Consider the following 113,235-nt stretch of genomic DNA (forward strand, 5'->3'; position numbering starts at 1 on the left):
TAAAACCTTGCGACACAATGCTTCTGGCGGTCTCCAGTGGCAGGGGCCCCTCGAAGCGGTAGTCGCCATAGTGGGTGAGGACCGGGGTGTTGAGAAGGTAGGTTGTCATGGCGTGCGCATTACCCGGCCATCTTGTTCTCGTAACTGCTGGTCGTGGTATTGAAACTGAGCGGCGTTCCCTGGTTGTTGATGTACTGGAACTCAACTTCGGTGTGCTGCAAGGTGGCAAAGGCCGCACCGACACTGGCAGGCTTGGTGCCGCCAGTGACATCGACCAGGATGTCTCCTGCGGGGAAACCTTCTTGTACGGCCTCGTCGATACAGCGGGTGACCGTGGTGAAAACGGCATGGGTATCGTCAAAGTCGATGCCATTTGAACCACTGGCCATGACGATATCTACCTCGGGCAGGTAGAGACGGAGAAACTCCACGCAATCCGCCTGCTGCCGATTCGAACCACGTGCGCCACTCGATAACACCAGAAACAGTTTTTGCATTTCGCCGCGATGCCGGCTGATCATGTGGAGCAATTGTTGCCAGTTCCAGCGCTCGCCAAAGGTCGCGGTTATGGTCTGGTTATCCAGTTCGAGGTCGCCGCTCAAGGTCACTTCATTCTCGCCGAGCGTTACCCGCAGCAGTCCGTCCTGACGATCGAACGCGGCCGTTTGGCTGGATACCAGGGTGATGAGCACTTTGTGGGCTTCGGACAGTGTGCCGCGTTTCAGTAGGTGGACCATGCGCCGCTCTCTGCCCGATATGAACAGCATATAGATGCTGGTAATCAAAAACAGTGATATGAGGACATAAATCAGCCAAGGTGGCACGTGCGATCCGTCCGTGAGTCTGTCGCGTATTTCATCGGCAAGCCAACTGGTGGCGAGAATGAACAATAGCGCAGCCACTGCATATTTCAGCGCCAACCTGAATTCATATTTGAAGGCGTGCAGTCTGGCCATGTTCAGGGTTGCTCCGTCGTCGTGCTGATTGCTTCGATGGTGGCCGCGTTGCCGGTACGCGTCACGGTTACATTCAGTGCTAGCCGCTTGTGTTTATCAAGTTTTTTTCGCGCGGCTTCGGGCAGCGTGGCAATCAACTCCTTATCGTTTTTGGCAATCGCCGTCACGCCATCCTTGCGGGCGCTCAACTGCCTATCTCCCGGGGTCCAGGCGACAGTGACGTTGCTCCATATTTCACGGCCGGTTGTTATCGTCTTGGCGACAGCGGCTGCTGGAACCACTTTTGGTTGGCGTTTGGTGCAGTCGGTCTTGGGTGTCCCAGGATAATTCGCAAGAACCAATAGCCCATTATTCTTGCTTTTCGCATCTGCGAACTCGTTTATGCGTGACGTCGAAGAGAGCCGCATGTAACGCAATCCTCCTTTGACCTGCGCTGCTTTCGCCGGGTCGGCCATTGCCAACAAGGCAAGGACTTGCGGCGTGTTTTCCCAGGGTGTGTTCAACTTCCGCTTCATCCAGTCCTTGAACGTTTGCACCAGGGCATCCTGATCCGGTTTGGCCGCAGCGGGATCGTTGGGATGCAGATCGGTTGATCCGAGCGCGATGCTTACCTGGCCATAGCCATAGGGCTTACCCATGCCCAGGCCATGGCGCAGATGGTCGGCGCCGCCCCAGGTCATGCTCCAGAGCAGGGCGCCCAGTTCCTGGGGCTTGAGGTTATGGAATACCACGCGGCCCTCGAACCGGCTGCCGGCAGGCAGGGGGCGGATGATGCTGCTGACATTGTCGGTGCTGTTGCTGTCATCCCGGGCAGTGGCCGGCCGCGCAGGGTAGCGCTTCCAGCCGCGCAGCAGCGCGTCGTCATCGAAATAGCTGTTGTAGGTCGTGCCTTCCAGTCTCGTGCCGTCTTTCGTTGTTTTTTGGCAGATGTAATTCGGGTAATAGGACGGTTTGGGTTCGGCCAAGACGATTTTCACACCATTGCCCTCCGGCTTGGCACCAGTCACCTCCCGGGCCAGCTCAAACTGCACGCGTCCCTTGAGGCTGGTCTTGCCATCCTGTTCATCGATGCGCCCGAACAGCAGGTCGGCGAAGTCGGGGGCGTCGGCGGCAAGGTGGTCCGGGCTGCTGTGGCCAATCATGTCGTGGATGGAGTTTTTGTACGGCAGGCGGAACATCTGGGTCAGTCCGATGGCTTTGATGTCACCAGCCTCATCTTCCAGATAAAATACGGGGACGGGTTGTTTTTTGGCCCAGTCTTTCCATTCCGTGCTTTCCTGATGGATGGCAAGGAACTCACTCATTACTTTGTCGGGAACAGCGGTTGGAGTACCCTTGTTGAAAAAAATGAACTCCATGTGCTTGGCCGATTTGCCGCCTTTTTTACGCGGCATGGGCTGGCCGGTAAAAACCAGCGTTCCCTGCAATGGCCCATCATTCAGGCGCGTCACTTTGCGATAGAACAGTTTCTTTCCATCCGAGTGATCGACCCATGTCTCGTCATCTGCGGTAAACCGCAAAGTTATCGGCCTTTTACCCCAGTCCTTGTATTTGTTTGCGGCGGGGCAACTAGGCATCTCGTGCCATTTGCTCAGGCCGGAGAAATCGGCCAGGAGATCGTGATCGACGTGCGCATGATCGCAGGGGGTGAGGCTCCAGCGGCCTTTGGTGAATTGCAGCCATCCCGCCTTGCTCTTTGGCGCGTAATGTTTTGGGGACTCCTCACGTGTGAGCGCCTTGACATATTTGGCTGCGATGCCAGAAGTCAGATCCCGTATCGACAGGCGGCGGTCGTCGACCTGCCGGAAGCGGGAGAAGGTAGCGATCTCCAGGACGTTGCGGATCATGCCCTTGAGGCTGGAGCCGGGGATGGCGTATTGGCCGTCGGGTGTTTGGAAGACATCCACCGCTGTCGAATCGCCCTGTTTTTTGCGTCGGCCGCCAATCATGATCGGCGTGTGGGCGGTGAGCGTGAATTCGATGCTGCCGCACAGGCCGTCGCGGAAGGGGATGTCGTGGCTAACCAAGTGGCCCCACTCGGGAATGACCACGGTTTCGGCCAGAGGAACGAAGTTGTAGGGAGCGCTGATCGCCTGCATGGTTGCGCCACCTCGCGGCTTGTCATTTTTATTTTGCTGGCCGGGATTCTGCTTGCTGGGATTGTTTCTCGCTTGCTGATGCATCAGTCCTTCCCTCCAAAACCGGTAATGCGGGCGGCAAATTGGTGCAGGCCGTGGCGCGGGTCGTGGCACCAGAGGCGTTGGTAGGTGAGGGTGCCGACCTCACGATTGGCTCCGAGCAGGGTGACGGTATCGCTCAGGCCTGATTTACCACTGCCTACGGTATAGCGGGTGAGCAGCCAGCCGCCCTGGCCGTCGTGGCGCAGGTGCAGGCTTTCATCACGCGCGCGGGCGTAGAGTTCGCCGTCGATGATGCGGCTGGCTGGCGGCAGGGTCAGTTCGCCGGCCTGGCACAGGATGTTGTGCGACTGGCAGCCCAGCCAGCCTTCATCCGGCGCGAAGTCGCGCAGGGTATTCAACAAGGCGGCGTAGTCGTCACACAGCACAGTGGTGATCTGCCATTGGCAGGCGCTGAGCTGCGGGAGTTCGCGCCGCGACAGAATGCTGTTGGCAGCGCCGAGCAGGGAGGCAGGGTTCATGCGGCGGCTCCTGTGCTGAATGGGTTGTCTTTGCGGGTGCCTTGGAAAAAGCCGTGACCCTTGCCGGCGCCGCCGCCCAGGGCGAGACGCCCTTCGCACAGGTCGGCGATGGCGGCATCGAGGGCGCGCCGGATATCCGGATCGTCGAGTACGGCATCATCCAGCACGGTGATCTTGAAGGAGATTGGGACCTTCCAGACCATCTCCTCGGAGAACAGCATGTGGTTGCGCACGCCGCCGGTGAAACGGTCGATGGCGTTGTGCATCACTAGCTGGAGGTTTTTATCGGCGGTGTATTGGTCGAGATAGATGTCGTCGATGAGCAGGGAACCGGCCTGGCCCGCGGCATCGCCTTTGGCAAAACCGAACAGCGTGCGGACGGCGCGATTGGCGGCGGATTTGTCGTAGCCAGCGATGGCCTCATCGGCCATGTCTTCGGCGAACTGGCCACTGAAGCGGTTGTAGTGGTAGGCGATGCGATGGGACAGCGCGCCCTTGATGGACGCGGCGGGAACCAGCAGATGGCGCTTGGCCTTGGCCAGCGCGCCCTTGCCTTCATTCCAGAGCACACGCTGTTCCAGGCGCGGCAACAGGTCGGCGGACTTGCCGTTGTCATCCGGGCTCTGAGGGAGGTTGCCCTGGCCGATGCGCCAGTAGCTGTTGGGCTTCAGCTCAATTTCGATCACGCGCCGACGGGTGTTTGCAGCCAGCTCGATCCTGTCGAGCCCAGTAAGGTCGTCAGCGCGCCGGCCCAGCTTGCGGAAGGCCGCGGCATCATTGGGCGTCGTGAGGTCGAAGGTTCGCGTGTGGCATGTGACGACCCGCAGCGCGCCCAGACCGGCGCGGGTGGCGCCGCCAAGGCGGAAGGCCGGGTCGTTGAGCAGGTCGAGCAGGCGCTGCCATTCCGCACTGTCGGCGGGCGTGCCCCACAGCGCCAGTTCGGCGGCGAAGCGGTAGCCGGCGGGCAGGATGGAGCGATCGAACTTGCCCTTGTCGGCGGCGGCACCGCGGTGCGTGATGCGCACGCGTTCACGGATCAGCGGTTGTTCGGCGAGGCCGGCGGCATGGTGCAACAAGGGGTCATCGTCAAGTTCTCCCTGCGGTAACAGGCCTTCCGCCGCACGGCCCTTGCTGTTGCAGAGCACGCCCCAGGATACCTCCAGGCGCGATGCCAGGGTGCTGGTCTTGCCGGCATGACCGAAGAGCAGGTCGTCGTTGCCGCCGGCGCGCTTGAACAGATGACGCAGGACGCCGGCCAGGCTGGTGCCGGGGATGGCCGGCAGGCCGTTGGCGTCGGTGACCAGCTGCACGTCGAAGACGCCGTCGCCGCGTCCGGTGCCGATGGAGAGCGGCGTGACGCATTCGAGGGTCAACCGCGCCAGGTAGTAATGGGTCGGCATGGTCATGCGTGCGGCTCCTTCTTGCTGATGTGGCATTTATGCGCCACGTCCTTGCCCTGATGGGCGTATTCCTGCTGCAGGCGCGGGTCGGCGACCTTCGCCCGTTCCTCGAACCAGGCGGCGAAACTCTTCATGGTGTCGCCGGCATAAGTGAGATCGGACCAGCCTTCCATCGAGTCCTTTATCGCGCCATTCTTCGGGTCGAACAGTTCCTTGCTCCGGCCGTCGCGTGCGTATTCCAGTACGGTGCCCCATTGGCTCGGACTGGGGCCGATGGGCAGGTGGGCTGGGCGGCCGGTGTAGTTGCGTGCGGCCATGTACGCCTGCTCCAGCTCTTTGGCAAACTGCTCGCCTTGTTTACGGATGTCCTGTTGCCCCTGGGCGCGCTTCACACGCTGTTCCAGCCAGTCGATGAGATTGTGTTTTGGTGCCGGCGTATCGGTGGTGTCGCTATCTTCACTGCCGGGCGTTACCGCCACGAACACGGGATGCTCGCCGTCGAGCAGGGGCGGGTTGGCCCAGACCTGGCCCAGGCCGGCTTCGCGGTAGAGGCCGAGGCCCTGGCGTAGCCGTGTCAGGTGTTCATCGGTGAACGGTGCGTCCAGTGCGTAGGTGAGCACGCTGCCCTGGGTGATGACGATGCGCTCGATGTCATAGCCCTTGCGGTGGGCATTCCAGGGCGAATAGCGGCGGGTCATGATGAAGCTGCTCTCGGGAAGCAGTCGTCCTGCCGGCAGGCCCAGCCACAGCGGCAGGGGTTGGGTGGTGGGCTGGCCCTGGTCGGTGAGCGCGGCCAGATCGGAGAGCAGCCACAGGGTGAGCCGGTCCTCGACCTTGCCGTGCTCCAGGGCTTGCAGCGGGCTAGATGCGACGGTGCTGCGGCCATACTCGGCGGCACGGGAACGGCCGAGGAAGATACCTGCGGTGAGCACGTCGAGCAGCTTTTGCAGCAGGTGTTCCGGTACGTCGGGGTCCGCTTCGAGACGGGCGCGGAAGCGGCTGCCGGCGGGGATGGCGACATAGCCGAAGAGCTGTCCTTCTTCCGCGCGGCGCTGTCCCTGGGTCAGGGCCGTGCGCATTTCATGGCGTTTTTCCACCTTGTGCAGGGTACCGTCGGTGGCGAGGTAGGCATGGCGCAGTTGCTCGTGCTGTAGTTCGAGGCGGGCGGGATCGACATGGCAGAAGTTGCTTACCCGTTCGGCGTGCAGGCGTTTGTTGTTGTCGGTCGCTTGCGTGCCCTTGGGGCTGTGCCAGGCCAGCGGTACGGGATAGGTCGGCAGCTTGCCGTGCAGCGGCAGGCCATTGCCGAAACGGACCTTGCCGGAATGAAACAGCAGCCAGGACTCGTCGGCACTGAGCTGGCCATAGAGCCGGCCGGCGGCGGCGCCGAGCAGGGCGCTGCCCGGAATGTAGTCGAGGCCACGATGGCCGCCGACGGTGGCGGCACGTTCGCTGAACACGGCATCCTCGCGCAAGGTGATGTCGAGATGGTGGGCTAGCATGCGCTGGTCTCCTCCAGGGTTACGACGGCGCGGCCGAGGCCGCGGCTGCGATCGGCACCGATGCCGCGGATGAGCGGCAGGGCGCGGCGAATGATTTCGCGCCAGTCATAGCCGAGCTGCGAGCAGTCGGCGAGGGGCTGGACGGTGGCGGTGAGTTGCAGGGGAATGACGGCCTCCATGCCGCGCAGGGAGGATTCCCTGGCGGTGCCGCTGGCATGGTCGATGGCGGTGGAAAACAGGGGGCGGAACAACTGCTCGCGCAGATCGGCACGACCGGCGAGATAGTCGGCGATATCTGCGGGCAGCACGGCATCGGAGAAGCGCAGGATGGCTGGGTGCGTTTCCGTACCGTCCGCGCCGCGCACACCGAACAGCGTGGTGGTGACGGCACTGTGTTCGGGATACCAGCCGAGGGCTTCGGCGTGATGTACGCATCGCGTACCAGCCCTTTCACGGAACGTCCGGGCAACAGCGGCAGGCCGCGCGCATCGCGGCGGGTGAGGGCATCGAGGTGGACGCCCTGGCCACGGCCGCTGCCGATGTGCCAGAAGCTGCGGATGTCGAAGGTGAGGTTCATGCGGCGTTCTCCCGGAATTCGATCTGCTTGCGTACGGCCATCAGCGTGAGGGCATCCCCCAGCGGTGTGCGGTATTGCTGGCCATCGGCGCGGTAGGGCAGCTCGGTAAACGTGCCGGCCTTCAACAGGGCATGCAGGCCGTCATCAAACTTGTTGAGCCGGTCTCCCTGTTCCTTTTCCATCAGGCTGCGCCAGCGCTGGTATTGCCGTCTGGCGGCGGCCATGTCCTGACCGAGGACACCGACGAGCTGGCGCATCGGCCCGCGGCTCAAACCTTCGAGCAATGCGGTGAAGGCACGCAGATCGTCGAGTCTGGGCAGATGGTTGTGGGCAGACAGGGTGTAGGTGACGAGGGTCTGGCAATAGCTTCGTGCCGCGTCGTTGGTTGCCTTGTTGCCGCCCTCCCGCACGGTGAGTTCCCGCGCCAGGATGTCTGCATAGCGTCCGATGTGGGCGGTGGTGATGCGATGAAAGGCCAGGGCCGAGGGGATGCGTCCTGCGACCTTGTTTTGCGGCTCTTTCGCCTGGGCCTTGGCGGCCTTGCACAGGTCTTCGGCCAATTGATGGGCCATGTAGAACGGCTGCGAGGCCTTCATGAAGACGATGCCGGCACAGGCGCTCAGTCCGGCAGGGAGTCCGCTGATGTCGACGCCATCCTGTTTCATCTGTGCATAGACGGACAGCAACTCCTTTGCTGTCTGTTCTTCAAAGTGCTGGATGAAGGTGCTGGCGAAATCCAGGGCCAGATCGGAACGTACCAGGACGGTGAGATCATCACCGCCGAGGACGATGGGGCGTGCCGGCATGACTTGGTTTGCGCTGACCTTGGAAACGAGCACCTCATGCGTGGCCTGTTTGGCGGCGGCCTCCGTGGCGCGGCCGATGGCATCGGAGAATGCCTTGAAGCAGGCGACGAATTTCGGGTGTGCTTTCAGCCGCTCGCTCAGGGTGATGAGCAGCTGTCCGAGGCCGTTGCCGTCGGCATGGATCAGGGCCAGGCCTTCGCGCTCACCGTCGTAGGGAAATACGTCATCATTTTCTTCGCCGGGTTCACGGGAGAGTTGCAGCGGCCAGGTGGCGTTGGTTCCTGGGTTGAATTTTTCCGTCAGGGATTTGCCGCGCGACAGATCCAGCTTGCGCGCCGTGGCGGCATCTACGGCTTCGCCTGCCTTGCCGCGCCATGCTGTCGCGGGCATGCCGGTACGGCGGCAGCGGGCGGCAAAGGGGCCGGCGACGGGCAGCGCGGGTGGGCGGGTGTTGCGGTAGCCGGCCAGACCGCGACGGGCCTGTTCATAGGCAAGGATGTTGCTGGCACCTTCGCCACGGGCATGCACGAAATCCAGGCCCGGGGCCTGGATTTCAACCACCAGGGGCCAGAGTGCCGCCAGGCGTTCGATGGCATCCCCGTTCGTGCTGAAGGCAAAAAAGGCGCCGCCTGCACGGCGGGAAAACTCGATATCGCTCTCGATAGCGAGCGCCTTCAGGGTGTCCTGCAAGGGCTGGGCGCACAGGTCATCCACCAGCTCACTGGCGCCGACGATTTCCTTCAGCTTGTTGCTGTTGAAGATGTAGCTCTGGATGGATTTGGCTTCGAACAGGTAGGCGTAACAGGTCATGGCTGCCTCGGTGGAGTGTCATGGTCGGGTTCGATGGTTATCTGCCCGGCGGGCAGGGTGATGCCAAAGCGTTGCAGCGGGCGTTTGCCGCTGGCCGTGATCAGATAGGGCTGTGCGGCGATGGCGCCCAGCGCCGTCTTGATGGCGGTGTTGCTGCGGGTCTTGCGTTGCTCGAAATAGTCCTTGGTCATGCCGCTCTTGAGTGCCTCGGCGACGCGCTCGTAGTCGCCACTCGCCGTTCCTACCAGGCGGCCGTAATGGTGCAGGTATTCCTCCGCCAGACCGTCATCGCTCCAGCGGACCGGGGATGCTCCATCGCGGCGGCGCTGCACCAGCCAGAGGTAGAAGGCCAGTTCGGCTGGCTTCATAGGGACCAATCGTTCACCTGCCGTGAGCTGTTTGGCTGTGAGGTCGATGTAAATGTGAGGTGCGGCGAGCAGTTTTTGTACGCCGGTGACCGTTTCGCTGAAACTGGCACTGCCGCTGAGCAACTGTTGTGGCAGGCCGTCGCGCATGCGCACGAAGGGGATGTCGGCCAGTGCCACTTCGGCTTCGTGGGTGTTGAGAGGGCGGCCGTGCTTGTCGTCGGTATAGATGACCTCGCTGTAGGGGCGCGGATAGAAGAACTGCCGGTTGCCCTCGTAAGGTGGCGGTACCAGGACGTGGGACAGGCGGTCCTGCGTGCGGCCGTAGAGGGAGAGGGCATAGCCGGCATAGAAGCCCATGGTTTTGCGGCCACCGGCAATGGAGACATGCAGCGCGGCGTCGGGATCGGCAGTCAGCGTGCGGATCATGGCGGTGATGTGGTCGGCGGCGTGGCTGTTGTCATCGACGCTGCGGATATCGCCGAGCGGCCGGCCGTGCTCGTCTTTCAGCACATGGATGTTGTCCAGGGTGAAATCGATGGGGGGCAGGGCGTAATCGTGCCGCAACTGCTGGAACCAGCCGGGGTCCTTGGAGAGGAGGGTGAGACGGGCATGCTCGCGGCCCTCTGCGGTGGTCAGCAGATGGATTTCGGTGGGAACGAAGCGCGGGCTGGCCTTGACCGCCAGATAGTAAACGGTCTCCGTCAGGATCTGCGGTGACAGGCCGGCGACGGCGAACAGGATGCGTCGTGGATAGTCGGCAGGCAATTTCATCAGTAGGCGCCTCGGGTAGCAACTGCCGCCACCGTATCGAATCCGGGGGCGCTTGCGCGAGCCTGGCAAGCTTGTGGCAATTCGATGCGGTAGGCGCCGAGGCCCATGGTGGTCAATTTGCCGACGTGCAGGTACTGCCCATGCCAGAGTGCCGGCCAGAAGGTTTCCAGGCCGTGAAGCGAGAGGCGGATATGGCCGATCAGCCCGCCCATCTTGTGGCCGCGTTGCTGGCGGGAGGAATAGCGTTCCAGGTCGATCCAGTGCATCGCCGTGCTGTACGCCGGCGGCGAGTCGGGGGCGAGATAGGGAAGATGGCACTCGGCAAAACCGGCACCGTCGCTGTGGTACTGGCCCAGACGCAGGATGCGCTGGCGGATGGCCAACAGCAGGGTGGTGGGGGTCAGGTTTTCTGCCGCGACCAGGCCATTGCCCTGCTTCAGGCGCAACGGTGTCAGGAAATGCAGGGTGACACTCTCCGGGACAGGAGGCGTGACCGGCGTGGTGTACCCATTGCCGGATGGTCGGCCCAACGGCTACCGTCGTGCTGCTGCACCGTCTCCAGCCGGAAGATGGTGGAGCGGCTGCCGACGCCGCGTAGCCCGGCCTGATACATGGCTTCAGCGACCAGGGTTGCCATTTGTCGTGCACGCCCGACCAGCGTGACCTCGACGGTGTATGGTTCTTTGCTCCCATTCTGTGGCAAGGGGCGCAGGATGAGCGGATGCGGGGCGTTGGTATTGACGCCATCGCTGGTATCGCCGGCGGTTGGGGTTTCAAAGAGATAGGTGTAGTTGCAGGCCTGCTGCCGCGGGCAATTGCCGCAGTTGTCCAGTGCGGTATTGCAGCAGTGGGCGCGCAGGGAATGGCCGAACGCTCCGCGCCAGGCGGAGCCGAGGTATTCAAGCGGTGACAGCGGCCCCTAGGGGCGATAGAGAAAGCGCAGCCGCGTGTATTCGGGAACCCAAAAACCAGACATCTTTATTGTAGTTATGTGCCGATTTTAAGGAAGCTCTGAATAAGTTCAGAGCTTCCGCGGCACAGGGATGTGCCGCCATTTTCCAACGACGATAAGTCGTTGGAAAATGAAGCCAAGCGAAAATCACACTTTTCGCTTGGCGTGGTCTGAAAAGTCCAGGATGGACTTATTCAGACCTTCCTTAATTGTAAGTGCGAATCTACCGTAGGCTCTATCGGTATGACAATACAGATAATCCCGGAACGCGCCTTCGCTGCGTCAGCCTGATGGCAGGCGATGGAATCTAATCCAGTCTGAGCAGTCGATTATTGCCCCATCGAAATTACTAATTCACTGCTGTATTGCATAGGCAGGCAGCGGTTAGCATAATCAGGTGTATGGATCAGGCAATCATTTCAGATCAGGAACTGCGCTCGCATGCTTTGTTCAGCGGCTTGAGTGACGATGAGCTGGCGCGTATCAAGGAAGGTATTCAGCTGGTGCACTTGGCGGAAGGGGAGCATCTGTTCACCCAGGGGCAGCCGGCGGATCGCTTTTTCATGTTGCGACGCGGTCAGGTCAAGCTGTATCGGCTTTCCCCCACCGGCAATGAAAAGGTCATCGAGATCATTCGTCCCGGGCAGTGCTTCGCCGAGGCGGTGATGTTCATGGATGTGCAGCGCTATCCGGTCAGCTCGCAGGCCCTGGTCCCGGCCGAACTCTATGCCATCAACAATCGGAGTTTCCTGGGGGTGTTGCGCGATTCCGTGGATACCTGCTTCCGCGTGATGGCGGACATGAGTGTGCGGCTGCATCATCGCCTGAACGAAATCGATGCTCTGACACTGCAGAATGCCACGCTGCGCCTGGTCAACTACCTGGTCGGTCAGGCGCCCAAGGGGGCTGACAAGGAGGCCGAGGTATCCTTGCCGGCGGCGAAGAACATCATCGCCTCCCGCTTGTCGGTGCAGCCGGAAACCCTGTCACGAATCCTTCATTCCCTGAGCGATCAGGGACTCATCAGCGTCAAGGGCCTCAGCGTCCATATCCACGACCTGAAGAAACTGCGCGCCTATTGCGAATAGCCTGGGCGCAGACGATAACCGCCGCTTTCCGCCACAGCTTTGGACTCCACTCAGTGGCTGGTTCCACGCCGGTAGGTCGTTTTGTTGTGAACGTTGTATTTGCCCGAAGGCTTCTTCATCGGCAGGCGCTTCACCTCTTCCAGTGTGGCCGCATCGTAGATCACCAGCGCGCCATCCATTTCCCAGATACTGACCAGGGCGTAGCGGCCGTCATGGGTAAACTCGACATGGGCGGCAGTCTTGCCCGGCGCCGGGCGCAGGGTCTTGACAATCTCCAGCGTGCGCTTGTCGATGACGTGCATGGCGTCCTTGTGCGGGCCGCTGAATACGTCTACCCAGGCATAAGGAGTGTCGTCGTGACTGCGCATGAAGAAGCCGGGACCGAGGGTGTCGATGCGCTTGATGACTTGCCAGGTTTTCAGGTCGATGACGCTGACCACGCCCTCCTTGATATTGGGCGTGGCCAGCACTTCTCTCCCTTGGTGCTCGAAGGTGATGCCGGAGCCGAGATGCGGCATGCCGGGCAGATCGAGATCGGCAATCTTGCGGCCGATGTACAGATCCAGGACCTGACCACCACCATCGCGTGAAGCGCCGATGAGGTGTTCGTATTCTTGATCGAAGAAAAAGTCATCCAGATAGCCCTCGGTAGACATGCGCCGCAACGGGAACGGTCGCACGACCTCATCGCTCTGCTCCTTGTGGAAGTCGTGCACCCAGCCACCAAAGCCCGGCGGCGGCCGATCGGCATAATTGATTTCCCATACCTCGGGGATGTCCTTCAGCGCGGCGATGAAGCTCTGTCGCGGGGGAGCCGTGTAGACGGCGCTGACACGTGAACTGGTGCCGTCCTTGCCGACGGTATCCCACAGCCGGATCGGCTGCAGGGTAGCGGCGTCGAGCAGTACCAGGCTGTGCGGCAGGTAGTTGGCCACCATTACGTAACGTCCATCGGCCGAGACGGCGATGTTGCGGCTGTTGATGCCGGCGCGGACCTCGCTGACCAGGGTCAGGTTGTAGAGATCGTATTTGCTGACCCAGCCGTCGCGCGAGCTGAGATAGACGAAGCGGCCATCCGGCGAGTATTTGGGGCCGCCGTGCAGGGCGTAGCGCGTGGGAAAGCGATGGATGGCCTGGAACTTGTCGCCATCGAGTAGCGTGATGTGATGGTCGCCGAGTTCCACCACCAGAAACAGGTTCTGCATGTTGGCTTTGTAGCGCGGCACATCCGGCAGGTCATTTTCCCTGGCATGTTGCAGGTGACTGGCGCGGATCTCGTTCATGCCCCAGGTTGGCGTGATGGCCGGCTCGGTATAGATGAGGTCGGCCAGTGCCTTGATCTCGTTCTCCGACAGGACTGCGGCAAAGCCGGCCATCTGCGTGGCGGGGCGGCCATGGGCAATGACATCCATGGCCTCGCTCTTGCGTACACGGCTCAGGTTCTGCGGCAGCAGGGCCGGGCCGATGCCGCCGAGGCGCTCGACGCCATGGCAGCTGGCGCAGTGTTGGGCATATAGCTCGGTACTTGGACGTGGTTGGGCGACTGCACTGCACGCCGTCAGCAGCAGCGCAAGGGAGAGCAGTGATTTCATGAACCGACCTTTCGCTGCGGGGCAGCCACGGTGGGGAGGACTTCTTCGTCGTCCAGGTAGCAGCCCGGATCTTCCGCCCAGGGGTTGCCGCTGGTCTGCTGGGCGCGCACGCGGGTGTTGCCGTTGCAGATGGTCAGGTGCATGCATTCGGCGCAGCGCCCCTGTACCGGGCGCGGCTGCTGCTTGAGGCCGGCCATCAGCGGGTCGTTGGTGTCCTGCCAGATGGCGGAGAAGGGACGCTCGCGTACATTGCCCAGCGTGTGGTGCCACCACATGGTGTCAGGGTGCACATTGCCCAGGTTGTCGATGTTGGCGATGTTGATGCCGGAGGCGTTGCCGCCCCACTGTACCAGCCGCTGCTCCATCTCGGCGGCGCGATCGGGAAAATTTCTGCGCACCCACATCAGGAAGTAGACGCCGTCGGCATCGTTGTTTCCGGTGACGTATTCGCGGCGGATACCGCGCCGCTGCTCATCGAGGCAGCGTGCGAACAGCAGGTCCATGGCATCGCGGGTGACGCGGTGGTAAACATCGTCACGGCGGTTGCGGTTGCCGCGTCCGGCGTAATTGAGATGGGACAGATAGAACTTGTCGATGTTTTCCTCGTCCATCAGCGCCAGCAGCTGCGGCAGCTCGGCGGCATTGTCCTGGGTAAGGGTAAAGCGCACGCCCACCTTGATGCCGTGGTCACGGCATAGTCGGATGGCGTGCAGCGAACGGGCAAAGGCGCCTTCGAGACGGCGGAAGCGGTCATGGGTGGCCGCGATGCCGTCGAGGCTGATGCCGACGTAGTTGTAGCCGGTGGCGGCGATGGCGCCGATATTGGCTTCGTCGATGAGCGTGCCGTTGGTGGACAGGCCAACATAAAAGCCCATGGCCTTGGCACGTCGCGATATCTCGAAGATATCGGGGCGCAGCAGCGGCTCGCCGCCGGACAGGATCAGTACCGGCACCTTGAACTCTTTCAGATCATCCAGCACCGTGTATACCTCGGCCGTGGACAGCTCGCCGACAAAGTCCTTGTCGGCGGAGGTGGCGTAGCAGTGCTTGCAGGTGAGGTTGCAGCGCCGCACCAGGTTCCAGATCACCACCGGGCCCGCCGGTTTGCGTGCCGGCATGACAGGCGCCGGGTGCAGCAGGTGCTCCATGAACTGTGACAGTCGGAACATGGCTCAATCTCCGCGGTTGCCGAGGCGCAGCCCGGTCTTTTTCAGGATGCGCGTGCTGTACAACACCGCATGGCCGCGATCGTCATCGCCGAGCAGACGGGCGATCTCCTCCACCTGGGCATCGGTCTCCGCGCGGCTGCGGCCGTGCACCATGGCGAACAGGTTGTAGGGCCAGTCGGGCAGAAAACGCGGGCGGCGGTAGCAGTGGCTGACGAAGGGCAGGGCGCCCAGCTTCGGGCCGAGGATATGGATGCGCTCGTCGGGGACATCCCACACCGTCATGCCGTTGCAGGTGTAGCCCAGGGCATAGTGGTTGGGGACCAGACCGATACGGCGGATGATGCCGTTTTGCTGCATGGCCTGCAGCCGCTGCATCACTTCTTCCGCGCTGATGCCGAGCTGATCGGCAAGGACATGGTAGGGCTCTGCCACCAGCGGCAGGCCGCCCTGGGTGGCGACGATCAGCGCACGATCGGTGGCGTCGGGGAGGGCGATGACCCTGGCTTCGCTCATACCGCGAACCTCAGGTTGAGGTAGTACTCTTCCAGCTTGGGCATGTTGTAGACCGGGTAGCCGGTCTCGGCCTCGATGGCCCGCAACGTGTCCTGCAACTGCTGCTCGGTTTCGGTGGCCAGCACGAACCACATGTTGAACTCGTGGGTGCGCTCGTAGTTGTGCGCCACTTCCACATGGGCATTGACCTGGGCGGCGACGCGGTCGAAATCCTGCGCGGGGATGCGCATGGCCACCAGACTGAGCGCGCCGCCCAGGCGCTCGGCATGAAACAGCGGGCCGAAGCGGGTGATGGTATTTTGTTCGCGCAGTGCCGCGAGGCGCTGCAACAGGTCATCTTCCGTGATGCCAAGTTGTTCCGCCGCCGCGGCATACGGACGCGCGCAGATGGGAAAGCCATCCTGCAGGGCATTGATGATGGCGCGGTCTATGGCATCCACTATTGCGACATCCCGCTTGGCGCCGGCGCATAGATTGCCCCACGTTGCTTGAAGCGGCGGCGGCTGAACAGCACTTCGTGCGGCACATCCGCCAAGCCACAATGCTGCTCGATCTGGCGCACCCGTTCCAGCACGGCGTCGCGGTCCTGCCCATGGATCATGCAGAACAGGTTGTAGGGCCAGGCCGGCAGGCGGCGCGGACGGCGATAACACAGGGTGACGAAGTCGAAGCGGCCGATGCAGTGGCCCAGCTCGCTGACCCTGGCATCGTCGATATCCCACACCACCATGGCGTTGGCGCGGTAGCCCAGTTCGCGGTGGCGCACCACCACGCCGAGGCGCTTGATGGTGCCGTCGGCGAGCAGGGCGGCGAGGCGGTTGATGACCTCGCCTTCATTCAGGCCGCATTGCCGGCCCAGTTCGGCATAGGGGTGGGAGACCAGCGGCAGACCGTGCTGGATGGCGGCGATCAGGCGGCGATCGACGTCGGTCAGATTGTCGGGATGCATGCGCGGCAGTACGTTCATGTCCATTTCAGCTCGAACCCCAGGTCGATGTGAAAGTCTTCCAGCATCGGCAGGGCCATGACGGCGATGCCGCTGCGCTGCTCGATGTCTTCCAGTACCTGTGTCAACTGTTTCTCATCCGCCGCAGTGGCGACGAACCACAGGTTGATGCGGTGCTCGCGTTCGTAGTTGTGATTCACGGCGTCGTAGCCGCTGACCAGCGCGGCAACCTCTTCCAACCGTTCCGGCGGCACGGCCATGGCGGCGAGGGTACTGGCGCCGACGCGGTGGGTGCGGAACACGGCACCGACGCGGCTTACCGCGCCGGCGCCCTGCAGCTCGTGCAGGGCCGCGAGTACGGCGTCTTCCGTGGTGCCCAGCTTCTGCGCGATGTCGGCGTAGGGTGTTGGCGTCAGCGGCAGGTGGTGCTGGAAATCATTGAGCAACTGCCGCTCCAGCGTCCCCAGTTCCAGCGTTTCGGTATGGCGGTTGCGGTGCATGTGGTACTCCTACAGGCCGATGCGATGGGCGCGGGCGGTGAAGAAGATGCCGCTCGGGCTGCGCACCGGCAGGCTGCCGAGGTGTTGCAGGGTGCGGGTGTCATAGATATCGACGCGATTGTCGTCACGCGCCGACAGCCAGATTTGCTCGCCGCGCGGCGTGAATTCCATATGCAAAACCGCCTTGCCGGGCCTCAGGGTGGCGATGACCTTGTGCGTCACGGTGTCGATCACCTGTACCGTGTCGTTGTGCGGGTGGGCGAAGTTGACCCACAACTGGCGCCCGTCGGGGCGGGCCATGGCAAACACCGGCTGGCCATGCACGGCGATACGACCGGCCTCTTGCCAGTTGCGGCGATCGACGATGAGCACCTCGTGTCGGCCTATGGCCGGGAGGTAGGCGTGCTCCTCGCTGAGCGCCCAGCCTTCCAGGTGCGGCATCTTGTAGACCGGCAGCGGCTGTTCGCCGCGGCCATAGTTGTCGAGGATGCGCTGGACGCCGCGTTCCGGTCGCCACAGGTCGAGCAGGGCGAGGCCATCCTCGCCGAACAGGCCGGCGATGTAATGGCGGCCATCCATGCTCACCAGGGCATCGTAGGGCTGGCGGCCGATGCCGCGGTACTTCTCGATCACCGGGTTGCGCGCATCGCGCAGATCGGCCACCCAGATCTCGCCGGCATCGTACAGGCTGAAGGCAAAGCGATTGTCCGTAGTGTCTTCCAGGCCCACCACCTTGGAATACTTGCCGTCGCCATAACTGGCCGGGATGTCGGCCAGCAGTTCCAGCGTGTCGGCAGCGAACACCTTGACGCCGCCCGGTTCGTAATTGGCCACCGCCACCAGGCGGCCATCCTGCGAGATGGCGCCGCCGATGCTGTTACCGGACTGCATGACGCGCTTGGCGATGCTGTGGCGCAGCATGTCCACCTTGGTGAGTGCGCCATCGCGGCCGAAGACATAGGCATAGCGTTCATCACGGGAGTAGACCACGGAGGCGTGGGACAGATCGCCCAGACCTTCGACACGGGCCAGCATCTTCCGGTGCGTGCTTTCGACTATGAGCACGCTGCCATCGGCGCGTTCGATGATCAGGCCGAGATCACCGGTGCCGCGCAGTGCCGGCGTGGCACAGCCGGCAAGCAGCAGGACGCAAATGGCGAGCAGACTACGGCGCATCGGGAACTCCTTTCATCAGCAGCGCAACCAGCCAGGCCACTTCTTCTTCAGTAAGCAAGCCGCGCCAGGGGGGCATCGGGGTACCGGCCCTGCCGTAGAGGACGGTGGCCTCCAGTGTTTCCGTAGGTTTTCCGGCCAGTGCCTGCGGCAGCAGGGTCGGGCCGAGGCCACCCTTCAGCGTCATGCCGTGACACGAGCCGCAGTCGTGGCGCAGCAGATGCAGCAGCTCGCGCTGACGTTCGGTACTGACTTCGGCGCTGGCCTGTGTGGTGGCTGCGGCGAGAGAGAGAACAGCGGTGAGCAGCAGCATGAGTGGATGGCGTCGCATGGCTCACTCCACCACGCGGATCACGCCGCGCATGTGATCCATGTGCGGCTGGCAGACATAGGGAAACACACCGACGGTGTCGAACTTGCGCTCGTAGGTGTCTTCGGGAAACAGGTATTCGCCCGGTTCCTCGCCGGCCTCGCGAAACCAGATGCTGTGAAACTGGCGTTTTTCCTTGTTGACCCAGCGCACGGTGGTGCCGCGCTTGATGGTGAGGTCTTCCGGAATGAATTTGAAGGCGGACATCTCGACGACCACCACCTCGTCAGCGGTGACGGCAGTGGTTATGGAAAACAGCAGAATGAGGCCCAGGCTCCAGGATGTCAGTCGTTGCATGACTACCACCTCGCTCAGCTAGGTCTTCCTTCCCTGAAGGCCGGGCTGTCGTGCAGCCCGGCTTCTTGTTGTTGCCTGCCTACAGCATGCGTGCTGCAGCCAGGCCATACCTTGATGGAAGTCAATTTCAGGCCGACTTCCGTGTTACTGCCTGGTGGCGTTGATCTCGGCCTCCGGGTTGTCGAAGCCGAGCTTGTAACCCAGCGATACATGGTGGTAGCGGCCGTTGGTATGGTCGTCATGAATTGCGAAGCCGATGTTGTACATCTGATCCAGGGCGAGACTGAAATCACCGGCGGCAGAAGAGCTCAACTTGCGCTTCATGCTCACCACCCAGTTACCACCCTGCTTCTCACCGGTGAACTCGACGCCCTGACCACCTTCCATTACACGCTCGGCGAGCAGATAGCCATCCTCGGACTTGCCGCTGCCGGCCTTGTAACGTAGCAGGTCCATGAAGTGGCCAGCCTGCAGTTCGGCGGCGATGTCACCATCGGACTTGCGCTTGTCCCAGCCGCCCATCGGCTCGCTGGTGGAGATTTCCGTCCGGCTCTCCGCGATGTACTTGGTCACATTCTTGCCGGCCGGTGCATCCGGCATGCCGTTGGCATCGTGATGGCAGGTGCCCCAGCAGCCGGCCTGTGCGGCCTCCTGCACGTCATCGGTGGCGATCATCATGGCCAGCTTGACGGGATTTTCCTTGTCCATCATGCCGCCGTCGACGAAGGGCACCGGCACGTGGGCGGTATCCGGCCAGGTGAAGCGCAGGTACAGATACTGGCCGTCGTGAGTAGCCTGTACCTGTACAGGTATGGCGGGACGCTTACCGGGGATCGGCGTTGTCTCGGCCTTTTCGCCGTTAACCATCTTTTTGCCCATGGATTCCTGCTCGCCCTCGTGGCAGGCGAAGCAGCGATCGCCGACCTTCTTGTAGACGCGGGCGCCGCCGTGCTTGGAGCCGGTGAGGGCCCATTCCATGGAGGTCTGGCCGGGGTAGAACAGCATCACCTCACGGCTGGAGGCCTTGCTCCAGTCGACCTTGATGCCGCCGCCTGCGGCGGCCTTGGCCGGGGCCTTGGCTGCCGGTGCCGCAGCGGGTGCCGGTGCGGCTTCTGCAGCCGGCGCCGCCGCGGCCACAGGTACCGGGGCAGGCGCATGCGCCGCGGCCGGTGCACTCATCTTCTCGCGGTAGGCGACCCACTGCGGCGGCAGGTCACGCTTGTAGGCGGCATTGGGTTTTTCCAGCGCCTCGACCTCTGCGTCGGTCAGCTGATCGTTGACCTTCTTGTGGGCGATACCCTTGTGGCAGTCGATGCAAGTCTGACCCTGCTCCATGGCGAAGATGTGCTGCTTGGCGGAGCGCTGCTTCTGGTTCTCCGGGTTCATGGAATCCCAGTCGTGGCAGTTGCGACACTCGCGGGAATCGGTGGACTTCATCGCACGCCAGACATTCTGCGCCAGGCGCAGGCGGTGCTGATCGAATTTTTCCGGTGTGTCGACGGTACCGAGGATTTTGTGCAGGACCTCGTTGCTCGCCTGTATCTTGCGCACCATCTTGTGCACCCAGGGATCCGGAACGTGACAGTCGGGGCAGGTGGCGCGGACGCCGCTGCGGTTGGTGAAATGGATGGTGTGCGTGTATTCCTGATAGACGTTTTCTTCCATCTCATGGCAGGAGATGCAGAACTCCATCGTGTTGGTGGCCTCCATGGCGGTATTGAAGCCACCCCAGAAGATGACGCCTACGACCATGAAAAACAGTGCCGCGCCGATGGTTGTACCGAACAGCACTTTGCGCGAAAAGAATTGATTTTTTTGCTTTAACTTGTCCATCTTCGATTTCCCCCCGGACATCGGCACCGATTGGCGGCAGAAAAAAGGCGGGATGATTGCTCATCCCGCCTTACCTGGCGCCTACGCCATCAGGTCACATGGTTGCTGCGGTTGTGGACATTGAACTTGCCGGTCGGTGCAAAGAGACCCTTGATGCGCGTCTTCTCCTGCAGGGTCTTGGCATCGAACACGACAATTTCGCCGTTGGCGGTCTTGGAGTCCTTGCGGTTCCAGACCGAGGCCCAGACTTCGCTGCCGTCGGCATTGAACTCGAAGTGCACCGCCACGTAGCCTTCCGTGTTGGTCAGGCGGATGGTCTTGGCGACCTTGCCGGTCTTCTTGTCGATGACCTTGACCGACTGCTGGATTTCCGGCTCCGGATGCAGAGTCTGGTCGACCCAGACGTAATCGCTCTTCGGATGGGTGCGCACGAACAGGCCCGGGCCGTCGGTCGGCGTCTCATAGCAGATCTTCCAGGCATTGTCCTTGTGCTTGATCGGATCGTTGCCCCAGACGGTCAGCTTGCCGACACCGAGGTGCGGCGTGCCGCCCACCGGACCACACTTGGGATCGTTCCAGTTGGCACCGGGACCGGGATGCGGACGCTTGTCGGTGTCGATGATGGCTTCCAGCTTGCGCTCCTGGGAATCGATCACCACCATCTTGTTGGAGGCGTTGGCCGCGATCTGGAAATAACGGCCGGTCGGATCGAAGAAGCCGTCATGCAGGAACTTGGCGTTGTCGATCTTGTCGATGCGCAGGTTGTCGATATCGGAGTAGTCCACCTGCCAGGTCTGGCCCAGCTCTTTCATGTTCACCAGCCAGGTGGGGGCATGCGGGGTGTCGTAAATGGCCGCGACACGGGACTCGTTGACGTATTCACCATCGACGTTGACACCGCGGGAGGACACTACCTTGAGGGGTTCCAGTGTCTTGGCGTCCATGATGACGAAATGCGGCGGCCAGTAACCGCCACCGACCACGTACTTGCCATCACCGGAGACGGCGATGTCGCGGGCGTCATAGGCGATCTGGGTTTCCGCCACCAGCATCTTGTCCGGCGTCTGCCACAGGTCGATCTTGGTCACCTTGCCGTCACGGCCCATGGTGTACCAGAAGCGACCCACGTCCTTCGGATTCTCCGGATGGACAGCATGATTGTGTTCCAGGGCCTTCAACACGTGGACGGCGTAGCCGGTGGGGATGTGGGTGACGACCTCTTTCTTGTCGCCGTCGATGACCGCGACCTTGCCGACGTCACGCTCGATGACGACGAAGAAGTTCTCCCAGTTGCGGCCGTGCAGCGGCTTGGTCGGGTAGTCCTTCAGCGGGACATGGACCTTGGTGCGTGCCTTCATCTGGGCCAGGGACATCTCGGGCGGAACCGGCGGCTCCATCTGGATGTAGGTGGCGAGCAGCTTGATATCGGCCTTCGACATGATGCCGTCGAAGTTGTTCATGCCGCCCTCGGTGCCGAAGGCGATGATGCGTTCCAGGCGCTGCTGGCCCAGCTTCCTGGTGTTGACCGGCTCGAGGTTCTTGCCGGTGGCACCCTTGCGCAGTACGCCATGGCAGCCGGCGCACTGCTGGAAGTACAGCAGCTTGGCGCGCTCGAAATCGGCTTCGGACAGCGAGGGACCGGCAGCCGCTGCGGCTGCGGCCTGGCCGCTGAAGGTGATTGCTCCACCAACGAGCAATGCGGAAAGTACGGCTGAGTAGGTCCTGCTTAGCTTCAGTTTCCTTGACATGGTTGTTGCCCCCTGCGGGTTGTGGAAAGTCCGTGACAAAAAGTCCTCGTTCGTTCTGTGACTTTTTTACTCAGCTAAAAGACCTACGGCCTTGATGTGTATCAATTGGATCAGTAAAAAAATTTATCGCTGTCAAACCTGCTGCTATGAGTAGTAGGACAATAGTGCAATATTCATGACATTGCGCAATTTATGTGTCATTTGTGCGGCATATCTCATGTCGCATCGATGCTATTGAGGCCCGCGATCACGCGCAGCGCATCGATGTCGCGCAGTTCCACATGCCGGCCGTGTACCTCCAGCAACTCCATGGTCTGGAAGCGCTGGAACATGCGGCTGACGGTTTCCACAGCGAGCCCAAGGTAGTTTGCGATGTCGTGGCGGGACATGGGCAGCTTGAAGCGCACGCTGGGCAGATCATGCTCTGCGAAACGTGCCGACAGGCTGAGCAGAAAGGTCGCTGTGCGCTGTTCGGCGTTCTGTGCCCCCATCAGCAACGGCACCCACTGATCCTGACGCGTGCGCTTGCTCAAGGCGTTGATGAGTTGCTGCTGAAACTCGCCCAGGCGCTCGCCCAGCAGATTCACCTTGGCAAAATCCAGGCGGCACACACTGCTGGCCTCCAGTGCCTCCACCATGTGGGGGTAGGTGCCTCTGCTGAGTCCCTCCAGCCCCATCAGCTCACCGGGGAAGTAGAAGTCGATGATCTGCTGCTCGCCGTTGGCAAGGGTGAGATAGGTCTTGAAGGAGCCCGATTTCACGGCATAGATCTCGCCAAAGGGCGTGCCCGCGGTAATCACATTCTGACCGATGGCCACCGGCTCGCGGCGGCCGACGATTTCATCGATGAGAGCGGGCACCGGGGCTTCCAGCCCGGCCACCTGGCACATGCCGTAGAGGCCGCAATACTCGCACTCCACGACATTGCTCTTGCGGCGCGAAGAGCGCGGGGTGGGGCAGCAGGTGTCACGTTCTTTGGTATGCATGGCGGCGTTCCTTGGGGTAGAGGATTGTGGATGGATGAGAGCCTTGTTGAGTGGATGATGAATGGTCATGATGTTCAACCCGGTTTTCCGTCCAGTCGTGGACGCAGATAGATGACACCGTATTTTCCGGACCAGACCATCGCAATGCACAACCAGGTCAGCGCCGCGAGCAGGTTGAAGTGCGGACCAAGAGGCAATTCCGCGACAATTCGCAATATTGCGACGCCTGACAGGCCCCAGAACAATACCCAGGTGGTGGTATCGGCCCGGAGTTCACGGCCGGAGTGCCCCAGCGTTACACGACTGGCCATGGCCAGGGTAATGGAGAGCAGGAAGCCGATGGCGATGGCGTGCAGCGGCGCGCGTCCCAATACGGGCCCGAACTTGAAGAACAGCGCCATGCTGTTGATCACATACAGCGCCGCCGCGACGGACAGCCAGGCAAAGGCCACATGCAGGATGGCCAGCAGGCGTACTGCGAACGAGCGCTTGAACTGCCACTGCCAGCTATGCAGCAGTGCAAGGAGCAACAAAGGGAAATCCACCAGCCACAGCCAGCGGTGCAGTGCTAGCAGCTCCAGCACGCCGTGCAGCGCGAGAAACGTCAGCATAGGCAGCAGGGTCAGCTTCGGCTGATACACCTGATAATCCGGCAGCACGCATACGCTGAAGAAGGGGATCATGCGGTGACTGACGCTGACGGCAATGGGCAGCAGGAACCACCACAGGCCCGCCTGCAGCGACAGGTTCAGCCAGAACGGGACATCACTGAGCAGCCAGAGCAGAAACGCTGCTACGCCGATGGTGCCGGCGGTGAGTGCGGCGTTGAGGCAGGTTTCATAGAACTTGTCTTTGGCCGGTGCGGTGCGGTAGACGCGCCAGAGGGCGGTTATCGCCGTCAGATAGCCGGCGAGCAGCAGCGCCACGCCGGCGCTGAGCAGTGCCTTCGAGTGGAACAGGCCGACATAGAACAGCATCACACCGCCGGTCAACAGCAGGAATGCCGTCTGATACCACGAAGGAGGTACTGCTGTACCACTCATCCAGCGCGGATAGGTGGTCATGAGAAAGCCGAAGATGAAGAACGGAAACAGTGTGTAGATCATCAGGAAGGCATGGGCAAAGATACCAGGCAGCAGCGTCGCCGGTGCCGGCCACACGCCGGTGTAACGGCCGAACAGTTCGATACTCCAGTACAGCAGCACGGCAACGAGCTGCACCGCGCCGCCGAACATCATCATGCGGTGGGGGGCTGCGCTGAAGGTTTGCCAGAAGGTGCCTGCCATCATGATTTCCTATTGAATCGGTCGTCATTTTTTAACAGGCCCATGGGGTGCGGGCTTTGACATAGGTCAAACCGTAGTCCCCGGACAAGAAATATCAATTACGGCGGAAATCGTGCGAAAACATTTTGTGTGCACACATTAGTGCATGTGAATCTGGTGATTTGCTGTTTTGCCTGTGTGGGCAAATGCGCGATGTATGCTGGCGTGCTTGGGGTGTGATGGCTGCCGGGTGTGTCAGTTGCCGGTCAGGCGGGCGTAGAGCAGCGGCAGCTGGCGCGGCAGTTCGTCGGGACGGCGGATGACGACGTAATTGCCGGGACCGAACAGATGCGGCAGATAGTCGCCGGCGTGCTGGTCAATGGTGACGCAGAAGGGGTAATGGCCGGCCTCGCGCGCCTCGTGCAGGGCCTGGCGCGTGTCCTCGATGCCGTAGCGGCCTTCGTAGTGGTCGAGGTCGTTGGGCTTGCCGTCGGTGAGCAGCAACAGCAGCTGGCGGCCTGCGGGCTGCCTGCCGAGCAGACGGCTCGCCTGACGCAGTGCCGCGCCCATGCGTGTGTAATAGCCCGGGCGTATGGCCTGGATGCGGCCACGGATGGCGCCGTCATATGGCTCGTCGAAGTCCTTCAGCGTATGGAAGCGGACGTGCTCGCGTTTGCGCGAAGAGAAGCCATACATGGCGAAGCGATCACCGACGGCGGAGAGCGCCTCGGCGAACAGGAACAGACTGTCACGGATGACGTCGATGATCTTCTGCTCATTGTTGACCGCGGCATCCGTGGACAGCGACAGGTCGGCCAGCAGCAGGCAGGCGAGGTCGCGCTGATTGTTGCGGAAGTCGCGGTACAGGCCCTGCTCACGGATCGGATGACCGCTGTGGCGTGCCACGGCGAACTCGAGCCAGGCGGACAGGTCCATCTCGCTGCCGTCGGGCTGGGCGCGCAGCCAGGTGCGGTTCTGCGTCAGCGCCTCGAACTGGCGACGCAGGTGCTGGGCCGTGCGACGCAGGTGCGGCGGCAGCTCCAGCGGCACGACATCGCGGGCCAGCATCGGTTGCAGAAGGCAATAGTCCTTGAGCAGGGCGCGCTGGCGATAATCCCATTCCGGCAGCAGAATGCCGTCGCCGAGGGCATGGTCGTCGTATTCGCTGGACGGCAGGTCGAGATCGAAGCGCAGGCGGCTGGCGACGGTGCGCTTGTTGCGCGTGATGCTCAGGGTCTCCATTTCCAGCGGTGCGCTGCTACCGTCCTCGTCTTCCTCGGTGGCGCGATTGACGTTGACGAACTCGCCCCAGGTAAGCAGGTTTTCCATGCGCAGTGCGATCAGACCGGCTTCCCTTTCGGTGGCGTCCACCCGCTCGCCATGACGCTTGCGTGTTTCCTCGTCGCTGGTCTTGCCGCCGCTCTCATCGGCATCGTCGTCGTCGCTGCCGCCCACGGCCGTCTGGCCCGGTGGCGAGGGGTGCAGCCACAGATACACCGGTTGCGGCGCCCTGCGTGCCGGCGGCAGGGTGACGACACTGCCCGGATCGCGCAGGGCCTGTTGTATGGCCTGTTCCTGGGCCGCTTCATCCGGCTTCAGTGTGTCAGGCGTCGGGCGTAGGGCCAGTTGTGCCGCGCACAGGCGTGCATAGCGCGATTGCAGGCCCGGATAGCGTTTCAGAACGCGTTTGGTGAGTACCTGATTGCGCGCCAGCCAGGGACGCGGCAGATTCTGTTCATCGTCGGCGCTGGCCGCCAGGGCGGCCAGCCACAGATACAGATCGCGATTCAGACCGCGTTCGGGGAACAGGGCCACCTGCGCCGGCAGGCGCAGTGTCTCGCCATCACGCCAGGCCAGCTCCACGGCAGTGCCGCTGCCGGCGATGCGCTGCAGCCAGCGGCGGCGTGCGCCGTGTTCGGTGGCCGTGGCGGTTTCCACGCGCAGACCGCCGTCGCCGCCGAGGGCGCGGAACAGGATGCCGACGGCGGTGCGCATTTCATTCAGCGATACCGCTGCCTGCGCATGGCTTTGGTCCGCCGCGCGCGAGATGAGCTTGTGCCACAGTTTGCCGACGAATTCTTCCATAGAAAATCAGTCTCAAGTTACAGGTTTCAAGCGGCAAGAAAAACTCATTCGCCCTTCTTGCCGAAGTCACGGGCGGAGACATCGAGGGCGCCCTTGCCCTGCACCCACTTCAGCAGTGGGCCCTGCGGATTGTCTTTCTGCACCTGATCGCAGGCCTGCAGGCAGCGGGCGCACTGGGTGCAGGTGAACATGTGGCGCTTGGTGGAGCGCGGCTTCAAGCGCATCGGGCAGGCGTTGTCGCAGGCGGCGTCGCAATCGACGCAGGCATCGACCCGCTCGCGCTCGAAGCCCACCACCATGGCGCGCTTGTTGGCCATCCAGGCCAGGCTCTGGAACAGGCCGATGGCGCAGCCGAAACGGCAGAACAGATGGCGTGCCAGCAGGAATTCGATGACGAACACGATGGTGGCGGCGGTGAGGAAGATGAACTGGAAGCGCGTCAGCTCGCCGTGCCACAGGTTGGCGTACACCTCGAACGGTGGCCACAGATAGGTCAGCAGCGACAGGGCCCACAGGAAGGCGAAGCCGACGATGGCGAGGCCGACGGCGATCCAGTACAAGGGATTGGGCGAAAGATGGCGTCCGTCGGGCAGGTATTCGGGCAGCGCATGACGTTCCCACAGCGTCGGACGGCCGAAGGCGCGGCGCATCAGGGCGTTGATGGTTTCCACCACCGAAAAATGCGGGCACAACCAGCCGCAATAGAGGCGGCCGTATTTCCACGACACCCAGACGCCGGTGCCGATGATCAGGGCGATGGGCAGAAAGCCGCGCAGCAGCAGATTGAGGAAGGCATGGCCGATACCGGCCTCGCCGCGCAGGAAGGCATCCAGACCCAGGGTCCAGTGCTGGCCGAACAGGATGAAATGACCGAGTTTGAGATCGAGGCGGAACAGATCGAGCGGCGGCGCCAGCACGAACAGGGCGAAGAAGGCGATGCGCGTCCACAGACGCAGATCCTGAAGTCTAGTCACAACGCAGTCCCAGGAGCGGATAACGCCAGGACTTGCCGGCCATGGCCTTGGCCAGCCCCACCATGCCGAGCAGGATCAGGCTGCTGTGTCCGACGGTGAAATAGATGATCACGTACATCCAGACATGGGCCGACTGCCAGCCGCCGCCAAGCAGAATCAGGGCGTTGACGATCACCAGGATCACGCCGCCCCACAGGCTGGCGGCCACGGTCTGGCGCAGGTGACAGCGGGCGAGGGCGGAAGCGGTGATGCGGTAGCGGAAATAAAGCCACAGCAGCGCCAGAAAACAGAGGCCGGGCAACAACAGCAGGTTGGCGAGATACAGCGCCTCGGCGGCAACGGCTATGCCCTGGCCGGGAGCGGAATCGGTCTGTGCATTCATGCGGGAACCTCCGCGGATGAGCGGGATAAGAGAGACATGAAACCGGCACCTGAACCCGTGGCCGTGCGTGCAACGCACTCCCTCCTGTATATCTTTATCTCTACACCTCTTGTAGCCGGTGTCACGGGGGAAGTGCGCTGATCTATATCAATTCTGTCGGCTATTTTGCGGTAGGCAAGAAATTCCGCAGGATGTGTAGTGTTTCAGCGGCCATGTTCGGGGGGCTAAAGGCGGGCCTGCGATGAAAGAGCTTTTCGTGATGGTTTGTCGTCAGCGCTTCTTGGGTTCACTCCGACTCATGCCGCCGTTCTGGTGGTAGTGACCGCCTTATCGCTCCCGCTGTTTAGCGTCCGAAGCTGGCCTCGGCCACCTCCATCAGCGCCTGCACTGTTTCGAGATCGTCGCTCAGCGGTTCCGCCAGGGCGGCGCGGCAGGCGGCGAGGGGATCGCAGCCGTTCTTGATCAGGGTGGCGGTGTAGACCAGCAGGCGGGTGGAGGCGCCTTCCTCCAGGTCGTGATCCTGCAGCTTGCGCAGCGACTGTGCCAGATTCACCAGCCGCGCCGCCAGATGGGCGTCGATACCGACCTCGCCCATGAGGATCTCCTGCTCGGTCTTGGCATCGGGGTAGTCGAAGCGCAGGGCGACGAAGCGCTGGCGCGTGCTCGGCTTCATGCCCTTGAGCAGGTGCTGGTAGCCGGGATTGTAGGACACCACCAGCATGAACTCCGGCGGCGCCTGCAGCAGCTCGCCGGTGCGCTCGATGGGCAGGATGCGCCGATCGTCGGACAGCGGATGCAACACCACCGTGGTGTCCTTGCGCGCCTCGACCACTTCATCGAGATAGCAGATGGCGCCCTCGCGCACCGCGCGGGTGAGCGGGCCGTCCTGCCAGTAGGTCTGGCCGTCACCGATGAGATGGCGGCCGACCAGATCGGCGGCGGTGAGATCGTCGTGGCATGAGACTGTGTAGACCGGACGGCCCAGCCGCGCCGCCATGTAGGAGATGAAGCGCGTCTTGCCGCAGCCGGTGGGCCCCTTGATCAGCACCGGCAGCTGATTGTTGTAGGCGTATTCGAACAGGGCCACCTCATCGCCCTGCGGCTGATAGAACGGCAGTTCGCCGGTGGCAGCATCGCGGTGCAGTGCGGACCTGGTCATGGGTTTCCTCCGAATGTCGTTAGCCGAGGCTGACGTAATACGCCACACCGATCAGGCTGCATACCACTACAAGATAGCCGAACACCAGGCCGCGCCAGAAGGGGCGCACGTGTTTCAGGCCCATGAAGTGGTCGGCCACCATCTGGCTCTTGAACAGCGTCACCGCCAGCACGAAGGAGACGATGCCGAGGCCAGTGGTGCCTTTCTGGCCGATGAACCAGGTCAGGCCGGTGAGGGCGAGCAGCACCAGCCAGATGAGGGTGCAGGGGCGGAGGCGTGGTGTCGTCGTCATGGATCAATGAATCACGTAGACCAGCGGGAACAGGATCAGCCACACCAGATCGACCATGTGCCAGTAGGAGGCACCGGTCTCGACGCCGGTGTGATCGGCGGCGCTGTAGCCGCCGCCGCGCGCCTTGAGCAGCACGGCGGCGAGGATCACCATGCCGAGTATGACATGCATGAAATGGAAAAAGGTCAGTGACAGGTAAAACATGAAGAAAGTGTTGGTGCTGAGCGAGATGCCGGCGCTGAACTTGGCGGCGAACTCGAACATCTTGATCACCAGAAACACGCCGCCCATGGCGATGGCGGCACCGAGCCAGTGACCACAGCGGCGGCTGTCACCGGTGCGGATGGCGGCGACGGCACGAACCACGAAATAGCTGCTGGTCAGCAGCACCACGGTATTGACGGCACCGGACAGGCGGTCGAGGTGGACCTGCGATTCGTTGAACAGCTCGACGTTGTTGGCGCGGGCAAAGGCATAGGCCAGGAAGAACACGCCGAACACCAGCAGCTCGGCGAAGATGAAGATCCAGATGGCAAAATCGCCGGGGAGTGAATCGCTGTGAGGTTTCTGCACGGAGTCCGTCATGGTCAGGCTGAATTCGGGCACGCGGGGCGTGCGGAGGGCGACGGCGAAAAAAAAGGGGGGCGCAAGCGCCCCCCATAAGAGCTCCACTATGAGGAGGCCAGAGATTTGCTTTCCTTCGCGAAGAAACTGTACACATACAGGCACAGACCCACGAAGAAGATCACGCCGGTCCACAGACGCAGCCAGTAGAACAGGGCGATCTTGTCCTGTACCACCATGAACGGCAGCGGGGTGTCGCTGACGCGCTGCAGGTAGACCTGCAGAATACCGGCGCCGGTCAGGAACAGGGTGATGAACACGATGGAGATCGTCATGATCCAGAACGACCACATCTCAATCAGCTGGGCACGGCCGTTGGCAGCCGGAGCCTTGTGATGCAGATGCGGCCAGGCGTAGGAGATCATGGTGATCACGATCAGCACATAGGCGCCGTAGAAGGCCATGTGACCGTGGGCAGCGGTGATTTGCGAACCGTGGGTGTAGAAGTTCACCGGGGCCAGGGTGTGCAGGAAGCCCCACACGCCGGCGCCGAGGAACGCCATCACCGCACAGCCCAGCGCCCACAGGGTGGCCGCCTTGTTCGGGTGTTCCTTGCGGCGACGATTCACCATGGTGAAGGCGAACACGGTCATCATGAAGAACGGAATCGGTTCCAGGGCGGAGAAGATGGAGCCCCACCACTGCCAGTATTCCGGGGTGCCGATCCAGTAGTAGTGATGACCGGTGCCGACAATACCGGTGATCAGGGCCATGGCGATGATCACGTACAACCACTTCTCGATCACTTCGCGGTCAACGCCGGTCAGGCGAATCAGCACGAAGGCGAGAATGGAGCCCATGATCAGTTCCCAGACGCCTTCCACCCACAGGTGCACAACCCACCACCAGAACATCTTGTCCAGTACCAGGTTGGCGGGGTTGTAGAAGGAGAACAGGAACAGCACGGCCAGACCGGTCAGACCGGTGAGCAGTACGATGTTCACCACGGTCTTGCGGCCGGTGATGATGGTCATGCCGATGTTGTAGAGGAAGGCCAGGGCGACCACTACGATACCGATCTTGGTGATCGTCGGCTGCTCCAGGAACTCGCGTCCCATGGTGGGCAGCAAGGCATTACCGGTCATCTGCGCCAGACCAGAGTACGGCACCAGCAGGTAGCCGAGGATGGTCAGGGCACCTGCCACCAGGAATATCCAGAACATGGCGATGGCCAGCTTGGGGCTGAACAACTCACGCTCCGCCTCTTCAGGCACCAGGTAGTAGGCCGCGCCCATGAAGCCGAACAACAACCAAACGATGAGCAGGTTGGTGTGGACCATGCGGGCGACGTTGAACGGGATTTCCGGGAACAGGAAATCGCCGATGACATACTGCGTGCCCAGGATCAGGCCGAACAGTATCTGCCCTATGAACAGGCCGATGGCGGCGATGAAATAGGGCTTGGCAACAGCTTGAGATGAATATTGCATGACGTCGTCTCCCCCTTAACCCTGGACGTTTGGCGGCCAGTTGGCGCTGTTGATTTCCGAGGTGTACTTCAGGAATTCAGCCACGGCATCCAATTCTTCGTCGGAAAGGTTGAACTGCGGCATGCTGCGCCGGCCCGGAATGCCTTCCGCCGGACGGCTCTTGATGAAGCCGATGATGGCATCTTTGCTGCCACCGAAGCGGGTGTAGACATTACCCAGTTCCGGTGCGAAGTAGGCGCCTTCACCCAGCAGGGTGTGGCAACCCAGACAGTTGTTTTCCTCCCATACCATTTTGCCCATGGCTACCTTCGCCGTGAGATTCTGACGATTATCACGCTTGGGTAGTGCTCCTAGTGTGTCGAACGATAAGGCCAGAAACAGGAGGATGAAGAACACACTCCCCCCCAGGTATATGTTTCTGGCCATGCTTTTTGTAAAGGTTTCACTCATTATGATTCCTCCTTGGCCGCCGGTTTGTTGTTACCGCTGGACGCCATCGAGACTGCTATGGCCGGTTGACGTTATAGTTAAATAACTGACTTCCCTACCTTGATTTACATCAAGATGGTTTTATAGAGACTTGCGAAGTGACGGCCTATACCTCGTAGGTGGCATGACAACCGGCGTTATCGTCGGGCGTATTTGTGACATTTATCATTCAGCTATAAGAATCCTCTAACATACGCACCTGCCTCCCAAACGCCCGTATCCGAAACGTGATGCCGCCGAACTGTTATCCGCTGCCGTATCCCGACGATGTGCCGGCCCTGTTCCGTCCGCTCGCTGCGTTGCCTTGGGCGCAGTGGCTGGACAGCGCCGGGCGCGATCGCTACGACATCCTGGTGGCGGCGCCGCGCATTACCCTGATCACCCGCGGCGACAGCACCGAGATCTGCCGCGACGGCCGTTGCAGCTACAGCGGCGACGACCCGCTGGACCTGTTGCGCCGGGCGCTCGGCGAGGCGGGGCCGCGTGCGGCGGTGCCGCCCTTCGGCGGCGGCGCCGTCGGCTATTTCGGCTACGACCTGGCGCGGCGTTTCGACGCGCTGCCGGCCCAGGCGGAAGACGATCTGGCCCTGCCGGAGATGGCGGTGGGCATCTATGACTGGGCGGTGGTGGTCGATCACGCGGCGCGGCGCTGCTGGTTGAGCGGTGATGAGATGGCGCTGCATCAGTGGCAGGCGCTGAGCGGTCAGGCGGCCGCCACCGGCGCGTTCACCGTGCGTGAAGCGCCGCGCAGCGACCTGCCCGAGGCGGCCTATGCGCGGGCCTTCGCCCGCGTGCAGCACTACCTGCGCGAAGGCGACTGCTATCAGGTCAATCTGGCGCAGCGCTTCTGCGCGGCGGCGGCGGGCGATGCCTACGCGCTGTATGTCGCGCTGCGGCGCGAGAACCCGGCGCCCTTTGCCGCCTGGCTCAACTTTCCCTTCGGGCAGGTGCTGAGCGCCTCGCCGGAACGCTTCCTGCGCGTGCAGGGCCGGCAGGTGGAGACCCGGCCCATCAAGGGCACGCGGCCGCGCCTTGCCGACCCGCAGGCGGATCGGGCGCAGGCCGAGGCCCTGCGCGCCAGTCCCAAGGATCGGGCCGAGAACCTGATGATCGTCGACCTGCTGCGCAACGACCTGGGCAAGAACTGCGCGCCCGGCAGCGTACAGGTGCCGCAGCTGTTTGCCGTGGAGAGTTTCGCCACCGTCCACCATCTGGTCAGCACCGTGAGCGGCGAACTGGCCGCTGGGCGCGACGCCCTCGACCTGCTGCGCGGCTGTTTCCCCGGCGGCTCCATCACCGGCGCGCCCAAGCGCCGCGCCATGGAGATCATCGAAGAACTGGAGCCGCACCGTCGCGGCGTCTACTGCGGCGCCATCGGCTACATCGGCTTCGACGGCAGCATGGACACCAACATCGCCATCCGCACCCTGGTGCACAGCCGGGGCCGTGTCTGCTTCGCCGCCGGCGGCGGCATCGTCACCGACTCCACCGCCGCCGAGGAATATCAGGAAAGCCTGGACAAGGCCGCCGCCCTGCTGCGGGTGCTGGAACGGTTCCGCGAGCCCCACGCAAATTTGTAGGCGAGTCGTATTCGCGACCCCGCCTGAAGCGGCGTACAAATCCCGGCATTCGACTCTGACGAGGAATGGGCTGGGGCAAACGGCATCGCGGAGAATTGAATGGACGCCTCCCACCCCGTGAGCGCTGAACACGAGTTATCCGGCGCGCTGGCCGTCTTCGGTATGGAGGGACCTGCGGCGCCCGGCGCCGTGGATAGCTTTGCGGTGTGGGTGGGATGAAGGTGGACCCTCACGGGCCGACGGCATCGAAGTGCCCAAGGTGGAAGATACTGAAGGTCTTCACAGGCAAACCGGAGGGTCCGAAATGAATGGTAGCAAAACGGTCGTTGGCGTGGATATCGCCAAGCGGGTATTTCAGTTGCACTGGATCGACATGGAGACCGGAGAGATCGTGAGCCTGCAGCTCAAGCGCGAGAAGTTCCTCGAACACTTCGCTAACCGGCAACCATGCCTCATTGGGATGGAAGCCTGCGGCGGTGCGCAGCACTGGGCGAGGAAACTCACGGCGCTGGGCCACCAGGTCAAGCTCCTGCCAGGCAAGGCGGTGAAGCCGTTCGTCACCGGCAACAAGAACGACCGGCAGGACGCGCGGGCGATCTGGACAGCGGTGCAGCAGCCGCACGTCAAGGCGGTGGCGATCAAGACGGAAGAACAGCAGGCCATCCTGGCGCTGCACCGCATGAGGAGCCAGTTGGTCAAGTTCCGCACCGCGCAGATTAACGGCCTGCGGGGGTTGCTCGCCGAATACGGTGAAGTGATGCCGCAGGGCAAAGCGGGGGTCAGGAAGGGAATTGCTGCGGCTTTGGCCAGACTGGAAGACCGGCTGCCGGCAATGGTGATCGATACGTTGCGCGAGCAATGGGCGCGCATCGAGAAGCTGGATGGGGAAATCGCCGCCATCGAGCAGCGCATCCAGCTGTGGCTCAAGCAAGACGAAGCTTGCAAGCGAATCGCTGAAATTCCTGGTGTCGGGCCGCTGACCGCCACGGCGGCGGTCGCCATCATGGGCGACGCCAAAGCCTTCAAGTCGGGGCGAGAGTTCGCCGCCTTCGCCGGCCTGGTGCCGCGACAGGTGGGCACTGGTGGGCGCATCAAACTGCTCGGCATCAGCAAGCGCGGTGACACCTACCTGCGCACCTTGCTGATTCACGGTGCGCGATCCGTGCTGACCCACGCCAAAGACCCCGGCCCGTGGGTCACGAAATTACGCCAGCGCCGGCCGCTGAATGTCGCGGTCGTGGCCCTGGCCAACAAGATGGCGCGAACGATCTGGGCGATACTCGCCCATGAACGGACGTACCAAAAGGGATTCGTCAGTCAGCCGGCATAGGTGCCTGACGAGTGTATCAACCACTTTGAAGAAAGGAGTGGCCGCCGTAAAGGTTGCGCAAGGTCGATAAAGTGTGATGGCAAACAGGTCAGACCGTGACCCGCCAAACCTGTATGGCGGTAAGGACTTCGAGTCCTTCAGGAGAATGAGGCGCGGGTCAGCGGATTCCATCAGGGCCAGCAGGTCTATTCCTGCACAACAGGCCGGATATAGAACTGCAGCCTATCTGTCCCAACACACCAAAATCGCCCTTGGCAAACGGGAGGCGTCCATATAGCCCGCCATGATCCACAGGAGCGAATCGTATTCGCGAGCCAGCCCGACATCGTGCACAAGCCCAACATACGCAACGGACGAAGAAAGGGCTTGATCGAACCGCGGATTTTCGCCTTAATGACCCACGACAGGCCGCCATGCCGGAACAGGGGACCGACGGCAGGGCCAGTGCCCTGTTTCTCCGTCTCCCTCAGGGAGAAGGCCGGGATGAGGGGAGCGACGAGCGGTATTTCGTATCGCTGATGGTGGGGCTGTCTGTTGCTCTCTCCCCACATTGCGGGGATGAGACAGGCAGGACATCCGATACTCCCTCCCCACAACGTGGGGAGGGCCGGGGAGGGGCGATGCGGCGTTGCCGAAGTCTGCGCCCCCTCCCGGCCTCCCCCGCACACGGGGGAGGAGTGACAGGCAGTTTCAAGGCAGATGCCGTTCAGTCGGCAGCGTGGTACAACAGCACTCCATAACAACAAGACACTCGGGGGCAAGCATGGGCCGTATCATCCATCAGCAGGACATCATCGAGCGGCAGATCCTCGCCATGGGCATCGCCCGCTTCGATGTCGCCACGCGCAAGAAGAGCGGCTCCACCCTGGCCCACGACGGCCTCTATCTCACCCAGCTCTGGGGCCTGGTCGACCTGTTGCGCGAACAGAACCAGGCCGGCCACGCCGTCCTCATCCGCCCCCACGGCGAACACGGCATGACCCTGCTCGGCGGCCTCGACAACGCCCGCCTCAGCAAACTCCGCGTCGAAGGCTTCGAACCGGCCCTCGTCGTGCAATACGGCAAGGACCTGTTCCAGGCCTGGCTCAAGCACGACCGCAAGCTCGACCAGGCCACCAGCGAAAAGGTCGCCAAATGCCTCGCCGAGATCGCCGGCGTCGACGCCTCCATCTCCCACTGGGACAGCTACGGCTACCTCGCCAACTTCCTCATCCCCGCCTGGGTCCAGGGCGAGGAACAGGAGGCCTACCTGATCGAAGACCGCGGCATCGTCTACAGCGCCGCGCCGCAACTGCTGTCGAAATACTGCGCCGCAGCAAGCTGACCGCCGGGCACATGGACGTGACTCTCAACCCCACCCCGACGAACTCGAAGCTGTGTAGGGCTCTGCCTGCAGACAGTGGGGTAGGGCTTTGGCAGTATCCGGCTAACGGATGAGCAAATGAAGGCAACTTGTTGGTTTCTTATCAGAAATGGCCTGCGTCGCCGTAAGCCAATTAATGTGATAGGCCGTAGCGGTGCTATTACCAATAGTACGGCGTCGGCCTAATACACTGTAAGCCCTCATCACAGCATTAATCACCAGAGAAGTGGAGTACCGCAAATGGCTCATGAAGTCTCAATGGACATCAATAACAAACTCATACTTCACAAAGATGTGATACTTGAAGTGAAGAGCAATGGGAAAAAACTCGGAACACTGCTCATCAGCAAGGGGAATGTTGAGTGGTTGCCATCAGGTAATTCCGTCAATAAACATCGTCTCTCGTGGGCCAAGTTTGCAGCGCTCATGGAAGAACAAGGAAAACCTGTCAAAGCAAATAAAGCGGACTAACCCATCTGTCGAGAGGGATGCTCCGCCACTATCGGCGTCATGCCCCTCACTTCTACGTTAGCAACCAGAAAGGAGATAGTAGTGAGAAAATTAGGATGTGCAGTAGCCATGTGTGTCATTGCAACCACAGTTAGCGCTGAAAACGTAGTGGTCAAGCAAGCACGGGAGGCAGGGGTCAAGCGCTGCATGCCTGCGATTGAAAAGATTGCGAACTTTTTGATTGGGGATGGCAATGCGGGCGTACACAGCGTTTGGAACTCCGACAATCCAGACAAGCAAGCGTTCAGCGCGGTTATTGAGCGAAACTATAGCGATGGAGCTATCGTTACAAACCTTAACGTAACTCCTGTGCCAACAGGCCAATGTTATGTCGAGTATGAGAAAATAATTCAATTTAATAAATCATGCCTTGCTGCCGCACAAGAGTTCAAAGGTGCTGAATATAAAGGCGAGGTGAACAAGGAGGTTGGCGCATTGAACCACAATGGAGTGCATGTTTACCTCATCCCATCCGGTACTAATTGTATTGTTGTGCGCAAAGAGATAATCATGGATGGCCTTAAGCTGTAGTTGCTAACAGTGGGTTCCAGCCGACCGAAAATCGCTACGCGCTTTTCGGTCGGCTGAATCCCTGTGCCGCCATTTTCCAACGAGGATAAGTCGTTGGAAATTGAAGCTAATCGAAAATCACACTTTTCGATTGGCGTGGTCTGAGAAGTCCAAGATGGACTTGTTCAGACCTTCCCTAAATCCTTCGCCCTCGCTACCCCATCTCCTCCGCAACAACCGTCCGGTTCCTGCCGCTTTCCTTGGCGCGATAGAGCGCCGCGTCGGCGCGTGTCAGCGGTGCGTCGATGCGGTTGTCCGTGGGCAATATTTCCGAGATGCCGATGCTGATGGTCAGGAGGAGCGATTCACCGTCATCCAGGGCCACCGGCGTAGCGGCGATGGTTTCGCGCAGGCGTTCGGCGGTGACGCGCGCCTCGGCGGGGCCGATGCCGGGGAGCAGGATGGCGAATTCCTCGCCACCGATGCGGCCGGGGATGTCGATCTTGCGGATGTTGTCGCGCATCAGTTTTGCCACGTGGCGCAGGACGGCGTCGCCGGCGGCATGGCCGTAGGTATCGTTGATCTTCTTGAAGTGGTCCAGGTCGAGCATCATCACCGAGGCGCAGGGGGTGACCGCGCGATCGAGGCGCGCCAGCTGTTCTTCCAGCCGGGTGAGGAAATGGCGCCGGTTGGGCAGGCCGGTGAGGGCGTCGGTGGTGGCCATCTCCTCGAGTTCGCGTTCCATGCGCTTGCGGTCGGTGACGTCGATGATGATGGAGTAGAGCAGGCGCTGGCTGTCGATATCGAGCGGCCCGGAGTAGACCTCGACATCGCGGATTTCGCCACTGGCGAGGCGGTGGCGGAAGTTGAAGTGGTTGCGGTTTTCGCTGCGCGCCCGTTCCATCTCGGCCCGGATGTCTTCCGGTGCCAGGGTGTTGATGGCGGTGATCTTCATGGTGCGCAGCTGGTCGATGTCGTAGCCGTAGTAGGTACTGGCCGCCTTGTTGGCGTCGATGATGCGGCCATCTGCCGGATCGATGAGCAGGTTGGGCAGGCGGGAATTCTGGAAGAAGATGCGATAGCGCTCCTCGCTCGCCTTCAGCGCGCGGGACAGTGTGGCCTCGGCCTCGGCGGCGGTGAGGCGCTGGCGATGCCACAGGGTGCTGAGGAATGCCAGGGTGGCGGCCAGGGTCAGAGCCATGATGCCGCCGGTGGTAAGGGCGAGCTGGTTGAGTTCGGCCAGCGCCTCCGCTTCGTCCATCTTGGCTATCAGGATCCAGGACGTGCCGGGGACGGCCCGCCCGACAAACAGGGTGCGGACGCCGCGGTAGTCGATGCCGGTCATGCTGACCGGCTGGGCGCCGGCCCGGATGGCAATGGCGGCGGGCAGTTCTTCCGTGGCCACTTGCCAGCGCAGGTGGAAGGCCGTGTCCGAGTGGTGGCGCAGTGGGTTGAGAAAGGCGATTTCATTCCCCTCGCGGCGTACCAGTACGAGTTCGCCGGTGGCACTGGGACGCGGCCAGCGCCGGATGTGTGGGTAGAGATGGGACTCGGCCCGCAGGCCGACGAAGAGCACGCCGATGGCGCGTCGATCGGTGTCGGTGGCGACGAAGATGGGGGCGACGTGGCCCAGGCGGATGGAGCCGTCTTCCTTGTGCAGGTGCAGGTCGACCATCCTGACCGCGCCGGTGTCCACCGCTTCCTTGGCGAATTGGCGCATTTCCGACATTTGCGGCATGACATCGCCTGCGCCGAGCAGGCGGGTGCCGTCCAGATCAAGCAATTCGGCGCTGGCGAAATCGTAGGACTCACGGAAATTGTGCAGAAAGCCGAGCAGGTGCTCCTCCGCGGTCTTGTCACCGTTGTGCTTCCATTGCGCCAGGGCGGTGGCGATGGTGGGATTGCCGCTGGCCGAGGCGACATTGGCACGGCGTTCGGCCAGCCATTCGGTGATGATGCCGACCTTAAGCTCCGCCACTGCCTCCATCTCATCGAGATGGACCCGCTTGAGATGGGCGGCCTGCTGGCCATAGCTCACCAAACCGGTGGTGAGGATCGCCAGGCTAAACAGCAGGAAGATCAGGGCCAGGGTGCGGGCTTGCTTGTCGCGCGGCATGGAGGATATCCGGGGAGTATTCAGCGTGGTGCCATCCGCATGATAATGCCCCAGCGTTCAATTGCCCATAGGTTGCACGCGCATGATCGTTGCCGCTGCCATAGGTCTTAATTTGGTGCACAATGGGCGACACACTCCCTGTCATGAGAAAGCCATGTCCCGTTTGCGTCTCGCTGTATTTCTTTTGCTGTTCAGTGCCTGCCTGCCGTTGCAGGCCGAGGAGTTGCATGCCGCGCTCTACTTTCAGCGTGACGAGATGACGCTGCGCAGCGGCGCGGCGGATGTGGATACGCGGGTGGGGCGGATCGGTTTCACCCTGACCAGCCGCTACAGCGACTCTCTGGAGGGCAGTCTGGAGATCGCCCACGCCAGCGTGACGCAGGACGGCAATGCGGCGACGCAGGGGATGAATCCGGCGGGCGAGTTTTTCGGCGTGGCGTTGCGCGCCTGGCCGCTGCGCAGCGACTATCTGGACCTCTGGCTGGGGGCGGATTACGGCCTGTTGACGGTATCCGGCAGTAACAACGGCCAGTCGACCGAGCTGGACTGGGATGATGCCGGCGTGTCGGCGGGACTGGTGCTGCATGCCGGCCGCATCGACCTGCTGGTCGGCGCGCGCCATGCCGATCTCCGCGGCGACGAGGTGGCCAGCGGCACGTTGAGTTACACGCACAGCCTGAAGCTGGAGGACAAGACCACGTATTGGGGCGGAGCGGATTTTTACGTGGACAAAACCGGCACCATCGGCGTGCTGGCCTACGGCGGCGGACGCGATGGCTTCATGCTGCGGTTTGCGCGGAGTTTTTAGCCGCTGGCAGGGGGCGCGATGATGGGCACGCTGCGCTCTGCGCATCCTGTGGTGATGTATCGTCTGGCCGCTTGAAACCCGCCCCGCAACGGGGAAGAAGGACCGGCACCATTTCCCCGCCACCTCTCAAACACCCACCCCCGGCAGATAGCTGTCCAACAGTTGCAGGTAGTTGGCGCGTGCGTAGGCGGAGGCCGAGGTGTCGCCGGCGTGGCGCTGGCTGAGCATGCCCTTGAGCTGATCCACCGATTCGTACGGACTTTCCTCCAGCCATTCCTCCATGCCGCGCAGAATGTCGGCGAGGCGGCGCGGACCGTGCAGCAGCAGGGTGCTGCACAGGTGTACCACGTCGGCACCGGCGAGCAGCATCTTCAGGGCATCGGTGTGGGTGTGCACGCCGCCGGTGGCGGCGAGGGTGAGTTTCACCTGGCCGTGCAGGATCGCTATCCAGCGCATGGCCAGCAGGGACTCGGCGGAGGTGGAGAGGTGCAGTTGCGGCGCGACGCGCAGGCTGTCGAGGTCGATGTCCGGCTGGTAGAAGCGGTTGAACAGGCTGACACCGCTGGCGCCGGCCTGTTCCAGGCGGCGCACCATGTTGGCCACCGAACTGAACTGCGGCGACAGCTTCATGGCGATGGGGAGGCTGACGTGCTGGCGCAGTTCGGTGAGCAGGTCCACGTAACGCTGTTCCACCTCGGCGCCGCTTGTTTCCGGATCGGCGGCGACGTGATAGACGTTCAGTTCCAGGGCATCGGCACCGGCCTCCTGCAAGGCCTTGCCGTAATCGATCCAGCCGCCGGGGGTGATGCCGTTGAGGCTGGCGACCACCGGGATATCCAGGCTTTGTTTCAGGCGCTGCAGCTGTTCCAGATAACGTTCATGCCTGGAGGGCATGTCGCCGTGCATGGGCAGAAAGCTGGTGGCCTCGGCATGGCCCAGGCTCTGATTGTGGAGAAAGGCGTCCATCACCTCATGCTCGTGCAGCAGTTCTTCCTCGAACAGCGAATACATCACCAGCGCCGCGGCGCCTGCATCTTCCAGCCGCCTGGCGGCATCGAGGCTGCGTGACAGCGGCGAGGCGGAGGGTACCAGAGGGTTTTTCAGTTCCAGACCGAGATAGGTGGTACGCAGGGTCATGATCACTCCTTCGCCTTGTCAGTCTTGATGTCGCCCGGTTGCGCGTAGCTCAGTTCCGCCAGCTGGCGGTAGTGCTGGTAGTTGCTGAGGGCGTGCTTTTGCGCCTGGCCGAGGAACTGCTCCGCCGCCTCCGGATGGCTGCGCCACAGCATGCTGAAGCGCGTTTCCTGGCTGACGAATTCGCGGTAGGCGATGGACGGCTCCTTGGAATCCAGTTGCAGCGGATTTTCCTGCTGCGACAGGCGGCGCGGGTCGTAGCGGAACAGCGGCCAGTGGCCGCTGCGCACGGCGCGGTCCTGCATGGCATGGTTCTGCAGCATGTCGGTACCCCAGGCAGTACAGGGGCTGTAGGCGATGATGAGCGAGACGCCGGGATACGACTCGGCCTCCAGGAAGGCCTTGAGGGTTTGCACGTCCTTGGCACCGTAGGCCACCTGGGCGACATAGACGTTGCCGTAGGCCATGGCGATCATCGCCAGGTCCTTCTTCGGCGTCGGCTTGCCGCCGGCGGAGAACTTGGCCACCGCGCCGCGTGGCGTCGCCTTGGAGGTCTGGCCGCCGGTGTTGGAGTATACCTCGGTGTCCAGCACCAGGATGTTGACGTCGCGGCCAGAGGCGAGCACGTGGTCGAGGCCGCCGAAGCCGATGTCGTAGGCCCAGCCGTCGCCGCCGACGATCCACACGCTCTTCTTCACCAGGGTGTCGGCCAGGGCCTCCAGTTGCCGCGCTTCGGGGCGATCGATCTTTTGCAGACGCTCGCGCAGGGCGGCGACGTGTTCGCGCTGCGCGTGGATGCCGGCCTCGTCGTCCTGCGCCGCACTGAGGAGCGCCGTCACCAGATCGTCGCCGATGTGGGCGGCCAGCGCCTTGAGCAGTTCGACGGCATACTCGCGCTGCTTGTCGATGGCGACGCGCATGCCGAGGCCGAACTCGGCATTGTCCTCGAACAGCGAGTTGCTCCAGGCCGGGCCGCGGCCGTTGGCATCCTGCGCCCAGGGGGTGGTGGGCAGGTTGCCGCCGTAGATGGAGGAGCAGCCGGTGGCGTTGGCCACCAGCATGCGATCGCCGAACAGTTGTGAGGCGAGTCGCAGGTAGGGGGTTTCGCCGCAGCCGGAGCAGGCGCCGGAGAACTCGAACAGCGGCTGCAACAGCATGGCACTTTTTATCACTGTGTTGCGCACCTCGCGCCGATCGAACTCGGGCAGGCGGAGGAAATATTCGAAGTTGGCACGTTCCTGTTCGCGCAGCGGCGGCTGCGGCGCCATGTTTAGGGCGCGGCGGCCTGGATTTTCCTTGTCCTTCACCGGGCAGATGTCGACGCACAGGCCGCAACCGGTGCAGTCCTCCGGCGCCACCTGATAGACGATGTGCGCGCCTTCCGGGAACTCCTTGCCCTTGAGTGGCTGATGCTTGAAGGTGGGCGGTGCGTCCTTGGCCTGGGCCGGATCGAACAGCTTGCTGCGGATGGCGGCGTGCGGACAGACGAAGGGGCACTTGCCGCAGGCGATGCACAGCTTCTCGTCCCACACGGGGATTTCCAGCGCGATGTTGCGTTTCTCCCAGCGCGTGGTGCCGGTGGGCCAGGTGCCGTCGGCGGAGATGGCGGAGACCGGCAGCTCGTCGCCACGCCCGGCCATCATCACGGCGGTTACCTTCTGCACGAATTCCGGCGCATTGGCGGCCACCACCGGCGGCCGCTCGAACACCGAGGTGACCTTGCCCGGCACGGCCACCTCGTGCAGGTTGGCGATGGCGGCGTCGATGGCGCGGTAGTTGAGCTCCACCACCTTCTGGCCCTTCTTGCCATAGGTCTTGTCCACCGCCTCCTTGATGGCCTTGATGGCCTCCTCGCGCGGTAGCAGTCCGGAGATGGCGAAGTGGCAGGTCTGCATGATGGTGTTGATGCGCTGGCGCATGCCGGCATCCTGCGCCACCTTGTAGGCATCGATGACGAAGAAGCGGATGTTCTTGTCGATGATCTGCTGCTGCATGCGGCGCGGCAGGGTGTTCCAGGCCGCGTCGGGCGCGGCGCTGGTATTGAGCAGGAACACCGCATTGGGGGCCGCCTTGTCCAGCATGTCGTAGCGTTCCAGGAATACGGTCTGGTGGCAGCCGATGAACTGCGCCTCGTTGTCACCGATGAGGTAGCTGGAGCGGATCGGCTGCTTGCCGAAGCGCAGGTGCGAGACGGTGACGGCGCCGGATTTCTTCGAGTCGTAGACGAAGTAGCCCTGGGCGTGCAGGTCGGTGGCCTCGCCGATGATCTTGATGGTGTTCTTGTTGGCGCTCACGGTACCGTCGGAGCCGAGGCCGTAGAACAACGCGCAGTTCACCGCACGTGCGGCGTCGGTGCGGAAGGAGGCGTCCCAGTCCAGGCTGGTGTGGGTGACATCGTCGTTGATGCCGACGGTGAAGCCGTTGCGCGGCTGCTCCTTTTGCAGCTCGTCGAACACCGCCTTGATCATGCCGGGCGTGAACTCCTTGGAGGACAGGCCGTAGCGGCCGCCGACGATGCGCGGCAGGGCGGCGAAGCGCGATTGCCCGGCGGCATAGGACTGCGCCACCGCGGCGAGCACGTCCTTGTACAGCGGCTCGCCGTCGGCCCCCGGCTCCTTGGTGCGATCGAGCACCGCGATGCGCCGCGCGCTGGCGGGCAGGGCGGCGAGCAGGGCGGTGGGGTCGAAGGGACGGTACAGGCGCACCTTGAGCAGGCCGACCTTTTCGCCATGGGCCAGCAGATGCTCGACGGTCTCGTGCGCCGCCTCGGCGCCGGAGCCCATCAGCACGATGACCCGCTCGGCGTCGGCGGCGCCGACGTAGTCGAACAGGTGATACTGGCGGCCGGTGAGTTCGGCAAAACGGTTCATTACCGATTGTACGATGACGGGCATCTGCTGATACCAGCCGTTGACGCTCTCGCGGCCCTGGAAATACACGTCCGGGTTCTGCGAGCTGCCGCGCAGCACCGGATGCTCCGGGTTGAGGGCGCGGGCGCGGTGCGCCTGCACCAGTTCGTCGCTGATCAGCGCGCGCACCACGCTGCGATCGATGGCCTCGATCTTCGCTACCTCGTGCGAGGTGCGGAAGCCGTCGAAGAAATGCAGGATCGGCACGCGCGCCTCCAGCGTTGCGGCCTGGGCAATGAGCGCCATATCCATGACCTCCTGCACGGAGTTGGCGCACAGCATGGCAAAGCCGGTGCCGCGGGTGGCCATCACGTCGGAGTGGTCGCAGAAGATGGACAGCGCCTGCGCCGCCAGCGAGCGCGCCGCCACGTGCAGCACCATCGGCGTCAGCTCGCCGGCGATCTTGTACATGTTGGGGATCATCAGCAGCAGGCCCTGCGAGGCGGTGAAGGTGGTGCACAGCGCGCCGGCCTGCAGGGCGCCGTGCAGCGCACCGGCGGCGCCGCCCTCGCTCTGCATTTCAATTACCGAGGGGACGGTGCCCCACAGATTCCTGCGCCCTTGCGCCGACCATTCGTCGGCGTGCTCGCCCATGGGCGAGGCGGGGGTGATGGGGTAGATGGCGATGACTTCGTTGGTGAGATGGGCAATGGTGGCGGCAGCTTCGTTGCCGTCGATGGTGACCATACGGTGCATCGTGTCCTCCGTTGTTGTGCGGGCCGATGTTTCCGGTCCTGCGTCCTAGCATAGCCTAGATAGGCGGCATTACGTCACCTATCGCGAATACATTCGAGACCGCCAGCGCCAGATGCTCAATGCACCCCCATCAGCACCTTGATATGCGCCGCGGCGCTGCGGCCAAGGGCGTTCATCACGTAGCCGCCTTCCAGCGCCGAGACGACGCGGCTGGCGCAGTGCACGACGGCCACCTCCATGATGCGCTCGGTGACCCAGGCATAGTCGGTGTCGAGCAGGTTGAGTCCGGACATGTCGTCTTCGAAGTGGGCGTCGAAGCCGGCGGAGACCATGATGAGCTGTGGCGCGAAGCGATCCAGCGCAGGCAGCCACTGTTCCGTCACGGCCTGCTGGAACTCCTCGCTGTAGGCACCTTTGCGCAGCCTGCTGTGGATGAGGTTGGGGCGATCGGCCAGCGGCGTTTCCGGGTAAAAGGGGTGCTGGAAGCTGGAGCAGTACAGCACGCGCGGGTCGTCCTTGAAGATGTCCTCGATGCCGTTGCCGTGGTGGGCATCGAAATCGAGGATGGCGACGCGTTCCAGGCCGTGCTGTGCCAGGGCATGGGCGGCGCCGACGGCAACGTTGTTGAAGAAGCAGAAGCCCATGGCACGCTGGCGCTCGGCGTGGTGACCGGGGGGGCGGATGGCGCAGAAGGCGGTTTCCATCTCGCCGCTCATGACGAGGTCGACACCGAGGACGACGGCGCCGGCGGCATGCAGGGCGGCGTCCAGGGTGTGCGGGGCGAGCCAGGTGTCCGGGTCGAGCCTCACCGCGGCCTGGCCGGGCTGCGGGGCGCGGGCGAACAGGTCATCCACATAGCCGCGGTCATGGACGCGCAACAACTGCGCACGCTCGGCGCGGGGTGCGTCGTAGTGGCGCAGCAGCGGCATCAGATGCGCCGCCACCAGGCGATCCTCGATGGCATGGAGCCGTTCCGGGCTTTCCGGGTGGAAGTCGCCCATGTTGTGTAGCAGACAATTACGGTGGGAAATATAGGCGGTGCGCATCGGGATTTCCGGCTGGGACTATCGGTTCAAGGTATCACCGGCATCGGCATCTGGCTACCGTGCAATTCGTCGTCGGCGAGGCAGATTTGTGGCGATCAACTGTGGTTAAATGACATCTGAACCTTGCATGGAAAGAAACCGGGGACTGTCATGGGACAACACTATCTGAAGCGGCTGTTCGAACCCAAATCCGTGGTCATTTTCGGTGCCAGCGATCGCCCCGACGCGGTGGGCGCGCTGGTGTTCAAGAACATGCTGGAGAGCGGTTTCAAGGGCGACGTCTATCCCATCAACCCCAAGCGCGACACCGTGCAGGGGCAGAAGGCTTACCCTTCCCTGGAGGCGCTGGGCAAGACCATCGACCTGGCGGTGATTACCACGCCCGCACCGACCATCCCGGCCATCATCGAGGACTGCGGCCAGCACGGCGTCAAGGCGGCGGTGATCATCTCCGCCGGTTTCCGCGAGGTGGGGCCGCAGGGCATGAAACTGGAGAAGGCGGTGCTGGAGAATGCGCGCCGCTACGGCATCCGCTTCATCGGCCCCAACTGTCTCGGCATCATGCGCCCGGACATCGGCCTCGACGTCACCTTCAACAAGGGCGGCGCCAAGCCCGGCAACGTGGCCCTGGTGTCGCAGTCCGGCGCCATCTGCACCGCCATCCTCGACTGGGCGGCGCCCAACGGCATCGGTTTTTCCGCCGTCGTCTCCACCGGCATCTCCGCCGACCTCGACTTCGGCGACGTGCTGGATTACCTGGTCAACGACCCCAAGACCGACAGCATCCTGCTCTACATCGAAGGCATTCATAACGCGCGCAGCTTCATGAGCGCCGTGCGCGCCGCCTCCCGCGTCAAGCCGGTGCTGGCGCTGAAGGTGGGCCGCCATACCTCCGGTTCCAAGGCGGCCATGTCCCATACCGGCGCCCTGGCCGGCGCCGACGATGTGTTCGACGCGGCGCTGCGCCGCGCCGGCGCGGTGCGCGGCATGCGCATCGGCCACCTGTTCTCCAATGCCAGCACGCTCGATGCGGGTTTCCGCGCCAAGGGTGAGCGGCTGTGCATCCTGACCAACGGCGGCGGGCCGGGCGTGATGGCCTCGGACCGCGCGGCCGATCTCGGCATTCCGCTGGCGGAACTGTCCGAGGCGACCATCGCCCGCCTCAACGAGGCCTTGCCGCCCACCTGGTCGCACGGCAATCCGGTGGATGTCATCGGTGACGCCACCGCCGAGCGCTATGCCGCCGCGGTGGATGCCTGCCTGGCCGATCCGGGCGTCGATGGCCTGCTGGTGATCCTGACGCCGCAGGCGATGACGGCCCCCAATGAGGTGGCTGCCGCGGTGGGCGCCATCGCCCGCCAGCACAAGAAACCGGTGCTGTGTTCCTGGATGGGCCAGACCCAGGTGGCGGAAGGTCGTGCCACGCTGGTGGAGGCGGGCCTGCCCACCTTCCACACCCCGGAGGCGGCGGTGGAGGCCTTTGCCTCGCTGACGGCCTATTACCGCAACCAGCAACTGCTGTTGCAGGCGCCGGGACCGATCTGGCAGAGCGTGCCGCCGGATGTGGAGGGCGCGCGCCTGATCATCGAGGGCGCCCTGGCGGAGGGGCGCAAGGTGCTGTCGGAGAGCGAGTCCAAGGCCATCCTCGGTTGCTTCCACATCCCCTCGGCACGGGCGGTGGTGGTACGTTCGCCCAACGAGGCCCTGGTGCAGGCGGCGTCCATGGGCCTGCCGGTGGCGATGAAGATCAACTCGCCGGACATCACCCACAAGTCCGATGCCGGCGGCGTGCGCCTCGGCATCAACACGGCGCAGGGCGTGCGCAGCGCCTACAACGACATCGTCACCGCCGTGCGGCGCAATCGCCCCGAGGCGCGCATCGACGGCATCACCGTCGAGCCGATGTTGCAGCGGCCCAATGGCCGTGAGCTGCTGGTGGGCATTTCCACCGACCCGGTGTTCGGTCCGGTGATCACCTTCGGTGCCGGCGGCATCACCGTCGAGGTGATGGGGGACCGCGCGGTGATGCTGCCGCCGCTCAACCGCTTCCTGGCCAAGGACCTGATCCAGCGCACCAAGGTGGCGAAGATGCTGGCGGCCTTCCGCCACATGCCGGCGGCGGACATGATGGCGCTGGAGAACGTGCTGCTGCGCGTTTCCGAGATCGCCTGCGAGCTGCCCTGGGTCAAGGAACTGGACATCAACCCGCTCATCGTCGACGACACCGGCGCCATCGCCGTGGACGCGCGCGTGGTGGTGGATTATCACAACGCCACCCACGAACGTTACGACCACATGGCGATCTACCCCTATCCGAACCAGCTGGTCAGCCGTTGGCAGCTGCCCGATGGCACCGATCTGGTGATCCGTCCGATCCGGCCGGAGGATGCGGAGATCGAGCAGGAGTTCGTGCGCAAGCTGTCCGAACAGACCAAGTACTTCCGCTTCATGCAGACCATCGACGAGCTGACGCCGGCGATGCTGGCCCGCTTCACGCAGATCGACTACGACCGCGAGATGGCCTTCATCGCGGTGGTGGAGAAGGACGGTGGCGAGGAGGAGATCGGGGTGTCGCGCTACGTCACCAACCCGGACCGTACCACCTGCGAGTTCGCCGTGGTGGTGTCCGACGCCTGGCAGCGCAAGGGCATCGCCCATCGCCTGATGGATGCCCTCATCGAGACGGCACGCTCACGCGGCCTGCGCATCATGGAGGGAGAGGTGCTGGCCAGCAACCACGACATGCTCTCCTTCGTGCGCGCCCTGGGTTTCTCGGTCAGCACCAGCGTGGAAGACCCGAGCATCAAGTACGTGTGCAAGGAGCTTTGAGCGCCGGATATTACGGACAAAAGCCTTCAACGCAAAGACGCAAAGGACGCCAAGAGCGCAAAGGTGTTGATGCGAATCTGCGAGAGGGAGGCAGTGGCATCGACGCAGGCGCCCGGTAAATCAGCGGCTTGCAGGGAATCGCGACCCCTGAAGATCAATTTAAGCCCTTTGCGCTCTTGGCGTCCTTTGCGTCTTTGCGTTTAACGAATTGGCCTTTCCAATCGAATGAACTTCGTCTTTTTCTTTCTCGTCGCGGTGGCGTTTGGTACCGCCGCGTGGCATCAGCTGCGCTGGGCAGGCGAGGGCGCGGCACCGATGGATGCCCTGTCCACCGCCATGGTGGAATCGGCGGCGGGTTCGGTGGAACTGGCCCTGGGCCTTGTGGGCGTGATGACGCTGTTCCTCGGCCTGATGAAGGTGGCCGAGGCGGGCGGGCTGCTGGTGATCATCGCCCGTCTGATCCGGCCGCTGATGGTGCGTCTGTTTCCCTCGGTGCCGGCGGACCATCCGGCGATGGGGGCGATGATCCTCAATCTTTCCGCCAATGCCCTGGGCCTGGGCAATGCCGCCACGCCCTTCGGCATCCGCGCCATGCAGGAGCTGGAGCGGCTCAACACCCGGCCCGGCACGGCCACCGACGCCATGGTGCTGTTTCTCGCCATCAACACCTCCAGCGTGACCCTGCTGCCCACCGGCGTCATCGCCCTGCGCGCGGCGGCCGGCTCCGCCGACCCGGCGGGCATCCTGCCCACCACGCTGTTCGCCACCTTCTGCGCCACCGCGGCGGCGATCATCGCCGCCTTCGCCTACCGCCGCTTCTTTCCCCTGGAACCCGTTGCCACGCCGGCACCGGGCGTGGTTGAGCCGTCGGGGGAGAAGGCACTGCCGGCAGAGGCCGGCCAGACCTATCCGCTGTGGATATCCATGCTGGCCCTGGGCACCTTGCTGGCATTGATACCCCTCAGCGTCCTGTACGGCCGCGTCATCGCGCCGTGGATCCTGCCCGGCCTGATGCTGGGTTTCCTCACCTTCGGCCTGCTGCGGCGGGTGCGCATCTACGAGGTGTTCGTGGAGGGGGCGAAAGAGGGCTTTCAGGTCGCCATCCGCATCATTCCCTATCTGGTGGCGATCCTGGTGGCGGTGGGGATGCTGCGCGCCAGCGGGGCGCTGGTGGCGGCGGTCAGCGCGCTCGCCCCCTGGACCGGCGCCATCGGTCTGCCGGCGGAGGCCCTGCCCATGGCGCTGTTGCGTCCCCTGTCCGGTTCGGGCGCCTATGGCGTGCTGGCCTCCATCATCAACGACCCGGCCATCGGTCCGGACAGCTATACCGGCTATCTGGTCAGCACCCTGCAAGGCTCCACCGAAACCACCTTCTATGTGCTGGCGGTGTACTTTGGCGCGGTACAGATCCGCCGCATCCGCCACACCCTGCTGGCGGCGCTGACCGCCGACGTGGTGGCGGTCTTTGCCGCGGTGTTTGCCTGCACCTATTTCCTGCTGTAGTCCACCCGGCGGACTATACTTGCAATATCCGATGCTATTGGTTGGGTATTGGCAGGTCCAGGGAGGTGCATCATGAGTCACGTCGATATCAACAAGTTCATCCACAACGCGGAGAGCGTCAGCCGCGACCCTGACGGGCATATGCTGGAACTGCCTCCCTGGGACGAGCGGGAGGCGGCGCGGCTGGCACAGGAAGAGGGCATTGCGCTCACGGCGGACCACTGGAACGTGGTGCATTTCCTGCGCGAGCACTATCGCCGTAACGGTCGCGCGCCGAGTGGACGGGTACTTTCGGCGGCGCTGGAGGAGGCCTTCAACGACTACGGCGGGCGGCGCTGGCTGTATTCACTGTTCCCACGCGGACCGGTGGTGCAGGGATCGCGCATTGCCGGGTTGCCGCTGCCGCCTTACAGCGCCGATGCCTCGTTTGGTTCTGTGGAATAACCGCCTGTAGGGGCGGACCATGTCCGCGACACGCGTGTTTCTCCCTCACGCTGCATCGCGGACTCGGTCCGCTCCCACATGTCAGATCAGTTCAGCGACCGCCTTCTCGTCCATCCCCAGCACCTCCTGCTCCAGCAACTCGATGGCGGCGAGCAGGGTCTTGGACATTTCGATCAGCCTGTTGAGCAGGGTGTTGAGCTGCTCGCGGCGATCGTCGCGCTTCTTTCCGGTGCCAATGAGCTTTTGGAAAAAACTTATTTCCTCGGTCTCGAACAGCAGCTTGAAGATCTGCATGTAGATGCTGTGCAGGGCTTCGTGCGGTGTTTCGATGGCCTGGAAGCCCGGCAGCGAGGACAGCTTCTGGCCCGGGCCGTAGTACCACTTGCCGAAGGCACAGTCGGTATGGATGACCGGAACCTGATCTTCGTTGATGGGGAGGCCGGCGACGATGGCCTGGGCGTAGGCGCGCCACTTGATGTGGGCGGACTTGGTGGCGCGCAGGTGCGTAATGACTTGTTTTTTGTCCATGTTCTCGTCCTTGATTGACTCCAGGAAAGCTCCATTGCAGCGGAGACGTGTTGCCAAATGTCTGACAAGCCCGCTGCGTGTAAGGATGTTACCTAGTTCACATCCGGCGGGCAATAGCGGACGACGGCATCAATCCTGATGCCGTCGGATGACAGGGTGATGACAGGAAACGGGGCGCTCGTGTCGCCGGCCGTTTATTGGGCATTGCGCTCCAGCGCGGCGGCGAAGAAGCCGTCGGTATTGTGGCGGTGCGGCCACAGGCGCAGCACCTCCCCGGCGTCGGGCAGGGCCACGTTGCGGCGGGCGAGAATTTCGCTGGCGGGGAGCAGGGAGAACTCCGGGTGTGCTGCGAGGAAGGCCTGCACCACATCTTCGTTTTCCTCGCGCAGCAGACTGCAGGTGGCATAGACCAGGCGACCGCCGGGGCGGACCAGACTGGCGGCGGTCTCCAGAATCTGGCGCTGGGTGGCGGTGATGACGGGGAGGTCCAGCGGACGCCACTTGATGTCGGGATTGCGGCGCACGGTGCCGCTGCCGCTGCACGGTGCATCCACCAGCACGCGGTCCGCCTTGCCGGCGAGGCGGCGCACGCGGTCGTCGCGCTCGGGGGAGATCACCACGGTGCGCACGTTGTCGAGTCCGGCGCGGGCCAGGCGCGGCTTCAGTTTCTCCAGACGCTTGGCGACGATGTCGAAGGCGTACAGTGTGCCGGTATTGGCCATCATGGCACCGAGTTCCAGGGTCTTGCCGCCGGCGCCGGCGCAATAATCCACCACCATCTCGCGCCGCTTTGGCTCCAGCAGCAGACCGAGCAACTGGCTGCCCTCGTCCTGCACCTCGAACAGGCCGCCCTGGAAGCTGGGGCTCTTGAACAGTGGGGCGCGGTCGGCGCGGCGCAGGCCGAAGGGCGAGTAGGGTGTCGGCTCCAGGGCGTGGCCTTCCTCGGCCAGTCTGGCCTGCACGGCGGCGCGGTCGGCCTTCAGGGTGTTGACGCGCAGGTCCAGCGGCGCCGGCTGATTGAGGGCTTCGGCCAGGCGCAGGGTTTCCTCCTCGCCGAGCTGCGCCACCAGCTTTTCCACCAGCCAGCCGGGCAGATTGGTGCGCACCTCCAGCGGCAGTTCGCTGGTGGCCAGGGCGCGCACGCGCTCGGTCAGGCTGCGGGCCTCGAAGCCGGGGCGCTCGGGGTAGTGCGCCTGTTCCAGGGCGCGCGCGCTCCAGCCCTGGGTCAGAAAATGTACCGCCACCAGCGCCGAGGCAGGGGCGTTGTCGCCAGCGGCATGGCGCAGCAGGGCCAGGCGGCGCAGACAGGCGTACACCGTCTCTGCCACGGCGCCGCGGTCGCGCACGCCCATCTCGCGGTGCTCGCGGAAATAGCGCTCCATCGCCTTGTCGGCGGCACCCTGGCCGTTGAGGATGGCGGCCAGCAGGGTGGCGGCGTGTTTGAGCAGGGCGTCGTGTTTCATATTTGAGTCGCAAGTTCCAAGTTACAAGTTGCAAGCAAAATTACACGGCAAGACGTTTTCTTGTCACTTGTAACTTGTCACTTGCAACTGGGGTTCAATGGGTCGTCAGTGCCAGCAGGCGCTGTGCCTCGGTGACGAAAGCCTTGCGTTTGAACAACAGTTGCCAGCGGGCGCCGCCGCTCTGGCTCCACAGCACGGCGGAGCGCATACCGGCCAGCAGCAGGGCGCGCACGCGGTTGGCGATGTCGGGGTTTTGCAGGTGGCCGTGTTCACCCGTCACCATGATGCGCGGCTGCAGGGTGCTGATGGTGTTGATGTAAATATCGGCCAGCGCGGCGATGACGGATTCGTGGGTGGCATGGAAGTGGTCCCGCTGCCGTTCGGCCTTTTGCAGTCCTTCGGCGATGGTGTTGAGCAGGTCCTTGCGCGCCGCAAGTTTGCGTTCCAGGGTGAGCAGGGCCACGACATAGCGCATTACCTCAACATCCTGTTCGTCGACCTTGCCGCTCAGTTGCTTCCGCATGATTTGCAGGCCGTGGCGCAGGGCGGAGAGATCGCCGTAGACATCCACGGTGGTTTCGGCATCGCGCACGAACAGGCTGCGGATCAACGCCTCGAAGGGGGCCTGCTCCACCATGCCGCGGCGCGCGGTCTGTGCCACCAGGGACGCGGCCTGAAACAGCCCGGCGAGGGCCAGGGTGCGGTCGGTAAGGGTCTTGCTCATGGCTTCAGTTCGGTGTCGTCTGTTCGATGATGCCGCCGCCGAGGCAGATGTCGCCATCATAGAAAACCACGGACTGGCCCGGTGTGACGGCGCGCTGCGGCTGGGCGAAGTCCACCTCGCAGCGGTCGGCATGCAGGGCCGTGATGGTACAGGGTTGATCGCCTTGGCGGTAGCGCACCTTGGCCTGGCAGGGGTGCGGCAGGGAAGGCGGCCGGCCGGCCACCCAGTGCAACTGGCCGGCCTGGAGGGCGCGACTGAACAGCAACGGATGATCATGGCCCTGGTCCACCCACAGAATGTTCTGCGCCAAATCCTTGCCCACCACATACCACGGTGCCTCGCCGTGCTCCTTGCGGCCGCCCAGGCCCAGGCCTTGGCGCTGACCCAGGGTGTAGTACATCAGGCCGTCGTGGTGGCCGAGCAGTTCGCCCGCCGGGGTGCGCATCTCGCCGGGCCGTGCCGGCAGGTAGCGGGCCAGGAAGTCCTTGAAGCGGCGCTCGCCGATGAAGCAGATGCCGGTGCTGTCCTTCTTGTCGTGGGTGACGAGGCCGTGGTCCTGCGCCAGCCGGCGCACGGCGCTCTTGCGCAGCCCGCCCACCGGGAACAGGGCATGCGCCAGTTGTTCCTGTTGCAGGGTGTAGAGAAAGTAGCTCTGATCCTTGTCCGGGTCGAGGCCCTTCAGCAACTGGTAGACGCCGTCATCACCACGGTGCACACGGGCGTAGTGGCCGGTGGCGATGGCGTCGGCACCGAGTTCCAGGGCATGGTCGAGAAAGGCGCGGAACTTGATCTCCTTGTTGCACAGGATGTCCGGGTTGGGCGTGCGCCCGGCGCTGTATTCGGCCAGGAAGTGGCTGAATACCCGTTCCCAGTATTCGGCGGAGAAGTTGATGGTGTGCAGCGGGATGCCCAGTCTGTCGCATACCGCGCGCGCGTCGGCGAGGTCGACGGCGGCGGCGCAGTAGTCCGCATCGTCGTCCTCCTCCCAGTTCTTCATGAACAGGCCTTCCACCCGGTAGCCCTGCTGCAGCAGCAACAGGGCGGCGACCGAGGAGTCGACGCCGCCGGACATGCCGACGATGACGTAGGGCTTGTTACTCACACCATCTCCGTCAGCAGTTCCAGTGGGTAGCGCTTGCCGGCGATGTAGTCGTCGATGCAGCGCAGTACCAGCGGACTGCGCAGGGCGTCGCCCAGGGCGGCCACTTCGTCACGACTGAGCCACACCGGGCGCAGGATGCCGCTGTCGAGGGCGCGTGCGGGGTCGTGGCCGGTGATGCGGCCGGTGAAGGCAAAGCGCAGGTAGGTGATGTCGCTGTCCGGCTTGCGCCAGCGGTACACCCCGAGCAGGGCCTCGGGCACGAAGTCGTAACGGGTTTCCTCCCGCGTCTCGCGTGCGGCGCCGGCGATGGGGCTCTCGTCCTCTTCCAGATGACCGGCGGGCTGGTTATACACCACGCGGCCGTCGGCCTCTTCCTCCACCAGCAGGAACTTGCCGTCCTGCTCCAGCACGCTGGCGACGGTGACGTGGGGTTTCCAGATTTCCATTTTTGGTTTCCTGTATCAGATTTGCATATTCATCGGCCGCCAGTGCGCGCCATTCGCCGGGGGCGAGGCCGGCCACGGTCCATGGCCCGATGGCCCAGCGCACCAGGCGCAGGGTGGGGTGGCCCACCGCCGCGGTCATGCGCCGCACCTGGCGGTTGCGTCCCTCGCTGATCTCCAGTTCGAGCCAGCAGGTGGGGATCGCTGCCCGGTAGCGGATCGGCGGCTGGCGCGGCCACAGCGCCGGTTCCTCGATCTGCCGCACCCTGGCCGGTGCCGTGGGGCCGTCGTTGAGCAGCACACCGCGGCGCAGCCGCTCCAGCGCCGCTTCATCCGGCACGCCTTCCACCTGGACCCAGTAGGTCTTGGGCAGTTTGTGGCGCGGGTGACTGATGCGATGCTGCAGGGCGCCATTGTCCGTCAGCAGCAACAGTCCCTCGCTGTCCCTATCCAGGCGTCCGGCCGGGCGGATGCCGGGTTGGGACAGATACAGAGCCAGGGTGGGACGGCCTTCGGTGTCGGTGAATTGCGGCAGCACACCGTAGGGCTTATTGAACAGGATGACTTTTGTCACGTAACTCGGGAGGCCGCTGTTGTCAGGCTGCATGGCAGGAAATGGCTGCGATATGGTACCGTTGCCCGGTTCCCAATACCACAGCTCAACAATACGCAATAAGAAGAAACCATGCCTCACTGGCTGCGCAGCATACGTCGGCGCATTATAGCGCTGTCCTTGCTCCTGAGCGTGCTCTTGCTCGGTGCCGTGCTGCATGCCGATCAGCGGGTGCGTGAGACGGCGGCCCGCTCCCAGGAGGGGATGGCGCAACAGCAGGCCTTCACCGCCGGTATCGCGACGCTGAAGAACACCGTGTATTTCATGGAGGGCGGCCTGTACCGCTATGCGGTGCTGCAGGACGATTCGGCACGCGCCGGCGTGGAGCAGTTGCTGGGCGAAATAAATCACCAGACGGCCGAACTGCGTGCCTCCGTGCTGCTGGCGGAGGATGACACGGTGCAGCAGAGCTTCGACACCCTGCTCATGACCTTGCGCCTGGTGGACAAGGACGTGCGTGACCTGCTGGATGTCATCGCCACCCTCGATAAGCGCTTTCCGGCCTCACCTATCATTACCGGCAAGCTCTTTCCACTGAATGTCGCGTTTGCCGCCGCCCTGGATGATGCTATGTTGGCCGTCGAGGTGGAGGCGAGCGGTGCCTTTGCCCGCGACCTGCAGCGATCGTTGCAGGAGCTGCGCTATCTATGGTCGCAGCAGATCAGCACGGTGCGCATGTATATCGCCAACCGTTCGGGTGTTTTCGGTACCCCGGAGGCCGGCATGCAGCAGCAGCTGCAGACCCGCAGCGAGTACATGCGCGAGATCCGTCGTCATCTCGATATCCTGCGACGCCATGCGAGAAATGCGCGGCTGCCCCTGCTGGCAGAGCGTGCCGAACAGATGCAGCAGCTCGCCGGTGAGTACGAGGAGCATTTCGGCGACATCGTCCGCATCTATGCATCGGGTGCCTGGCGTGGCGATATTGCCGTGCTGCGCAATATCATCCAGCCGTCGTTTGCCGAGGTGCGGCGCAGCTTCGACTCCATCGAAGCCAAGCTGGGCATCCTGGGTTCGAAGAGCATGATGAGTTCCCTGCGTCTTGCCGAGGAGCTCACCGGTTTTCTCTGGCGCGTCATCGCCGTGCTGGTGTTTTTGCTGCTGGTGGCCTATGTCGCCTACGAACTGGCCATTCGCCGTCCCATCGATCAGGTCATCATGGCCCTGCAGGCCCTCGGCAAGGGTGAGGCCTATACCCCGCTGCTGAAAACGCGGACCTATGAAACCGATGCCCTGCTGAGTTCCTTCCGCGAGATGCAGAACCAGGTCAATGCCCGCGAAATGCGCCTGCGCTCCATTCTGGATAATGCCAGCGACGGTATCATCACCATCAATGAGCACGGTGTCATCGAAACCTTCAATACCGCCGCCGAATCGCTGTTCCGCTACACGGCGGAGGAGGTCATCGGCGAAAAGGTCAACCTGCTGATGCCGCATCCGATACGCGAGGAGCATGACAATTACATCCGACGCTACATCGAGACCGGTGAACAGCGCATCATCGGCAACGAGATGAACGTCAATGCCCAGCGCAAGGATGGCACCATATTCCCCATGTCCATCAAGGTCGGCGAGATGATGCTGGACGGGCGGCGCTACTTCACTGCCATCGTGTCGGACATCAGCGAGCGCAAGGCGATGCTGGACCATCTGCGCCATCTGGCCGAGCATGATTCGTTGACCGGGCTATACAACCGCCAGTACTTTACCGATGAACTGGAGCGGGTGATGCAGCGCTCCATGCGCCAGAAGGGTCTCAATTGCGCCCTCCTGTATATCGATCTGGACAACTTCAAGTTCGTCAACGACACCCTGGGTCATCTCGCCGGCGATCGCGTGCTGATCGAGGTGGCCGGGCTGATCACCAAACGCAGTCGCAAGAGCGACATGATCGCGCGGCTCGGCGGCGACGAGTTTGCCGTGCTACTCTACGATGTCGATCTGGAGCATGCCCTGTCCACGGCGGAGAGCTACCGCCAGCTGATGGCCGACTACAACTTCCGCCATGAGGGGCGGGTGGTGGATATCGGCTGTTCCATCGGCCTTGCGATGTTCGAATCCGATGTCACCTCGCGCGAGGACCTGATGGCGCGTGCCGACATCGCCTGCCACATGGCCAAGCGCGCCGGCCGCAACTGCGTGCATCTGTATGAGGCCACCGACCGCGCCAACATGGATACCATGTTCGCCGACATGGGCTGGGCCCGCAGCATCAAGCAGGCCATCGAGCAGGATCGCTTTGTGTTCGCCCTGCAACCCATCGTCACCATCCCGCAGCGCTCCATCGTAAGCTACGAGCTGCTGCTGCGCATGCACGGCGAGAGCGACGAGATCATCATGCCGTCCGGTTTCATGCCCTCGGCGGAGCGTTTCGGCCTGATTCTGGAGATCGACCGCTGGGTGGTGCGCAAGGCCATCCGCCTGCTGGCCGAGAATGTCGTCGAGCCTGGCGCTCGCCTGTCCGTCAACCTGTCGGCCATGGCCATCGGCGATCAGGATATGTTGCGATTGATCACCGCGGAGCTGGAACAGCACGATGTCGCCCCGCAGCGCCTGACCTTCGAGATCACCGAAACCATCGCCATGGCCGACCTGTCGGCGGCGGTGGATTTCCTCGCCAGTCTGCGGGCCCTGGGCTGCGCCACGGCATTGGACGATTTCGGTGTCGGCTATAGCTCGTTCGCCTATCTCAAGGATCTGCCGGTGGATTACGTCAAGATCGACGGCTCCTTCGTGCGTGATATCGCCAAGGACAGCGTGCAGCTGGCGATGGTGAAGTCGATGAACGAGATTGCCCATGCCATGGGCAAGCAGACGGTGGCGGAATACGTGGACAACGATGAGGTGCTGCGCCTGCTCGACGAGATCGGCGTCGATTTCGCCCAGGGCTACCTTACCGGCCGGCCGCGCCTGGTCGACGCCGCCGCGGACCTCTGAGTCGGCGACTGACATCGCCCCGCCCCGGATGCTAGAATCCGGCCATATTTTTCCCGCTATCCCACGGAGCAGTCATGGCCTACGACAAGATCCAGGTGCCCGCCGACGGCACGAAAATCACCGTCAACGCGGATTTTTCCCTCAACGTCCCCGACCGCCCGATCATTCCCTTCATCGAAGGTGACGGCACCGGCGTCGACATCACCCCGGTGATGCGTAAGGTGGTGGACGCGGCAGTGGCCAAGGCCTACGGCGGCAAGCGTTCCATCGCCTGGATGGAGGTGTATGCCGGCGAGAAGGCCAACAAGGTCTACGCGCGCGACGTGTGGCTGCCGGAAGAGACCATGCAGGCGGTGAAGGAGTTCGTGGTGTCCATCAAGGGCCCCCTGACCACCCCGGTGGGCGGCGGTATCCGTTCCCTCAACGTCACCCTGCGCCAGGAGCTGGATCTGTACGTCTGCCTGCGTCCGGTGCGCTACTACGCCGGCACCCCCAGCCCGTTGAAGGAGCCGGAGAAGACCGACATGGTGATCTTCCGCGAGAACACCGAGGACATCTACGCCGGCATCGAGTGGGCGGCGGAGAGCGAGGGGGCGAAAAAGGTCATCGAGTTCCTCTCCAAGGAGATGAATGCCGGCAAGAAGATCCGCTTCCCGGCCACCTCCGGCATCGGCATCAAGCCGGTATCGCGCGAGGGCACCGAGCGCCTGGTGCGCAAGGCGATCCAGTACGCCATCGATAACGATCGCTCCTCGGTAACGCTGGTGCACAAAGGCAACATCATGAAGTTCACCGAAGGCGCCTTCCGTGACTGGGGCTACGCCCTGGCGCAGAAGGAGTTCGGTGCCCAGCTCATCGACAAGGGGCCGTGGTGCGCGTTCAAGAACCCCAAGACCGGCCGCGAGATCGTGGTGAAGGACGTCATCGCCGACGCCTTCCTGCAGCAGATCCTGCTGCGCCCCGAGGAATACAGCGTGGTCGCTACCCTGAACCTGAACGGCGACTACATCTCCGACGCCCTGGCGGCCCAGGTGGGTGGCATCGGCATCGCCCCCGGGGCCAACCTGTCCGACGCCGTGGCCATGTTCGAGGCCACCCACGGCACCGCGCCCAAGTACGCCGGCCAGGACAAGGTCAACCCCGGCTCCATCATCCTCTCCGCCGAGATGATGCTGCGCCACCTGGGCTGGAGCGAGGCCGCCGACCTCATCGTCAAGGGCATGTCCGGCGCCATTCAGGCCAAGACCGTGACCTATGACTTCGCCCGCCTGATGGACGGTGCCCAGGAGTTGTCCTGCTCGGCCTTCGGCGAGGCGATGATCCGGTACATGTAAGGAAGTTCTGAATAAGTTCAGAGCTTCCGCGGCACAGGAATGTGCCGCCATTTTTCAACGACGATAAGTCGTTGAAAAATGAAGCCAAGCGAAAATCACACTTTTCGCTTGGCGTGGTCTGAGAAGTCCAGGATGGACTTATTCAGACCTTCCGTAAGTAACGGCGCTGGCGGACGGGGCGGGACCGGGCGGTTTCCGCCCCGTTTGCTTTTCAGGGGGTGGCCTCGATCAGGATGGCGGCCACCACCTGGCGGCCTTCTCCGGCGAGGACGTTGTAGGTCCGGCAGGCAGCACCGGTGTCCATGACCTCCACGCCGATGCCGAGCGCGGTGAGCGGGGCGAGCAGGGCGGGGGAGGTGTAGCGGAAACTCGTGCCGGTGCCGAGCAGGACCACCTCCGGTTCCAGGGCCAGGAGAGTGGCGAAGTGTTCGCTGTGCAGGTCGGCGTACTGTTGCGGCGGCCAGTCGCGCAGCAGCCGGTCCGGGGCGAGGGCGAAGCTGCGGCGCAGCACCTCGCTGACGGGCTGCACGCTGCCGTTCTCGTTCGGCGCGCCAGGGCCGATGATGGTGACCGTTGCGGCATCGTAGGCGCGGATGGCATAGCCGCTGCCGAACGTGTCCTGACTGAACTTCATGGGCAAAAATCCTGGGCAATAACGCGCAATATGATATAGGGAAGCTCTGAATAAGTTCAGAGCTTCCGCGGCACAGGGATGTGCCGCCATTTTTCAACGACGATAAGTCGTTGAAAAATGAAGCCAAGCGAAAATCACACTTTTCGCTTGGCGTGGTCTGAGAAGTCCAGGATGGACTTATTCAGACCTTCCATAGGAGTGGTTTGTGTTGCTTGGCGCATCCCTGCGCCTCACCCCCTGCGGGGGCTGAAGCGACGAATCGCTCCCGGCGATTCGTTGTTCGGCGCATCCCTGCGCCTCACCCCTTGCGGGGGCTGAAGCGACGAATCGCTCCCGGCGATTCGTTGTTCGGCGCATCCCTGCGCCTCCCCCCTGCGGGGGCTGAAGCGACGAATCGCTCCCGGCGATTCGTTGTTCGGCGCATCCCTGCGCCTCCCCCCCTGCGGGGGCTGAAGCGACGAATCGCTCCCGGCGATTCGTTGACAGCAGAAAACCGGGCCAGTAATGTTAGCAGCTTTATTCGGCCCGGGGTTTCCCCGGCGTCAACCTGTGCGCGGAACCACGGCTTTGATAGAAGACTTCCAGAGAATCAAGCGTTTACCGCCTTATGTCTTCGCCATAGTCACCGATCTGAAGCAGAAGGCCCGGGCGCGCGGCGAGGATATCATCGACTTCGGCATGGGCAACCCCGACCAGCCGACTCCGCAGCACATCGTCGACAAACTGGTGGAGGCGGCGCAGCGCGGCGATACCCACCGTTATTCCGTCTCCAAGGGTATCCCGCGCCTGCGCAAGGCGATCTGCACCTGGTACAGGAACCGCTTCGCCGTCGAGCTGAACCCGGACAGCGAGGCCATCGTCACCATCGGCTCCAAGGAAGGCCTGGCGCACCTCGCCCTGGCCACCGTCGGCCCCGGCGATGCCGTGCTGGTGCCCAATCCGGCCTATCCGATCCATCCCTATGGTTTTGTCATCGCCGGCGCCGATATCCGCCATGTGCCGCTGCACGAGGGCGTCGATTTCTTCGCCGAACTGGAGAAGGCCATTCGCACCTCCTGGCCCAAGCCGAAATTCCTGGTGCTGAACTTCCCGGGCAACCCGACCACCCAGTGTGTCGACCTCGAGTTCTTCGAGAACGTGGTGGCCATCTGCCGCGAGCACCAGATCTGGGTGATCCACGATCTCGCCTATGCCGACATCGCCTTCGACGGCTATGTCGCGCCGTCCATCATGCAGGTGCCGGGCGCCAAGGACGTGGCGGTGGAGTTCTTCACCCTGTCCAAGAGTTACAACATGCCCGGCTGGCGCGTCGGTTTCATGGTCGGTAACCCGACGCTGGTTGGTGCGTTGGCGCGCATCAAGTCCTATCTCGACTACGGCATGTTCACGCCGATCCAGGTGGCGGCCATCGCCGCGCTGGAAGGGCCGCAGGACTGCGTGCGCGAGATCAGCGACATGTACCAGAGGCGCCGCGACGTGCTGTGCGAGGGGCTCAACGGCATCGGTTGGCAGGTGACGCCGCCCAAGGCCACCATGTTCGTGTGGGCACAGATTCCCGAGGCCTATCGCCATCTCGGCTCACTGGAGTTCTCCAAGCGCCTGCTGGAAGAAGCCAAGGTGGCGGTGTCGCCCGGCATCGGATTCGGCGACTATGGCGACGATCATGTACGCTTCAGCCTGATCGAGAACGAGCACCGCACCCGCCAGGCAATCCGCGGTATACGCGAAATGTTTCGCAAGGATGGTTTACTTTGAAACTCATCAAACCCACGTCGAGTTCCTCCGTGCCCCTGTTACGTCCGGTACATAAATCCACCAAGCTGGCCAATGTCTGCTACGACATCCGCGGCCCGGTGATGGCGCGCTCGCGCCAGATGGAGGAAGAGGGGCATCGCATCATCAAGCTGAACATCGGCAATCCGGCGGCGTTCGGTTTCGAGGCGCCGGAAGAGATCATCCAAGATGTCATCTACAATCTGCCCGCCGCCTCGGGCTATTCCGAGTCCAAGGGATTGTTCTCCGCGCGCAAGGCGATCATGCACTACACGCAGGAGAAGAAGATCGCCAACGTGCAGCTGGAGGACATCTATGTTGGCAACGGCGTCTCCGAGCTGATCGTGATGGCGATGCAGGCCCTGCTCAATAACGGTGACGAGGTGCTGGTGCCGGCGCCGGACTATCCGTTGTGGACCGCTGCGGTATCGCTGGGCGGCGGCATCGCGCGCCACTACATCTGTGACGAGCAGTCCGGCTGGTTGCCGGACCCGGACGACATTCGCGCCAAGATCACGCCGAACACCCGCGCCATCGTCATCATCAACCCGAACAATCCAACCGGCGCAGTGTATCCGCTGGACCTGTTGCAGGAACTGGTCGAGATCGCCCGTCAGCACCAGCTCATCGTCTATGCCGACGAGATCTACGACAAGGTGCTGTACGACGGCGTGACGCATACCTCCATCGCCTCGCTGGCCGACGATGTGTTTTTCGTCACTTTCAATGGCCTGTCGAAGAATTACCGCGCCGCCGGCTACCGTGCCGGCTGGCTGGTGGTGTCCGGCGACAAGCGCCATGCCGGCGATTACATCGAGGGGCTGACCATGCTGGCCTCCATGCGCCTGTGTTCCAACGTGCCGGCGCAGCACGCCATTCAGACCGCACTGGGCGGTTATCAGAGCATCAACGATCTGGTGGCGCCGGGCGGTCGGCTGTATCGCCAGCGCCAGTACACCTGGGAGGCGCTGAACGCCATCCCCGGCGTGTCCTGTGTCAAGCCGCAGGGTGCGATGTATGCCTTCCCGCGTCTCGACCCCAAGGTGTATCCGATTCGTGATGACCGCCAGTTCATTCTCGAACTGCTGGAAGACGAGAAGGTGCTGGTGGTGCAGGGCACCGGCTTCAACTGGCCGGCACCGGATCACCTGCGCCTGGTCTTTCTGCCCGGCATGGATGAGATGACCGAGGCGATGACCCGTTTCGCGCGCTTCCTGGAACACTACCGCAAGCGCCATCACGGCCAATAATTCAAAACACGTAGCAGGACATTGGAAAGATGAAACCCGTCAAGGTAGGACTGTTGGGCCTCGGTACCGTCGGTGGTGGTACCGTCAACGTGCTCAAACGCAATGCCGAAGAGATCGCCCGCCGCGCCGGTCGCGGCATCGTCATCACGCATGCCGCTGCGCGTGACATCAGCAAGGCGCGTATCTGTGACACCACCGGCATTACCCTGACCACCGATCCCTGCGAGGTGGTGGACAATCCGGAGCTGGATGTCATCGTCGAGCTGATCGGCGGCGACGGTCTGGCCTGGGAAATGGTCAACCGCGCCATCGACAACGGCAAGCACGTGGTCACCGCCAACAAGGCGCTCATCGCCAAGTACGGCAACCATATCTTTGCCAAGGCGCAGCAGAAGGGCGTGATGGTGGCGTTCGAGGCCGCGGTGGCCGGCGGCATTCCCATCATCAAGGCAATTCGCGAGGGCCTCGCCGCCAACCGCATCGAGTGGCTCGCCGGCATCATCAACGGTACCGGCAATTTCATCCTCACCGAGATGCGCGACAAGGGGCGTGACTTCGCCGATGTGCTGGCCGAGGCGCAGCGCCTGGGCTATGCCGAGGCCGATCCCACCTTCGACGTGGAAGGCATCGATGCGGCGCACAAGCTGACCATCCTCGCCGCCATCGCCTTCGGTATCCCGCTGCAGTTCGACAAGGTCTACACCGAAGGTATCACGCGCATCACCCGCGAGGATGTGGCTTATGCCGAACAGCTCGGCTATCGCATCAAGCACCTCGGTGTGGCGCGCCGCACCAATGGCGGCATCGAGCTGCGTGTGCACCCGACGTTGATCCCGGCACGTCGTCTCATCGCCAACGTCGACGGCGTGATGAATTCCGTGCTGGTGAAGGGCGACGCCGTCGGACCGACCCTGTATTACGGTGCCGGCGCCGGTGCCGAGCCGACGGCCTCCGCCGTGGTGGCCGATCTGGTGGATGTGGTGCGCACCCTCACCTCCGATCCCAACAACCGCGTGCCACATCTGGCCTTCCAGCCCGATGCCCTGCACGATATTCCCATCCTGCCGATGGAGCAGGTGGAGACCGCTTACTACCTGCGCCTGCAGGCTCAGGACAAGCCGGGCGTGCTGGCCGACGTCACCCGTATCCTGGGCGATCTCGACATCAGCATCGAAGCGGTAATCCAGAAGGAGCCTTCCGAAGAGGACAGTACCGTGCCGGTGATCCTGCTCACCCGCCGCGTGCGCGAGGAGAAGATGAACAGGGCTATTGCGCAAATCGAGGCGCTGGCGGCGATCAGTGCCCCGGTGATGCGCATGCGTATGGAAAGTTTGAAATAACCGAGGTCACCATGACATTCCGCACCCGTTACACCGGTCTCATCGACCGCTACCGCGACCGTCTGCCGGTTCACGACGACACCCGCATCATCAGCCTGGGCGAGGGCAACACGCCGCTCATCCGCCTGCACAACATTCCCAAGCTGCTCGGTAAGAACGTCGACATCTACGTCAAGTACGAAGGACTCAACCCGACCGGCTCCTTCAAGGACCGTGGCATGACCATGGCCGTGACCAAGGCGGTGGAAGAAGGCTCCAAGGCCATCATCTGCGCCTCCACCGGCAACACCTCTGCGGCCGCCGCCGCCTATGCCGCGCGCGCCGGCATCACCTGCTTCGTGCTGATCCCGGAGGGCAAGATTGCGCTGGGCAAGCTGGCCCAGGCGATGATCCACGGCGCCGTGGTGATTCAGATCAAGGGCAACTTCGATGCCGGCATGCAGCTGGTGAAGGAGGTGGCCGACCAGGCGCCGGTCACCATCGTCAACTCCATCAACCCGTTCCGCCTGCAGGGGCAGAAGACCGCAGCGTTCGAGATCATCGAGGAGTTGGGTACCGCGCCGGATTTCCACTGCATTCCGGTGGGCAATGCCGGCAACATCACCGCGCACTGGATGGGTTATACCGAATACCGCGACCACGGCATCGTCAACAACGTGCCGCGCATGGTGGGGTATCAGGCATCCGGCGCCGCACCGTTCATGCGCGGTCACATGGTGGACAATCCGGAAACCATTGCCACCGCCATCCGTATCGGCCACCCGCAGAGCTGGGACAAGGCTTGGCAGGTGCAGAAGGACTCCAAGGGCTGGTTCGATGAATGCAGCGACGAGGAGATCCTCGCCACCCAGAAGCTGCTGGCGGAGAAGGAGGGCGTGTTCTGCGAACCCGCTTCCGCCACCTCGCTGGCCGGCGCGCTGCGCGATATCAAGATCGGCAAGATCCCCGAGGGCAGCAAGGTGGTGTGCACCCTGACCGGCCACGGCCTGAAGGATCCGGATACCGCCATCAAGCAGAGCACATCGCCCATGCTCACCGTCGAGGCCAAGCTCGATGCCGTGAAGAAGGCGATCCTCGACAATATGGCTTAACGGCAGATACAAGAGGAAAGTTGCAAGAACCAACTGAAGTCACGGGTAGCTTGCAGCTTTCCTCCGCGTCATGAGTCGTACCCTAACGCTGTTGCTTCCCCATCTCCTGACTTCCGTGCAGCAACGCCTGCCGGCGTTGGAGACTTTGTTGGCACGCGCTGAGCGCCACCGCATTCAATCCGCCTCCATGCAGCAGCGCCTGCTGCACCTGACGAACCCGTCACCCGCGGAAGCGGAATCTCCGTTCGGTCCGCTGTGCGCGCTGGGCGATGGCCTCGATGTCGGCACAGGTTATTGGCTGTGCGCCGAGCCGGTCCATTTGAGCGCCGATCAGGCCACGGTCTATCTCACCGCCCGCGCCGAATCCCTGGCGATAACGGCGGCGGAAGCCGCGGCGCTCGCCGCGGAGTTCAACGCGTTGTTCCACGCTGACGGCTGGCAGCTCTTTGCGCCACACCCCACGCGTTGGTATTTGCGCCTGCCGCAATCCCTGCAACTGCGCACGACACCGCCGGACAGCGCCGAGGGACGCGATATCTGGCCGCTGCGGCCACAGGGGCAGGATGGTCTGCGTCTACAGGCCGCGTTGAATGAAATCCAGATGTTGTTTCACGCCAGCGCCGTCAATGCGCGGCGGCGCGATCACGGACAGCCGACCGTCAACAGCCTCTGGTTATGGGGCGGTGCCGAACTGCCTGCACTGGACGTGCCCTGGGCGCAGGTACAGGGTGATGACTGCCTGCTGCGCGGTATCGCGGCACAGGCGGGCATCCCGCATGCGGCCGCAGGCGATGCGGCAGGCTGGCTGCAAGGTCGCGGCGATGGGCTGGTACTCATGCGGGAGGAGTTGCCGTCTCTGGAACAGCACTGGTTCGCGCCTCTGTTGATGGCGCTGCGCCGTGGTGAACTGGCTGGGCTCGACATTCATTTTGCCGCCACGGCCTGTCACTATCGGCTTGATCGTCGCAGCGTGCGCCGCTGGTGGCGTCGGCGTCACCCGGTGGCTGCCCTCGCATAACCGTCGATTGCACTGATGACAGCTCAACATCGCCCCATCGTTCGTCGTCCGCTACCCGAACACGTCAATACCTTGGCACAGACTCTGCCGCCGCTGGCGGCACGGGTCTGCGCCAGCCGCGGTATCCGGCACAGCGACGAACTTCAGCACACGCTCGATCGCCTGCCACCGTTCGAGTTGTTGCACGGCATCGATACCGCAACGGATCTGCTGGTGCAGGCACTGGAGTTACAGCAGCGCATCCTGGTGGTGGGGGACTTCGATGCCGATGGCGCCACCAGCACCGCCCTGGCCCTGCGCGTACTGCGCCTGCTGGGTGCCGAACAGGTGGATTTCCTGGTCCCCAACCGCTTCGAATACGGTTACGGCCTGACGCCGGAGATCGTGGCCGTGGCCACCGCTCGCCGGCCCGATCTGATCGTCACCGTGGATAACGGCATCTCCAGCCTCGACGGTGTGGCCGCCGCGCAGGCGCTGGGAATCAAGGTGCTGATCACCGATCACCACTTGCCGGGGGCGGAGCTGCCGGCGGCCGATGCCATCGTCAATCCCAACCAGCCGGGCGATGCCTTTCCCTCCAAGGCCATGGCCGGTGTCGGCGTCATTTTCTACGTCATGCTGGCCTTGCGCAGCCGTCTGCGCCGTGACGGCTGGTTCGCCCGCCGCGGCATTGCCGAACCCAACCTGGCGCAGTTGCTCGATCTGGTGGCCCTGGGCACGGTGGCCGACGTGGTGCCGCTGGATCAGGTCAACCGCATCTTGGTGGCGCAGGGGCTGGCGCGCATGCGCCGCGGCCAGTTGTCACCGGGGGTGCTGGCCTTGTTCGAGGTGGCGGGACGCCAGCCGGCGCGACTGGTCGCCGCCGATCTGGGCTTCGCCATCGGACCGCGCCTCAACGCAGCCGGGCGCATGGATGACATGAGTCTGGGGATCCGCTGTCTGCTGAGTGACGATTTGCGCCAGGCACGGCCGCTGGCACAGACCCTGGACCAGCTCAACCAGGAGCGGCGCGGTGTGGAGGAAGAGATGAAGGAGCAGGCGCTGGCCGAGCTGCGCCGCATGCACCTGGAAGAGAGTTCCGAACTGCCCGTGGGTCTGTGTCTGTACGACCCGGCCTGGCATCAGGGGGTGGTGGGGATCCTCGCCTCGCGCATCAAGGATCGCCTGCACCGGCCGGTGATCGTGTTTACCGACAGCGGCGACGATGAAATCAAGGGCTCGGCGCGCTCGGTGCCGAACCTACACATCCGCGATGCCCTGGATGCGATCGCCGCACGTCACCCCGGCCTGCTGGTGAAGTTCGGCGGCCATGCCATGGCCGCGGGACTGACGCTGCGGCGCACGGCGCTGGACACCTTCCGCCACGCCTTCGACGACGAGGTGCGGCGTCAACTCGGCCCGCAGCCGCCGGCCCATGTACTGCTCAGCGACGGCGAACTGGCGCCCGAAGAGGCGACGCTGGAAGTGGCGGAAACCCTGCGTTTCCTCAGTCCCTGGGGGCAGGGCTTCCCGGAACCGCTGTTCGATGGCGTATTCGATATCGTCTCCCAGCGGGTGGTGGGGGAGCGGCACGTCAAACTGCTGCTGCGCTGGGCCGGACAGAGTGCCACCGTGGACGCCATCGCCTTTCATGCCGATCTGGCGCAGTGGCAGGGGGCTACCGGCCAGGTGCGGCTGGCCTACCGCCTGGACGTCAACGAGTTCCGCGAGCACAAGACCGTACAGCTCATCGTGGAATACATGGAGGTGGTGCCCGGCGCGGGCCGCTGAGGGAGGAAAGGGCACTATTGACCAAGCTGCGTGGTCGGAGGTATGTTCGAACTAAATACAATAAATACAACGGTCGACACAGGCCGCGACTTACACCACAAAAAAACCACAGCGGGAGGGCTGGCCATGCCGGGCATATTCAATAATTTCGATATTTCCCTGTTCATCAGTTTCGCGGCGATACTGGTGATGATCTTCTGCCTCATTCAGGTGTACACCCTCAAGGCCAGGATTCCCGGCGGCGTCATCGGCAAGCGGTGGAACTTCCTCGTCATGCTGGTGGTGCTGTTCAGCGTCGGCTATCTGGCCACACCGTTCTTCGGTGCGCTGCCGGCTGAGCTGATGCGCCTGATCGCGTCTCTGATCTTCTTCTTCGGCGCCATCTATGTGTTGATCACGGTAAAGCTGATTTACCAGATTATTCAGGAGTTGACCGAATAACATGGACCGCAGCGCGATCGTCGCCAAGACCGCCAAGGGCGAAGAGGAGATCCAGAGCCGCAAGTACGGCCTGGAGCGTAATCTGCGCTATGTCCTCATCCTCATCGACGGCAAGACCTCGGTGCAGCAGTTGGTGGACGAAAAGGGAGCCGCCCTGCCTGACGTGGCCGGCAGCCTGCGCACCCTGGCGGAGCAAGGCTTTATTTCCATCGGCGGCGTCAGCCTGGGCGCCGATGATGAAACCTGCACCGTCGCCGCAGAGCAGGACATTCCAACTCTCAAGGCGGCGCTCATCGCCATTGCCAAGGAGGTGTTGGGCGCGGACGCCGGCAAGATTGTCAGCAAGCTGGAGGCGGCGCCGGACAGCCGCGAGGGCTTGCAGGAGGCGGTCAACAGCTGCAAGAAGGTGGTCCGCCTGCTCATCGACGAGAAGAAAGCCGAGGCGCTGATGGCGCGCTGCGGCACCGTCCTCAAGGGCCTGTGATCCGCGCCGGCGGGCCGGCTATTGTTCTGCCGCGCGCTGTTTTTTCCACAGCGGTTCACCCTGCCACCCCGGCTGTAGTATTATCGCCGTTTTCGTTTTGCCATCCTGGAACCATGCTGGAATTCAATACTCTTTCCCGCAGCATCAAAGAGATGCAGGGGCGCCTCGACGCCCTGAGGGGGTATCTTTGACTTCGCTGCCAAAAGCGAACGTCTGACTGAAGTCATCCGCGAATTGGAAGACCCCGACGTCTGGAACGAGCCCGAGCGCGCCCAGGCCCTGGGCCGCGAGCGCGCCCAGCTCGAAGAGGTGGTCAATACCATCGAGAACCTGGACAAGACCCTGGCCGACTGCGGCGAACTGTTGGCGATGGCCGGTGAGGAGGGTGACGAGGCCATGCTGGCGGAAGTGGCGGCTGACCTCGACAAGGCCGACAAGCGCCTCGGCGAACTGGAGTTCCGCCGCATGTTCTCCGGCGAGATGGACGCCAACAACGCCTTCCTCGACATCCAGGCCGGCTCCGGTGGCACCGAGGCGCAGGACTGGGCCAGCATGTTGCTGCGCATGTACCTGCGCTGGGGCGAGCGCCGCGGTTTCAAGACCGAATTGATCGAAGTGTCCGAGGGCGAGGTGGCGGGTATCAAGAGTGCGACGATACGCTTCGAAGGTCCCTATGCCTACGGTTGGTTGCGCACCGAAACCGGTGTGCACCGCCTGGTACGCAAATCACCATTCGATTCGGGCAATCGCCGCCATACCTCCTTTGCCTCGGTGTTCGTTTCCCCCGAGGTGGATGAAAACATCGCTATCGAGATCAATCCAGCGGACCTGCGCGTCGATGTCTATCGCGCCTCCGGCGCCGGCGGCCAGCATGTCAACCGTACCGAGTCGGCGGTGCGCATCACCCACATCCCCACCGGCATCGTCTGCGCCTGCCAGACCCAACGCTCGCAGCACCAGAATCGTGAAACAGCGATGAACCAGTTGCGCGCCAAGCTGTATGAAATGGAGTTGCAGAAGCGCAACGCCGAAAAGCAGGCCCTGGAAGACAACAAGTCCGATATCGGTTGGGGTAGCCAGATACGTTCCTATGTATTGGACCAGTCGCGCATCAAGGATCTGCGCACCGGCGTGGAAACCGGCAATACCCAGGCGGTGCTGGACGGCGATCTGGACGATTTCATCGAAGCCAGCCTGAAGTCCGGACTATAAGGCGGCGATCAGATACTTGGAATTTGCGGAACACTCAATGAGCGAAGAACAGAAGAAACTGGACGAGAACAAACTGATCGCCGAGCGGCGTGCCAAGTTGCAGGCGCTGCGTGCGCGCGGTAACGCCTTCCCCAACGATTTCCGCCGCAACGTCATGACCGGCGAGCTGCACGCCCGGTATGGTGCGCTGGATGATGCCGCCCTGGAAGCGGCAAATGTCCGTGTCAGTGTCGCCGGCCGCATGATGCTCAAGCGTGTCATGGGCAAGGTGTCGTTCAGCCATATCAAGGACATGGCCGGGCAGATTCAGCTGTTCGTGCAGCGCGATTCCATTGGCACCGACGCCTATGACGATTTCAAACGCTGGGACATCGGCGACATCGTCGGTGCTGAGGGCGTGCTGTTCCGTACCAAGGCTGGCGAGCTGTCGGTGCGCGTCGACAGTATCCGCCTGCTGACCAAGGCGCTGCGTCCCTTGCCGGAGAAGTGGCAGGGACTGACCGATCAGGAAACGCGTTACCGCCAGCGCTATCTCGACCTGATCGCCAACGACGTCTCACGCAACACCTTCCGTGTGCGCTCGCAAATCATTCACCTGATCCGTGAGTTCATGGTGCGGCATGGTTTCCTGGAAGTCGAAACGCCGATGATGCACGTGATCCCGGGCGGTGCCAGCGCGCGTCCTTTCGTCACCCATCACAATGCCCTCGACATGGACCTGTACCTGCGCATCGCGCCGGAGCTGTATCTGAAAAGGTTGGTGGTGGGTGGGTTCGAGCGTGTGTTCGAGATCAACCGCAATTTCCGTAACGAGGGATTGTCCACGCGCCACAACCCCGAGTTCACCATGATCGAGTTCTACCAGGCCTACGCCGACTACCGTGACCTGATGGACCTCACCGAGGAACTGTTGCGTTCGCTGGCGCAGGATATCCTCGGCACCACTACCATCAAATACCAGGGCCAGGAGTTCGACTTTGCTTCCCCCTTCAAGCGCATGACCATGAAGGAATCGATTCTCGCCCACAATGCGCACATCACCGCGGCTCAACTGGATAATCTGGAGGAGGCGAGCGCGATCGCCCGCAAGCTGGGGCAGGAGGTGAAGCCCAGCTTTGGTCTCGGCAAGGTGCAGGCGCTGATCTTCGAGGAGACGGTGGAACACAAGCTGATACAGCCTACCTTCATTACCGCCTATCCCACCGAAATATCGCCGCTGGCGCGTCTCAACGACGATGACCCGACGGTGACCGATCGCTTCGAATTTTTCATCGGCGGCCGCGAGATCGCCAACGGTTTTTCCGAACTGAACGACCCGGAAGATCAGGCGGAGCGCTTCCGCAAGCAGGTGCTGGAGAAGGATGCCGGTGATGACGAGGCCATGCACTTCGACGCCGACTACATCGTCGCTCTGGAGCACGGCCTGCCGCCGACGGCGGGCGAGGGTATCGGTATCGACCGTCTGGTGATGCTGTTCACCGATGCGCCGTCAATACGCGACGTGCTGCTGTTCCCACACATGCGGCCGATGTAACAGACTGCGGTCGCGGCAGAAATGGCAAAGCCGGTTCCCGCAAAGGAACCGGCTTGTTGCTTTGGCCGGGTGAGGGAAGCTCTGAATAAGTTCAGTCCTTCCGCGGCACAGGGATGTGCCGCCATTTTTCAACGACGATAAGTCGTTGAAAAATGAAGCCAAGCGAAAATCACACTTTTCGCTTGGCGTGGTTTTGTGCACGGATGGACTTATGTCGCGCAGCCCATGGAGGGGCGAGAGCGACCTGAGAAGTCCAGGATGGACTTATTCAGACCTTCCTTAGATGTTCAGCAACTGCTGAGTTTCACGGATCGTATCACCGGTGCCTTCCATCTCGATGACGTTCACATCCGGACTGAGCCCCAGCTTGGCAAAAGCGGGGATCGTGCCCAGATCCTGTTCCGCCAGGGGATGGTTGCTGCCCAGATAACTCTGCAGGTTGGCGACTATCACTACGTCGACGAAATCCACCGTCGCCGAGTTGTAGGTGAGGTTTTCATGCTGCTCCGCCACATCCACCAGTTCCGGCGGGAAGTTCCAGGAACGCAGGATGGCGCCGCCCACGCGCGGATGCAGTTCGCGGATGACCCAGTCCAGGGCCTTTTCGTCCTGCAACAGTTCGGGGAAATCTTCGGCCTTGGTCAGGATGGGCATGGCACCGATGTCATGTACCAGACCGGCGAGAAGGGCCTGCTCCGGGTTCAGCTTGGTGAACTGACCGGCCAGGGCGTGGCAGATGGCCGCCACCTCGGTGCTGTGCTCCCACAACTGGCGCAGGCGCTGGTCGGTCACATCGGAGGTGGCCTGAAACATCTGCTGCATCACCATGCTGGTGGCAAGGTCACGCACGATGCGCATTCCCAGGCGGCTGACGGCGGCATCGACGCTTTCGATCTTGCGACCGGCGCGCATCAGCGGACTGTTGGCCACCTGGATCAGGCGGGCACTCAGCGCCGGGTCGCTGACAATAATCCTGACCAGATCGGCAATGGAAGAGTCCGGGTCGTCCACCACCTCACGCACCTTGAGGGCCACTTCGGGCAGGGTAGGCAGGACCAGGCGGTTGTGTTCCAGGTCGGCGAGCAGTTCGTCGTAAAACAGGCGGCTGATGTCAGTCACTGTCGTTCCTTCATGTTACGGTTAGCTTCCAGTGTCCTGCGCCTCGGCCGGGAAGGCGTAGGGCGGGGATTTGAATGTGATACGGGCGCCGGCGGCATCGCCGATGCGTACCTCGTCGTTCAGCAACGATATCTGCACCACGGCCAGCAGGTCGACACCGCCCCCCGGGGCAGGTTGGGCATCGACCACCCGGCCGGCACCCTGACCGCTTTCGGAATTGCTGCAATACAGTTCGGTGCCGGGGGCCGGGACAGTTTCCCCATCGGTGTGTGCCAGGTACATGCGCCGCTTGAGGGTGCCGAGATACTGCATGCGCGCCACCACCTCCTGGCCGGTATAGCAGCCCTTGCGAAAGCTGACGCCGTTGACCAGTTGCAGGTTGACCATCTGCGGTACGAAGGCCTCGACATTGGCCGGGAAGATATTGGGCAGACCGGCATGGATATCGAGCAGGGCCCAGGCGGAGGCTCCGGCCGGTTTCGCCACAGTCGCCAGGTTCTGCCACAACGCCCGGATGCTCGCCGCCTCACCGTATACCTCGGCACGGGGATGGGGACCCGCGACGCGTACCACGGTGAGTCCCTTGCCATGGGCCACCTCGTCTGCGGTCTGCGGCATGTGGTCCAGTTCCTGGACCAGGCGGGCATAGGCATGGGGGCCGGATACACCGATGCGCAGCAGGCTGTCACCGGCATCACTCAGCGTGACCTTGGACATCAGTACATACTTGCGCAGGCGCTCCAGCGCCGGCTGCACCAGCACCGCCGGCATGCGCAGGTAATAGGCGCCATCACGCTGGAACAGGCGGAAGACGTTGAGCAGTCGCCCCTTGGGACTGAGGTGCCCGCTGAGTTGGCTGTGATTGGCGTTTACTTGGCGTACATCGTTGGTGAACTGGCCCTGCATGAAGGTGAGGGCGTCGGGGCCTTCCACCCGTAACAGGCCAAAGTGGGAGAGATCGACGACGATATCGCCCTGCAGGGCGGCGGCGCGTTCCGCGACGGGGGCACCAAAATGCTCCACTTGACCGGCCGTGAGGCTGGCGCCTGCCTGTTGGAGAAAAGCCTGCCAATCACTCAACATCACCGTCTCCTCATGTATCAGATATAGAGTTCATCATAGCCAAATAGCCCGGCCTTGGTAATACCGGAGTGAAACAACAAACATCTGCGTTATTGGGGCTCTGATATACTTCTCAAGCCATGACGACTCCCCACCAACGCCCGGTTTTTTTTCATCTGCTGCAACTGCATCTGCCGCTGACGGCGCTGGTGTCCATAGTCCATCGCCTCACCGGACTGCTGCTGTTTCTCGCCCTGGCCCCGGCCATCTGGCTGCTGGAGCGCTCCTTGAGGGATGCCGCAGGTTATGTCCAAGTCCAGCAGCTGTTGCAGACCTGGCCGGCGCGCCTGCTCGGCGTCCTGCTGCTGTGGGCACTGGCCCACCATCTGCTGGCCGGCCTGCGTGTGTTGCTGATCGATGCCGGGTTCGGTGTGGAACGGGGCGCGGCGCGCCACTCCGCCCTCTGGGTCTTTGCCGCCGGGATGCTGGCCGTTATTGCGGGAGTGCTGTGGCCATGAGCCATCAGGTGACCGGTCTGCGCGCCTGGATGCTGCAGCGGCTCAGCGCTCTGTACCTGGCCGGTTATACCCTGTGGGCAACGGTGTATTTCCTGCTTTATCCGGTCGCCGATCACGCGGCGTGGCAGACGCTGTGGCGCGGCCCGATGATGAGTACCGGAGCGGCCCTGCTGTTCATTGCGCTGCTGGTGCATGCCTGGGTCGGTGTGCGTGATGTCCTGCTCGACTATGTGCGGCGGCCGCTGTTGCGTCTGGTTCTGCTGGCGCTGTTGTGGGCCTGGTTGCTGGTGTTGACGATCTGGCTGGTGCGCGTCCTGGTGGGGGTGATGTGATGCCCGCGCTGGCTACACGCAAGTTCGATACCCTGGTGATCGGAGCCGGCGGCGGTGGTTTGCGCGCGGCCCTGCAACTGGCCCAGGCCGAGGCCAGCGTGGCGGTGGTGTCCAAGGTGTTTCCCATCCGCTCCCATACGGTGGCGGCGCAGGGCGGCATCAACGCGGCACTGGCCAACGTGCTGCCGGACAACTGGCACTGGCATATGTACGACACCATCAAGGGCAGCGACTACCTGGGCGATCAGGATGCCATCGAATACATGTGCCGCGCCGCGGCCAATATTGTCGTGGAGCTGGAACATGCCGGCGTACCGTTCTCGCGTCTGCCCAACGGCCGCATTTACCAGCGCCGTTTCGGCGGCCAGAGCCAGAATTTCGGCGGCGCGCAGGCGGCGCGGGCCTGCGCGGCGGCGGACCGCACCGGTCACGCCATCCTGCACACGCTGTATCAGCAGAACATCCGTGCCCGCACCCACTTCTTCGACGAGTATTTTGCCGTCGACCTGATCCGCGATGAGCAGGGCTATATCCTCGGCGCCCTCGCGCTGGAGATCGAAACCGGTGAACCGCTGCTCATCGAGGCCAAGACCACGCTCATCGCCACCGGCGGCGCCGGTCAGTTGTTCCGCACCAATACCAACGCACGCATCAATACCGGTGACGGCATGGCGATGGCGCTGCGCGCCGGCATTCCGTTACAGGACATGGAGTTCTTCCAGTTCCATCCCACCGGCATCGCCGGCAAGGGTATGCTGATCAGCGAGGCCGTGCGCGGCGAGGGCGGCTATCTGGTGAACAGGCACGGCGAGCGCTTCATGGAACGCTATGCGCCGCACGCCAGGGACCTCGCCAGCCGCGACGTGGTGAGCCGCGCCATCTACATGGAAGTAAAAGAAGGACGCGGCTGCGGCCCGCAGGGCGATCATGTGCTGCTCAGGATGGATCACCTGGGCGCAGAGGTCATCGCCGCGCGTCTGCCGGCGATCCGTGAGCTGGCGCAGACCTTTCTACACATCGACCCGGCAAGCACGCCGATCCCCGTCTATCCCACCGCCCACTACACCATGGGCGGCATCCCCACCGATCGCCACGGCCGCGTGGTGGTACCGGCCGGGCAGGGTGAGGAGGTGGTACCCGGGCTGTATGCGGTGGGCGAGTGCGCCTGCGTGTCGGTACACGGCGCCAACCGCCTGGGCGGCAATTCGCTGCTCGACATCGTGGTGTTCGGCCGTGCCGCCGGCAATGACATCATCGAATTCCTGCGCGAGAACCGTTTCCACCGTCCGCCCAATCCGGCCAGCGTGGAGCAGGCGCTGGCGCGCCTGGCGCGCTGGGAACGGCGCGGTGAGGGCGAAAGTGTTGATGGCCTGCGCCGTGAACTGCAGCAGGTGATGGAGGACCATTGCGGCGTGTTCCGCAGCGCGGAGGTACTGTCGCAAGGTCTCGACAAGGTGTTGGCGTTGCAGCAGCGTTTGCAGGATGCCGTGCTGCGCGACCACAGCCGGGTGTTCAACACTGCGCGCATCGAGGCGCTGGAGCTGGAAAATCTGATGGAACTGGCAGTGGCCACCGTCACCTCGGCCCTGGGGCGTACCGAGAGCCGCGGTGCCCACAGCCGTGTCGACTATCCACAGCGCGATGATGAGCGCTGGTTGCGCCACTCCCTGTTCTTCCGCGACGGCCGTATGCTGGATTACAAGCCGGTGCGCATGAAACCGCTGACGGTGGACAGCTTTCCGCCGCAGGAAAGAACCTATTGAGCCGCGCGCCGCCATGAAATTCAGCATACACCGCTACAACCCGGAGACCGACAGCGCCCCGTACATGCAGACCTTCGAACTGCATGAGGTGCGGCCGGGGATGATGCTGCGTGACGCCCTGCTGGAACTGAAGGCGGCGCAGGATGAGAGCCTGACCTTCCGCCATTCCTGCGGCGAGGGGGTGTGCGGTTCCGATGGTCTCAATGTCAATGGCCGCAACGTGCTGGCCTGTGTCACGCCGCTGGCGGAGCTGCGTGAACCGGTGACGGTGCGTCCCTTGCCCAAGCTGCCGGTGGTGCGTGACCTGGTAGTGGATTTGAGCCAGTTCTATCACCACTACCGTGCCGTCAAACCCTATCTCATCGCCCACGACCCGGAGCCGGAGGTGGAGCGCCTGCAAACGCCTGAGCAGCGCGCTGAACTGGACGGGCTGTACGAATGTATCCTCTGTGCCTGCTGTACTACGTCCTGCCCGTCGTTCTGGTGGAATCCGGAACAGTTTCGTGGACCGGCGGCCCTGTTGCAGGCCTGGCGCTTTCTCGCCGATAGCCGCGATCAGGCCAAGGCGCAGCGCCTGGCGGAACTGGACGGTCCCTATCGCCTGTTCCGCTGTCACACCATCATGAGCTGCGTCGATGTCTGTCCCAAGGGACTCAATCCGACACAGGCCATCGGCCGCATCAAGCAGCTGATGCTGACGCATCAGGTTTGACAAGCAGTTACAAGTGGCAAGTCACAAGATACAAGTGAAAGACAACAGCATAAGCTTGCGGAAACTGGCCTGGCGTTGCCGGCGCGGGATGCTGGAGCTGGATCTGCTGCTGGAGGGATTTTTGCGGCGCGGTTATGGCGCGCTGGACGCGCGGCAACAGCGGGATTTCCAGCGCCTGCTGGAGTTGCCGGATCAGGAGTTGCTTGACTACCTGCTGGGATCGAAGCAGGCCAAGGATGGAGACCTCGCCCATGTCATCGCATGCATCCGTCACACCGCTGTACCTTGAGTCACAGCCCTCGCACCGTCTGCTGCGCCTATTGCTGTGGAGTCATCTTGCCAGTGCCGGCCTGCTGATTGGGCTGGCGCTGCACTTCCTCTGGCCGGCACTTCTGCTGCCGCCGTTGTGGTTCAGCCACCAGTATTACCGCCGCCGCACCCTGCAACCGGTGCGGCTGGCGCGTGAAAGCGACGGCGGCTGGTTGTGGCACCGCGGCGACGACACGGTGGTTCCGGTGCGTATTTTGCCGGAAACTCTGCTCACACCCTGGCTGGTGGTGCTGCACCTGCGCGAGGAAGGCGGCCGTCGTCATGCGGCCGTCCTGCTCGGCGACAGCCTGCCGCCGGGACAGTTCCGCGCCCTGCGCGTGGCGCTGCGGCTGGAACGGGTGTGAAGAACACCGGGACGAGCGGCGAGGTACAAGATACGCGGAACGAACTCGCTACGCTCATGTAACCCTCCATAAAACAATCGTGCGCGCCGCGCACACCGCTCTCATATCTCGCACCTTGACCCTCGTGCCTGTCCGCCTAATGCAGCGGCGAGTTGTCCGGAACCAGAATGGTATCCTGCGGCTCACCCGCGGCGATGTGGGGATAATCCAGCGTATAGTGCAGGCCGCGGCTCTCCTTGCGTGCCATGGCGGAGCGGATGATGAGATCGGCCACCTGCACCAGATTGCGCAGTTCGAGCAGATCGTTGGTGACGCGGAAGTTGCCGTAGTATTCGTGAATCTCGCTGCAAAGCAGGTCGACACGACGCTTGGCCCGTTGCAGGCGCTTGTCGGTGCGCACGATGCCGACGTAGTCCCACATGAAGCGGCGCAGCTCTTCCCAGTTGTGTGACACCACCACCTCCTCGTCGGAGTCGGTGACGCGGCTTTCGTCCCAGGCGGGCAGGGCGTCCACCGGCGGCAGGTCCGGCAGGCGCGCCGTGATGTCCAGCGCCGCGGCGCGCCCGAACACCAGGCACTCCAGCAGCGAATTGCTCGCCAGGCGGTTGGCGCCGTGCAGACCGGTGAAGGTCACCTCACCGGCGGCATACAGACCGGTGATGTCGGTACGGCCGTTGAGGTCGACCATCACCCCGCCGCAGGTGTAGTGGGCGGCGGGCACCACCGGGATCGGTTCGCGGGTGATGTCGATGCCGAACTCCAGGCAACGGGCGTAGACGGTGGGGAAGTGGTTTTGAATGAACTCCGCCGGACGGTGGCTGATATCCAGGTACACGCATTCCACGCCCAGCCGCTTGATCTCGTGGTCGATGGCGCGGGCCACGATGTCACGCGGCGCCAGTTCGCCGCGGGGGTCGAAACGCTCCATGAACCGGCTGCCGTCGGGCAGAAGCAGCCGGCCGCCTTCACCACGGATCGCTTCGGTGATGAGGAAGGACTTGGCCTTGGGGTGGTAGAGACAGGTGGGATGGAATTGGTTGAACTCCATGTTGGCCACCCGGCAACCGGCGCGCCAGGCCATGGCGATGCCGTCGCCGGTGGAGATGTCCGGATTGGAGGTGTACAGGTAGACCTTGCTGGCGCCGCCGGTGGCCAGGACTACGCTGCGGGCGCGTAGCACCTCAACCTTGCCGCGCTTGCGATCCAGTACATAGGCGCCGAGCACCCGGTTGTCGCCGCGCCCCAGTTTGGTGCTGGTGATCAGGTCGATGGCGATGTGGTTGTCGTGCAGGGTGATGTTGCCGCGGGCACGGGCCCGGTCGAGCAGGGTGGTCTCGATGGCGCGGCCGGTGGCATCGGCGGCGTGGATCACCCGGCGGTGGCTGTGGCCGCCTTCGCGGGTGAGGTGATAGTCGTGGTGCTGTTCGTCACCCGGCTCGCCGGTGAAGGCGACGCCCTGCTCGATGAGCCACTGGATGGCCTCCCTGCTGTGTTCGACGGTGAAGCGCACGGCATCGGCGTGGCACAGTCCGGCGCCGGCGTTCAGGGTGTCGGCGATGTGGGACTCGACCGAGTCGTGGGCATCCAGTACCGCTGCCACGCCACCCTGAGCATAAAACGTGGAGCCTTCGGCACTGATGGCCTTGGCCAGTACGGCAACCCGGAGCGATGCGGGCAGGTTGAGGGCCACGGTCAGGCCGGCAGCGCCGCTGCCGATGACCAGGACGTCATAGTGCTGTTGTTCGCCGTGCATGGAATCGCGCAAAGTGGCCTCGTAAGGAGCGCTGGCCTACTGAGGCCGGCTTGTTTATGATGCGCAACTATACGAAAAACGTCATGTTTTGGCGAACTCTTGGCAACATTAGGCAGTCTATAGCCGGTGTCCAGCGGGTGGTCGCCTCAAGTACAAGATGAAAGGGTAGGCCCCCATGGGCGTGCAGCATGTCGATCAAGAGCTCGTCGAGCGTGTCCAGCAGGGTGACAAGCGCGCGTTCGATCTCCTGGTCCAGAAATATCAGCACAAGATCGTCAAGCTGATTTCGCGCTATGTCCGGGATCCCGATGAATCGCTCGACGTTGCCCAGGAAACCTTCATCAAGGCCTATCGCGCCCTGGCCAATTTCCGTGGCGAGAGCGCCTTCTACACCTGGCTCTACCGCATCGCCATCAATACGGCGAAGAATCACCTCGTTGCCCTGGGGCGGCGCCCGCCCGATACCGACATCGACGCTGCCGACGCCGTGCAGTTGGACATGGAGTCGTCCGGTTCCCTGCGCGAGAGCGATACCCCGGAACACCTGGCACTCAAAGACGAAATCGAGCGCACTATTTTCCGTGCCATCGAAGACCTTCCCGAAGACCTGCGCACGGCCATTACCCTGCGCGAACTGGAGGGACTCAGCTATGAAGAGATCGCCGAGGCGATGAATTGTCCCATCGGCACGGTGCGATCGCGCATTTTTCGCGCGCGCGAGGCGATTGATACGAAACTCAAACCCCTGCTTGATTGACTAAGGGGTATACGGCAACAACCTGGATACGGCGAGAACCGAGGCGGTAGCACGATGGAAAACCAAACGAATGAACAGATTTCGGCCCTGGTAGATGATGAACTGCACGGTCCTGCCCTGCGTCAGGCACTGGAGCGGCTGCGACGGGATGCCGACCTGCAGGGCCGCTGGAGCCGCTATCACCTGATTAGTGATACCCTGCATGCCAACCTCGCCTCGGCCCGGGCGGCCCATCTGCACCAGCGGGTACGCGCCGCCCTGGAGCAGGAACCTACCCTGTTGGCACCGCGCCGCAAGCCGCGTCTGTCCTCGCTGGCCAAGCAGGTTGCCGGTGTTGCCATCGCCGCCTCGGTCGCCGCCGTGGCGATCCTGGCCGTACGCCAAAATGCCGTGGAGCCCACCGGCGTCGCACCGACCGCCATGCAACTGGCACAATCCCCCCGGTCGGCACACGAGCTGGTACAACTGGCCAGCACCGGTGCCCCGGCCACCGTGGTGGTGCCGCAGAGCGCCAACCGCGGTCGCCTCAATGCTTATCTGGTAAATCATAACGAGTACTCGGCGTCTTCCGGCATGCAGGGGGTGTTACCCTACGTGCGGATTGTCAGCCACGAGACGGCCAAGTGACGCACACCATGCTTCATCCCCTGTTGGGCAGCGCCCTGTTGCTGGTATCCCTGGTGCCGCAGGTATTCGCTGCGGATGACGCACCGAGTCCCCGTCTGTGGCTGGAGCGCATGTCGCAGGCGGCACACCGGCTCGATTATGACGGTATCTTCGTCTATTCCCACGATGGTCACATGCAGACCATGCGCATCGTGCACAGCAGCCGCGACGGCAGCGAGCGCGAGCGCCTGTTGAGCCTGAGCGGCCCCTCCCGCGAAGTGATTCGTGACAACGATCGCGTCACCTGCATACTGCCCGACGACAATACGGTGGTGGAGGAGAGCACCGGCCCCGCCCGTCGCCTACCCATCGACCTGCCATCACGGCTGGAGACGCTGGAGCGCTATTACAATTTCACTGATGCCGGCAGCGAACGTATCGCCGGCCATGATACCCGCAAGATTCTTATCACTCCGCTGGACCGTTACCGTTACGGCCACGCCCTCTGGCTGCATCAGGACAAGGGCCTGCTGCTGCGTTCCGAGCTCTATAACGAGGAGGGCCGGGTGGTGGAGCAGTTGATGTATACCGCCCTGGAGTTTCACGACCAACTCCCTGCCGCCCTGCTGGAACCGGAAACCCGTGGCCGCGATGTGGTCTGGCAGCGCGCAGCGCCGCAGGCGGAATGGCACGATGGCGCGGAACGCTGGACGGTCGGCGAGCTGCCCCCGGGGTTTGTGCTGGAAAACCACCGCCAACATGCCATGGCCGGTGACGCGCAAGTGGAGCATCTGTTGTTCAGCGACGGGCTGGCCTCGGTTTCGGTATTCATCGAGCCGGCCAGCGAGCAGGGCGAAGGGCTGGTGGGCAGCCTGCGCTTGGGGGCGGTCAACACCTTCAGCCGCAACCTCCATGGCTATTCGATTACCGTCATGGGCGAGGTGCCGCTGCTCACGGCGCAGCGTATCGCCGAGTCCGTGAGCCTGCGGGATTGAACAATGATCGAAGAGAACGGCCGGGTGGTGCGTACAGCGGGTGAATCGGCCTGGGTGCAGACGGCCCGGCGCTCCAGCTGCGGTAGCTGCTCGGCTCGCAGCGGCTGCGGTACCGGCGCCCTGGCGGGCCTGTTCGGAGCACGTCTGCATGAGGTGGAGGTGCTGAACCCCATCGGAGCACAACCGGGAGAAGACGTCATTGTAGGCATCAGTGAATCGTTGCTGGTGCGCGGTTCGGTCATGCTCTATCTGGTTCCCCTGCTGGCCCTTGTCGCCGGGGCGCTGCTCGCCGAGGCACTGGCATCGCAGCTTGACATGACAGGCAGCGAGCTTCCCGCCATCCTCGGTGGTATCGCCGGTCTGGCTGTCGGCTTCCTCTGGCTGCGCTGGCGCAATCGGCGCTGGAGCAGTGATCCGGCGCAGCGGGCGGTTATAGTACGACGGGCCGCACAGCCGGTGACCGTCAATTTTCCTTCCGGTAAATCCAATGCGAATTAGACCCATGACATTATCCAGAATCTCTCTTTCCTGGCTCCTTCTCCTCCTTCTGGTGCTGAGCGGCAGCGCATTGGCGCGGGAACTGCCCGATTTCACCGTGTTGGTGGAAAAGTACGGTCCCGCCGTGGTGAATATCAGCACCAAACAGAAATTGAAGTCGCACCCGGCGCTGCGCCTGCCACGGGGGATGCCGATGCCTGAGTTTCCGGAAGACGGTCCCTGGGGTGACCTGTTTCGCCACTTTTTCGGTAATCCCGGCGAGATGCCGGACCCGCAGGACGAGGAGGATGCCCGTTCACTGGGATCGGGCTTCATCATCGACAGCGAGGGCTACATCCTGACCAACAACCACGTAGTGGACGGAGCTGACGAAATCCTCGTGCGGCTCAACGATCGCCGTGAACTGGTGGCGAAGGTGATTGGTGCCGACAAGCGCAGCGACCTGGCCCTGCTCAAGGTGGAGGCCAGCGGCCTGCCGGTGGTCAAGTTCGGCCAAGGCGACCAGATCAAGGTGGGGGAATGGGTGATGGCCATCGGTTCGCCCTTCGGCTTTGACCATTCGGTATCCGTCGGCGTGGTCAGCGCCCTGGGACGCAGCCTGCCCAGCGAGAGCTATGTCCCCTTCATCCAGACCGACGTGGCCATCAATCCAGGCAATTCCGGCGGTCCGCTGTTCAACCTGGATGGCGAGGTGATCGGCATCAATTCGCAGATCTACAGCCGTACCGGCGGCTTCATGGGGCTTTCCTTTGCCATCCCGGTGGACGTGGCCTTGGATGTGGTGGCCCAGATCAAGGACAAGGGCTATGTCTCGCGCGGCTGGCTGGGGGTACTGATCCAGGATGTGACCCGTGAGCTGGCGGAGTCCTTCGGCATGAAGCGGCCGGCCGGCGCCCTGGTGGCCAAGGTACTCAAGGACGGTCCGGCGGCCAAGGCCGGTATCGCGGTGGGCGATGTGATCATAGAGTTCGGCGGCAAGAACATCGACGCCTCGTCAGACCTGCCGCCGGTGGTGGGACGCAGCCCGGTGGGGGCCGACTCCCGGGTCGTGGTGATCCGTGACGGCAAGCGCAAGACGCTCACCGTGCGGGTGGAGGAGTTGCCCAAAGACGAGGAATTGACCCTGGCCGAGGGCAAGCCGGGTCTGAGCAGCGACAACCGTCTCAATCTGACCGTCACCGACCTGACCGCAGAGCAGCGCAAGGAACTGGGGCTGGAGCAGCGTCACGGCGTGCTGGTACAGGGCGTGGAACCCGGCCCGGCCCAGGAAGCGGGGGTCCGCCGTGGCGATGTCCTGCTGAAGCTGAACAACGTGGATGTGGACAACGTGGCCCATTTCAACAAGCTGGTGCGCGACCTGCCGGCCGGCAAGTCGATTCCGGTGCTGGTGCAGCGTCGCAGCGGTCCGATCTTCCTGGCCCTGCGGCTGCCGAAATGAAGACGCAGCCGGCGCTGACGTTATATCTGCGCTACGGCTGCTCGCTCTGCGACGAGATGCTGGCGGCACTGCGGCCGCTGCAGCAGGAGTTGGGTTTCTACCTCGATATCGTAGAAGTCGAGGAGGAACCGGCACTGGAGCAGCGCTACGGTACCCGGGTGCCGGTGCTGACCTCGCCGCAGGGGGAGTTGTGCCAGTATTTCCTGGATGAGGAACGCGTTCGCCGCTATTTCGCAGCCCTCTGATTTTCTGTACAATTTCGCCCACTTTGGCGCCCGCTGGGCGCCTCTTCGTTTTGTCCACGACTGGACTTATGCCGCGGAGGCCACGGATGGCCGGGAGCGGCGCTTTTAGTGGAAACCCTTCAGTGAGCGACCTCGAGCACATCCGCAATTTTTCCATCATCGCCCATATCGACCACGGCAAATCCACCATTGCCGACCGTTTCATCCAGGTCTGCGGTGGGCTGACCGAGCGCGAGATGGAGGCCCAGGTACTCGACTCCATGGACCTGGAGCGCGAGCGCGGTATCACCATCAAGGCCCAGAGCGTGTCGCTGGACTACAAGGCGCGCAACGGCGAGGTCTATCACCTCAACTTCATCGATACCCCCGGCCATGTCGACTTCTCCTACGAGGTTTCGCGTTCCCTGGCGGCCTGCGAAGGCGCGCTGCTGGTGGTGGATGCCTCCCAGGGCGTCGAGGCGCAGACCGTGGCCAACTGCTACACCGCCATCGATCAGGGACTCGAAGTGATGCCGGTGCTCAACAAGATCGACCTGCCGGCGGCGGACCCGCAGCGGGTGATCGCCGAGATCGAGGAGATCATCGGCATCGAGGCCACGGATGCGGTCAAGGTCAGTGCCAAGACCGGCTTCGGTATCGAGGATCTGCTGGAGCAGTTGGTGGCGAAGATTCCCGCCCCCAAGGGCGACCGTTCCGCCCCCTTGCAGGCGCTGATCATCGACTCCTGGTTCGACAACTACCTGGGCGTCGTGTCCCTGGTGCGCGTGATGCAGGGTACCCTCAAGCCGAAGCAGAAGATCAACATCATGTCCACCGGCCGCAGCTACCAGGTGGACCGCGTCGGCGTGTTCACCCCCAAGATGAAGGATACGGCGGCGCTGGAGGCGGGTGAGGTGGGCTTCATCATCGCCGGTATCAAGGAGATTGACGGGGCGCCGGTGGGCGACACCATTACCCTGGCCGACAACCCGGCGCAGTCACCGCTGCCCGGTTTCCGCCCGGTACAGCCGCGCGTATTCGCCGGCCTGTTCCCGATCAGCGCCGAGGATTATGAGCACCTGCGCGAGGCGCTGGCCAAGTTGCGCCTCAACGACGCCGCGCTGTTCTACGAGCCGGAGACCTCGCAGGCGCTCGGTTTCGGTTTCCGCTGCGGCTTCCTCGGCATGCTGCACATGGAGATCATCCAGGAACGTCTGGAGCGCGAGTATGACCTCGACCTGATCACCACCGCGCCCACCGTGGTGTATGAGGTGGTCACCACCAAGGGCGAGATACTCAAGGTCGACAATCCGGCCAATCTGCCCGAGCCCAACTACATCGCCGAGATCCGCGAGCCGATCATCACCGCCAACATCCTGGTGCCGCAGGATTACCTGGGCAACGTGCTGACCCTGTGCACGGAAAAGCGCGGTGTGCAGAAGAACATGCAGTTCGCCGGCAAGCAGGTGTCGGTCAATTACGAGCTGCCGCTCAACGAGGTGGTGCTCGATTTCTTCGACCGCCTGAAGTCGTGCAGCCGCGGCTTCGCCTCCATGGACTATCACTTCACGCGCTTCCAGGCGGCCAACCTGGTCAAGCTGGACATCTTGATCAATGGCGAGAAGGTCGATGCCCTGGCGGTTATCGTGCATCGCGATCAGGCGCAGGTGCGTGGACGTGAGCTGGCCGAGAAGATGCGGGAGCTGATTCCGCGCCAGATGTTCGATGTGGCGATCCAGGCGGCCATCGGCTCCCATATCATCGCCCGTACCAACGTCAAGGCCATGCGTAAGAACGTCTTGGCCAAGTGCTACGGTGGCGACATCACCCGCAAGCGCAAACTGCTGGAAAAGCAGAAGGCCGGCAAGAAGCGCATGAAGCAGGTCGGTACAGTCGAAATCCCGCAGGAGGCCTTCTTCGCCGTCCTGCATGTAGGCAAAAAGGGTTAAGCATGGATTTCCCCCTGATATTGGTACTGGCCACGGCGATAACCGGTGTCATCTGGTTGCTCGATGCTCTGCTGTGGGCACCGAAGCGGCGGGCGCACAGCGCAGCCGACGCTGTATCCGGCAGCGCCCTGCAGACCGAGACGGAGAAGCCGCCCTATCTGGTCGAACTGTCCCGTTCCTTTTTCCCGGTGATCCTGGTTGTTTTGCTGATCCGCTCCTTTGTGGTCGAGCCGTTCCGTATTCCTTCCGGCTCGATGATGCCCACCCTGCTGGTGGGGGACTTCATTCTGGTGAACAAGTTTGCCTATGGTCTGCGTCTGCCGGTGCTCAATACCCGGATCCTGGAGCTCGGAACGCCGCAGCGCGGCGACATCATCGTGTTCCGGTATCCGGAGGATCCGCGGGTCGATTACATCAAGCGCGTCATCGGCGTACCGGGCGATACGGTGGCCTATCGCAACAAGGTGCTCTACATCAATGGACAGATCGCTCAGCAGCAACCGGAGGGGACCTATGTTGGTACTGGCTCCGGGGCGGTTATGACTGGTGCCAGCGTGCGCCGGGAGAATCTGGCCGGTATCAGCCATCAGATCCTGGTATTACCGGAAGGGTTCGAGCATGGCTTTGAGTATACTGTGGGTCAAGGACAGTATTTCGTCATGGGCGACAATCGCGACAACAGCCGCGACAGCCGCTTCTGGGGCACGGTGCCGGAGGCGAACCTGGTAGGCAAGGCATTCTTCATCTGGATGAACTGGGATTCGGCAGCCGGCCACATCGACTGGAGCCGCATCGGTAATGGTATCGAATAGGGAACAGGAGGCGTGAGGAAGATGACTCGGGTGAAGCAGCGTCAGGCGGGGCTGACTTTGGTGAGCTGGATGGTGATCTTTGTGATCGCCGGTATACTGGCCATGGGCTTCCTCAAGTTGTTCCCGGTGTACATGGAGCATCTCGGTGTGACCTCGTCTCTGGAGTCTCTTTCCACTAATCCCTCCCTGCGCGGCAGCAGTCCAGCGGAGATACGTGACGCCTTGATGAAGCGTATGGAAGTCAATGATGTCAACCGGGTGAAGCGAGATGACATTACCATCGAGCGTGACGGAGCCGTTTACAAAGTAACTGTTGCCTATGAAGTGGTCGTGCCGTTTGTGCACAACATCAGCTTTCTGGTCAGTTTCGAAGACGTCGCGGAGGTCGCAGCGCGTTGAACCTGGATAGGCTCTGCCGCAGTCTCGGCTATACGTTTCGTGATACGAGTCTGCTGGAAACGGCGCTTACCCACCGCAGTGTCGGCAGCCGCAACAACGAGCGTCTGGAGTTTCTTGGCGATGCTGTGCTCAGCTTTGCCATTTCCGCCGAGTTGTACCGGCGTTTTCCCGCCGTCAACGAGGGTACGCTGAGCCGTCTGCGCGCCTCGCTGGTGAAGGGGGACACCCTGGCCCGTATTGCCCTTGACCTCGAGATCGGGGAGTATCTCCACCTCGGTTCCGGTGAGATGAAGAGCGGCGGATTCCGCCGTGAGTCGATCCTGGCAGACGCGCTGGAGGCGATCTTCGGCGCGGTCTATCTCGACAGCGACATCGAACGGGCCCGGCAAGTGATCCTGGCGTTGTATGATGATCGTATCGAGGCCGTACAGCCGGCGGCCAATCTCAAAGACCCCAAGACCCGCCTGCAGGAGTATCTGCAGGCCCGCCGTCTGCCTCTGCCGACCTACAACGTCATTGCGATGGATGGCGAGGCGCACGAGCAGACCTTTACCGTCACCTGCGCTGTCGAAGGACTGGCAGAACCCACCGTCGCCTCCGCCGCGAGCCGCCGCAAGGCCGAGCAGGCGGCGGCAGACCTTGCCTTGCGAGCCCTCGAACATGACTGAAACCGAAGCCTTCCGTTGCGGTTACGTCGCCCTGGTCGGCCGGCCCAATGTCGGTAAATCGACGCTGATGAACCACCTCATCGGCCAGAAGATCAGCATCACCTCCAGCAAGCCGCAGACCACGCGCCATCGCATCATCGGTATCAAGACCGAGGCGGATTATCAGGCCGTCTTCGTCGACACGCCGGGGTTGCACCGGCATGCCAAAAAGGCGGTCAACCGCTACATGAACCGCACGGCCAAGAGCACGCTGGCGGATGTCGATCTGATCATCTTCGTGGTGGAGGCCGGACGCTGGACCGAGGATGACGAGAATGTCCTGCGCCAGCTCCGTACCGTCGCGGTGCCGGTGGTGTTGGCGGTGAACAAGATCGATCACATCAAGGACAAGACCGAGCTGTTGCCGCTGTTGCAGAATCTGGGGCGCAAGATGGATTTTGCCGCGCTGGTGCCGGTGTCGGCCCTGCGCCGCAACAATCTGGAAGAACTGGAAAAGGTGGTGGCCGCGCACCTGCCGGAGAACCCGCCGTTCTATGCCGAAGATCAGATCACCGATCGCAGCTCACGCTTTCTTGCCGCCGAGATCGTGCGCGAGAAACTGATGCGTACCCTGGGTCAGGAGCTGCCGTATGAGCTGACCGTGGAGATCGAGCAGTTCAAGGAGGAGGATGGCCTGCTGAATATCGCTGCCGTGATCTGGATCGAGCGCGACAGCCAGAAGCCCATCGTCATCGGCAAGGGTGGCAGCGTGCTGAAGAAGGTCGGCCAGTTGGCACGCACCGACATGGAGAAGCTGTTCGAGAGCAAGGTGTATCTGCAGTTGTGGGTCAAGGTGAAGGAGGGCTGGTCGGACGACGAGCGCGCCCTCTCCAGCCTGGGCTATACGGAAGATTGACGGTACGCAGCCATGCGGGCCGAGCTGCGCCCTGCCTATGTCCTGCATCGCCAGCCCTACCGCGAAAGCAGCCTGTTGCTGGAGGCCTTCAGCCTCGATGTGGGTCGCGTCGGCCTGGTGGCGCGCGGTGCGCGTAGCGGCAAGGGTGGCAAGGCCGGCCTGTTGCAACCATTCGTGCCCTTGCTCCTGTCCTGGTCGGGACGCGGCGAGCTGGCCACGCTGACCGGTGCGGAGGGCCGTGGCGGTCTGGCGCCCTTGACCGGCACTGCCCTGATCAGCGCCTTCTATCTCAACGAACTGCTGCTGCGTCTGCTGCAACGCCACGATCCACACGAAGAGTTGTTTCATGCCTACGAACTGGCCCTGCAGCGTCTGGCCGCCGTGCCACAGCAGCCGGAGTGGACGTTGCGCCTGTTCGAGAAGGCCTTGCTGCAGGAGCTGGGCTATGGCCTGCTGCTGGAGCACGAGGCGCATAGTGGCAGTGCGATTCAACCGGAACGGCGCTATTGCTACCATGTGCAGCAGGGGCCGTTGCCCGCCGACGCTGCGATGCAAGCAGGACCTGTGCTGCACGGTGCCACCCTGTTGGCGCTGGCGGCAGAGCAGGGGGCCGATGAGCGCGTGCTGGTCGAGGCCAAGACCCTGATGCGCACCATTCTGGCCCAGTATCTGGGCGCGCGGCCGCTGCGCAGTCGTGAACTTTTTCGCCAGACCTATGCCGGCCGGGCCACGCCGCCCGCGGCAGACCACGAGGACTAGAGCCGTGAATCCGTTGCATGAAATCCTGCTCGGCGTGAATATCGACCACGTCGCCACCCTGCGCCAGCAGCGCGGCACCCGTTATCCCGATCCCATCCAGGCCGCCATCGAGGCCGAGCAGGCCGGTGCCGACAGCATCACCCTGCACCTGCGCGAGGATCGCCGCCATATCCAGGACCGCGACGTGGAGATGCTGGCCGGCATTCTGCAGACGCGCATGAATCTGGAGATGGCGGTGACCGAGGAAATGCTCGCCATCGCCGAGCGCATCAAGCCGGCAGACTGCTGCCTGGTGCCGGAGCGCCGCGAGGAGCTGACCACCGAGGGCGGTCTCGATGTCGCCGGACAGAAGGAGCGCATCCGCGAGGCCTGCCAGCGCCTGGCCGATGCCGGAGTGCGCGTATCGCTGTTCATCGACGCCGATCCGCGCCAGGTGGAAGCCGCCGCTGCCTGTGGTGCGCCGTGCATCGAAATCCATACCGGCCACTATGCCGATCTGAGCGAGCGCGATGCCGTGGCGGCCGAATTGGCGCGCATCGAGCGTGCCGTGGCCATCGGCCAGCAGGTCGGCCTGCGCGTCAATGCGGGCCACGGCCTGCACTACCACAACGTCGCGCCCATCGCCCGCATGACCGGCATCCATGAACTCAACATCGGCCACGCCATCGTGGCCCGCGCCCTGTTCACCGGCTTCCAGGGCGCGGTGGCCGAGATGAAACGGCTGATGGTGGAGGAGCGCCGGCAGGCGCTGGCCGCGGCATTGCGCGGATGATCTACGGCATCGGCACCGATATCGTCGCGGTGGCGCGCATGGGCCGCGCCCTGCAGCGTCATGGCGCGCGCTTTGCCGAGCGTATCCTGGGCGCGGCGGAGCTGGCTGATTTTCAGGTCGCCGTTCATCCGGCCCGTTTCCTCGCCAAGCGGTTTGCCGCCAAGGAGGCCGCCTCCAAGGCCCTGGGAACCGGTTTCAGCCAGGGATTGTCGCTGCACGACATCTGTGTGGCCCACGATGCCGCAGGCAAGCCCATGCTGCACTTCAGCGGCCGCGCCCTCGACTTGCTCGAAGCCCGCGGCATCGGCGAACACTTTCTCAGCCTGGCCGATGAGCATGATTACGCCATCGCCTATGTCACCTTGTTGCGGCGCTAGGTCCGCGCAAGACAGGAGCAACATTCCATGCTGGAGTACGTCTTTTTCGACACCGGGGTACGTGAGCGCTTCGTGGAGTTTCTGCGCGGTCATGGCGTCGAGGCCGAACTGTCCGAAGCCGATGGCTTCATCGCGGCGATCCCGGAAGACATCGACGATGAACTGTCGGATCGCATCGATGAGGTGTATGACCGCCTGCTGCAGGACGACGCGGATTTGCTGGAGAGCAGCGAGGGCGGCCTGGAGAAACACGCTGCCGGTGTACGCGTGCTGCTTTCCGACGGCACGCCCTGCATGGTGCGCCTGGCTCCGGAGTTGTTGGCGCGGCTGCTAGGCTGCATCACCCTGGAGGAACTGCGCGACATGGTGCAGGAGATTGCGCTGCAGGTGGAGGACCCGGACGATCTGCCGGTGTGTCACACCCGCGAACGCAAGACCGGCCAGTGACGCCATGAACCTGTCCGCCTTCAGCATCACCGCCTTGCCGCGTCTGGTCTTCGGTGCCGGCCGCCTGGCGGAGTTGCCGCAGTTGATCAGTGAATTCGGACAGCATGTGCTGCTGGTCACCGGGGGCCGCTCGTTCCGCCAGTCCGTGCGCTGGACGGCGTTGGTGCAGGCGCTGGAGCAGCGCGCCATCACACATGACAGCTTTGTCGTCGCTGGCGAGCCGTCGCCGGAAATGGTGGATGCCGCGGTGCGCCAGTTCCACGGCGCCGGTATCGCGGTACTGATCGGCATCGGCGGCGGCAGCGTGCTCGATGCGGCCAAGGCCATCGCCGGGCTGCTGCCAAGCGGCAACTCCGTGCTCGATCATCTGGAGGATGTCGGGCGCGGCATCCCGTACACCGGCCCTTCGCTGCCGTTCATCGCCGTGCCCACCACGGCCGGCACCGGCAGCGAGGCGACCAAGAATGCCGTGCTCAGCCGTCGTGGCCCCGACGGCTTCAAGAAGTCCTTTCGTCATGACACGCTGATGGCGCGGGTCGCGCTTGTTGATCCGGAACTGCTGGCCGGCTGTCCGCGCCATCTGATGGCGGCGCAGGGGATGGACGCCTTCACCCAGTTGCTGGAGTCCTATGTTTCCCTGCGCGCCAATCCCTACACCGACGCATTGGCGTGGAGCGGGCTGGAGGCGGTGGCCGGCGGTTTTTGGGCGGCGGTGGAGGGCGGGGATGCCGAGGAGGCCGCCGCGGGGCGCGCCGCCATGGCCTATGCCGCCCTGCTGTCCGGCATCACCCTGGCCCAGGTAGGCCTCGGTTCGGTGCACGGTCTGGCGCAGCCGCTCGGCTCGCTGTTCCCGGTGCCGCATGGCGTCGCCTGCGGCACCATGGTGGCTGACGCCACCGCCATCAACGTGCAGGCTCTGGGCGAACGCGCGCCGCAGTCGCCGGCCCTGGCCAAATACGCCCGTGTCGGGCGCTTGCTGAGCGGGGAGGCGGGATTGTCCGATGTCGCGGCGCGGCAGGCCCTGGTGGTGACGCTGAAATCCTGGTGTGCGCGCCTGGAGTTGCCGCGCCTCGGCCACTTCGGCATTACCGCAGACGACATTCCGGCCATCGTCGCCGCCTCGCGCAACAACAGCATGAAGAGCAATCCGATCGTGCTGACGGATGAGGAGATCGCCGCCATCGTGCGGCAGCGGCTGTAGCGGCTAGTCCTGGCGGAAATAGAAATACTGCCAGTCGAATCCGCTGACCTGGCGCAGTGCGGTCAGCAACTCCTCCGACGGCACCGCCTCGCCCTCGAACACACCCCAGATGCGCAGGAAGAAGCGGCCGAACCCCGCGCACTGACGCCAGCGCAGTCGCGGTATCGCATACTCCATGCCGCACAGCGGGCAGTGCCATGACTGCTCCGGTTGTGCCTGCCACTGCTGTACCAGCGTTGTCCAGCTTTCCACCCGAAAGCCGCAGCCGGGGCAGCGCGGCGCCTTCACATTGCTGCCGCCGACGAAGTGCGCCGCCTCATAGGGGCCTTCCAGCTGCATATGGCAGAACTCGTCGCCGGTTACACCCGGCTCCCCCAATGCCACCACCGGCGAGCAGCCGAGAAAGGTCAGCAACTGCAGGAAGCGTGTGCCGGGCCGGTAGTGCTGCTGCCCGTTGAAGGAGAGTGGCGCGCCGATGAAATCCATCTGCTCCAGACGATAGAGCAGGTCGCGCTTGCTGGCAGGGCTGTCGCCCGCTTGTGCTGGCAGCAGGATGAGCTGATTGTCGGCCATGGGATAGTGGGTTGTTCCGGTGCGGCTGCTGAGTATAGCTATAACAGGGGATAAATTGAGATAACGCAATTTAACCAGCGGTTCGACGCCGTTTGGTGCCGAGTTGCTTGCATCGTATTCCGTGAGCCGTTAGATAGGTCTATGCCGACACCACACGGCATAGCGACCATATACAAAAATACGGAGGAGTTCACCATGTTCAAACGCACGACGGCGCTCGCCGGCGGCATCTTCTGCCTGTTGGGCCTGGCCTACACCGGCATGGCGGCAGCGTGGAGCGACCAGCTCGACGACGCCAAAATGACCACCACCTGCGAACCCGTGCCGCATGCCCAGTGTTCATGGGCACGCATGCACGGTGCCAAATGGGCGGGCCGCGACATCAGCGACGGTGCCATGCAGGCGATCCGCCTCGATGGCGCCGACTTGAGCCGGGCCAATCTGGCGCGTGCCAATTTTCAGGTGGCCAATCTGTCACAGGCCAACCTGATGATGGCCAATCTGGAAGATGCCCACATGCACGCCACCAACCTGCAGCAGGCCAACCTGATGCTGGCGAACCTGGCCGGGGTGAATCTGCTGGACGCCGATCTGCGCGGCGCCAACCTGCGCGGTGCCAAGCTGCAGAACGCAATCCTGATCGCCGCCAAGCTGGACGGCGCGACCTGGGTGGATGGCCGGGTGTGCGCGGCCGGTTCGGTCGGGGAGTGTCGTTGACCTCTGCCTGCCATCACCCGTTCGGGTGATGGCAGGCGAGGGCTAATGTGCGGTCACGACGCGCTGTTCCAGGGCGTCGAGCAGGCCGACGATCTGTTGTGACAGCGTGTCGATACGCAGCGACAGCTGTCTGGCTTCGTCCATGCGGCCTTCCTGCTTGAGGCGAACGATGTCGCGTATGGTGCCATGCAGTTCCGCATGGGGCTGCTCGATGGTGCGGAACTCGGCCAGGCTGCCGTATTTCTCGCGCCCCGGGCCGTAGTACCACTTGCCCAGCAGACAGTCCTGGTGGGACACCGCCTGGCTTTGCGTCAGGACCGCCTTGCCAGCGAGGAAGTCAGCGACGCGGACTTTCCAGGCCAGATGGGCCTGACGCGCGGCATCGAAGTCGAAACCTCGTGTCGACGCGCTCTGGAAGCGTCCCACCGATTGGCGCAGCCCCTCGGCAAGTCGGACCAGTTCGCGGCCGTATTCGGCGGTCTGATTTGCCGCTTCCGCTGTCCTCTCGGACGCGGTGTTCACCGTTGCCAGGTTCTGGCTCATGGTCTCGGCCACCGTGCTCTGCTGTTCGGTGGCCACGGCGATCTGCGCCGTCATGTCGCGGATTTCCGCAACTGCCGCTGTGACCGTGCCAATCGCGGTCTGCGCCTGCTCGGCCGATGCGACGTTCTGGTTCATGTCCCTGCGGCTGTCACGCATGATGGCGGCGACCTCGCGGGCGCCCTGCTGCAGTTGTTCGATAATCGTCTGGATTTCCCGGGTCGAATCCTGGGTGCGTTGTGCCAACACTCGCACCTCGTCGGCGACGACGGCGAAGCCGCGTCCCTGTTCACCTGCACGCGCCGCCTCGATGGCGGCATTGAGGGCGAGCAGGTTGGTCTGACCGGCGATACCGCCGATGACGTCGAGCACCACACCGACGTTATTGCTCTCCTGCTCCAGCCGCGCCATGACCGTGGCGGCGCGCTCGATGGTGGCGGCCAGATTGCGGCTGGATTCCAGATTGTGCTGCATCATGCGTTGTCCCGTGGCTGCCGCCTCATCTGCCAGTTGGGCGGACTCCGCGGTGCGGTGGGCATTACCGGCCACCTCCTGGATCGACATCGCCATCTGGTGCATGGCGGTGGCGATCTGATCGATTTCGCGCTGCTGCACCTGAATATGGCCGGAGCTTTCGTCAATGACGGTCGCGAGCTGGCGCGTTTCCGCCTCCATCCTGGCGCTGACGTGCACCACCTCATCCACCACCGACTGCATCTTGTCGGCAAAGCGGTTGTAGCTGTCGGCGGCCTGGGCGGCTTCGTTGTTGCCGCGCGCAGGAATGCGGAGCGACAGATCGCCGTCGCCGCTGCCGACACGCTGCAGGGCATTCACCACTGAATGGACCGGCGTACTGACGGCACGGCTGATCAGTGCGATGAGTACCAGCGTAAACAGCCCGGCGGCCGCCAGTACCACCAGCAGGGTGGCGGCAGCCGCATCTACCCGGTTATCGATCACCTGGCGCATTTGGGTGGCGATGCTCTGCGCCTGCTGTCTGAGCTGCGGCTCCGGTTGCGCAGCGAGTACGGTTGGCAGTCCCTCGAATTGTTGCAGCAGTATTTCCTGTTGCTGGTCGGCAAGGTGCTGCTTCAGACGGTTCGTGACGTCCGCCCCGGCCAGTAGCACGAGGATGGCGAGCGCCAGGGCGCTCCCCATCTGGAGATAGTACTTTTGCTTGATCGTCAGATTGGTAATCATGGCGGCGGGCCCCGGTGCGGACGATCAGACTTCGCTGCGGCCGATGCGGACATAGGCGTACAGACCGATGGCGCTGGAGAGCAGCAGAACGGAAAGCACCACGGACAATACGGGCGAGAATTCGATGGCGAACAGCATGTTCATGATTATTCCTCCGTGAAACTGAGATTACAGTGGGAACGTTACGGCAATCTTTCCGCCGGTGTGTCTGGCGGCACCTGGGGTGGGACAGGCGGAAGATCGCATCGTGCGCGTGCCGGCGACAGGTCACGCGGCAGCGCTGAAGACAGGGAAGCGGGCCGTGGTCCGTGCGACATGGTGCAAATCTCCTGAGACGGGGGGCTGAGAAGTCCAGGATGGACTGATTAAAACCTTATAGAATGCGCGTCTATTTCTGTCAAGCGAAGTGCGATTGGCTCAGCCAGGCATCACGTCGCTGCTGCTGGGCTGCATCGGGCGCCTCCCTGTCCAGCAGATAGCAGGTGTCGGCCGGTGCCGGCTGCAACACGACTGTGAATTCCATCAGTTCATCGCGGCGGAAGGCGTGCAACTGCACGGTTTCATCATTGCCGTAACTGGCAATGACCTTGTCCAGGCTGTCGGCGCTCACGCGCAGGCCGTTGACCGCAATGACGATATCGCCGGCGGCAAGCCCCGCCTGCTGGGCGGCGCCGCCGTCGTACACGTTGAGCAGTTTGGCGCCCAGCGCATCGTCGCCGCTGCGTACGCCGAGTACGCTGCGCGGCGTTGCGTTCCTGCTGCCGGGCTTGCCGCCCTTGTCAGCGCTGCCTTCGGCCGGGCGCAGGTGGTAGTCGATGCCGCAGGTGGCGAGCAGATCGGCCAGCGGGAGATCGTCGGTGCCGCGCAGTGCCTGCTGGAAGAATTCCGACAGATCGACACCGGCGACCTCAGCGATCAACTGCTCCAGCCCTTCCGCCGTCACACCCTGCACGCCAAGGCGCTGCCACAAGGTACGCATCACGTCGTCCAGGGAGATGCTGCCGTCGCCTATGTTGCGCAGGGTGAGGTCCAGCGCCAGTGCGACGAGGCTGCCCTTGGTGTAGTAGCTCACCACCGCGTTGGGGGCGTTTTCGTCCTGCTTGTAGAACTTGGTCCAGGCGTCGAAGCTGGAATCGGCCACCGACTGCTTGAGGCGGCCGCTGCCGCGCAGCACGCGGGTAACGGTCTGGCCGAGCAGTTCGAGATAACTGTCGCGGGCTATGAGTCCGGTGCGCACCAGGGCGAGGTCATCGTAATAGGAGGTGACGCCCTCGAAGAACCACAGCAGCGGCGTGTGCACCTCGCGGCTGAGGTCGTAGGGTTGGAACACCACCGGCTTGATGCGCTTGACGTTCCAGGTGTGGAAATATTCGTGGCTGCACAGGCCGAGGAAGCTGCGGTAGCCCTCGCTCATTTCGTCCTGTCCTGCACGCGGCAGGTCGTCGCGGCTGCACAGCAGGCTGGTGGAGCTGCGGTGTTCCAGGCCGCCGTAGCCGTCGCCGGTGATCATCACCTGGAACAGGTAGCGCGACATCGGTGCCGGCTCGCCGAACAGGCGGATGTGATATTCGCATACCGTCTTCAGGTCGCGCGCCAGGCGTTCGGTATCGGCACGGTGGCGCCCGGTGAGGGTCATGGCATGGGGCACGCCGCAGGCCTCGAACTCGATGACATCGAAGCGGCCCATCTCCACCGGATGATCGATCAGCTCGTCGTAGTCGGCCGCCTGATAGCCGCCGAAGCCCCACAGCGCCGCATCGGCCGGGGGCAGGGTGGTGGCGACGCGCCAGTCACGGTACGCGCTACCCGCAGGGGGCAGGATATCCACGCTGCACGGCTGTTCATCCTGGCCATGCACGCGCAGGAACACGCTGGTGCCGTTGAAATAGCCATGGGTGGTGTCGAGGTGCGCGCTGCGCACCGACAGGTCCCAGGCATACACCTCGTAGCGGACCTCCAGCGGGCCGGCGCACGGTGCGCAGCGCCAGGTCTGCTTGTCCAGCTTGGTCAGCGCGATGTCCGCACCGTTGCAGCGCGCCTTGATCCAGACGATGTTCCTGGCGAAGTCGCGGATCATGTAGCTGCCGGGGATCCAGGCCGGCAGCGACAGCACCTGACCGTCGGCAGCGGGTTGCTGCACGGTGAGGGTGATCTCGAACAGATGGGCCTCGGGCGAGGCGGGCGTGATGCGGTAGTGGATGGCGTGGCTCATGTGCGGATTCGATGGCGGTTTTGTGCAGGAGCGAATCGCATTCGCGACCGGGTGCGGTCCGCGGGCGGGTACATCATCGCGAATGCGATTCGCTCCTACGGGTGGAATGTCATTCGACAGTATCGATACGGATATAGGTGCGCAGGCGCTGCACGTCGCGCTCTTTGGTGGAATGGGTGATGCCGCGGCTGCTGCCTTCGCGCTCCTCGACCACTCCGCCCAGCTCGATCCATTCGCCGACACGACCGCTGACGGTGGTGATCAGGCTGGCGGTTTCGATGGCGCCGCCGCCAGTGGCGGCGGGGCGGGCGCGGAAGGGACGCACATCGATGGTGACGCGCTCGCCGCTCAGGCGCGGCCGCACCTCGAAGCCGCTGGAGACAGCGCGATACTCGATGCTTTCCTGCACCACCACGCCGCCGCCGGACGGCGTCACGCTGCGCTGCGGCACCGGCATGTCCAGGCCGCTCTGGATGCGTGCCCACTGGCCCTCCAGCACACGCAGGCGCTGATCGCCGCTGCCGTCGTTGCGTCGATCGGTGCCGTAGAGGCGCACGCGCGGCGGGCCGTCGTCGCCGACCACTACCTTGCCGCTGTCGCCGCCGACGGCACCGCGCGCCGCGATGCCCCGACGTTCCTGCTCGGTCAGCTCGCCGCGCCGCACTGTGATCAGCAGGTTGCGCAGCGCCGCATCCAGCTCCCCCACCAGCTGCGCGATCTCCTGCAGGTTCTCCGGGGTGCTACGCACGATCAGCGTGTAGCCGGTGCCACTGATGCCGCCACGCGGGTCCACCATCGGGCGCAGGATGGTGATCATCTCCGCCGCTTCGCGGTTGTGCAGCTGGAAGGTGCGCACCTCCGTCTGCGCAAAGGCGGTGGAGGCGAACAACAGCGCGAGCAACAAGACAAGAAAGCGCATGCCATAGGTACTCATGGTTCTTACTGCGAGGTTGTCCCTGTTCAGTAACGTGTAGCTTGCAACTTGTGACTTGTGGAAGGTCTGAATAAGTCCATCCTGGACTTCTCAGACCACGCCAAGCGAAAAGTGTGATTTTCGCTTGGCTTCATTTTTCAACGACTTATCGTCGTTGAAAAATGGCGGCACATCCCTGTGCCGCGGAAGCTCTGAACTTATTCAGAGCTTCCTTGTAACTCATAAATGCAGCCGGCGCAGCTGCGAATCCTGCTGGCTGCGCTCCCACACCTCGTTGAAGAAGCCCGCCAGGTCGCGTGCCGTCAGGCGGTCGTAGAAATTGGCCACGCCCTCATAGCGGTCGGCCTGCTGGCGGCTGATGTAGCCGGTCTCGTCGGCGACAAAGAAGGCGCGGTTGATGACGGCGTATTCATCCATCGGTTTGCGGATCTCGATGCGGCTGCTCAGGCGCTGGGCCAGCGCGATCAGGCGGTGGCCGCTGCGCATGGCACCGGACGAGTCCTGCACCAGGATCTGGATGCGTGCGTACTGGCTGCGACGTGCCAGTTGCGAGGCAGCCTCCTCGAATTCGGGATTGTCGAACAGGGCTTGGTCCAGGTCACGGCTGAAGATGTGCAGTGTGCGCGTCGCCTGCTGCGTCATTGCCAGAGCCACCGCGCGATGATCACTCGCGGTTTCCAGCGCCAGCAGTTCATTGGTCTCGCCGAGCCTGTGATTCTGGATATCCTGCATGGTGCTCTCCGTGCCGTGGGGATTGGGTCTCATCATAGCCCAAGGCGGCGGCAATTAAGAATGCCTGGCGGCCGCTGCGGCGGAGAACTGCCGTTACAACAGCAGGCGCATGTTGCGGTGGGGGATGCCGGCGTCCATGAATTCGGCACCGGTCGGCTCGAAGCCGAAGCGCCGGTAGAACGTGAGGGCGTGAGTCTGGGCCGCCAGTTCGACGCTTGTGAAGCCCGCGGCACGGGCGGCGGCGAGGACATGGCGCATCAGCGCCGTGCCGACCCCGCGGCGGCGCCAGAACTGCAGCACGGCCATGCGGCCGATGTGACCGTCGGGCAGCAGGCGGGCGGTGGCGATGGGATGTCCCTGTGCGTCTTCGGCGAGAAAGTGACGCGACTGTGTGTCCCATTCATCCCATTCCAGTGCCGCAGGGACGCCCTGTTCCTGCATGAACACCACGCGGCGAACATGCGACAGCGCCAGGCGGTCGGCGATCCAGTCGGCATCACGTATGGAGTAGGCAGGCTTGGACATGGGAACAAAGCATGGACCAGTGTGGCGGGTTTGGCCACTCGCCCCCTCTCGGCCTCCCCCGAAACAGGGGAGGAGAGGCTCTAGTCCTCCGGGAAATACAGCGCCCCGAGGTTGTACAGGTCGGTGAGCAGCTCCAGCAGGTCCTTGTCGTCCAGGTAGGGCAGCAGCTCCTTGTAGCGGAACACGCGCTGGCCGGCGAGCATCTGCGCCACCTTGGGGCCGTCGCCGTACATTTCGTATTCCTCGCCGGCCACATACAGGCGCGTCACGCCGGCGGCATCCGTAAAGTGGGCGTAGCGGGTGTATTCGCTGCGCCACAGTTCGCCGTGTTTCTTGAACAGATCCTTGAACTTCTTCGGCCGCAGTTCCTCTTCCGGCTCCGGCACGTAGTGGCCGGGGCGCACGTCGGTGATGTAGGAGGCGAACCAGCGGTCGATGCTGTCGTCGTCCATGGGAATGGAGCGGATCAGCGCGCGGAAGGATTCGCGTGCATCCAGCGCAATCTCGCCCGGCCATTGCTGCGGCTTGAGGTCGGGGTCGCGGTAAAAGGCATCGACATCGAACTTGGTGAGCACATCGTTGCAGTAGCCGGAGATGATGCCGCCCACGGTGGGGGCGCGATAGCCGACGGAGATGGTGATGCAGTCGTTGTCCAAGGCCACGCCATGGTGTGCCACGCCTGGCGGCAGGTAGAGCATGTCGCCCGGCTCCAGCACCCATTCCTCTTCCGCCACGAAGTTCTTCATGATCTTGAGCGGCAGGTCCGGCAGCAGGTCGTCGTCGGTGGGCTCCTGGCGGTTGATCTGCCAGCGGCGGTGACCGGCGCCCTGGATCAGGAACACGTCGTAATTGTCGGCGTGGGGGCCGACCGTACCGTGCTCCGGCGCATAGCTGACCATCACGTCATCCAGGCGCCAGTTGGGCAGGAAGTTGAAACGTTCCTGCAACAGGGCGAATTCCGGCACGTGTTTGTTGATTTCCTGCACCAGCACCGTCCAGTGCGTGGCCGGCAGGGTGGTGAAGCGTTCCTCGGCGAACGGGCCGTGCTCCAGCTGCCAGGGTTTCTCGCCGCCCTGTTCCATGATCAGGCGCGATTCCACGTCTTCCTCGCAGGCGAGACCGGCCAGCTCCTCCGGCGTCACCGGGCACTGGTAGCCGGGCAGCGCCTGGCGGATCAGCAGCGGCTCCTTCTGCCAGTACTTGTCCAGGAACTCTTCTACCGAAAGGCCGCCGAGCAGAGTCTTGATGTCGTGCATGGTGTGTATCCCATACAAAAAGCGTTGAACGCAAAGAACGCAAAAGGCCGCAAAGTGATGTGGGAGCCCGATTTATCGGGCGATTACGGCGCGGGCCAAGCCGCTTTCGCCCGGCATGGCCAGACTCCCACAGAGGCAGTAGCCGCTTGACTCAATAATCGTTGCGCCCTTTGCACCTTTGCCTTGAAGGGGTTAAGGAAGCTCTGAATAAGTTCAGAGCTTCCTTAAATCTTTTTGGCCTGCGTCACCGCATTGCCGATGTAGCTGGCCGGGGTCATGGCCTTCAGCCGTGCCTTGGCCTCGGCCGGGATCTCCAGTGTGTCGATGAAGGCTTGCATGCCGGCCTGATCGACGCGGCGGCCGCGGGTCAGTTCCTTCAGCTTCTCGTAGGGCTTCTCGATGCCATAGCGGCGCATCACGGTCTGGATCGGTTCGGCCAGCACTTCCCAATTGGCGTCCAGGTCGGCGGCGATGGCGGCCGGGTTGGCCTCCAGCTTGCCGATGCCGCGCAGGGTGGAGTTGTAGGCGATGAGGGAGTGCGCCACGCCGACGCCCAGGGTGCGCAGCACGGTGGAGTCGGTAAGGTCACGCTGCCAGCGCGATACCGGCAGCTTGGCGGCCAGGTGGTCGAACAGGGCGTTGGCGATGCCGAGGTTGCCCTCGGAGTTTTCGAAGTCGATGGGGTTGACCTTGTGCGGCATGGTGGAGGAGCCCACCTCGCCGGCCACGGTCTTCTGCTTGAAGTAGCCGATGGAGATGTAGCTCCAGATGTCGCGGTCGAAGTCGAGCAGGATGGTGTTGAAGCGGGCGATGGCGTCGAACAGCTCGGCGATGTAGTCGTGCGGCTCGATCTGGGTGGTGTAGGGGTTCCATTCCAGGCCCAGTGAAGTGACGAACTCCTCGGCGAACTGGCACCAGTGGATGTCCGGGTAGGCGCTGAGGTGGGCGTTGTAGTTGCCCACCGCGCCGTTGATCTTGCCCAGCATGGGCACCGCCGCCACCTGGGAGCGCTGGCGCATCAGGCGCGCCACGACGTTGGCCATCTCCTTGCCCAGGGTGGTGGGGGAGGCGGGTTGGCCGTGGGTGCGGGAGAGCATGGGCTGTTCGGCGTACTGGTGCGCCAGGCCCTTGATGGCGTCGATGACGGCGTCCATCTGCGGCAGCACCGCCTGGGTGCGCGCCTCGCGCAGCATCAGGGCATAGGCCAGGTTGTTGATGTCCTCGGAGGTGCAGGCGAAGTGGATGAACTCGCTCACCGCCTCCAGCTCGGCGTTGCCGGCGATCTTCTCCTTCAGGAAGTACTCCACCGCCTTGACGTCGTGGTTGGTGGTCTTCTCGATGTTCTTGACCCGCTGCGCATCCTCGACGGAGAACTTCTCGACGATGCCGTTGAGCACGTTGTTGGCGTGCTCGGATAGGGCCGGCACCTCCGGGATGTCCTTGTGGGCGGCCAACTTCTGCAGCCAGCGCACTTCCACCAGCACGCGGTGGCGGATCAGGCCGTACTCGCTGAAGATGGGGCGCAGGTCCACGACCTTGCTGCCGTAGCGGCCATCAACGGGGGAAATCGCGGTAAGTTCGGTCAGGTCCATGCCGGCTCCAAAGGGGGTCATTCGGGGAAGCGCGCATGATACACCAATCGACCGGAAAACCTTACGCGGCGGGCCGCTGGATGCTGCCTTCATGTGCATGGGCACGCTGCGCTTTGCCCATCCTGCATCACCTTCAATACCGACAACAACAAGGGTACGTCCCCGCAGGAACACACCGCCGGTCGCAGCCACCCCCATCGTGAATATGATTCGCCTACACCAACCGGCACGGCATTCCGGCCCCCCCTATATTGGAGTATGCTTTGGCACATTCGCGCCCCGTCCGTGCAACAGTTTTTACTTTAAATATCGAACACAGGTCATTGAGATGCTTAAAGAATATAGAGAACACGTCGAACAGCGCGCGGCCCAGGGCCTGCCCCCCTTGCCCCTGGATGCCAAGCAGGTCGCCGCCCTGGTGGAGCTGCTGAAGAACCCGCCCAAGGGCGAGGAGCAATTCCTGGCCGATCTGCTGACCCACCGCGTGCCGCCCGGCGTGGACGACGCCGCCTACGTCAAGGCCGGCTTCCTCACCGCCCTGGCCAAGGGCGAGGCCAAGTCCCCGGTCATCGATCGCAAGCGCGCCACCGAACTGCTCGGCACCATGCTGGGCGGCTACAACGTGCGCGCCCTCATCGAGCTGCTGGACGACGAAGACATGGCGCCCATCGCCGCCCAGGGCCTGGCCAAGACCCTGCTGATCTTCGACGCCTACCACGATGTCATCCACAAGGCCAAGACCAACAACTGGGCCAAGCAGGTGGTCGATGCCTGGGCCGCGGCCGAGTGGTTCACCAGCAAGCCGAAGCTGGCCGAGTCCATCACCCTGACCGTGTTCAAGGTCCCCGGCGAGACCAACACCGACGACTTCTCCCCGGCCTCCGAGGCCTGGAGCCGCCCGGACATCCCGCTGCACGCCCAGGCGATGCTGGTCAGCAAGATGCCCGATGCCCTCGCCACCATCGGGAAACTGAAGAAGGAGGGCCGCCCGCTGGCCTTCGTCGGCGACGTGGTCGGCACCGGCTCCTCGCGCAAGTCCGCCATCAACTCGGTGCTGTGGCACATGGGCGAGGACATCCCCTACGTGCCCAACAAGCGCCAGGGCGGCGTGATCCTCGGCGGCAAGATCGCCCCCATCTTCTTCAACACCGCCGAAGACTCCGGCGCGCTGCCCATCGAGTGCGACGTTTCCAAGCTCAACACCGGCGATGTCATCACCATCAAGCCTTTCGAGGGCAAGATCGTGAACGCCCAGGGCGAGGTGCTCGCTACCTTTGAGCTCAAGCCCACCACCATCGCCGACGAGGTGCGCGCCGGCGGCCGCATCCCGCTCATCATCGGCCGCTCGCTCACCGACAAGACCCGCGAGGCGCTGGGCCTCAAGGCATCGGACCTGTTCACCCGCCCGGTGGCCCCGAAAGACACCGGCAAGGGCTACACCCTGGCGCAGAAGATGGTCGGCAAGGCCTGCGGCGTACAGGGCATCCGCCCCGGCACCTACTGCGAACCGCGCATGACCACCGTCGGCTCGCAAGACACCACCGGCGCCATGACCCGCGACGAGTTGAAGGAACTGGCCTGCCTCGGCTTCTCCGCCGATCTGGTGATGCAGTCCTTCTGCCACACCGCCGCCTACCCCAAGCCGGTGGACATCAAGCTGCACCACACGCTGCCCGAGTTCATCACCACCCGCGGCGGCGTCTCGCTGCGCCCCGGCGACGGCGTGATCCACTCCTGGCTCAACCGTATGCTGCTGCCCGACACCGTCGGCACCGGCGGCGACTCCCACACCCGTTTCCCCATCGGCATTTCCTTCCCGGCCGGTTCCGGTTTGGTGGCCTTCGCCGCCGCCCTCGGCGTGATGCCGCTCGACATGCCCGAGTCGGTGCTGGTGCGCTTCAAGGGCCAGATGCAGCCCGGCGTCACCCTGCGCGACCTGGTCAACGCCATTCCCTACGTGGCCATCCAGCAGGGCCTGATGACGGTGGCGAAGGAGGGCAAGAAGAACGTCTTCAACGGCCGCATCCTCGAGATCGAAGGCCTGCCCGACCTGAAGGTGGAGCAGGCGTTCGAACTGTCCGACGCCAGCGCCGAGCGCTCCGCCGCCGCCTGCACCGTGCGCCTCAACAAGGAACCGATCATCGAATACCTGCAGAGCAACATCACCCTGCTCAAGTGGATGATCGCCAACGGTTACGAAGATAAGCGCACCCTGAGCCGCCGCATCGAGGCGATGGAGGCGTGGATCGCCGACCCGCAACTGCTGGAGCCGGACGCCGACGCCGAATACGCCGCGGTGATCGAGATCGACCTCAACGAGATCAAGGAACCGATCCTGGCCTGTCCCAACGACCCGGACGACGTCAAGCTGCTGTCCGAAGTCGCCGGCACCCAGATCGACGAGGTGTTCATCGGCAGCTGCATGACCAACATCGGCCACTACCGCGCCGCCGGCAAGGTGCTGGAGAAGGTCGCCAACGTCCCCACCAAATTGTGGATCGCCCCACCCACCCGCATGGACCAGCGCCAGCTGACCGAGGAGGGCTACTACGCCATCTTCGGCAAGGCCGGCGCGCGTACCGAGATGCCGGGCTGCTCGCTCTGCATGGGCAACCAGGCCCGCGTCGCCGACAACGCCACCGTGATCTCCACCTCCACCCGCAACTTCCCCAATCGCCTGGGCAAGGGGGCGAATGTGTATCTGTCGTCGGCGGAACTGGCGGCGGTGGCGGCGATGATTGGGCGGATTCCGACCGTGGCCGAGTATATGGAGGCGGTGAAGGGGTTGGAGCCGATGGCGGGGGATATCTACCGCTACCTGAACTTCAACCAGATTGCCGAGTACGAGGATGTGGCGAAGAAGGTCATTCCGATCAGGGCGGCGTAGTCTCGGACTCATCGCTCACCCTCTCCCCAGCTTATATTCCCTCTCCCTCAGGGAGAGGGCTAGGGTGAGGGGATAAATGGGCCCAAAAACCGCTTGTTCCCAAAGGACAACCTACCGCTATAATCGCCCCATCAGCCATAAACAATTCATTGCCGAATTGAGGCGGGATAGCCTCATACCGGATTGAGTGGAAGAGATCGGGAGGACTTCATGCAACACGCCAAACAGGACGCACTGGAGACCATCGAAAAGCTCCCGATGATGCCGACATGGACGAAATCATGTACCGGCTCTATGTGCTGGATAAAATCCGCAAGGGTCAGGAGGCGGTAGAACAGGGCCGCACCACCATCAGCGAGGCGCTGAAGCGCGAGATCGAGTCGTGGTGATCTGGTCGGATCCGGCCAAGGCCGATCTGCGTTCAATTAAGGACATGCAATCGCTATAATCGGCCTATTCAAGGATTTCGGAGAACACCGGAACGTCATGCACCCCCTAGTCGCCAGCCACCGCAAGGAAATCGCCGACCTCTGCCGGCGCTATCGCGTCCGTCGGCTGGAGGTGTTCGGTTCCGCGGCGCGCGGCGACGACTTCGAACCGACCCGTTCGGACGTAGATTTTCTCGTCGAGTTCGAACCCGAAGGCCATCAAATTTCCCTCGCCGAGTATTTCGAGTTGCGCGATTCGCTCGCCAAAGTCACCGGGCGTCCGGTTGATCTGGTCATGGCCGGCGCGATTCGAAACCCATACATCCTGGCGGACATCAACAAGAGCAGGGAGCTTGTTTATGGGTCGTGACCCGCGCGCCTTCTTGTGGGACGTGCTGGAAAACGCCGACGCCATCGCGCAGTTTGTGCGTGGCCGCGAGCAGAAAGACTATTTGTCAGATGGAATGCTGCGTGCGGCCGTTGAACGGAAGTTGGAAATCATCGGCGAGGCGCTAAATCAGCTGAGCAAGGTTGCTCCTGAACTGGCGGCGCGTGTTCCGGAAGCGGCGCAGGCAATCGGACTGCGGAATGTATTGATTCACGGCTACACGCTTACCGACAACAACATTGTGTGGCGGACAATCCAGACCGATATCCCTAGGCTTAGAACCAACGTCGATGGGCTGCTGGATGAGCTTGGTAAAGCGTAATGATGGAACCCGCGAATCAATGACAAGGTCTGGGATGACGCCTAAGCCGAACACCCTTACCCAGCCATTCAACGACACGGTACGTAAGCGTTTTCTGCGCGATGAATTGTTTCGCGAGGCGTTGATCGCTGAGGCGTTCAAGGAGATTGAGTCGGGCGAGAGGGCGGTTGGGCTTGCGATATTGAACGATTGCATCTTGTCGGCGTATCGCGGAGTGGAGCGGGGATAGTGAAATGGGGTATGGGTCATATCTACCAGGGGGAAGTCACCCCTGTGTCAAGATAGTTGCCGCCTCAATAGCTCTGTAACCTAAGGGGGCTGAGAGGTGAGAAATGGCACGATACGGACGAGCATTCAAAGAGCGGGCGGTGGCGGGTAGTTCGGGGTCAGGGGTAGTTCGGGGTCAGAGTAAAAACTCCACCCTCATTCGTAGTTCGGGGTCAGAAACGTAGTTCGGGGTCAGAGTAAAAACTCCACCCTCATTCGGCAACCGGCGACACCCCCCCCGGCTATCCGACTCGGCTTTGACCTGAACAATGTGGTGAGAAACAACAGCTAGCGGTGTGCGGCATCCATGCCGCCCCTCGACTTCTTAACCCGCCAGTTTGTTTTTGAACTTCTGAAACAGATGCACAGCCCCGATGACGACGGTGCCCACCGCGAGACCGGCGAGCAGTTCGCTGGCCATGGCGGGGAGGGCGTCGAGCAGGTGGTGTACGGCGGTGATGTTGTGGACATACATGCCGCCGCCGACCAGCAGCATGGCGATGGTGCCGACCACGCCGAGCAGGCGGATCACCCGGGGCAGGGCGGCGACGAGAAGCTGGCCGAGGGCCTTCAGGCTGCGGGCACCCAGGCCGGTGTTCGTGCCGGCCCGAATGATGAGATGAAGGCCGGCATCATCCATGCGCACCAGCAGGGCGACCAGGCCGTAGACGCCGACGGTGGCGAGGAGGGCGATGAAGCTGACCACCATGATCTGCGTCGGCATCGATTTTTCCACCACGGTGCCGAGGGCGATGACGATGATCTCGATAGAGAGGATGAAGTCGGTGCGTATCGCCGCCTTGATCTTGGCGGCCTCGCGCTGCAGCAGGTCCTGTCGGTTGTCGGTCTCGCGCGCGGCGACGGTCTTGTCGTGATGGCCGGCAAACATTTCGTAGACCTTCTCGACGCCCTCGTAACAGAGATAGGCGCCGCCGATGAGCAGAATCGGCACGATGAGCCCGGGCAGGTAGGCACTGAGCAGGAGGGCGATGGGCAGGATGATCAGCTTGTTGATGAAAGAGCCCTTGGTGATAGCCCAGATCACCGGCAGTTCGCGACTGGCGTGAAATCCGGTCGCCTTTTCGGCATTTACCGCCAGATCATCGCCCAGGATGCCAGCGGTCTTTTTCGCCGCCAGCTTGCTCATCATTGCGGCGTCGTCAAGGAGCATCGCCACATCGTCCAGGATTGCAAAGATTCCACCGGCCATTGTTTCGTACCTTCTGGTTCAAGGTCCGATTATAGGCCATCGCGATACGTGTATCCGCAAGGAAATGCAGTTGCCCCTGCACTCCCGGGCACAGTATCTGTTGCTGCGCAGTATTATGGAAGGTCTGAATAAGTCCATCCTGGACTTCTCAGACCACGCCAAGCGAAAAGTGTGATTTTCGCTTGGCTTCATTTTTCGGGTCATCACCTGATCGAGTGGGTTGAATCACCGATTTCTCATCTGAGCGGGGTATAGGTCAAGGCCGCCGAGATGGAAGTAGATGGCAGTACGGAAACGCTCCCGATTGCGGAACCCCCGCGCCCGGCTCTTCATGTGCTGGATGCGGCTGTTGATGCTTTCGGCATGGCCATTGTGTACCTTCAACACCACGGCATTGATGATGCCCCACAGGTGCTTCTTGATCGTTGCGGCGGTTTTCTTCACCGGCTCCAGTCGGCTGCGTACAGCCCAAGACAGCCAGCGCGTCCAGCCCTTGGCCGCCCAGGTGCGGCTGTCGTAGTGCCACAGGCCCATGGCGAATTCCTTGATGGCCCAGGCCCGCGCCGTTTTCAGGCTGCCATCGCGCAGTGCACGAAAGCGGTTCTGCTGCGCACGCGTCATGTTGGCCGGGTTGGTGAGCCAGTCATATTTGCTGCCCTTGAGGCAGTCCTCGCCCACGGCCAACAGGGAGCGATGCTCCTGTCGCCGTACCTTGTCCACCGCATCATTCAGGTACTTGGCGACATGAAACTTGTCGAAGGCGATTTTCTCCCGCGCCTGTGGGATGTGCGCCTCCGTGGCGCTGATATAGGCCGGCCACATGTCCATCGCCACCGCCTTGATGTTGGCCTTCTGCTCATCACTCAGCCCGGCATAGTAGGCCGACAGGCTCTCCGTCTTGCGGTCGTCCGCCACGTGCAGCACGACGCCACGTTCCTGGTCAGTCACCACGGTCACGTACTCGTGGCGCCGGGCGAAGGCGGTCTCGTCCACGCTCAAGTATTCCGGCGCTTGGCTCTCACGTCGGGACAGCCCGCGCTTCACCGCGCGCTGCATCACTCTGTCGATGGCGCCCCAACTCAGCTTCAATTGTCGCGCCACCGCCTGCGTGCTCGCCTCCTTCAGCCAGTCAATGAGCAGCGCCTCGAACAGCGCCGTGAAACCCGAACCCGGTTCTGCCCACGGGACCGCCACCGTGACCACCCCGTGCTCTGCACATTGCACCCGCGGCACGTCCGCTTCCAGCACCGTCTTGTACTGGCAGGTGTCCAGATGGCGCCATTGCCGACGCCTGCTGTCGTAGCCGGGGCTGGGGCGTCCACAGTGCGGACAGCTCCACGTCACTCCCGGCTCCGGGACCACGTGAATCCGAACCTCCTCGGCATCACGCAGCAACTGCACATCGGCCACCTTCCACGGCGACCGTAAGCCAAGAATCTGGGCGTATAGGTCTATGTCTCTCATGACTCAACAGGGTAAGCTACCCACTCGATACGGGGAAGAGCCCATTTTTCAACGACTTATCGTCGTTGAAAAATGGCGGCACATCCCTGTGCCGCGGAAGCTCTGAACTTATTCAGAGCTTCCTTAGAATCCTCTGCTATTCCATCAGGAAGGACTACCCATGTCGCCGCAGACACCAGCCTACGAACGTGCAGTCGCTCTCATCGATGCCGCCAATGCCGAGGATCCCAATACCGAGGAAGTCGCCGCGCAGCGACTATCCCATGGATCGCAACGGCTATCTGCAATGGCGTACCCATCTCTACAAGTTCCATGCGGAAACTGCTGCGGCATTGATGGCGCAGGCAGGTTGCGCTGCGGAGGATATCGAGCGGGTGAAACAGGCGGTGGGCAAGCGGGCGCTGAAGGTCAACCGCGACACCCAGCTGCTGGAGGACGTGGCGGCGCTGACCTTCATCGAGCACTACATGCTGGACTTCGCCGGCAAGCACCCGGAATACGACGAGGCCAAGTGGATCGATATCGTCCGCAAGACGTGGAAGAAGATGTCGGAGCGTGCGCACCAGTTCGTGCTGTCCGGTGGCATCACCCTGCCGGAACCGCTGCGGCCGCTGATTCAGAAGGCGCTGGCGGAGAACTGACGGCGGAGAACACGGTCACCTGAAGCCGGCCCCACGCCACGGACGGTGTGTCGCCTGTCAGGCCGGCATCATTCCTTGAGCGTCAGCCGCAGCTCGCCGTCCCTCACTTCCATCGCCGCCACGCCGGCGGCAAAGGCCTGCCAGAAGCCCTGGTCGTTGCCGAATTCCCGCACCAGATCGACATTCTTCAGATTGCCGAGCCAGGCATTGGGCAGCGGCACGCCCCACACGCTGACACCCTGAAGACGCATCACCGGGCGGCCGTCGGCGTAGCGTATCTCCATGCCGGCGGTGAGCTTGACGGTCTTGCCGCCGAGCAGGGGAAACTCCGGGTCGAGGGGGACCAGCAGCTTGGCACTGGCGAGATTGTCGGACAGGTCGATGACGAGACGCTGGGCGAGGTCGGGGTCGCGGGCGAGCAGGGCATTGAGCTCCCTTTCGCTGAGGGCGATCTCGCGGCGGGCGCCAACCTCCGAGTAGCGCTCCGGTGTGAGCGCAGACGGCCTGGCCGGCGGCGTATGTCGTGTGGTGTCGAGGCGCGCCAGCTTCTGTTCCAGCACCTGCTTTTCCTGCGGATTCAGTGTCACCGGGCTGAACGCGGCGGGAAACACCATGGCATACACCAGCCACAGTGTCAGGACCACGGTCAGGATGATGGTGAGCAGGACGATGGCGGTGATCTTCCTGCCGGAGCCAGTCCTGGCCGGTGCGCTGGCGTGCGGTTCGGCAGTCATGAATCTTCCCGTGTCGTGGCGGCAGGTCTGTCGGCGACGGTTGTTAGAAACTCAGCGTCAGGCCGGTGCTGAGCGCGGAGAAATCCTCGTCCTGTTTGACACCATCCGCTGCCGTGTAGTCGTCGATGCTGCCGCGGGCGTAGTTGATATACCAGTGGGTCTCCGTGCCGGCATAGCGGAAAACCTCATAGCCCAGGCCAACCTCATAGGCAGAGCCACTGCCGTCGGCTGCGGCCGCCGCGTTGTTCCAGTGTGTGACACGCCCGCCGGCGAGTTTGAAAAACAGTTTCGACTCGGCGCCGGGCCAGATTCGCGCCACCGCGAAGAGGCTGGACAGCCCCTCACCATCCGATGGATCCCAGATGTTGCCGGACCTGATGCTCCAGCCGCCGGCGGCGATGCCCAGTTGCAGTTGTGGATGCAGCGTATAGCCGCCGGCGAGGGCGAGATTCAGACGCGTGGTGTCGCGCTCGGCAGCCACCTGCGGGTCCAGGCTCACTCGGCCGACACCGACGTCGATGGCACCCCAGAAGCCGTGGCGCGGGGCATCCGCTGCAACAGCGTTACCGCAAAGAATGCACAGCAGGGGGATCAGGTAGCGCATGGGGTTGTCCTGTTGGCGATTTGTGCCCGCAGGACAACTATAGCAGGGCGCGGGCACCGTCCGCTGCCAGCAGGCAGGGACGGTACCGGGTTCAGGCATCTGCTTCGGCTGCCGGCTTTTTGGGCTGGCTCTGGCGCGGTTTCTTGCCTGTCACCACCTCCAGCAGGCGCGGACCGTGGTTCTCCACCAGGGCCGTGGCGAGCTGGTGGGCGCTCTCGGTGGCCAGGGTGACGCCGGCGTCGCGGGCGGCCAGTTCCAGCAGCTCGGCCAGATTTTCCTGCTGCTCCAGACGGGCATCGTAGGCCTCGGCCTCGGCGCGGTTATCAAACATGGTGGTGGGGTCCTTGTCGCTTGCGTATCTGACGATTACAGCCATGGTCGGAGGGTTCCTCACTGGTAGTTGCCTTTCGATTCCGCCCCTGGGAGCGGAAAACAGGGATGCGACGCGCACTGTATACATATACACGTCATGCCGCAAGCGGGAGCGGCGCAGCGATGGGGCGTCGTATATGGCCGGCGCATTGCCGGCCGGGTCATGCCGCAAACGGCGCGGTCAGAAGCCCTTGCGCAGCAGCGGCAGCATCTTGCCGAGCACGTCGTCCACGCCCATGCCGACCAGGTGGGTGAGCGAGACGTAGGATTGCAGGGCGTTGATGCTGGCATCCTCCTTCGAGGCGGTGCGCAGGCGTTTCATGAAGTGGATGTTGACGGTCTTCAGTTCGGCGTAGAGCTGCTCCAGCCCCTTCAACTCCCAGTCCGGTTGGGCATCGCCTGTGCGCAGGCCGAGATATTGTTTGACCAGGTAGGCGCCGACCAGGCGGTGGAAGGTCTCTTCCAGGTTGGCGAAGGGGAGATGGAAGTAGGCCAGCGGCTTGAGGCGGGCGAGGATCGGACAGGCGCTGGAGGCCATGATCACGCCGAAGATGGAGTTGAGAAAGGTCTGCGAGTCGGTGTTCTTGAAATAGCTGCGCTGGCGCGTGTGCACCCAGACATCGGCGCGCTGGATGGACAGCGTCTGCACGAACTGTTCAGCAATCTCCTCGATGTCTACCGCGGCAGGGCAGAAACAGGTCTGCGCGGGGTCGAGGGGACAG

General features: G+C 63.1%; 108 protein-coding genes and 2 pseudogenes (2 of these 110 only partly in view). 49 read left to right on the plus strand and 61 right to left on the minus strand.

What is annotated here, in order from left to right; all coding sequences use genetic code 11:
- The 11 genes and pseudogenes from EP379_RS06965 to cas6 all read right to left on the minus strand — a co-directional run.
- On the minus strand, positions 1 to 109 hold the start of the coding sequence (locus EP379_RS06965; RefSeq protein ID WP_172600407.1) for an STIV orfB116 family protein. It extends 212 nt beyond the left edge of the window; 109 of the gene's 321 nt are visible here — the first part of the coding sequence; its start codon is at positions 107 to 109; the stop codon falls past the left edge of the window.
- A 10-nt stretch (positions 110 to 119) separates the two neighbouring features.
- On the minus strand, positions 120 to 956 hold the full coding sequence (locus EP379_RS06970; RefSeq protein WP_127477118.1) for a hypothetical protein: 837 nt from the start codon (positions 954 to 956) through the stop codon (positions 120 to 122).
- A gap of 2 nt (positions 957 to 958) precedes the next feature.
- The gene (locus tag EP379_RS06975; protein ID WP_127477119.1) at positions 959 to 3,139 is read right to left on the minus strand and encodes a TIGR03986 family type III CRISPR-associated RAMP protein; all 2,181 of its coding nucleotides are present in this window, start codon (positions 3,137 to 3,139) and stop codon (positions 959 to 961) included.
- Positions 3,139 to 3,615, minus strand: a complete 477-nt coding sequence (locus EP379_RS06980; protein WP_127477120.1) for a hypothetical protein — start codon at positions 3,613 to 3,615, stop codon at positions 3,139 to 3,141. Before EP379_RS06980 ends, EP379_RS06975 begins: the two co-directional genes overlap by 1 nt.
- On the minus strand, positions 3,612 to 5,021 hold the full coding sequence (locus EP379_RS06985; protein ID WP_172600408.1) for an RAMP superfamily CRISPR-associated protein: 1,410 nt from the start codon (positions 5,019 to 5,021) through the stop codon (positions 3,612 to 3,614). The genes EP379_RS06980 and EP379_RS06985 overlap by 4 nt, the downstream gene beginning before the upstream one ends.
- Positions 5,018 to 6,517: a hypothetical protein gene (locus EP379_RS06990; protein WP_127477122.1), complete on the minus strand. Its 1,500-nt coding sequence runs from the start codon at positions 6,515 to 6,517 to the stop codon at positions 5,018 to 5,020. The genes EP379_RS06985 and EP379_RS06990 overlap by 4 nt, the downstream gene beginning before the upstream one ends.
- Positions 6,511 to 6,882 (minus strand): hypothetical protein, encoded by a 372-nt coding sequence (locus tag EP379_RS16675; protein WP_232023988.1) that lies wholly within the window; start codon positions 6,880 to 6,882, stop codon positions 6,511 to 6,513. Before EP379_RS16675 ends, EP379_RS06990 begins: the two co-directional genes overlap by 7 nt.
- Before the next feature lie 74 nt (positions 6,883 to 6,956).
- Positions 6,957 to 7,094: pseudogene (locus tag EP379_RS17000) on the minus strand (RAMP superfamily CRISPR-associated protein); the annotation flags it as partial.
- A complete protein-coding gene (locus tag EP379_RS07000; protein ID WP_127477124.1) occupies positions 7,091 to 8,710 on the minus strand; it encodes a Cas10/Cmr2 second palm domain-containing protein in 1,620 nt (539 codons plus the stop codon). The pseudogene EP379_RS17000 and the gene EP379_RS07000, both read right to left, overlap by 4 nt.
- Entirely contained in the window at positions 8,707 to 9,849 is a 1,143-nt protein-coding gene (csm6, locus tag EP379_RS07005) for a CRISPR-associated ring nuclease Csm6 (protein WP_127477125.1), read from the minus strand. The genes EP379_RS07000 and csm6 overlap by 4 nt, the downstream gene beginning before the upstream one ends.
- Positions 9,849 to 10,379, minus strand: coding sequence for a CRISPR system precrRNA processing endoribonuclease RAMP protein Cas6 (gene cas6 / locus EP379_RS07010; RefSeq protein WP_127477126.1), 531 nt, complete (start codon positions 10,377 to 10,379; stop codon positions 9,849 to 9,851). The genes csm6 and cas6 overlap by 1 nt, the downstream gene beginning before the upstream one ends.
- 823 nt (positions 10,380 to 11,202) lie before the next feature.
- Here cas6 and EP379_RS07015 point away from each other — a divergent pair.
- Positions 11,203 to 11,889 (plus strand): Crp/Fnr family transcriptional regulator, encoded by a 687-nt coding sequence (locus EP379_RS07015; protein WP_127477127.1) that lies wholly within the window; start codon positions 11,203 to 11,205, stop codon positions 11,887 to 11,889.
- Between the two features lie 50 nt (positions 11,890 to 11,939).
- Here EP379_RS07015 and EP379_RS07020 read toward each other — a convergent pair whose 3' ends face one another.
- The 22 genes and pseudogenes from EP379_RS07020 to EP379_RS07120 form a co-directional block, all read right to left on the minus strand.
- A complete protein-coding gene (locus EP379_RS07020) occupies positions 11,940 to 13,481 on the minus strand; it encodes a nitrite reductase (RefSeq protein ID WP_127477128.1) in 1,542 nt (513 codons plus the stop codon).
- Complete coding sequence (nirJ, locus tag EP379_RS07025) at positions 13,478 to 14,650, minus strand: heme d1 biosynthesis radical SAM protein NirJ (protein ID WP_127477129.1); 1,173 nt, start codon at positions 14,648 to 14,650, stop codon at positions 13,478 to 13,480. The genes EP379_RS07020 and nirJ overlap by 4 nt, the downstream gene beginning before the upstream one ends.
- A gap of 3 nt (positions 14,651 to 14,653) precedes the next feature.
- Entirely contained in the window at positions 14,654 to 15,163 is a 510-nt protein-coding gene (ahbB, locus tag EP379_RS07030; protein ID WP_127477130.1) for a siroheme decarboxylase subunit beta, read from the minus strand.
- Positions 15,160 to 15,603 (minus strand): Lrp/AsnC family transcriptional regulator, encoded by a 444-nt coding sequence (locus EP379_RS07035; RefSeq protein ID WP_127477131.1) that lies wholly within the window; start codon positions 15,601 to 15,603, stop codon positions 15,160 to 15,162. Before EP379_RS07035 ends, ahbB (EP379_RS07030) begins: the two co-directional genes overlap by 4 nt.
- The gene (ahbB, locus tag EP379_RS07040; RefSeq protein WP_232023989.1) at positions 15,603 to 16,130 is read right to left on the minus strand and encodes a siroheme decarboxylase subunit beta; all 528 of its coding nucleotides are present in this window, start codon (positions 16,128 to 16,130) and stop codon (positions 15,603 to 15,605) included. Before ahbB (EP379_RS07040) ends, EP379_RS07035 begins: the two co-directional genes overlap by 1 nt.
- Positions 16,127 to 16,609 (minus strand): Lrp/AsnC family transcriptional regulator, encoded by a 483-nt coding sequence (locus EP379_RS07045; protein ID WP_127477132.1) that lies wholly within the window; start codon positions 16,607 to 16,609, stop codon positions 16,127 to 16,129. The genes ahbB (EP379_RS07040) and EP379_RS07045 overlap by 4 nt, the downstream gene beginning before the upstream one ends.
- A gap of 9 nt (positions 16,610 to 16,618) precedes the next feature.
- Positions 16,619 to 17,785, minus strand: a complete 1,167-nt coding sequence (locus tag EP379_RS07050) for a cytochrome D1 domain-containing protein (protein ID WP_127477133.1) — start codon at positions 17,783 to 17,785, stop codon at positions 16,619 to 16,621.
- Positions 17,775 to 18,113 (minus strand): c-type cytochrome, encoded by a 339-nt coding sequence (locus EP379_RS07055; RefSeq protein ID WP_127477134.1) that lies wholly within the window; start codon positions 18,111 to 18,113, stop codon positions 17,775 to 17,777. The genes EP379_RS07050 and EP379_RS07055 overlap by 11 nt, the downstream gene beginning before the upstream one ends.
- A 3-nt stretch (positions 18,114 to 18,116) precedes the next feature.
- A complete protein-coding gene (locus EP379_RS07060; RefSeq protein WP_127477135.1) occupies positions 18,117 to 18,449 on the minus strand; it encodes a plastocyanin/azurin family copper-binding protein in 333 nt (110 codons plus the stop codon).
- A 144-nt stretch (positions 18,450 to 18,593) separates the two neighbouring features.
- Positions 18,594 to 19,628 carry an ethylbenzene dehydrogenase-related protein gene (locus EP379_RS17005; protein WP_420824457.1) on the minus strand — a complete coding sequence of 345 codons (1,035 nt, stop codon included), beginning with the start codon at positions 19,626 to 19,628 and terminating at the stop codon, positions 18,594 to 18,596.
- Positions 19,629 to 19,733: 105 nt separating this feature from the next.
- Positions 19,734 to 20,303 (minus strand): annotated as a pseudogene (locus EP379_RS17010) (NapC/NirT family cytochrome c); the annotation flags it as partial.
- 68 nt (positions 20,304 to 20,371) lie between these two features.
- Positions 20,372 to 22,030 carry a nitrite reductase gene (locus tag EP379_RS07070; RefSeq protein WP_127477137.1) on the minus strand — a complete coding sequence of 553 codons (1,659 nt, stop codon included), beginning with the start codon at positions 22,028 to 22,030 and terminating at the stop codon, positions 20,372 to 20,374.
- Positions 22,031 to 22,245: 215 nt separating this feature from the next.
- On the minus strand, positions 22,246 to 23,016 hold the full coding sequence (locus tag EP379_RS07075) for a helix-turn-helix domain-containing protein (protein ID WP_172600409.1): 771 nt from the start codon (positions 23,014 to 23,016) through the stop codon (positions 22,246 to 22,248).
- A gap of 74 nt (positions 23,017 to 23,090) precedes the next feature.
- Positions 23,091 to 24,305: an NnrS family protein gene (locus EP379_RS07080; protein ID WP_127477139.1), complete on the minus strand. Its 1,215-nt coding sequence runs from the start codon at positions 24,303 to 24,305 to the stop codon at positions 23,091 to 23,093.
- A 231-nt stretch (positions 24,306 to 24,536) separates the two neighbouring features.
- Positions 24,537 to 26,366: a nitric oxide reductase activation protein NorD gene (locus EP379_RS07085; protein WP_127477140.1), complete on the minus strand. Its 1,830-nt coding sequence runs from the start codon at positions 26,364 to 26,366 to the stop codon at positions 24,537 to 24,539.
- 44 nt (positions 26,367 to 26,410) lie between these two features.
- Positions 26,411 to 27,340 (minus strand): 4Fe-4S binding protein, encoded by a 930-nt coding sequence (locus EP379_RS07090; RefSeq protein WP_127477141.1) that lies wholly within the window; start codon positions 27,338 to 27,340, stop codon positions 26,411 to 26,413.
- On the minus strand, positions 27,333 to 27,722 hold the full coding sequence (locus EP379_RS07095; RefSeq protein ID WP_127477142.1) for a hypothetical protein: 390 nt from the start codon (positions 27,720 to 27,722) through the stop codon (positions 27,333 to 27,335). The genes EP379_RS07090 and EP379_RS07095 overlap by 8 nt, the downstream gene beginning before the upstream one ends.
- Positions 27,723 to 28,065: 343 nt before the next feature.
- Complete coding sequence (locus tag EP379_RS07100) at positions 28,066 to 28,881, minus strand: CbbQ/NirQ/NorQ/GpvN family protein (protein WP_127477143.1); 816 nt, start codon at positions 28,879 to 28,881, stop codon at positions 28,066 to 28,068.
- Positions 28,882 to 28,900: 19 nt separating this feature from the next.
- On the minus strand, positions 28,901 to 29,173 hold the full coding sequence (locus EP379_RS07105; protein WP_127477144.1) for a cytochrome C oxidase subunit IV family protein: 273 nt from the start codon (positions 29,171 to 29,173) through the stop codon (positions 28,901 to 28,903).
- Between the two features lie 3 nt (positions 29,174 to 29,176).
- A complete protein-coding gene (locus EP379_RS07110; protein ID WP_127478859.1) occupies positions 29,177 to 29,758 on the minus strand; it encodes a cytochrome c oxidase subunit 3 family protein in 582 nt (193 codons plus the stop codon).
- Between the two features lie 86 nt (positions 29,759 to 29,844).
- Positions 29,845 to 31,227, minus strand: a complete 1,383-nt coding sequence (locus tag EP379_RS07115) for a cbb3-type cytochrome c oxidase subunit I (protein ID WP_127477145.1) — start codon at positions 31,225 to 31,227, stop codon at positions 29,845 to 29,847.
- A 15-nt stretch (positions 31,228 to 31,242) separates the two neighbouring features.
- Positions 31,243 to 31,677 carry a c-type cytochrome gene (locus EP379_RS07120; protein ID WP_127477146.1) on the minus strand — a complete coding sequence of 145 codons (435 nt, stop codon included), beginning with the start codon at positions 31,675 to 31,677 and terminating at the stop codon, positions 31,243 to 31,245.
- A 269-nt stretch (positions 31,678 to 31,946) separates the two neighbouring features.
- Between EP379_RS07120 and pabB the strand changes: the two genes are divergently transcribed.
- The 5 genes from pabB (at position 31,947) to EP379_RS07145 (ending at position 37,030) form a co-directional block, all read left to right on the plus strand.
- Positions 31,947 to 33,296 (plus strand): aminodeoxychorismate synthase component I, encoded by a 1,350-nt coding sequence (gene pabB / locus EP379_RS07125; protein ID WP_127477147.1) that lies wholly within the window; start codon positions 31,947 to 31,949, stop codon positions 33,294 to 33,296.
- A 304-nt stretch (positions 33,297 to 33,600) separates the two neighbouring features.
- The gene (locus EP379_RS07130; protein ID WP_127477148.1) at positions 33,601 to 34,626 is read left to right on the plus strand and encodes an IS110 family RNA-guided transposase; all 1,026 of its coding nucleotides are present in this window, start codon (positions 33,601 to 33,603) and stop codon (positions 34,624 to 34,626) included.
- Positions 34,627 to 35,389: 763 nt separating this feature from the next.
- On the plus strand, positions 35,390 to 35,950 hold the full coding sequence (locus EP379_RS07135; protein WP_127477149.1) for a DNA-primase RepB domain-containing protein: 561 nt from the start codon (positions 35,390 to 35,392) through the stop codon (positions 35,948 to 35,950).
- A 279-nt stretch (positions 35,951 to 36,229) separates the two neighbouring features.
- On the plus strand, positions 36,230 to 36,460 hold the full coding sequence (locus tag EP379_RS07140; RefSeq protein ID WP_127477150.1) for a hypothetical protein: 231 nt from the start codon (positions 36,230 to 36,232) through the stop codon (positions 36,458 to 36,460).
- Positions 36,461 to 36,541: 81 nt separating this feature from the next.
- Positions 36,542 to 37,030, plus strand: a complete 489-nt coding sequence (locus tag EP379_RS07145; RefSeq protein WP_127477151.1) for a hypothetical protein — start codon at positions 36,542 to 36,544, stop codon at positions 37,028 to 37,030.
- A 193-nt stretch (positions 37,031 to 37,223) separates the two neighbouring features.
- Here the strand turns inward: EP379_RS07145 and EP379_RS07150 are convergent, their stop codons facing one another.
- Positions 37,224 to 39,125 carry a sensor domain-containing diguanylate cyclase gene (locus tag EP379_RS07150; RefSeq protein WP_127477152.1) on the minus strand — a complete coding sequence of 634 codons (1,902 nt, stop codon included), beginning with the start codon at positions 39,123 to 39,125 and terminating at the stop codon, positions 37,224 to 37,226.
- Positions 39,126 to 39,279: 154 nt separating this feature from the next.
- On the opposite strand from EP379_RS07150, the gene EP379_RS07155 reads away from it, so the two are divergent.
- Positions 39,280 to 39,933 carry a hypothetical protein gene (locus tag EP379_RS07155; protein ID WP_127477153.1) on the plus strand — a complete coding sequence of 218 codons (654 nt, stop codon included), beginning with the start codon at positions 39,280 to 39,282 and terminating at the stop codon, positions 39,931 to 39,933.
- Between the two features lie 126 nt (positions 39,934 to 40,059).
- On the opposite strand, the gene EP379_RS07160 is transcribed toward EP379_RS07155, so the two are convergent.
- The 3 genes from EP379_RS07160 to EP379_RS07170 all read right to left on the minus strand — a co-directional run bounded on the left by EP379_RS07160 (position 40,060) and on the right by EP379_RS07170 (position 45,718).
- Positions 40,060 to 41,070 (minus strand): dihydroorotate dehydrogenase-like protein, encoded by a 1,011-nt coding sequence (locus EP379_RS07160; RefSeq protein WP_127477154.1) that lies wholly within the window; start codon positions 41,068 to 41,070, stop codon positions 40,060 to 40,062.
- Between the two features lie 2 nt (positions 41,071 to 41,072).
- Complete coding sequence (gene nifJ / locus EP379_RS07165; RefSeq protein ID WP_127477155.1) at positions 41,073 to 44,672, minus strand: pyruvate:ferredoxin (flavodoxin) oxidoreductase; 3,600 nt, start codon at positions 44,670 to 44,672, stop codon at positions 41,073 to 41,075.
- Between the two features lie 116 nt (positions 44,673 to 44,788).
- The gene (locus EP379_RS07170; RefSeq protein ID WP_127477156.1) at positions 44,789 to 45,718 is read right to left on the minus strand and encodes a histone deacetylase family protein; all 930 of its coding nucleotides are present in this window, start codon (positions 45,716 to 45,718) and stop codon (positions 44,789 to 44,791) included.
- A 150-nt stretch (positions 45,719 to 45,868) separates the two neighbouring features.
- Between EP379_RS07170 and EP379_RS07175 the strand changes: the two genes are divergently transcribed.
- The 3 genes from EP379_RS07175 (at position 45,869) to EP379_RS07185 (ending at position 50,494) form a co-directional block, all read left to right on the plus strand.
- Positions 45,869 to 48,547 carry a bifunctional acetate--CoA ligase family protein/GNAT family N-acetyltransferase gene (locus EP379_RS07175; RefSeq protein WP_127477157.1) on the plus strand — a complete coding sequence of 893 codons (2,679 nt, stop codon included), beginning with the start codon at positions 45,869 to 45,871 and terminating at the stop codon, positions 48,545 to 48,547.
- A gap of 225 nt (positions 48,548 to 48,772) precedes the next feature.
- Complete coding sequence (locus tag EP379_RS07180; protein ID WP_127477158.1) at positions 48,773 to 50,050, plus strand: nucleoside recognition domain-containing protein; 1,278 nt, start codon at positions 48,773 to 48,775, stop codon at positions 50,048 to 50,050.
- Between the two features lie 72 nt (positions 50,051 to 50,122).
- Positions 50,123 to 50,494 carry a TusE/DsrC/DsvC family sulfur relay protein gene (locus EP379_RS07185; protein ID WP_127477159.1) on the plus strand — a complete coding sequence of 124 codons (372 nt, stop codon included), beginning with the start codon at positions 50,123 to 50,125 and terminating at the stop codon, positions 50,492 to 50,494.
- An 81-nt stretch (positions 50,495 to 50,575) separates the two neighbouring features.
- Here EP379_RS07185 and EP379_RS07190 read toward each other — a convergent pair whose 3' ends face one another.
- The 6 genes from EP379_RS07190 to EP379_RS07215 all read right to left on the minus strand — a co-directional run bounded on the left by EP379_RS07190 (position 50,576) and on the right by EP379_RS07215 (position 55,328).
- Positions 50,576 to 51,022 (minus strand): CZB domain-containing protein, encoded by a 447-nt coding sequence (locus tag EP379_RS07190; protein ID WP_127477160.1) that lies wholly within the window; start codon positions 51,020 to 51,022, stop codon positions 50,576 to 50,578.
- Positions 51,023 to 51,216: 194 nt separating this feature from the next.
- Positions 51,217 to 52,485 carry an RsmB/NOP family class I SAM-dependent RNA methyltransferase gene (locus tag EP379_RS07195; RefSeq protein WP_127477161.1) on the minus strand — a complete coding sequence of 423 codons (1,269 nt, stop codon included), beginning with the start codon at positions 52,483 to 52,485 and terminating at the stop codon, positions 51,217 to 51,219.
- Between the two features lie 94 nt (positions 52,486 to 52,579).
- Positions 52,580 to 53,209, minus strand: a complete 630-nt coding sequence (gene hflD / locus EP379_RS07200; protein ID WP_127477162.1) for a high frequency lysogenization protein HflD — start codon at positions 53,207 to 53,209, stop codon at positions 52,580 to 52,582.
- Between the two features lie 4 nt (positions 53,210 to 53,213).
- On the minus strand, positions 53,214 to 54,281 hold the full coding sequence (mnmA, locus tag EP379_RS07205) for a tRNA 2-thiouridine(34) synthase MnmA (RefSeq protein ID WP_127478860.1): 1,068 nt from the start codon (positions 54,279 to 54,281) through the stop codon (positions 53,214 to 53,216).
- 26 nt (positions 54,282 to 54,307) lie between these two features.
- Positions 54,308 to 54,757 carry an NUDIX hydrolase gene (locus tag EP379_RS07210; protein WP_127477163.1) on the minus strand — a complete coding sequence of 150 codons (450 nt, stop codon included), beginning with the start codon at positions 54,755 to 54,757 and terminating at the stop codon, positions 54,308 to 54,310.
- The gene (locus EP379_RS07215; RefSeq protein ID WP_197722875.1) at positions 54,657 to 55,328 is read right to left on the minus strand and encodes a pseudouridine synthase; all 672 of its coding nucleotides are present in this window, start codon (positions 55,326 to 55,328) and stop codon (positions 54,657 to 54,659) included. The genes EP379_RS07210 and EP379_RS07215 overlap by 101 nt, the downstream gene beginning before the upstream one ends.
- A 111-nt stretch (positions 55,329 to 55,439) precedes the next feature.
- Between EP379_RS07215 and EP379_RS07220 the strand changes: the two genes are divergently transcribed.
- Positions 55,440 to 58,304, plus strand: coding sequence for a putative bifunctional diguanylate cyclase/phosphodiesterase (locus EP379_RS07220; RefSeq protein ID WP_127477165.1), 2,865 nt, complete (start codon positions 55,440 to 55,442; stop codon positions 58,302 to 58,304).
- Between the two features lie 74 nt (positions 58,305 to 58,378).
- Positions 58,379 to 59,638, plus strand: coding sequence for an NADP-dependent isocitrate dehydrogenase (gene icd, locus EP379_RS07225; protein ID WP_127477166.1), 1,260 nt, complete (start codon positions 58,379 to 58,381; stop codon positions 59,636 to 59,638).
- A gap of 211 nt (positions 59,639 to 59,849) precedes the next feature.
- Here the strand turns inward: icd and EP379_RS07230 are convergent, their stop codons facing one another.
- Positions 59,850 to 60,272 carry an Mth938-like domain-containing protein gene (locus EP379_RS07230; RefSeq protein ID WP_172600410.1) on the minus strand — a complete coding sequence of 141 codons (423 nt, stop codon included), beginning with the start codon at positions 60,270 to 60,272 and terminating at the stop codon, positions 59,850 to 59,852.
- Positions 60,273 to 60,839: 567 nt separating this feature from the next.
- Between EP379_RS07230 and alaC the strand changes: the two genes are divergently transcribed.
- The 10 genes from alaC (at position 60,840) to lysS (ending at position 72,185) form a co-directional block, all read left to right on the plus strand.
- Positions 60,840 to 62,027 (plus strand): alanine transaminase, encoded by a 1,188-nt coding sequence (gene alaC, locus EP379_RS07235; RefSeq protein ID WP_127477168.1) that lies wholly within the window; start codon positions 60,840 to 60,842, stop codon positions 62,025 to 62,027.
- Between the two features lie 29 nt (positions 62,028 to 62,056).
- Positions 62,057 to 63,295 (plus strand): pyridoxal phosphate-dependent aminotransferase, encoded by a 1,239-nt coding sequence (locus tag EP379_RS07240; protein ID WP_232023991.1) that lies wholly within the window; start codon positions 62,057 to 62,059, stop codon positions 63,293 to 63,295.
- Positions 63,296 to 63,324: 29 nt separating this feature from the next.
- Complete coding sequence (locus EP379_RS07245; protein WP_127477169.1) at positions 63,325 to 64,635, plus strand: homoserine dehydrogenase; 1,311 nt, start codon at positions 63,325 to 63,327, stop codon at positions 64,633 to 64,635.
- Between the two features lie 11 nt (positions 64,636 to 64,646).
- Positions 64,647 to 65,726, plus strand: a complete 1,080-nt coding sequence (gene thrC, locus EP379_RS07250) for a threonine synthase (RefSeq protein ID WP_127477170.1) — start codon at positions 64,647 to 64,649, stop codon at positions 65,724 to 65,726.
- 148 nt (positions 65,727 to 65,874) lie between these two features.
- Positions 65,875 to 66,744 (plus strand): hypothetical protein, encoded by an 870-nt coding sequence (locus EP379_RS07255; protein WP_145987905.1) that lies wholly within the window; start codon positions 65,875 to 65,877, stop codon positions 66,742 to 66,744.
- 15 nt (positions 66,745 to 66,759) lie between these two features.
- On the plus strand, positions 66,760 to 68,514 hold the full coding sequence (recJ, locus tag EP379_RS07260; RefSeq protein WP_127477172.1) for a single-stranded-DNA-specific exonuclease RecJ: 1,755 nt from the start codon (positions 66,760 to 66,762) through the stop codon (positions 68,512 to 68,514).
- A gap of 126 nt (positions 68,515 to 68,640) precedes the next feature.
- Positions 68,641 to 68,955 carry a hypothetical protein gene (locus EP379_RS07265; RefSeq protein ID WP_127477173.1) on the plus strand — a complete coding sequence of 105 codons (315 nt, stop codon included), beginning with the start codon at positions 68,641 to 68,643 and terminating at the stop codon, positions 68,953 to 68,955.
- A 1-nt stretch (position 68,956) separates the two neighbouring features.
- Complete coding sequence (locus EP379_RS07270; protein WP_127477174.1) at positions 68,957 to 69,439, plus strand: hypothetical protein; 483 nt, start codon at positions 68,957 to 68,959, stop codon at positions 69,437 to 69,439.
- A gap of 113 nt (positions 69,440 to 69,552) precedes the next feature.
- Positions 69,553 to 70,651 (plus strand): peptide chain release factor 2 gene (prfB, locus tag EP379_RS07275; RefSeq protein ID WP_127477175.1). Its coding sequence is split into 2 segments (ribosomal slippage): positions 69,553 to 69,627 and positions 69,629 to 70,651, totalling 1,098 coding nucleotides; the frame shifts between segments, so codons are not numbered across the junction.
- 37 nt (positions 70,652 to 70,688) lie between these two features.
- On the plus strand, positions 70,689 to 72,185 hold the full coding sequence (lysS, locus tag EP379_RS07280; RefSeq protein WP_127477176.1) for a lysine--tRNA ligase: 1,497 nt from the start codon (positions 70,689 to 70,691) through the stop codon (positions 72,183 to 72,185).
- Positions 72,186 to 72,464: 279 nt separating this feature from the next.
- Here the strand turns inward: lysS and EP379_RS07285 are convergent, their stop codons facing one another.
- Together EP379_RS07285 and ygfZ are read right to left on the minus strand one after the other, a co-directional pair.
- On the minus strand, positions 72,465 to 73,304 hold the full coding sequence (locus EP379_RS07285; protein ID WP_127477177.1) for an HDOD domain-containing protein: 840 nt from the start codon (positions 73,302 to 73,304) through the stop codon (positions 72,465 to 72,467).
- Positions 73,305 to 73,325: 21 nt separating this feature from the next.
- Complete coding sequence (gene ygfZ / locus EP379_RS07290) at positions 73,326 to 74,387, minus strand: CAF17-like 4Fe-4S cluster assembly/insertion protein YgfZ (RefSeq protein WP_127477178.1); 1,062 nt, start codon at positions 74,385 to 74,387, stop codon at positions 73,326 to 73,328.
- A 119-nt stretch (positions 74,388 to 74,506) separates the two neighbouring features.
- Here ygfZ and sdhC point away from each other — a divergent pair, with 119 nt between their 5' ends.
- The 6 genes from sdhC to EP379_RS07320 all read left to right on the plus strand — a co-directional run bounded on the left by sdhC (position 74,507) and on the right by EP379_RS07320 (position 78,365).
- Positions 74,507 to 74,884 (plus strand): succinate dehydrogenase, cytochrome b556 subunit, encoded by a 378-nt coding sequence (sdhC, locus tag EP379_RS07295; RefSeq protein WP_127477179.1) that lies wholly within the window; start codon positions 74,507 to 74,509, stop codon positions 74,882 to 74,884.
- A complete protein-coding gene (gene sdhD, locus EP379_RS07300; protein ID WP_127477180.1) occupies positions 74,881 to 75,216 on the plus strand; it encodes a succinate dehydrogenase, hydrophobic membrane anchor protein in 336 nt (111 codons plus the stop codon). Before sdhC ends, sdhD begins: the two co-directional genes overlap by 4 nt.
- On the plus strand, positions 75,216 to 76,979 hold the full coding sequence (gene sdhA / locus EP379_RS07305) for a succinate dehydrogenase flavoprotein subunit (RefSeq protein WP_127477181.1): 1,764 nt from the start codon (positions 75,216 to 75,218) through the stop codon (positions 76,977 to 76,979). The genes sdhD and sdhA overlap by 1 nt, the downstream gene beginning before the upstream one ends.
- Before the next feature lie 13 nt (positions 76,980 to 76,992).
- On the plus strand, positions 76,993 to 77,691 hold the full coding sequence (locus EP379_RS07310; RefSeq protein ID WP_127477182.1) for a succinate dehydrogenase iron-sulfur subunit: 699 nt from the start codon (positions 76,993 to 76,995) through the stop codon (positions 77,689 to 77,691).
- A gap of 88 nt (positions 77,692 to 77,779) precedes the next feature.
- Complete coding sequence (locus EP379_RS07315; RefSeq protein WP_127477183.1) at positions 77,780 to 77,980, plus strand: FAD assembly factor SdhE; 201 nt, start codon at positions 77,780 to 77,782, stop codon at positions 77,978 to 77,980.
- On the plus strand, positions 77,943 to 78,365 hold the full coding sequence (locus tag EP379_RS07320; RefSeq protein ID WP_127477184.1) for a protein YgfX: 423 nt from the start codon (positions 77,943 to 77,945) through the stop codon (positions 78,363 to 78,365). The genes EP379_RS07315 and EP379_RS07320 overlap by 38 nt, the downstream gene beginning before the upstream one ends.
- 136 nt (positions 78,366 to 78,501) lie before the next feature.
- Here EP379_RS07320 and nadB read toward each other — a convergent pair whose 3' ends face one another.
- Complete coding sequence (gene nadB / locus EP379_RS07325; protein WP_127478862.1) at positions 78,502 to 80,118, minus strand: L-aspartate oxidase; 1,617 nt, start codon at positions 80,116 to 80,118, stop codon at positions 78,502 to 78,504.
- A gap of 175 nt (positions 80,119 to 80,293) precedes the next feature.
- On the opposite strand from nadB, the gene rpoE reads away from it, so the two are divergent.
- From rpoE to EP379_RS07405, 16 genes are all read left to right on the plus strand, one after another.
- Positions 80,294 to 80,875 carry an RNA polymerase sigma factor RpoE gene (gene rpoE / locus EP379_RS07330; protein WP_127477185.1) on the plus strand — a complete coding sequence of 194 codons (582 nt, stop codon included), beginning with the start codon at positions 80,294 to 80,296 and terminating at the stop codon, positions 80,873 to 80,875.
- 54 nt (positions 80,876 to 80,929) lie between these two features.
- The gene (locus EP379_RS07335; protein ID WP_127477186.1) at positions 80,930 to 81,502 is read left to right on the plus strand and encodes a sigma-E factor negative regulatory protein; all 573 of its coding nucleotides are present in this window, start codon (positions 80,930 to 80,932) and stop codon (positions 81,500 to 81,502) included.
- Complete coding sequence (locus EP379_RS07340) at positions 81,499 to 82,476, plus strand: MucB/RseB C-terminal domain-containing protein (protein ID WP_127477187.1); 978 nt, start codon at positions 81,499 to 81,501, stop codon at positions 82,474 to 82,476. Before EP379_RS07335 ends, EP379_RS07340 begins: the two co-directional genes overlap by 4 nt.
- A gap of 3 nt (positions 82,477 to 82,479) precedes the next feature.
- Positions 82,480 to 82,974: a SoxR reducing system RseC family protein gene (locus tag EP379_RS07345; RefSeq protein ID WP_127477188.1), complete on the plus strand. Its 495-nt coding sequence runs from the start codon at positions 82,480 to 82,482 to the stop codon at positions 82,972 to 82,974.
- A gap of 4 nt (positions 82,975 to 82,978) precedes the next feature.
- Positions 82,979 to 84,412 carry a DegQ family serine endoprotease gene (locus EP379_RS07350; RefSeq protein ID WP_127477189.1) on the plus strand — a complete coding sequence of 478 codons (1,434 nt, stop codon included), beginning with the start codon at positions 82,979 to 82,981 and terminating at the stop codon, positions 84,410 to 84,412.
- Positions 84,409 to 84,657, plus strand: coding sequence for a glutaredoxin family protein (locus EP379_RS07355; protein WP_127477190.1), 249 nt, complete (start codon positions 84,409 to 84,411; stop codon positions 84,655 to 84,657). The genes EP379_RS07350 and EP379_RS07355 overlap by 4 nt, the downstream gene beginning before the upstream one ends.
- A 122-nt stretch (positions 84,658 to 84,779) precedes the next feature.
- Positions 84,780 to 86,585 carry a translation elongation factor 4 gene (lepA, locus tag EP379_RS07360; protein WP_232023992.1) on the plus strand — a complete coding sequence of 602 codons (1,806 nt, stop codon included), beginning with the start codon at positions 84,780 to 84,782 and terminating at the stop codon, positions 86,583 to 86,585.
- 2 nt (positions 86,586 to 86,587) lie between these two features.
- On the plus strand, positions 86,588 to 87,397 hold the full coding sequence (gene lepB, locus EP379_RS07365; protein ID WP_127477192.1) for a signal peptidase I: 810 nt from the start codon (positions 86,588 to 86,590) through the stop codon (positions 87,395 to 87,397).
- Between the two features lie 30 nt (positions 87,398 to 87,427).
- Entirely contained in the window at positions 87,428 to 87,796 is a 369-nt protein-coding gene (locus EP379_RS07370) for a DUF4845 domain-containing protein (RefSeq protein WP_172600412.1), read from the plus strand.
- A complete protein-coding gene (rnc, locus tag EP379_RS07375; RefSeq protein ID WP_127477194.1) occupies positions 87,793 to 88,464 on the plus strand; it encodes a ribonuclease III in 672 nt (223 codons plus the stop codon). The genes EP379_RS07370 and rnc overlap by 4 nt, the downstream gene beginning before the upstream one ends.
- Positions 88,457 to 89,359: a GTPase Era gene (gene era, locus EP379_RS07380; protein WP_127477195.1), complete on the plus strand. Its 903-nt coding sequence runs from the start codon at positions 88,457 to 88,459 to the stop codon at positions 89,357 to 89,359. The genes rnc and era overlap by 8 nt, the downstream gene beginning before the upstream one ends.
- Positions 89,360 to 89,371: 12 nt before the next feature.
- Positions 89,372 to 90,118 (plus strand): DNA repair protein RecO, encoded by a 747-nt coding sequence (gene recO, locus EP379_RS07385; protein WP_127477196.1) that lies wholly within the window; start codon positions 89,372 to 89,374, stop codon positions 90,116 to 90,118.
- A 4-nt stretch (positions 90,119 to 90,122) separates the two neighbouring features.
- Positions 90,123 to 90,890 carry a pyridoxine 5'-phosphate synthase gene (gene pdxJ, locus EP379_RS07390; protein ID WP_232023993.1) on the plus strand — a complete coding sequence of 256 codons (768 nt, stop codon included), beginning with the start codon at positions 90,123 to 90,125 and terminating at the stop codon, positions 90,888 to 90,890.
- Complete coding sequence (acpS, locus tag EP379_RS07395; RefSeq protein ID WP_127477197.1) at positions 90,887 to 91,267, plus strand: holo-ACP synthase; 381 nt, start codon at positions 90,887 to 90,889, stop codon at positions 91,265 to 91,267. The genes pdxJ and acpS overlap by 4 nt, the downstream gene beginning before the upstream one ends.
- A gap of 27 nt (positions 91,268 to 91,294) precedes the next feature.
- Positions 91,295 to 91,714: a hypothetical protein gene (locus EP379_RS07400; RefSeq protein WP_127477198.1), complete on the plus strand. Its 420-nt coding sequence runs from the start codon at positions 91,295 to 91,297 to the stop codon at positions 91,712 to 91,714.
- A gap of 4 nt (positions 91,715 to 91,718) precedes the next feature.
- Positions 91,719 to 92,915, plus strand: a complete 1,197-nt coding sequence (locus tag EP379_RS07405; protein WP_127477199.1) for an iron-containing alcohol dehydrogenase — start codon at positions 91,719 to 91,721, stop codon at positions 92,913 to 92,915.
- Positions 92,916 to 92,918: 3 nt separating this feature from the next.
- On the opposite strand, the gene EP379_RS07410 is transcribed toward EP379_RS07405, so the two are convergent.
- Complete coding sequence (locus EP379_RS07410) at positions 92,919 to 93,488, minus strand: hypothetical protein (protein WP_127477200.1); 570 nt, start codon at positions 93,486 to 93,488, stop codon at positions 92,919 to 92,921.
- A 195-nt stretch (positions 93,489 to 93,683) separates the two neighbouring features.
- Here EP379_RS07410 and EP379_RS07415 point away from each other — a divergent pair, with 195 nt between their 5' ends.
- Positions 93,684 to 94,205, plus strand: coding sequence for a pentapeptide repeat-containing protein (locus EP379_RS07415; protein ID WP_172600413.1), 522 nt, complete (start codon positions 93,684 to 93,686; stop codon positions 94,203 to 94,205).
- A gap of 42 nt (positions 94,206 to 94,247) precedes the next feature.
- Here EP379_RS07415 and EP379_RS07420 read toward each other — a convergent pair whose 3' ends face one another.
- The 7 genes from EP379_RS07420 to purB all read right to left on the minus strand — a co-directional run bounded on the left by EP379_RS07420 (position 94,248) and on the right by purB (position 103,196).
- Positions 94,248 to 95,945 (minus strand): methyl-accepting chemotaxis protein, encoded by a 1,698-nt coding sequence (locus EP379_RS07420; RefSeq protein WP_127477202.1) that lies wholly within the window; start codon positions 95,943 to 95,945, stop codon positions 94,248 to 94,250.
- Between the two features lie 397 nt (positions 95,946 to 96,342).
- Entirely contained in the window at positions 96,343 to 98,157 is a 1,815-nt protein-coding gene (locus tag EP379_RS07425; RefSeq protein WP_127477203.1) for a M61 family metallopeptidase, read from the minus strand.
- Between the two features lie 109 nt (positions 98,158 to 98,266).
- On the minus strand, positions 98,267 to 99,091 hold the full coding sequence (locus EP379_RS07430) for a secretin N-terminal domain-containing protein (RefSeq protein WP_127477204.1): 825 nt from the start codon (positions 99,089 to 99,091) through the stop codon (positions 98,267 to 98,269).
- A 219-nt stretch (positions 99,092 to 99,310) separates the two neighbouring features.
- A complete protein-coding gene (locus EP379_RS07435; protein WP_127477205.1) occupies positions 99,311 to 99,823 on the minus strand; it encodes a DUF7931 domain-containing protein in 513 nt (170 codons plus the stop codon).
- Between the two features lie 93 nt (positions 99,824 to 99,916).
- Positions 99,917 to 100,348: a GNAT family N-acetyltransferase gene (locus EP379_RS07440; RefSeq protein ID WP_127477206.1), complete on the minus strand. Its 432-nt coding sequence runs from the start codon at positions 100,346 to 100,348 to the stop codon at positions 99,917 to 99,919.
- Between the two features lie 80 nt (positions 100,349 to 100,428).
- Entirely contained in the window at positions 100,429 to 101,604 is a 1,176-nt protein-coding gene (locus EP379_RS07445) for a cupin domain-containing protein (RefSeq protein WP_127477207.1), read from the minus strand.
- Between the two features lie 224 nt (positions 101,605 to 101,828).
- Entirely contained in the window at positions 101,829 to 103,196 is a 1,368-nt protein-coding gene (gene purB / locus EP379_RS07450; protein ID WP_127477208.1) for an adenylosuccinate lyase, read from the minus strand.
- A 328-nt stretch (positions 103,197 to 103,524) separates the two neighbouring features.
- Between purB and acnB the strand changes: the two genes are divergently transcribed.
- From acnB to EP379_RS07465, 3 genes are all read left to right on the plus strand, one after another.
- Complete coding sequence (gene acnB / locus EP379_RS07455; protein ID WP_127477209.1) at positions 103,525 to 106,083, plus strand: bifunctional aconitate hydratase 2/2-methylisocitrate dehydratase; 2,559 nt, start codon at positions 103,525 to 103,527, stop codon at positions 106,081 to 106,083.
- Positions 106,084 to 106,569: 486 nt separating this feature from the next.
- Positions 106,570 to 106,881 carry a nucleotidyltransferase family protein gene (locus EP379_RS07460; protein ID WP_127477210.1) on the plus strand — a complete coding sequence of 104 codons (312 nt, stop codon included), beginning with the start codon at positions 106,570 to 106,572 and terminating at the stop codon, positions 106,879 to 106,881.
- A complete protein-coding gene (locus EP379_RS07465; RefSeq protein WP_127477211.1) occupies positions 106,871 to 107,221 on the plus strand; it encodes a HepT-like ribonuclease domain-containing protein in 351 nt (116 codons plus the stop codon). Before EP379_RS07460 ends, EP379_RS07465 begins: the two co-directional genes overlap by 11 nt.
- 592 nt (positions 107,222 to 107,813) lie before the next feature.
- Here EP379_RS07465 and EP379_RS07470 read toward each other — a convergent pair.
- Both EP379_RS07470 and EP379_RS07475 read right to left on the minus strand, forming a co-directional pair.
- The gene (locus EP379_RS07470; protein ID WP_127477212.1) at positions 107,814 to 108,698 is read right to left on the minus strand and encodes a DUF808 domain-containing protein; all 885 of its coding nucleotides are present in this window, start codon (positions 108,696 to 108,698) and stop codon (positions 107,814 to 107,816) included.
- A 225-nt stretch (positions 108,699 to 108,923) separates the two neighbouring features.
- Positions 108,924 to 110,162 (minus strand): ISL3 family transposase, encoded by a 1,239-nt coding sequence (locus EP379_RS07475; RefSeq protein ID WP_127477213.1) that lies wholly within the window; start codon positions 110,160 to 110,162, stop codon positions 108,924 to 108,926.
- Between the two features lie 215 nt (positions 110,163 to 110,377).
- On the opposite strand from EP379_RS07475, the gene EP379_RS07480 reads away from it, so the two are divergent.
- Positions 110,378 to 110,803 carry a DUF4202 domain-containing protein gene (locus tag EP379_RS07480; protein WP_197722877.1) on the plus strand — a complete coding sequence of 142 codons (426 nt, stop codon included), beginning with the start codon at positions 110,378 to 110,380 and terminating at the stop codon, positions 110,801 to 110,803.
- A 68-nt stretch (positions 110,804 to 110,871) separates the two neighbouring features.
- Here the strand turns inward: EP379_RS07480 and EP379_RS07485 are convergent, their stop codons facing one another.
- The 4 genes from EP379_RS07485 to EP379_RS07500 form a co-directional block, all read right to left on the minus strand.
- The gene (locus EP379_RS07485; RefSeq protein ID WP_127477214.1) at positions 110,872 to 111,537 is read right to left on the minus strand and encodes an arginine N-succinyltransferase; all 666 of its coding nucleotides are present in this window, start codon (positions 111,535 to 111,537) and stop codon (positions 110,872 to 110,874) included.
- Positions 111,538 to 111,580: 43 nt separating this feature from the next.
- Entirely contained in the window at positions 111,581 to 112,141 is a 561-nt protein-coding gene (locus EP379_RS07490; protein ID WP_127477215.1) for a hypothetical protein, read from the minus strand.
- Positions 112,142 to 112,232: 91 nt separating this feature from the next.
- Positions 112,233 to 112,601: a YebG family protein gene (locus EP379_RS07495; RefSeq protein ID WP_127477216.1), complete on the minus strand. Its 369-nt coding sequence runs from the start codon at positions 112,599 to 112,601 to the stop codon at positions 112,233 to 112,235.
- A gap of 93 nt (positions 112,602 to 112,694) precedes the next feature.
- A protein-coding gene (locus EP379_RS07500; RefSeq protein WP_127477217.1) for a DUF6901 family protein crosses the window boundary here: on the minus strand, positions 112,695 to 113,235 show its 3' portion. The gene runs 179 nt beyond the window's last position; 541 of the gene's 720 nt are visible here — the last part of the coding sequence; its start codon lies off the right edge, out of view — the gene reads right to left on this strand; the stop codon is at positions 112,695 to 112,697.

This window comes from Sulfurivermis fontis (genome assembly GCF_004001245.1).
In the GTDB taxonomy this organism is placed as follows: domain Bacteria; phylum Pseudomonadota; class Gammaproteobacteria; order Thiohalomonadales; family Thiohalomonadaceae; genus Sulfurivermis; species Sulfurivermis fontis.

Bases quoted from the DNA above. Each gene is read 5' to 3' on its own strand.
- EP379_RS06970 (WP_127477118.1), bottom strand. From the start codon at position 956: ATGGCCAGACTGCACGCCTTCAAATATGAATTCAGGTTGGCGCTGAAA.
- EP379_RS06975 (WP_127477119.1), bottom strand. From the start codon at position 3,139: ATGCATCAGCAAGCGAGAAACAATCCCAGCAAGCAGAATCCCGGCCAG.
- EP379_RS06980 (WP_127477120.1), bottom strand. From the start codon at position 3,615: ATGAACCCTGCCTCCCTGCTCGGCGCTGCCAACAGCATTCTGTCGCGG.
- EP379_RS06985 (WP_172600408.1), bottom strand. From the start codon at position 5,021: ATGACCATGCCGACCCATTACTACCTGGCGCGGTTGACCCTCGAATGC.
- EP379_RS06990 (WP_127477122.1), bottom strand. From the start codon at position 6,517: ATGCTAGCCCACCATCTCGACATCACCTTGCGCGAGGATGCCGTGTTC.
- EP379_RS07000 (WP_127477124.1), bottom strand. From the start codon at position 8,710: ATGACCTGTTACGCCTACCTGTTCGAAGCCAAATCCATCCAGAGCTAC.
- csm6 (WP_127477125.1), bottom strand. From the start codon at position 9,849: ATGAAATTGCCTGCCGACTATCCACGACGCATCCTGTTCGCCGTCGCC.
- EP379_RS07015 (WP_127477127.1), top strand. From the start codon at position 11,203: ATGGATCAGGCAATCATTTCAGATCAGGAACTGCGCTCGCATGCTTTG.
- EP379_RS07020 (WP_127477128.1), bottom strand. From the start codon at position 13,481: ATGAAATCACTGCTCTCCCTTGCGCTGCTGCTGACGGCGTGCAGTGCA.
- nirJ (WP_127477129.1), bottom strand. From the start codon at position 14,650: ATGTTCCGACTGTCACAGTTCATGGAGCACCTGCTGCACCCGGCGCCT.
- ahbB (WP_127477130.1), bottom strand. From the start codon at position 15,163: ATGAGCGAAGCCAGGGTCATCGCCCTCCCCGACGCCACCGATCGTGCG.
- ahbB (WP_232023989.1), bottom strand. From the start codon at position 16,130: ATGAACGTACTGCCGCGCATGCATCCCGACAATCTGACCGACGTCGAT.
- EP379_RS07045 (WP_127477132.1), bottom strand. From the start codon at position 16,609: ATGCACCGCAACCGCCATACCGAAACGCTGGAACTGGGGACGCTGGAG.
- EP379_RS07050 (WP_127477133.1), bottom strand. From the start codon at position 17,785: ATGCGCCGTAGTCTGCTCGCCATTTGCGTCCTGCTGCTTGCCGGCTGT.
- EP379_RS07055 (WP_127477134.1), bottom strand. From the start codon at position 18,113: ATGCGACGCCATCCACTCATGCTGCTGCTCACCGCTGTTCTCTCTCTC.
- EP379_RS07060 (WP_127477135.1), bottom strand. From the start codon at position 18,449: ATGCAACGACTGACATCCTGGAGCCTGGGCCTCATTCTGCTGTTTTCC.
- EP379_RS17005 (WP_420824457.1), bottom strand. From the start codon at position 19,628: ATGAGTGCACCGGCCGCGGCGCATGCGCCTGCCCCGGTACCTGTGGCC.
- EP379_RS07070 (WP_127477137.1), bottom strand. From the start codon at position 22,030: ATGTCAAGGAAACTGAAGCTAAGCAGGACCTACTCAGCCGTACTTTCC.
- EP379_RS07075 (WP_172600409.1), bottom strand. From the start codon at position 23,016: ATGCATACCAAAGAACGTGACACCTGCTGCCCCACCCCGCGCTCTTCG.
- EP379_RS07080 (WP_127477139.1), bottom strand. From the start codon at position 24,305: ATGATGGCAGGCACCTTCTGGCAAACCTTCAGCGCAGCCCCCCACCGC.
- EP379_RS07085 (WP_127477140.1), bottom strand. From the start codon at position 26,366: ATGGAAGAATTCGTCGGCAAACTGTGGCACAAGCTCATCTCGCGCGCG.
- EP379_RS07095 (WP_127477142.1), bottom strand. From the start codon at position 27,722: ATGAATGCACAGACCGATTCCGCTCCCGGCCAGGGCATAGCCGTTGCC.
- EP379_RS07100 (WP_127477143.1), bottom strand. From the start codon at position 28,881: ATGACCAGGTCCGCACTGCACCGCGATGCTGCCACCGGCGAACTGCCG.
- EP379_RS07105 (WP_127477144.1), bottom strand. From the start codon at position 29,173: ATGACGACGACACCACGCCTCCGCCCCTGCACCCTCATCTGGCTGGTG.
- EP379_RS07110 (WP_127478859.1), bottom strand. From the start codon at position 29,758: ATGACGGACTCCGTGCAGAAACCTCACAGCGATTCACTCCCCGGCGAT.
- EP379_RS07115 (WP_127477145.1), bottom strand. From the start codon at position 31,227: ATGCAATATTCATCTCAAGCTGTTGCCAAGCCCTATTTCATCGCCGCC.
- EP379_RS07120 (WP_127477146.1), bottom strand. From the start codon at position 31,677: ATGAGTGAAACCTTTACAAAAAGCATGGCCAGAAACATATACCTGGGG.
- pabB (WP_127477147.1), top strand. From the start codon at position 31,947: ATGCCGCCGAACTGTTATCCGCTGCCGTATCCCGACGATGTGCCGGCC.
- EP379_RS07130 (WP_127477148.1), top strand. From the start codon at position 33,601: ATGAATGGTAGCAAAACGGTCGTTGGCGTGGATATCGCCAAGCGGGTA.
- EP379_RS07135 (WP_127477149.1), top strand. From the start codon at position 35,390: ATGGGCCGTATCATCCATCAGCAGGACATCATCGAGCGGCAGATCCTC.
- EP379_RS07140 (WP_127477150.1), top strand. From the start codon at position 36,230: ATGGCTCATGAAGTCTCAATGGACATCAATAACAAACTCATACTTCAC.
- EP379_RS07150 (WP_127477152.1), bottom strand. From the start codon at position 39,125: ATGCCGCGCGACAAGCAAGCCCGCACCCTGGCCCTGATCTTCCTGCTG.
- EP379_RS07155 (WP_127477153.1), top strand. From the start codon at position 39,280: ATGTCCCGTTTGCGTCTCGCTGTATTTCTTTTGCTGTTCAGTGCCTGC.
- EP379_RS07160 (WP_127477154.1), bottom strand. From the start codon at position 41,070: ATGACCCTGCGTACCACCTATCTCGGTCTGGAACTGAAAAACCCTCTG.
- nifJ (WP_127477155.1), bottom strand. From the start codon at position 44,672: ATGCACCGTATGGTCACCATCGACGGCAACGAAGCTGCCGCCACCATT.
- EP379_RS07170 (WP_127477156.1), bottom strand. From the start codon at position 45,718: ATGCGCACCGCCTATATTTCCCACCGTAATTGTCTGCTACACAACATG.
- EP379_RS07175 (WP_127477157.1), top strand. From the start codon at position 45,869: ATGGGACAACACTATCTGAAGCGGCTGTTCGAACCCAAATCCGTGGTC.
- EP379_RS07180 (WP_127477158.1), top strand. From the start codon at position 48,773: ATGAACTTCGTCTTTTTCTTTCTCGTCGCGGTGGCGTTTGGTACCGCC.
- EP379_RS07185 (WP_127477159.1), top strand. From the start codon at position 50,123: ATGAGTCACGTCGATATCAACAAGTTCATCCACAACGCGGAGAGCGTC.
- EP379_RS07190 (WP_127477160.1), bottom strand. From the start codon at position 51,022: ATGGACAAAAAACAAGTCATTACGCACCTGCGCGCCACCAAGTCCGCC.
- EP379_RS07195 (WP_127477161.1), bottom strand. From the start codon at position 52,485: ATGAAACACGACGCCCTGCTCAAACACGCCGCCACCCTGCTGGCCGCC.
- hflD (WP_127477162.1), bottom strand. From the start codon at position 53,209: ATGAGCAAGACCCTTACCGACCGCACCCTGGCCCTCGCCGGGCTGTTT.
- mnmA (WP_127478860.1), bottom strand. From the start codon at position 54,281: ATGTCCGGCGGCGTCGACTCCTCGGTCGCCGCCCTGTTGCTGCTGCAG.
- EP379_RS07210 (WP_127477163.1), bottom strand. From the start codon at position 54,757: ATGGAAATCTGGAAACCCCACGTCACCGTCGCCAGCGTGCTGGAGCAG.
- EP379_RS07220 (WP_127477165.1), top strand. From the start codon at position 55,440: ATGCCTCACTGGCTGCGCAGCATACGTCGGCGCATTATAGCGCTGTCC.
- icd (WP_127477166.1), top strand. From the start codon at position 58,379: ATGGCCTACGACAAGATCCAGGTGCCCGCCGACGGCACGAAAATCACC.
- EP379_RS07230 (WP_172600410.1), bottom strand. From the start codon at position 60,272: ATGAAGTTCAGTCAGGACACGTTCGGCAGCGGCTATGCCATCCGCGCC.
- EP379_RS07245 (WP_127477169.1), top strand. From the start codon at position 63,325: ATGAAACCCGTCAAGGTAGGACTGTTGGGCCTCGGTACCGTCGGTGGT.
- thrC (WP_127477170.1), top strand. From the start codon at position 64,647: ATGACATTCCGCACCCGTTACACCGGTCTCATCGACCGCTACCGCGAC.
- recJ (WP_127477172.1), top strand. From the start codon at position 66,760: ATGACAGCTCAACATCGCCCCATCGTTCGTCGTCCGCTACCCGAACAC.
- EP379_RS07265 (WP_127477173.1), top strand. From the start codon at position 68,641: ATGCCGGGCATATTCAATAATTTCGATATTTCCCTGTTCATCAGTTTC.
- EP379_RS07270 (WP_127477174.1), top strand. From the start codon at position 68,957: ATGGACCGCAGCGCGATCGTCGCCAAGACCGCCAAGGGCGAAGAGGAG.
- lysS (WP_127477176.1), top strand. From the start codon at position 70,689: ATGAGCGAAGAACAGAAGAAACTGGACGAGAACAAACTGATCGCCGAG.
- ygfZ (WP_127477178.1), bottom strand. From the start codon at position 74,387: ATGTTGAGTGATTGGCAGGCTTTTCTCCAACAGGCAGGCGCCAGCCTC.
- sdhC (WP_127477179.1), top strand. From the start codon at position 74,507: ATGACGACTCCCCACCAACGCCCGGTTTTTTTTCATCTGCTGCAACTG.
- sdhD (WP_127477180.1), top strand. From the start codon at position 74,881: ATGAGCCATCAGGTGACCGGTCTGCGCGCCTGGATGCTGCAGCGGCTC.
- sdhA (WP_127477181.1), top strand. From the start codon at position 75,216: ATGCCCGCGCTGGCTACACGCAAGTTCGATACCCTGGTGATCGGAGCC.
- EP379_RS07310 (WP_127477182.1), top strand. From the start codon at position 76,993: ATGAAATTCAGCATACACCGCTACAACCCGGAGACCGACAGCGCCCCG.
- EP379_RS07315 (WP_127477183.1), top strand. From the start codon at position 77,780: ATGCTGGAGCTGGATCTGCTGCTGGAGGGATTTTTGCGGCGCGGTTAT.
- EP379_RS07320 (WP_127477184.1), top strand. From the start codon at position 77,943: ATGTCATCGCATGCATCCGTCACACCGCTGTACCTTGAGTCACAGCCC.
- nadB (WP_127478862.1), bottom strand. From the start codon at position 80,118: ATGCACGGCGAACAACAGCACTATGACGTCCTGGTCATCGGCAGCGGC.
- rpoE (WP_127477185.1), top strand. From the start codon at position 80,294: ATGGGCGTGCAGCATGTCGATCAAGAGCTCGTCGAGCGTGTCCAGCAG.
- EP379_RS07335 (WP_127477186.1), top strand. From the start codon at position 80,930: ATGGAAAACCAAACGAATGAACAGATTTCGGCCCTGGTAGATGATGAA.
- EP379_RS07345 (WP_127477188.1), top strand. From the start codon at position 82,480: ATGATCGAAGAGAACGGCCGGGTGGTGCGTACAGCGGGTGAATCGGCC.
- EP379_RS07350 (WP_127477189.1), top strand. From the start codon at position 82,979: ATGACATTATCCAGAATCTCTCTTTCCTGGCTCCTTCTCCTCCTTCTG.
- EP379_RS07355 (WP_127477190.1), top strand. From the start codon at position 84,409: ATGAAGACGCAGCCGGCGCTGACGTTATATCTGCGCTACGGCTGCTCG.
- lepB (WP_127477192.1), top strand. From the start codon at position 86,588: ATGGATTTCCCCCTGATATTGGTACTGGCCACGGCGATAACCGGTGTC.
- era (WP_127477195.1), top strand. From the start codon at position 88,457: ATGACTGAAACCGAAGCCTTCCGTTGCGGTTACGTCGCCCTGGTCGGC.
- recO (WP_127477196.1), top strand. From the start codon at position 89,372: ATGCGGGCCGAGCTGCGCCCTGCCTATGTCCTGCATCGCCAGCCCTAC.
- acpS (WP_127477197.1), top strand. From the start codon at position 90,887: ATGATCTACGGCATCGGCACCGATATCGTCGCGGTGGCGCGCATGGGC.
- EP379_RS07400 (WP_127477198.1), top strand. From the start codon at position 91,295: ATGCTGGAGTACGTCTTTTTCGACACCGGGGTACGTGAGCGCTTCGTG.
- EP379_RS07405 (WP_127477199.1), top strand. From the start codon at position 91,719: ATGAACCTGTCCGCCTTCAGCATCACCGCCTTGCCGCGTCTGGTCTTC.
- EP379_RS07410 (WP_127477200.1), bottom strand. From the start codon at position 93,488: ATGGCCGACAATCAGCTCATCCTGCTGCCAGCACAAGCGGGCGACAGC.
- EP379_RS07415 (WP_172600413.1), top strand. From the start codon at position 93,684: ATGTTCAAACGCACGACGGCGCTCGCCGGCGGCATCTTCTGCCTGTTG.
- EP379_RS07420 (WP_127477202.1), bottom strand. From the start codon at position 95,945: ATGATTACCAATCTGACGATCAAGCAAAAGTACTATCTCCAGATGGGG.
- EP379_RS07425 (WP_127477203.1), bottom strand. From the start codon at position 98,157: ATGAGCCACGCCATCCACTACCGCATCACGCCCGCCTCGCCCGAGGCC.
- EP379_RS07430 (WP_127477204.1), bottom strand. From the start codon at position 99,091: ATGAGTACCTATGGCATGCGCTTTCTTGTCTTGTTGCTCGCGCTGTTG.
- EP379_RS07435 (WP_127477205.1), bottom strand. From the start codon at position 99,823: ATGCAGGATATCCAGAATCACAGGCTCGGCGAGACCAATGAACTGCTG.
- EP379_RS07440 (WP_127477206.1), bottom strand. From the start codon at position 100,348: ATGTCCAAGCCTGCCTACTCCATACGTGATGCCGACTGGATCGCCGAC.
- EP379_RS07445 (WP_127477207.1), bottom strand. From the start codon at position 101,604: ATGCACGACATCAAGACTCTGCTCGGCGGCCTTTCGGTAGAAGAGTTC.
- purB (WP_127477208.1), bottom strand. From the start codon at position 103,196: ATGGACCTGACCGAACTTACCGCGATTTCCCCCGTTGATGGCCGCTAC.
- acnB (WP_127477209.1), top strand. From the start codon at position 103,525: ATGCTTAAAGAATATAGAGAACACGTCGAACAGCGCGCGGCCCAGGGC.
- EP379_RS07460 (WP_127477210.1), top strand. From the start codon at position 106,570: ATGCACCCCCTAGTCGCCAGCCACCGCAAGGAAATCGCCGACCTCTGC.
- EP379_RS07465 (WP_127477211.1), top strand. From the start codon at position 106,871: ATGGGTCGTGACCCGCGCGCCTTCTTGTGGGACGTGCTGGAAAACGCC.
- EP379_RS07470 (WP_127477212.1), bottom strand. From the start codon at position 108,698: ATGGCCGGTGGAATCTTTGCAATCCTGGACGATGTGGCGATGCTCCTT.
- EP379_RS07475 (WP_127477213.1), bottom strand. From the start codon at position 110,162: ATGAGAGACATAGACCTATACGCCCAGATTCTTGGCTTACGGTCGCCG.
- EP379_RS07480 (WP_197722877.1), top strand. From the start codon at position 110,378: ATGCCGAGGATCCCAATACCGAGGAAGTCGCCGCGCAGCGACTATCCC.
- EP379_RS07485 (WP_127477214.1), bottom strand. From the start codon at position 111,537: ATGACTGCCGAACCGCACGCCAGCGCACCGGCCAGGACTGGCTCCGGC.
- EP379_RS07490 (WP_127477215.1), bottom strand. From the start codon at position 112,141: ATGCGCTACCTGATCCCCCTGCTGTGCATTCTTTGCGGTAACGCTGTT.
- EP379_RS07495 (WP_127477216.1), bottom strand. From the start codon at position 112,601: ATGTATACAGTGCGCGTCGCATCCCTGTTTTCCGCTCCCAGGGGCGGA.